The organism is Nonomuraea sp. B1E8, from assembly GCF_039871515.1.
In the GTDB taxonomy this organism is placed as follows: Bacteria; Actinomycetota; Actinomycetes; order Streptosporangiales; family Streptosporangiaceae; genus Nonomuraea.
Genome location: NZ_JBDPLS010000001.1, coordinates 909610 through 1019320 on the forward strand (window position 1 = coordinate 909610; position 109711 = coordinate 1019320).

At 69.5% G+C, this 109711-nt stretch carries 117 protein-coding genes, 1 tRNA gene and 1 pseudogene (2 of these 119 running past the window's edge); 51 read left to right on the forward strand and 68 right to left on the reverse strand.

The genetic code is table 11. From position 1 onward, the window contains the following. The 3 genes from ABGA98_RS04225 to ABGA98_RS04235 all read right to left on the reverse strand — a co-directional run. A protein-coding gene (locus ABGA98_RS04225) for a sugar ABC transporter permease (RefSeq protein WP_347616811.1) crosses the window boundary here: on the reverse strand, positions 1-821 show its 5' portion. The gene continues 64 nt to the left of window position 1, outside the view; only the first 821 of its 885 coding nucleotides appear in the window; it begins with the start codon at positions 819-821; the stop codon falls past the left edge of the window. A 93-nt stretch (positions 822-914) separates the two neighbouring features. Further along, on the reverse strand, positions 915-2147 hold the full coding sequence (locus tag ABGA98_RS04230) for an extracellular solute-binding protein (protein WP_347617703.1): 1233 nt from the start codon (positions 2145-2147) through the stop codon (positions 915-917). A 208-nt stretch (positions 2148-2355) separates the two neighbouring features. Beyond that, entirely contained in the window at positions 2356-4227 is a 1872-nt protein-coding gene (locus ABGA98_RS04235) for an acyl-CoA dehydrogenase family protein (protein WP_347616812.1), read from the reverse strand. 169 nt (positions 4228-4396) lie between these two features. Here ABGA98_RS04235 and ABGA98_RS04240 point away from each other — a divergent pair, with 169 nt between their 5' ends. Further along, positions 4397-5485 (forward strand): sensor histidine kinase, encoded by a 1089-nt coding sequence (locus tag ABGA98_RS04240; RefSeq protein WP_347616813.1) that lies wholly within the window; start codon positions 4397-4399, stop codon positions 5483-5485. Beyond that, positions 5482-6168, forward strand: a complete 687-nt coding sequence (locus tag ABGA98_RS04245; RefSeq protein WP_347616814.1) for a response regulator transcription factor — start codon at positions 5482-5484, stop codon at positions 6166-6168. The genes ABGA98_RS04240 and ABGA98_RS04245 overlap by 4 nt, the downstream gene beginning before the upstream one ends. On the opposite strand, the gene ABGA98_RS04250 is transcribed toward ABGA98_RS04245, so the two are convergent. Continuing rightward, on the reverse strand, positions 6125-7342 hold the full coding sequence (locus ABGA98_RS04250; protein WP_347616815.1) for an amino acid permease: 1218 nt from the start codon (positions 7340-7342) through the stop codon (positions 6125-6127). The genes ABGA98_RS04245 and ABGA98_RS04250 overlap by 44 nt on opposite strands. Before the next feature lie 105 nt (positions 7343-7447). On the opposite strand from ABGA98_RS04250, the gene ABGA98_RS04255 reads away from it, so the two are divergent. From ABGA98_RS04255 to ABGA98_RS04305, 11 genes are all read left to right on the forward strand, one after another. Next, on the forward strand, positions 7448-7909 hold the full coding sequence (locus ABGA98_RS04255) for an Lrp/AsnC family transcriptional regulator (RefSeq protein ID WP_347616816.1): 462 nt from the start codon (positions 7448-7450) through the stop codon (positions 7907-7909). A 124-nt stretch (positions 7910-8033) separates the two neighbouring features. Continuing rightward, complete coding sequence (locus tag ABGA98_RS04260; protein ID WP_347616817.1) at positions 8034-8579, forward strand: hypothetical protein; 546 nt, start codon at positions 8034-8036, stop codon at positions 8577-8579. A 5-nt stretch (positions 8580-8584) separates the two neighbouring features. Next, positions 8585-9781, forward strand: coding sequence for an SRPBCC family protein (locus tag ABGA98_RS04265; RefSeq protein WP_347616818.1), 1197 nt, complete (start codon positions 8585-8587; stop codon positions 9779-9781). A gap of 36 nt (positions 9782-9817) precedes the next feature. Further along, positions 9818-10225, forward strand: coding sequence for a gas vesicle protein GvpJ (gene gvpJ, locus ABGA98_RS04270; protein ID WP_347616819.1), 408 nt, complete (start codon positions 9818-9820; stop codon positions 10223-10225). A gap of 1 nt (position 10226) precedes the next feature. Beyond that, positions 10227-11039: a GvpL/GvpF family gas vesicle protein gene (locus tag ABGA98_RS04275; RefSeq protein ID WP_347616820.1), complete on the forward strand. Its 813-nt coding sequence runs from the start codon at positions 10227-10229 to the stop codon at positions 11037-11039. Beyond that, the gene (locus ABGA98_RS04280) at positions 11039-11281 is read left to right on the forward strand and encodes a gas vesicle protein GvpG (protein ID WP_347616821.1); all 243 of its coding nucleotides are present in this window, start codon (positions 11039-11041) and stop codon (positions 11279-11281) included. The genes ABGA98_RS04275 and ABGA98_RS04280 overlap by 1 nt, the downstream gene beginning before the upstream one ends. Before the next feature lie 4 nt (positions 11282-11285). Next, positions 11286-11699, forward strand: a complete 414-nt coding sequence (gene gvpO, locus ABGA98_RS04285; RefSeq protein WP_347616822.1) for a gas vesicle protein GvpO — start codon at positions 11286-11288, stop codon at positions 11697-11699. Further along, positions 11699-12106 carry a gas vesicle protein GvpJ gene (gene gvpJ, locus ABGA98_RS04290; RefSeq protein ID WP_347617704.1) on the forward strand — a complete coding sequence of 136 codons (408 nt, stop codon included), beginning with the start codon at positions 11699-11701 and terminating at the stop codon, positions 12104-12106. The genes gvpO and gvpJ (ABGA98_RS04290) overlap by 1 nt, the downstream gene beginning before the upstream one ends. Next, a complete protein-coding gene (locus ABGA98_RS04295) occupies positions 12096-12878 on the forward strand; it encodes a GvpL/GvpF family gas vesicle protein (protein WP_347616823.1) in 783 nt (260 codons plus the stop codon). The genes gvpJ (ABGA98_RS04290) and ABGA98_RS04295 overlap by 11 nt, the downstream gene beginning before the upstream one ends. Further along, a complete protein-coding gene (locus ABGA98_RS04300; RefSeq protein WP_347616824.1) occupies positions 12875-13078 on the forward strand; it encodes a gas vesicle protein in 204 nt (67 codons plus the stop codon). The genes ABGA98_RS04295 and ABGA98_RS04300 overlap by 4 nt, the downstream gene beginning before the upstream one ends. Next, positions 13068-13385 carry a gas vesicle protein K gene (locus tag ABGA98_RS04305; protein WP_347616825.1) on the forward strand — a complete coding sequence of 106 codons (318 nt, stop codon included), beginning with the start codon at positions 13068-13070 and terminating at the stop codon, positions 13383-13385. Before ABGA98_RS04300 ends, ABGA98_RS04305 begins: the two co-directional genes overlap by 11 nt. 16 nt (positions 13386-13401) lie before the next feature. Here the strand turns inward: ABGA98_RS04305 and ABGA98_RS04310 are convergent, their stop codons facing one another. Both ABGA98_RS04310 and ABGA98_RS04315 read right to left on the reverse strand, forming a co-directional pair. Then, positions 13402-13689: a hypothetical protein gene (locus ABGA98_RS04310; RefSeq protein WP_347616826.1), complete on the reverse strand. Its 288-nt coding sequence runs from the start codon at positions 13687-13689 to the stop codon at positions 13402-13404. A gap of 134 nt (positions 13690-13823) precedes the next feature. After that, entirely contained in the window at positions 13824-14240 is a 417-nt protein-coding gene (locus ABGA98_RS04315; RefSeq protein WP_347616827.1) for a prevent-host-death protein, read from the reverse strand. A 278-nt stretch (positions 14241-14518) separates the two neighbouring features. On the opposite strand from ABGA98_RS04315, the gene ABGA98_RS04320 reads away from it, so the two are divergent. Further along, positions 14519-14641 carry a hypothetical protein gene (locus ABGA98_RS04320; protein WP_281283696.1) on the forward strand — a complete coding sequence of 41 codons (123 nt, stop codon included), beginning with the start codon at positions 14519-14521 and terminating at the stop codon, positions 14639-14641. Positions 14642-14768: 127 nt separating this feature from the next. Here ABGA98_RS04320 and ABGA98_RS04325 read toward each other — a convergent pair whose 3' ends face one another. From ABGA98_RS04325 to ABGA98_RS04355, 7 genes are all read right to left on the reverse strand, one after another. After that, positions 14769-15245, reverse strand: coding sequence for an NUDIX hydrolase (locus tag ABGA98_RS04325; protein WP_347616828.1), 477 nt, complete (start codon positions 15243-15245; stop codon positions 14769-14771). Positions 15246-15531: 286 nt separating this feature from the next. Beyond that, on the reverse strand, positions 15532-16677 hold the full coding sequence (locus tag ABGA98_RS04330) for an acetyl-CoA C-acetyltransferase (RefSeq protein WP_347616829.1): 1146 nt from the start codon (positions 16675-16677) through the stop codon (positions 15532-15534). Positions 16678-16745: 68 nt separating this feature from the next. After that, positions 16746-17399 (reverse strand): hypothetical protein, encoded by a 654-nt coding sequence (locus ABGA98_RS04335; protein ID WP_347616830.1) that lies wholly within the window; start codon positions 17397-17399, stop codon positions 16746-16748. Between the two features lie 24 nt (positions 17400-17423). Next, positions 17424-18182: a class F sortase gene (locus ABGA98_RS04340; RefSeq protein ID WP_347616831.1), complete on the reverse strand. Its 759-nt coding sequence runs from the start codon at positions 18180-18182 to the stop codon at positions 17424-17426. A 5-nt stretch (positions 18183-18187) separates the two neighbouring features. Continuing rightward, positions 18188-19477, reverse strand: a complete 1290-nt coding sequence (locus tag ABGA98_RS04345; RefSeq protein ID WP_347616832.1) for a hypothetical protein — start codon at positions 19475-19477, stop codon at positions 18188-18190. Positions 19478-19601: 124 nt separating this feature from the next. Continuing rightward, positions 19602-20402 carry a class F sortase gene (locus ABGA98_RS04350; protein WP_347616833.1) on the reverse strand — a complete coding sequence of 267 codons (801 nt, stop codon included), beginning with the start codon at positions 20400-20402 and terminating at the stop codon, positions 19602-19604. After that, positions 20402-21757 (reverse strand): hypothetical protein, encoded by a 1356-nt coding sequence (locus tag ABGA98_RS04355; RefSeq protein WP_347616834.1) that lies wholly within the window; start codon positions 21755-21757, stop codon positions 20402-20404. The genes ABGA98_RS04350 and ABGA98_RS04355 overlap by 1 nt, the downstream gene beginning before the upstream one ends. Before the next feature lie 178 nt (positions 21758-21935). On the opposite strand from ABGA98_RS04355, the gene ABGA98_RS04360 reads away from it, so the two are divergent. Beyond that, a complete protein-coding gene (locus ABGA98_RS04360) occupies positions 21936-23081 on the forward strand; it encodes an acyl-CoA dehydrogenase family protein (RefSeq protein WP_347616835.1) in 1146 nt (381 codons plus the stop codon). 45 nt (positions 23082-23126) lie between these two features. Continuing rightward, positions 23127-23288 carry a hypothetical protein gene (locus tag ABGA98_RS04365; protein ID WP_347616836.1) on the forward strand — a complete coding sequence of 54 codons (162 nt, stop codon included), beginning with the start codon at positions 23127-23129 and terminating at the stop codon, positions 23286-23288. Positions 23289-23292: 4 nt separating this feature from the next. On the opposite strand, the gene ABGA98_RS04370 is transcribed toward ABGA98_RS04365, so the two are convergent. The 3 genes from ABGA98_RS04370 to ABGA98_RS04380 form a co-directional block, all read right to left on the reverse strand. Then, entirely contained in the window at positions 23293-24060 is a 768-nt protein-coding gene (locus tag ABGA98_RS04370; protein ID WP_347616837.1) for an alpha/beta fold hydrolase, read from the reverse strand. A 16-nt stretch (positions 24061-24076) separates the two neighbouring features. Further along, on the reverse strand, positions 24077-26299 hold the full coding sequence (locus ABGA98_RS04375) for a SpoIIE family protein phosphatase (protein WP_347616838.1): 2223 nt from the start codon (positions 26297-26299) through the stop codon (positions 24077-24079). A gap of 123 nt (positions 26300-26422) precedes the next feature. Beyond that, positions 26423-27127 carry a metal-dependent transcriptional regulator gene (locus tag ABGA98_RS04380; protein WP_347616839.1) on the reverse strand — a complete coding sequence of 235 codons (705 nt, stop codon included), beginning with the start codon at positions 27125-27127 and terminating at the stop codon, positions 26423-26425. A 106-nt stretch (positions 27128-27233) separates the two neighbouring features. Between ABGA98_RS04380 and ABGA98_RS04385 the strand changes: the two genes are divergently transcribed. Further along, a complete protein-coding gene (locus ABGA98_RS04385) occupies positions 27234-27845 on the forward strand; it encodes a UdgX family uracil-DNA binding protein (protein ID WP_347616840.1) in 612 nt (203 codons plus the stop codon). Between the two features lie 60 nt (positions 27846-27905). On the opposite strand, the gene ABGA98_RS04390 is transcribed toward ABGA98_RS04385, so the two are convergent. Both ABGA98_RS04390 and pdxH read right to left on the reverse strand, forming a co-directional pair. Beyond that, positions 27906-29201 (reverse strand): MFS transporter, encoded by a 1296-nt coding sequence (locus ABGA98_RS04390; RefSeq protein WP_347616841.1) that lies wholly within the window; start codon positions 29199-29201, stop codon positions 27906-27908. A gap of 10 nt (positions 29202-29211) precedes the next feature. Next, positions 29212-29865, reverse strand: coding sequence for a pyridoxamine 5'-phosphate oxidase (pdxH, locus tag ABGA98_RS04395; RefSeq protein ID WP_347616842.1), 654 nt, complete (start codon positions 29863-29865; stop codon positions 29212-29214). A 252-nt stretch (positions 29866-30117) separates the two neighbouring features. On the opposite strand from pdxH, the gene ABGA98_RS04400 reads away from it, so the two are divergent. Then, positions 30118-31224, forward strand: coding sequence for a citrate synthase 2 (locus ABGA98_RS04400; protein WP_347616843.1), 1107 nt, complete (start codon positions 30118-30120; stop codon positions 31222-31224). A gap of 49 nt (positions 31225-31273) precedes the next feature. Here ABGA98_RS04400 and ABGA98_RS04405 read toward each other — a convergent pair whose 3' ends face one another. Then, positions 31274-33940, reverse strand: a complete 2667-nt coding sequence (locus tag ABGA98_RS04405; RefSeq protein WP_347616844.1) for a hypothetical protein — start codon at positions 33938-33940, stop codon at positions 31274-31276. Positions 33941-34026: 86 nt separating this feature from the next. Between ABGA98_RS04405 and serC the strand changes: the two genes are divergently transcribed. Continuing rightward, on the forward strand, positions 34027-35139 hold the full coding sequence (serC, locus tag ABGA98_RS04410) for a phosphoserine transaminase (RefSeq protein WP_347616845.1): 1113 nt from the start codon (positions 34027-34029) through the stop codon (positions 35137-35139). 54 nt (positions 35140-35193) lie between these two features. Here serC and ABGA98_RS04415 read toward each other — a convergent pair whose 3' ends face one another. The 8 genes from ABGA98_RS04415 to ABGA98_RS04450 form a co-directional block, all read right to left on the reverse strand. Further along, the gene (locus tag ABGA98_RS04415; protein WP_347616846.1) at positions 35194-35817 is read right to left on the reverse strand and encodes a rhomboid family intramembrane serine protease; all 624 of its coding nucleotides are present in this window, start codon (positions 35815-35817) and stop codon (positions 35194-35196) included. Between the two features lie 105 nt (positions 35818-35922). After that, positions 35923-36687, reverse strand: a complete 765-nt coding sequence (locus ABGA98_RS04420) for a crotonase/enoyl-CoA hydratase family protein (RefSeq protein ID WP_347616847.1) — start codon at positions 36685-36687, stop codon at positions 35923-35925. A gap of 19 nt (positions 36688-36706) precedes the next feature. Then, positions 36707-37480 (reverse strand): SDR family NAD(P)-dependent oxidoreductase, encoded by a 774-nt coding sequence (locus ABGA98_RS04425; protein WP_347616848.1) that lies wholly within the window; start codon positions 37478-37480, stop codon positions 36707-36709. A gap of 47 nt (positions 37481-37527) precedes the next feature. Next, entirely contained in the window at positions 37528-37866 is a 339-nt protein-coding gene (locus tag ABGA98_RS04430; protein ID WP_347616849.1) for an STAS domain-containing protein, read from the reverse strand. 105 nt (positions 37867-37971) lie between these two features. Further along, the gene (locus ABGA98_RS04435) at positions 37972-38706 is read right to left on the reverse strand and encodes an ABC transporter ATP-binding protein (RefSeq protein WP_347616850.1); all 735 of its coding nucleotides are present in this window, start codon (positions 38704-38706) and stop codon (positions 37972-37974) included. Next, positions 38703-39458, reverse strand: a complete 756-nt coding sequence (cbiQ, locus tag ABGA98_RS04440; protein ID WP_347616851.1) for a cobalt ECF transporter T component CbiQ — start codon at positions 39456-39458, stop codon at positions 38703-38705. Before cbiQ ends, ABGA98_RS04435 begins: the two co-directional genes overlap by 4 nt. 3 nt (positions 39459-39461) lie before the next feature. After that, on the reverse strand, positions 39462-40466 hold the full coding sequence (locus ABGA98_RS04445) for an energy-coupling factor ABC transporter permease (RefSeq protein WP_347616852.1): 1005 nt from the start codon (positions 40464-40466) through the stop codon (positions 39462-39464). Between the two features lie 77 nt (positions 40467-40543). After that, positions 40544-42352 (reverse strand): glycosyltransferase, encoded by a 1809-nt coding sequence (locus tag ABGA98_RS04450; RefSeq protein WP_347616853.1) that lies wholly within the window; start codon positions 42350-42352, stop codon positions 40544-40546. Between the two features lie 318 nt (positions 42353-42670). Here ABGA98_RS04450 and ABGA98_RS04455 point away from each other — a divergent pair, with 318 nt between their 5' ends. Further along, positions 42671-43030 (forward strand): hypothetical protein, encoded by a 360-nt coding sequence (locus tag ABGA98_RS04455; protein ID WP_347616854.1) that lies wholly within the window; start codon positions 42671-42673, stop codon positions 43028-43030. A 17-nt stretch (positions 43031-43047) separates the two neighbouring features. Continuing rightward, the gene (locus ABGA98_RS04460; protein WP_347616855.1) at positions 43048-43413 is read left to right on the forward strand and encodes a ClpX C4-type zinc finger protein; all 366 of its coding nucleotides are present in this window, start codon (positions 43048-43050) and stop codon (positions 43411-43413) included. Between the two features lie 203 nt (positions 43414-43616). Here the strand turns inward: ABGA98_RS04460 and ABGA98_RS04465 are convergent, their stop codons facing one another. After that, on the reverse strand, positions 43617-43817 hold the full coding sequence (locus ABGA98_RS04465; RefSeq protein WP_347616856.1) for a hypothetical protein: 201 nt from the start codon (positions 43815-43817) through the stop codon (positions 43617-43619). A 275-nt stretch (positions 43818-44092) separates the two neighbouring features. Here ABGA98_RS04465 and ABGA98_RS04470 point away from each other — a divergent pair, with 275 nt between their 5' ends. The 4 genes from ABGA98_RS04470 (at position 44093) to ABGA98_RS04485 (ending at position 47950) form a co-directional block, all read left to right on the forward strand. Beyond that, positions 44093-44566, forward strand: a complete 474-nt coding sequence (locus ABGA98_RS04470) for a hypothetical protein (RefSeq protein WP_347616857.1) — start codon at positions 44093-44095, stop codon at positions 44564-44566. 145 nt (positions 44567-44711) lie between these two features. Next, a complete protein-coding gene (locus tag ABGA98_RS04475) occupies positions 44712-45794 on the forward strand; it encodes a dihydrodipicolinate reductase (RefSeq protein WP_347616858.1) in 1083 nt (360 codons plus the stop codon). After that, on the forward strand, positions 45791-46291 hold the full coding sequence (locus tag ABGA98_RS04480) for a carboxymuconolactone decarboxylase family protein (protein WP_347616859.1): 501 nt from the start codon (positions 45791-45793) through the stop codon (positions 46289-46291). The genes ABGA98_RS04475 and ABGA98_RS04480 overlap by 4 nt, the downstream gene beginning before the upstream one ends. Positions 46292-46330: 39 nt before the next feature. Next, positions 46331-47950 carry a GMC oxidoreductase gene (locus tag ABGA98_RS04485; RefSeq protein ID WP_347616860.1) on the forward strand — a complete coding sequence of 540 codons (1620 nt, stop codon included), beginning with the start codon at positions 46331-46333 and terminating at the stop codon, positions 47948-47950. A 6-nt stretch (positions 47951-47956) separates the two neighbouring features. Here the strand turns inward: ABGA98_RS04485 and ABGA98_RS04490 are convergent, their stop codons facing one another. From ABGA98_RS04490 to ABGA98_RS04530, 9 genes are all read right to left on the reverse strand, one after another. Beyond that, positions 47957-48157 (reverse strand): hypothetical protein, encoded by a 201-nt coding sequence (locus ABGA98_RS04490; RefSeq protein WP_347616861.1) that lies wholly within the window; start codon positions 48155-48157, stop codon positions 47957-47959. A gap of 480 nt (positions 48158-48637) precedes the next feature. Then, the gene (locus tag ABGA98_RS04495; RefSeq protein ID WP_347616862.1) at positions 48638-49291 is read right to left on the reverse strand and encodes an HNH endonuclease family protein; all 654 of its coding nucleotides are present in this window, start codon (positions 49289-49291) and stop codon (positions 48638-48640) included. Positions 49292-49424: 133 nt separating this feature from the next. After that, positions 49425-49853 carry a hypothetical protein gene (locus ABGA98_RS04500; RefSeq protein ID WP_347616863.1) on the reverse strand — a complete coding sequence of 143 codons (429 nt, stop codon included), beginning with the start codon at positions 49851-49853 and terminating at the stop codon, positions 49425-49427. Between the two features lie 282 nt (positions 49854-50135). Then, positions 50136-51383 carry a formamidase gene (gene fmdA / locus ABGA98_RS04505; RefSeq protein ID WP_347616864.1) on the reverse strand — a complete coding sequence of 416 codons (1248 nt, stop codon included), beginning with the start codon at positions 51381-51383 and terminating at the stop codon, positions 50136-50138. Between the two features lie 80 nt (positions 51384-51463). Beyond that, positions 51464-52132 carry an AmiS/UreI family transporter gene (locus ABGA98_RS04510; RefSeq protein WP_347616865.1) on the reverse strand — a complete coding sequence of 223 codons (669 nt, stop codon included), beginning with the start codon at positions 52130-52132 and terminating at the stop codon, positions 51464-51466. A gap of 657 nt (positions 52133-52789) precedes the next feature. Then, positions 52790-53539: an amino acid ABC transporter ATP-binding protein gene (locus ABGA98_RS04515; RefSeq protein ID WP_347617705.1), complete on the reverse strand. Its 750-nt coding sequence runs from the start codon at positions 53537-53539 to the stop codon at positions 52790-52792. 41 nt (positions 53540-53580) lie between these two features. Further along, positions 53581-54495 carry an amino acid ABC transporter permease gene (locus ABGA98_RS04520; protein WP_347616866.1) on the reverse strand — a complete coding sequence of 305 codons (915 nt, stop codon included), beginning with the start codon at positions 54493-54495 and terminating at the stop codon, positions 53581-53583. Then, the gene (locus ABGA98_RS04525; protein WP_347616867.1) at positions 54492-55442 is read right to left on the reverse strand and encodes an ABC transporter substrate-binding protein; all 951 of its coding nucleotides are present in this window, start codon (positions 55440-55442) and stop codon (positions 54492-54494) included. The genes ABGA98_RS04520 and ABGA98_RS04525 overlap by 4 nt, the downstream gene beginning before the upstream one ends. Before the next feature lie 14 nt (positions 55443-55456). Then, positions 55457-57025 (reverse strand): amidohydrolase, encoded by a 1569-nt coding sequence (locus ABGA98_RS04530; RefSeq protein WP_347616868.1) that lies wholly within the window; start codon positions 57023-57025, stop codon positions 55457-55459. 110 nt (positions 57026-57135) lie between these two features. Between ABGA98_RS04530 and ABGA98_RS04535 the strand changes: the two genes are divergently transcribed. Both ABGA98_RS04535 and ABGA98_RS04540 read left to right on the forward strand, forming a co-directional pair. After that, positions 57136-58011 (forward strand): LysR family transcriptional regulator, encoded by an 876-nt coding sequence (locus tag ABGA98_RS04535; RefSeq protein ID WP_347616869.1) that lies wholly within the window; start codon positions 57136-57138, stop codon positions 58009-58011. Between the two features lie 168 nt (positions 58012-58179). After that, complete coding sequence (locus ABGA98_RS04540; protein ID WP_347616870.1) at positions 58180-58743, forward strand: hypothetical protein; 564 nt, start codon at positions 58180-58182, stop codon at positions 58741-58743. A gap of 58 nt (positions 58744-58801) precedes the next feature. On the opposite strand, the gene ABGA98_RS04545 is transcribed toward ABGA98_RS04540, so the two are convergent. Together ABGA98_RS04545 and ABGA98_RS04550 are read right to left on the reverse strand one after the other, a co-directional pair. Then, positions 58802-59122 carry a hypothetical protein gene (locus ABGA98_RS04545; protein WP_347616871.1) on the reverse strand — a complete coding sequence of 107 codons (321 nt, stop codon included), beginning with the start codon at positions 59120-59122 and terminating at the stop codon, positions 58802-58804. Between the two features lie 121 nt (positions 59123-59243). Continuing rightward, the gene (locus tag ABGA98_RS04550; protein WP_347616872.1) at positions 59244-60722 is read right to left on the reverse strand and encodes an MDR family MFS transporter; all 1479 of its coding nucleotides are present in this window, start codon (positions 60720-60722) and stop codon (positions 59244-59246) included. Between the two features lie 317 nt (positions 60723-61039). Here ABGA98_RS04550 and ABGA98_RS04555 point away from each other — a divergent pair, with 317 nt between their 5' ends. Further along, entirely contained in the window at positions 61040-62026 is a 987-nt protein-coding gene (locus ABGA98_RS04555; RefSeq protein ID WP_347616873.1) for an aminoglycoside phosphotransferase family protein, read from the forward strand. Positions 62027-62049: 23 nt separating this feature from the next. Here ABGA98_RS04555 and ABGA98_RS04560 read toward each other — a convergent pair whose 3' ends face one another. Next, positions 62050-62922, reverse strand: a complete 873-nt coding sequence (locus ABGA98_RS04560) for an SDR family oxidoreductase (RefSeq protein ID WP_347616874.1) — start codon at positions 62920-62922, stop codon at positions 62050-62052. Positions 62923-63038: 116 nt separating this feature from the next. Between ABGA98_RS04560 and ABGA98_RS04565 the strand changes: the two genes are divergently transcribed. The 3 genes from ABGA98_RS04565 (at position 63039) to ABGA98_RS04575 (ending at position 65255) form a co-directional block, all read left to right on the forward strand. After that, positions 63039-63542, forward strand: a complete 504-nt coding sequence (locus ABGA98_RS04565) for a MarR family transcriptional regulator (RefSeq protein ID WP_347616875.1) — start codon at positions 63039-63041, stop codon at positions 63540-63542. 35 nt (positions 63543-63577) lie between these two features. Next, positions 63578-64432 carry a PHP domain-containing protein gene (locus ABGA98_RS04570; RefSeq protein ID WP_347616876.1) on the forward strand — a complete coding sequence of 285 codons (855 nt, stop codon included), beginning with the start codon at positions 63578-63580 and terminating at the stop codon, positions 64430-64432. 379 nt (positions 64433-64811) lie between these two features. Further along, positions 64812-65255 carry a hypothetical protein gene (locus ABGA98_RS04575; RefSeq protein WP_347616877.1) on the forward strand — a complete coding sequence of 148 codons (444 nt, stop codon included), beginning with the start codon at positions 64812-64814 and terminating at the stop codon, positions 65253-65255. A gap of 8 nt (positions 65256-65263) precedes the next feature. Here the strand turns inward: ABGA98_RS04575 and ABGA98_RS04580 are convergent, their stop codons facing one another. Continuing rightward, positions 65264-66478 carry an MFS transporter gene (locus ABGA98_RS04580; protein ID WP_347616878.1) on the reverse strand — a complete coding sequence of 405 codons (1215 nt, stop codon included), beginning with the start codon at positions 66476-66478 and terminating at the stop codon, positions 65264-65266. Next, on the reverse strand, positions 66475-67563 hold the full coding sequence (locus tag ABGA98_RS04585; RefSeq protein WP_347616879.1) for an alkene reductase: 1089 nt from the start codon (positions 67561-67563) through the stop codon (positions 66475-66477). Before ABGA98_RS04585 ends, ABGA98_RS04580 begins: the two co-directional genes overlap by 4 nt. A 49-nt stretch (positions 67564-67612) precedes the next feature. On the opposite strand from ABGA98_RS04585, the gene ABGA98_RS04590 reads away from it, so the two are divergent. Continuing rightward, positions 67613-70366: a LuxR C-terminal-related transcriptional regulator gene (locus tag ABGA98_RS04590; RefSeq protein WP_347616880.1), complete on the forward strand. Its 2754-nt coding sequence runs from the start codon at positions 67613-67615 to the stop codon at positions 70364-70366. A gap of 39 nt (positions 70367-70405) precedes the next feature. Here the strand turns inward: ABGA98_RS04590 and ABGA98_RS04595 are convergent, their stop codons facing one another. From ABGA98_RS04595 to ABGA98_RS04615, 5 genes are all read right to left on the reverse strand, one after another. After that, the gene (locus ABGA98_RS04595; protein WP_347616881.1) at positions 70406-71710 is read right to left on the reverse strand and encodes an ADP-ribosylglycohydrolase family protein; all 1305 of its coding nucleotides are present in this window, start codon (positions 71708-71710) and stop codon (positions 70406-70408) included. A 37-nt stretch (positions 71711-71747) separates the two neighbouring features. Continuing rightward, positions 71748-72599, reverse strand: coding sequence for a carbohydrate ABC transporter permease (locus ABGA98_RS04600; RefSeq protein ID WP_347616882.1), 852 nt, complete (start codon positions 72597-72599; stop codon positions 71748-71750). Beyond that, positions 72596-73450: a sugar ABC transporter permease gene (locus tag ABGA98_RS04605; RefSeq protein WP_347616883.1), complete on the reverse strand. Its 855-nt coding sequence runs from the start codon at positions 73448-73450 to the stop codon at positions 72596-72598. Before ABGA98_RS04605 ends, ABGA98_RS04600 begins: the two co-directional genes overlap by 4 nt. A 146-nt stretch (positions 73451-73596) precedes the next feature. Beyond that, on the reverse strand, positions 73597-74862 hold the full coding sequence (locus tag ABGA98_RS04610) for an extracellular solute-binding protein (RefSeq protein ID WP_347616884.1): 1266 nt from the start codon (positions 74860-74862) through the stop codon (positions 73597-73599). A 106-nt stretch (positions 74863-74968) separates the two neighbouring features. Next, on the reverse strand, positions 74969-76081 hold the full coding sequence (locus ABGA98_RS04615; RefSeq protein ID WP_347616885.1) for an ROK family transcriptional regulator: 1113 nt from the start codon (positions 76079-76081) through the stop codon (positions 74969-74971). A gap of 118 nt (positions 76082-76199) precedes the next feature. Between ABGA98_RS04615 and ABGA98_RS04620 the strand changes: the two genes are divergently transcribed. From ABGA98_RS04620 to ABGA98_RS04630, 3 genes are read left to right on the forward strand one after another with little or no spacing between them, the layout of a single operon-like run. After that, complete coding sequence (locus tag ABGA98_RS04620; RefSeq protein WP_347616886.1) at positions 76200-78383, forward strand: alpha-galactosidase; 2184 nt, start codon at positions 76200-76202, stop codon at positions 78381-78383. 6 nt (positions 78384-78389) lie between these two features. Next, positions 78390-79433: a zinc-binding alcohol dehydrogenase gene (locus ABGA98_RS04625; protein ID WP_347616887.1), complete on the forward strand. Its 1044-nt coding sequence runs from the start codon at positions 78390-78392 to the stop codon at positions 79431-79433. Further along, on the forward strand, positions 79430-80440 hold the full coding sequence (locus ABGA98_RS04630) for a Gfo/Idh/MocA family oxidoreductase (RefSeq protein WP_347616888.1): 1011 nt from the start codon (positions 79430-79432) through the stop codon (positions 80438-80440). The genes ABGA98_RS04625 and ABGA98_RS04630 overlap by 4 nt, the downstream gene beginning before the upstream one ends. Before the next feature lie 325 nt (positions 80441-80765). Here ABGA98_RS04630 and ABGA98_RS04635 read toward each other — a convergent pair. After that, a pseudogene (locus tag ABGA98_RS04635) lies at positions 80766-81080 on the reverse strand (helix-turn-helix domain-containing protein); the annotation flags it as partial. A 96-nt stretch (positions 81081-81176) separates the two neighbouring features. On the opposite strand from ABGA98_RS04635, the gene ABGA98_RS04640 reads away from it, so the two are divergent. Then, on the forward strand, positions 81177-81554 hold the full coding sequence (locus tag ABGA98_RS04640) for a DUF4267 domain-containing protein (protein ID WP_347616889.1): 378 nt from the start codon (positions 81177-81179) through the stop codon (positions 81552-81554). Positions 81555-81654: 100 nt separating this feature from the next. Then, positions 81655-83172 carry a pentapeptide repeat-containing protein gene (locus tag ABGA98_RS04645; protein WP_347616890.1) on the forward strand — a complete coding sequence of 506 codons (1518 nt, stop codon included), beginning with the start codon at positions 81655-81657 and terminating at the stop codon, positions 83170-83172. Positions 83173-83211: 39 nt separating this feature from the next. On the opposite strand, the gene ABGA98_RS04650 is transcribed toward ABGA98_RS04645, so the two are convergent. Further along, the gene (locus tag ABGA98_RS04650; protein WP_347616891.1) at positions 83212-84174 is read right to left on the reverse strand and encodes a zinc-dependent alcohol dehydrogenase family protein; all 963 of its coding nucleotides are present in this window, start codon (positions 84172-84174) and stop codon (positions 83212-83214) included. Between the two features lie 73 nt (positions 84175-84247). Here ABGA98_RS04650 and ABGA98_RS04655 point away from each other — a divergent pair, with 73 nt between their 5' ends. After that, the gene (locus ABGA98_RS04655) at positions 84248-84925 is read left to right on the forward strand and encodes a helix-turn-helix domain-containing protein (RefSeq protein ID WP_347616892.1); all 678 of its coding nucleotides are present in this window, start codon (positions 84248-84250) and stop codon (positions 84923-84925) included. Between the two features lie 89 nt (positions 84926-85014). Here the strand turns inward: ABGA98_RS04655 and ABGA98_RS04660 are convergent, their stop codons facing one another. Together ABGA98_RS04660 and ABGA98_RS04665 are read right to left on the reverse strand one after the other, a co-directional pair. Beyond that, a complete protein-coding gene (locus ABGA98_RS04660; protein WP_347616893.1) occupies positions 85015-85779 on the reverse strand; it encodes a hypothetical protein in 765 nt (254 codons plus the stop codon). 104 nt (positions 85780-85883) lie between these two features. Beyond that, positions 85884-86963: an acyl-CoA dehydrogenase family protein gene (locus tag ABGA98_RS04665; RefSeq protein WP_347616894.1), complete on the reverse strand. Its 1080-nt coding sequence runs from the start codon at positions 86961-86963 to the stop codon at positions 85884-85886. A gap of 110 nt (positions 86964-87073) precedes the next feature. Between ABGA98_RS04665 and ABGA98_RS04670 the strand changes: the two genes are divergently transcribed. Then, positions 87074-88015 carry an AraC family transcriptional regulator gene (locus tag ABGA98_RS04670; protein WP_347616895.1) on the forward strand — a complete coding sequence of 314 codons (942 nt, stop codon included), beginning with the start codon at positions 87074-87076 and terminating at the stop codon, positions 88013-88015. A gap of 363 nt (positions 88016-88378) precedes the next feature. On the opposite strand, the gene ABGA98_RS04675 is transcribed toward ABGA98_RS04670, so the two are convergent. Next, positions 88379-88750, reverse strand: a complete 372-nt coding sequence (locus ABGA98_RS04675; protein ID WP_347616896.1) for an ankyrin repeat domain-containing protein — start codon at positions 88748-88750, stop codon at positions 88379-88381. A gap of 866 nt (positions 88751-89616) precedes the next feature. On the opposite strand from ABGA98_RS04675, the gene ABGA98_RS04680 reads away from it, so the two are divergent. Together ABGA98_RS04680 and ABGA98_RS04685 are read left to right on the forward strand one after the other, a co-directional pair. After that, the gene (locus ABGA98_RS04680; RefSeq protein WP_347616897.1) at positions 89617-90342 is read left to right on the forward strand and encodes a hypothetical protein; all 726 of its coding nucleotides are present in this window, start codon (positions 89617-89619) and stop codon (positions 90340-90342) included. A gap of 330 nt (positions 90343-90672) precedes the next feature. Then, entirely contained in the window at positions 90673-90813 is a 141-nt protein-coding gene (locus tag ABGA98_RS04685) for an integrase (RefSeq protein WP_347617706.1), read from the forward strand. An 88-nt stretch (positions 90814-90901) separates the two neighbouring features. Here ABGA98_RS04685 and ABGA98_RS04690 read toward each other — a convergent pair whose 3' ends face one another. Beyond that, positions 90902-91447 (reverse strand): GNAT family N-acetyltransferase, encoded by a 546-nt coding sequence (locus ABGA98_RS04690; protein WP_347616898.1) that lies wholly within the window; start codon positions 91445-91447, stop codon positions 90902-90904. A gap of 350 nt (positions 91448-91797) precedes the next feature. On the opposite strand from ABGA98_RS04690, the gene ABGA98_RS04695 reads away from it, so the two are divergent. Continuing rightward, positions 91798-92283 (forward strand): hemerythrin domain-containing protein, encoded by a 486-nt coding sequence (locus ABGA98_RS04695; RefSeq protein WP_347616899.1) that lies wholly within the window; start codon positions 91798-91800, stop codon positions 92281-92283. A gap of 94 nt (positions 92284-92377) precedes the next feature. Here the strand turns inward: ABGA98_RS04695 and ABGA98_RS04700 are convergent, their stop codons facing one another. The 5 genes from ABGA98_RS04700 to ABGA98_RS04720 all read right to left on the reverse strand — a co-directional run bounded on the left by ABGA98_RS04700 (position 92378) and on the right by ABGA98_RS04720 (position 95854). After that, complete coding sequence (locus tag ABGA98_RS04700) at positions 92378-92875, reverse strand: hypothetical protein (RefSeq protein WP_347616900.1); 498 nt, start codon at positions 92873-92875, stop codon at positions 92378-92380. A 26-nt stretch (positions 92876-92901) separates the two neighbouring features. Next, positions 92902-92974 (reverse strand) — tRNA-Thr (locus ABGA98_RS04705). Between the two features lie 20 nt (positions 92975-92994). Then, positions 92995-93957, reverse strand: coding sequence for a 23S rRNA (guanosine(2251)-2'-O)-methyltransferase RlmB (rlmB, locus tag ABGA98_RS04710; protein WP_347616901.1), 963 nt, complete (start codon positions 93955-93957; stop codon positions 92995-92997). A gap of 75 nt (positions 93958-94032) precedes the next feature. Continuing rightward, entirely contained in the window at positions 94033-95424 is a 1392-nt protein-coding gene (gene cysS / locus ABGA98_RS04715; protein WP_347616902.1) for a cysteine--tRNA ligase, read from the reverse strand. A 43-nt stretch (positions 95425-95467) separates the two neighbouring features. After that, a complete protein-coding gene (locus tag ABGA98_RS04720; RefSeq protein ID WP_347616903.1) occupies positions 95468-95854 on the reverse strand; it encodes a PPOX class F420-dependent oxidoreductase in 387 nt (128 codons plus the stop codon). A gap of 53 nt (positions 95855-95907) precedes the next feature. Between ABGA98_RS04720 and ABGA98_RS04725 the strand changes: the two genes are divergently transcribed. Then, positions 95908-97050, forward strand: coding sequence for a DUF2637 domain-containing protein (locus tag ABGA98_RS04725; protein ID WP_347616904.1), 1143 nt, complete (start codon positions 95908-95910; stop codon positions 97048-97050). Positions 97051-97137: 87 nt separating this feature from the next. On the opposite strand, the gene ABGA98_RS04730 is transcribed toward ABGA98_RS04725, so the two are convergent. The 4 genes from ABGA98_RS04730 to ABGA98_RS04745 all read right to left on the reverse strand — a co-directional run bounded on the left by ABGA98_RS04730 (position 97138) and on the right by ABGA98_RS04745 (position 98940). Continuing rightward, on the reverse strand, positions 97138-97407 hold the full coding sequence (locus ABGA98_RS04730; protein ID WP_347616905.1) for a GlsB/YeaQ/YmgE family stress response membrane protein: 270 nt from the start codon (positions 97405-97407) through the stop codon (positions 97138-97140). 103 nt (positions 97408-97510) lie between these two features. Further along, positions 97511-97792, reverse strand: a complete 282-nt coding sequence (locus tag ABGA98_RS04735; RefSeq protein WP_347616906.1) for a GlsB/YeaQ/YmgE family stress response membrane protein — start codon at positions 97790-97792, stop codon at positions 97511-97513. 186 nt (positions 97793-97978) lie between these two features. Then, positions 97979-98440 (reverse strand): 2-C-methyl-D-erythritol 2,4-cyclodiphosphate synthase, encoded by a 462-nt coding sequence (gene ispF / locus ABGA98_RS04740; protein ID WP_347616907.1) that lies wholly within the window; start codon positions 98438-98440, stop codon positions 97979-97981. Positions 98441-98457: 17 nt separating this feature from the next. Then, the gene (locus ABGA98_RS04745) at positions 98458-98940 is read right to left on the reverse strand and encodes a CarD family transcriptional regulator (RefSeq protein WP_020544658.1); all 483 of its coding nucleotides are present in this window, start codon (positions 98938-98940) and stop codon (positions 98458-98460) included. Between the two features lie 273 nt (positions 98941-99213). Between ABGA98_RS04745 and ABGA98_RS04750 the strand changes: the two genes are divergently transcribed. Beyond that, the gene (locus ABGA98_RS04750) at positions 99214-99792 is read left to right on the forward strand and encodes a copper chaperone PCu(A)C (RefSeq protein WP_347616908.1); all 579 of its coding nucleotides are present in this window, start codon (positions 99214-99216) and stop codon (positions 99790-99792) included. Positions 99793-99843: 51 nt separating this feature from the next. Here the strand turns inward: ABGA98_RS04750 and ABGA98_RS04755 are convergent, their stop codons facing one another. Next, a complete protein-coding gene (locus tag ABGA98_RS04755) occupies positions 99844-100536 on the reverse strand; it encodes a response regulator transcription factor (RefSeq protein ID WP_132516891.1) in 693 nt (230 codons plus the stop codon). Then, positions 100533-101714 (reverse strand): ATP-binding protein, encoded by a 1182-nt coding sequence (locus ABGA98_RS04760; protein WP_347616909.1) that lies wholly within the window; start codon positions 101712-101714, stop codon positions 100533-100535. The genes ABGA98_RS04755 and ABGA98_RS04760 overlap by 4 nt, the downstream gene beginning before the upstream one ends. A 124-nt stretch (positions 101715-101838) precedes the next feature. Between ABGA98_RS04760 and phoU the strand changes: the two genes are divergently transcribed. Next, positions 101839-102483: a phosphate signaling complex protein PhoU gene (gene phoU, locus ABGA98_RS04765; RefSeq protein WP_347616910.1), complete on the forward strand. Its 645-nt coding sequence runs from the start codon at positions 101839-101841 to the stop codon at positions 102481-102483. A 48-nt stretch (positions 102484-102531) separates the two neighbouring features. On the opposite strand, the gene ABGA98_RS04770 is transcribed toward phoU, so the two are convergent. Genes ABGA98_RS04770 through mshA form a run of 3 tightly spaced genes read right to left on the reverse strand, consistent with a single transcriptional unit; the run spans position 102532 to position 105054 of the window. Continuing rightward, a complete protein-coding gene (locus ABGA98_RS04770; RefSeq protein ID WP_132641612.1) occupies positions 102532-103275 on the reverse strand; it encodes a phosphoglyceromutase in 744 nt (247 codons plus the stop codon). A gap of 10 nt (positions 103276-103285) precedes the next feature. Then, the gene (locus tag ABGA98_RS04775) at positions 103286-103777 is read right to left on the reverse strand and encodes a YbjN domain-containing protein (protein ID WP_347616911.1); all 492 of its coding nucleotides are present in this window, start codon (positions 103775-103777) and stop codon (positions 103286-103288) included. 38 nt (positions 103778-103815) lie between these two features. Then, positions 103816-105054 (reverse strand): D-inositol-3-phosphate glycosyltransferase, encoded by a 1239-nt coding sequence (gene mshA / locus ABGA98_RS04780; protein WP_347617707.1) that lies wholly within the window; start codon positions 105052-105054, stop codon positions 103816-103818. A gap of 171 nt (positions 105055-105225) precedes the next feature. Here mshA and ABGA98_RS04785 point away from each other — a divergent pair, with 171 nt between their 5' ends. Together ABGA98_RS04785 and ABGA98_RS04790 are read left to right on the forward strand one after the other, a co-directional pair. Beyond that, positions 105226-105969: an SDR family NAD(P)-dependent oxidoreductase gene (locus ABGA98_RS04785; RefSeq protein ID WP_347616912.1), complete on the forward strand. Its 744-nt coding sequence runs from the start codon at positions 105226-105228 to the stop codon at positions 105967-105969. Between the two features lie 24 nt (positions 105970-105993). Further along, positions 105994-106800: a class I SAM-dependent methyltransferase gene (locus tag ABGA98_RS04790; RefSeq protein ID WP_347616913.1), complete on the forward strand. Its 807-nt coding sequence runs from the start codon at positions 105994-105996 to the stop codon at positions 106798-106800. Here ABGA98_RS04790 and ABGA98_RS04795 read toward each other — a convergent pair. Beyond that, on the reverse strand, positions 106797-107300 hold the full coding sequence (locus tag ABGA98_RS04795) for an O-acetyl-ADP-ribose deacetylase (protein WP_347616914.1): 504 nt from the start codon (positions 107298-107300) through the stop codon (positions 106797-106799). The two genes, ABGA98_RS04790 and ABGA98_RS04795, sit on opposite strands and share 4 nt — an antisense overlap. Positions 107301-107477: 177 nt before the next feature. Between ABGA98_RS04795 and ABGA98_RS04800 the strand changes: the two genes are divergently transcribed. The 4 genes in view from ABGA98_RS04800 to ABGA98_RS04815 are tightly spaced (at most 60 nt apart) and all read left to right on the forward strand, a layout consistent with a single transcriptional unit that may run on beyond the window. Next, complete coding sequence (locus tag ABGA98_RS04800) at positions 107478-107834, forward strand: BlaI/MecI/CopY family transcriptional regulator (protein WP_347616915.1); 357 nt, start codon at positions 107478-107480, stop codon at positions 107832-107834. Beyond that, complete coding sequence (locus tag ABGA98_RS04805) at positions 107831-108736, forward strand: M56 family metallopeptidase (RefSeq protein ID WP_347616916.1); 906 nt, start codon at positions 107831-107833, stop codon at positions 108734-108736. The genes ABGA98_RS04800 and ABGA98_RS04805 overlap by 4 nt, the downstream gene beginning before the upstream one ends. A gap of 60 nt (positions 108737-108796) precedes the next feature. After that, complete coding sequence (locus tag ABGA98_RS04810; protein ID WP_347616917.1) at positions 108797-109288, forward strand: helix-turn-helix transcriptional regulator; 492 nt, start codon at positions 108797-108799, stop codon at positions 109286-109288. A gap of 3 nt (positions 109289-109291) precedes the next feature. After that, positions 109292-109711, forward strand: the 5' portion of a protein-coding gene (locus ABGA98_RS04815; protein WP_347616918.1) for a hypothetical protein. Its footprint extends 30 nt past the window's final position; only the first 420 of its 450 coding nucleotides appear in the window; the start codon lies at positions 109292-109294; the stop codon falls past the right edge of the window.

Sequence of the window (109711 nt, forward strand, 5' to 3'; positions counted from 1 at the left end):
CCGAAGTTGACCACGGACATGGCCGCGGATTCGCCGATGTCAGAGCTTTTGAGGATGAACATGAAGATCGTGGAGGTGGCCGTCGAATAGCCGGGTTGCCCGTGGGTCATGGCCCAGATGATCGGGAAGCTGTTGAAGACGTTCATGACGTTGATCAGGGCCGCCACGGTGAGCGCGGGGCGCAGCAGCGGCAGCGTGATCGACCAGTACGTCCGCAGCCGGCCCGCGCCGTCCATCCTGGCCGCCTCGTAGACGTCGGACGGGATCGTCGCCAGGCCGGCCAGCAGCGCGTACGTGGTGAACGGCACCGACACGAACACCGCGACGAACACCAGCCACGGCATGGCTGAGGAGGCGTCGCCGAGCTGGTCGGCCGCCGCTCCGCCCATCGCGTCGATCAGCCCGAGCTTCACGCGGATCTGGTTGATCACGCCGACCTCGGGGTCGAGCATCCACTTGAAGATGATCGCCGTCATCAGCACCGACGCGGCCCAGGGCGCGATCAGCGCCCAGCGGGCTATCTTCCGCAGCGGGAAGTGCTGGTTGAACAGCTGGGCCAGGGCCAGCGAGATCAGCACGGTGAGCACGACGACCGCGACCACCCAGACCACGCTGCGGACCATGATGTCGGCGAAGTCCTTCTCACCGACCAGTTTCTCGTAGTTCGCGAGGCCGTTGCCGCCCTGGACGATGCCGAACCGGCTGATCTTGAGGAACGACGACCTGATCATCTCGATCACGGGCCAGAGCACGACCAGCGCGATGAGCAGCACGGCGGGCCCGACCCACGCGAGGGGCTCCAGGGCGCGCAACCTTCTCATGATCCAACCTTCCCCGCGGAGGGCTTCGCCCCCCGCGTACCCCCCAGCACAAGCGCGGAAGAGGCTCTTTTCTGCGCGAAGCGTGGCTTCGCGCTAGCCCGCCGCCTCGGCCGTCTTCTGGAGCTCGCCGAGGACCTTGGCCGGGTCGTCCTTGACGGCCCCGCCGATGGTCTGCTTGATCGCCGGGTTCACCACGGCCCACTTGGGGTCCTGGAACGGGTAGAAGCTGGCGTTCGGCAGCGCGTCGAGGAACGGCTTGAGCTTCTCGTCGCCCGACAGCTTCTCGATGCCGCCGTTGGTGACGGGCAGCAGTTTGTACGTCTCGGAGATCTTCTGGGCGGCGTTGCCGGTGTAGAAGAAGTCGAAGAACTTCTTGATCTCGGCGGCGTGGCCGTTCTTGTTGAACGCCATGATCCAGTCCATGACGCCGAGCGTGGTGTCGAGCGGACCGGTCCTGCCGGGGATCGGCACGACGCCGTAGTTCTTCAGCCCGGCGGCGTCGAAGATCGGGATGGACATGGGGCCGCCGTTGACCATGCCGACCTTGCCGGCCCCGAAGTCCTCCCAGACCGTCTTGCGGTCCTTGGTGCCCGGGTTGGGGGTGGTCAGGCCGGCTTCGACCAGGCCCTTCATGTAGGTGAAGGTCTCGACGTTCTGCGGCGAGTCGATGACCCACTTGCCGGAGGCGTCGGTGTAGCCGCCGCCGTTGCCGAGCATCCACAGGAACGACTCGGCCTGGGCCTCCTCCTGGCCGAGCGGCAAGCCGAACGGCTGGGTGACGCCGGCCTCCTTGAGCTTGCCCGCGGCGGCCTTGAGCTCGTCCCACGTCTTCGGCGGCTCCTCGATGCCGGCCTTGTCGAAGAGGTCCTTGTTGTAGAAGAGGGCGCGGGCGGAGGAGACGAACGGGATGCCGTACTGCGTCCCGTCGACCTTGCCGAACTCGGCGAACTTCTGCAGCATGTCGCCGGAGACGTTCGGCGAGAGCACCTCGTCGACCTTGTGGAGCAGGCCCTCCTTGACGAAGCCGGAATAGTCGCCGGTCTGCAGGATGTCGGGCACCTGACCGTTCTGGATCATGGTGGCGACCTGCTTGTCGATCTGGTTCCAGTTGATGACCTGGACGTCGACCTTGATGGTGGGGTTGGCGGCCTCGAACTCGTCGACGACGCCCTTCCAGAACGTCTCGCCCGAGTTGGGCTTGCCGGGGCCGTCGCCGTAGTCGGCGGCGACCATCTTCAGCGTGACCCCCGACTCCTGGGCGCCGCCGCAACTGGTCAGGACCAGTACCGTGGCGAGGCCGAGAGCGGCGCCGCCCGCAAGCTTCATCTTCACTGGAGATACCGCCTTCTCGTCGGACGGGTGACGCTGGTCCGTACCAGCCAACGGATCCCGCCCAGGGTTGGGGGGCGCGCGAGCCACAGCTCTACGCGTTCGCGTCACTGTAAGCCTGAGATCGGCAACCGGTCTATACCGGGTCGTATCAGTTCGGCAACACCCGGACCGGAGAAAGCTCTCATCCGGTCTAGACCGGATGTCAGAGGATTCTTCTCCGCACGTTCTCCCCACCCTCCGGCGCGCCGATCCACGGCCCCTCGATGGACGGGTCGAGCACGCCCTCCTCCAGGAAGTCGTAGCGGCCGTCGAGCACGTATCCGGCCAGCCGCACGTCCTGGTGGTCGCTGTTGTCCCAGAGCCGGTCGAACAGCGCCTCGACGCGGCGCCGCGCCTGGTGGCAGAAGGTGCCGGCGAGCTCGTACGGGCGCTGCCCCAGGTCCTTGGAGTCCTCTTCCGCCTTGACGCAGGCGGCCGTCATGGCGAACAGCTCGGCCCCGATGTCCACGATCCGGCCGAGGAAGGCCTGCTTGTGCTCCAGCCCGCCCTGCCAGCGGGACATGCCGTAGAAGGTGGACCGGGCCAGTTTCCTGCTGGTCCGCTCCACGAAGCGCAGATGCGCGGAGAGCGGGCCGAAGCCGGCGTACGCGGTGGGCAGGTTGCCGCTGCCGGCCACCAGCGTCGGCAACCACGTGGCGTAGAAACGGCCGGCGCGGCGCAGGGCCTGGGCACGTTCCTGGCGGGAGGCGTCAGGGTTGATCAGCTCGCCGGCGGCCGACAGGTGGGCGTCCACCGCCTCCCGCGTGATCATCAGGTGCATGATCTCCGACGAGCCCTCGAAGATGCGGTTGATCCGGGAGTCGCGCAACATCTGCTCGGCGGGCACGCCGCGCTCGCCACGGGCGGCCAGCGACTCGGCGGTCTCGTAGCCGCGCCCGCCCCTCATCTGCACCAGCTCGTCGAGCGCCTGGTACGACAGCTCGGAGGCGAACAGCTTGGCCAGCGCCGCCTCGATCCTGATGTCGTTGCGCTGGTCGTCGGCCATGCGGCTGGTGAGCTCGCAGACGGCTTCGAGCGCGTACGCGGTGGCCGCGATGAAGGCGATCTTCGTGGCCACCGCCTCGTGCCTGCCGACCTTGCGCCCCCACTGCACGCGCTCGTTGCCCCACTCGCGGGCGATCTTGACGGCCCACTTGGTGTTGCCCGCGCACGTCGCGGGCAACGACAGCCGGCCGGTGTTCAACGTGGTGAGGGCGATCTTGAGGCCCTGGCCCTCCTTGCCGATCAGGTTCTTCGCCGGGACCCTGACCTGGGAGAGCTCGGTGACGCCGTTCTCGATGCCGCGCAGGCCCATGAAGCCGTTGCGCCGCCGGACCGTGATGCCGGGCGAGTCGGCCTCGACCACGAACGCGCTGATCTTCTTGCCGGTCCTCGCCATGACCACGAGGAGGTCGGCGACGACGCCGTTCGTCGTCCACAACTTGACGCCGTCGAGCACGTAGTCGTCGCCGTCGCGCACGGCCGTGGTCGACAGGCGGGCCGGGTCGGAGCCGACGTCGGGCTCGGTCAGCAGGAACGCCGAGATCTCGCCTCTCGCGCACCTCGGCAGGAACTCGCGCTTCTGCTCCTCGGTGCCGAACAGCTTGAGCGGCTGCGGCACCCCGATCGACTGGTGCGCCGACAGCAGCGTGGCCAGCGCGGGGCAGTACGAGCCGACGAGCATGAGCGTGCGGCAGTAGTACAGGTATGGCAGCCCGAGCCCGCCGTACTCCTTGCCGATCGTCATCCCGAACGCGCCGAGCTGCGCCAGCCCTTTGACCACCTCGTCGGGCACCTGCGCGGTCCGCTCGATGAGCGCGGGGTCGACCTCCGTGTCCAGGAAGCGGCGCATGGCCCGGACGAACTCCTCCCCCCGCCTGACCGCGTCGCCGGGCAGCGAGGGCACCGGATGCACCAGGTCCAGCCGGAAGTCTCCGAGGAAGAGCTGCTTGGCGAAGCTGGGCCGCGTCCACTCCGTCTCGCGCGCCTGCTCGCCGACCTCTCTGGACTCCGCGTACTTGGCGTGCTCGGTCATGGAACCTCCCGGCGTTCGGCCGTCCTGTGGTAGGAGTACTGCCCGGCTCGCCGGCGTCTATCGCGCCTTTCACGACGAACGCGCCCATGGCCGGCGGAACACCGCCAGGTAGATCAGCAGCACGATCACCAGGATCGCCGCCCCGCCATCGGTGACCGCCGTCGGCAGGATGCCCGCCGGGCTCGTCGCGGGCAGCCTGGCCGTGGCCAGGACCGGCGAGCAGCGTGCGCTCGACGTGCTGGGCTGCGCGCTGCTGCTGGCCGCCGCGCTGCCCCTGGCCTGGCGGCGGGCGCGTCCGGTCACCGCGGCCGTGGCCTCGGCGGCGGCCTGCGTGGCCTACTACGCGCTGCTCTATCCGGGCATCTTCGCCGCCGCGCCCGTGCTGCTGGCCGTCTACACCGTGGTCGCGCTCGGCCGCCTGCCGGAGGGCGTGGTCGTGGCGGTGGCCTTCGACGCGGCTCTCTACCTCGCGGTCGCGGTGCCGCACGGCGCCTACGCGGTGTTCGACGGCGTGTGGTGGACCGCCGGGTTCCTGGCCGCGGTCGTCGTGATCGGGCAGATGGTGGCGACCCACCGGGCCTACCTGCGCGAGGTCGAGCTCCGAGCGGCCGAGGCGGAGCGGACCCGCGAGGAGGCGGCGCTGCGCAGGGCCGGCGAGGAACGGTTGTGGATCGCGCAGGAACTGCACGACACGCTCACGCACACCATCTCCGTCATCAACGTCCAGGCCGGCGCCGCCGCGCACCTGCTCGCCCAGGGCGACCCCGCGCCGGCGGGCGACGCGCTGGCGGCTATCAGGGCGTCGAGCCAGGACGCCATGAGGGAGCTGCGCGCCACGCTGGGGGTGCTGCGCCGGGTCGACGACCAGGGTGATCTCGGGCCGGCCCGTTTGCCGGCGCTGGTCGAACGGGCGCGCCGGGCCGGGCTGCCGGTCACGTACGAGGTGCTGGGCGAGCCCAGGCCGCTGGCCGCCGGGGCCGACCTGGCCGCGTACCGCATCGTGCAGGAGGCACTCACCAACGTGCTCAAGCACGCGGGCACGCCCGCCACCAGCGTGATCGCCGAATATGGCCGCGACACGGTCACGCTCCGGGTGACGGACGACGGGGAGCCGGTGGACGGGAGGCCGGGGCACGGGATGGGGCTGATCGGCATGCGGGAACGCGCGGTGGCGGCAGGAGGCTCCCTGTCGGCGGGCCCCAGGTCGGGCGGCGGGTTCCGGGTCGAGGCCGAGCTGCCGCTGGCGGGTCCGGCATGATCCGCGTGCTGCTCGCCGACGACCAGCCGCTGATCAGGGGCGGGTTCAAGGCGATGCTCGACGCCGAGCCCGACATCACGGTGGTCGCCGAGGCCGGTGACGGGGCGCGGGCGGTCGAGCTGGCCCGTGCGGCGCTGCCCGACGTGGCGCTGATCGACATCAGGATGCCGCTGCTCGACGGCATCGCGGCCACCCGGCGGATCGCCGCCGACCACGCGCTCGCGGCCGTTCACGTGGTGATGCTCACCAACTACGCGCTCGACGAGTACGTCTTCGCGGCGCTGCGCGCGGGAGCCGGCGGCTTCCTGGTCAAGGACATCGAGCCCGCCGAGCTCATCCAGGCCGTCAGGGTGGCCGCCAGGGGCGACGCGCTGCTCGCTCCGGCCGTGACGCGCGGGCTGATCGAGCAGTTCGTCGCCACGCCGCCGCGACCGGTCGCACCGCCCGAACTGGACGCGCTCACCGCCCGGGAGCGCGAGATCATGACGCTGGTCGCCGCCGGTCTGTCCAACGAGGAGATCGCCGAACACCTGACGATCAGCCACCTCACCGCCAAGACCCACGTCAGCAGGGCCATGACGAAACTCGGCGCCCGCGACCGCGCCCAGCTCGTCGTGTACGCGTACGAGTCGGGCCTGGTCACCCCCGGGCGGCGGGCAGGCGGCGGCGGGCGCTCAGCCTGAGCATCCCCAGCGCCACCAGGGCCAGCACGGCGGGCACCACGAGATGCACGCCGCAGAACGCCAGTGCCACGAGCGACATCCCGGTTCCTGCCACCGCCGTGCTCCTGTGCCGGCCCGCCGGCAACACGCGCACCGCCGCCGCCACGCCCGCCGCCGTCACCGCGGCCAGGCACGCCGAGGTCGCCCGCATCAGCAGGTCGAGATCGACCGCCCAGATCAGCACGGGCAGGCTCAGCACGGCCAGCAACCCCATGCTGCGGTACGGCGTCCCGCCCGGCGCCCCGCCCCTGGCGAACCAGCCCGGCAGAGCCCCGTCCCTGGCCAGGGCGGCGCCGAGCCGCGAAGCCCCGGCGATGTAGGTGTTGATCGCGCCGAACGTCAGCAACACCGCCACAACCCCCGTGATCGGCCGCGCGACGGCGCCGATGCCCGTTTCCAGCAGGGCGGTGAGCGGCACGCCCGGCATGTCCGCGCCGAGCACGCCCACCGAGACGGTCGAAACGCCCAAGTACAGCGAAGTAATCGCGACAAGGGCCACGACCGTGGCCCTGACCAGGCCCCTCCTGCTGTCGGCGAACTCGGCCGACAGGTGGCTGGCCGCCTCCCAGCCGACGAAGGCGAACATGAGCACACCCACCGCACCGGCGACGCCCGCCAGGCCGTACGGGGCGAAGGGGGCGAAGTTGGCCGGATCGATGTGCGGGGCGGCCGCGATGACGGCGGTGGCCAGCAACGCCACCAACAGGGCGACGAGACCGATCTGCAGCCCGCCCGACGTACGCAGTCCCGCGGCGTTGGCGCCGAAGGCGGCCACCAGGATCAGGCAGGCGACCAGGACGCCATGCACGCCCACGGTGGCCTCGACGTACCGGCCGCCGACCAATGCGCCCGCGACGATCCCGAGCGGGACGGCGCCGTAGAACCACCATCCGGCGACGGCCGAGGCGTGCCGGCCGAACGCGAGCCCCACGAAGCTCGCCACGCCTCCGGCGTCGGGGTAGCGCACGCCGAGGGCGGCGAAGGTCAGCGCCACGGGCACGCTCAGCGCGAGTAGCCAGGCCCAGGCCAGCACGGAGGCGGGTCCGGCGGCCGAGGCGGCGAGGTGGGGCAGCACCAGCATGCCGGGCCCGAGCACCGCTCCCACCAGCAGCGCCGTACCCTGCCCTAGCCCCATGCGACCAGACGTTCGTTTTGTCATGCCGCTGAACGTAGTACGTTCATTCGGCATCATTGACACCGTGGCAAACGAATGACCGGAATGCTGTGCAAGTATCGGTGCATGGACGAACTTGATTCGGCGATCGTACGGATGCTCCAAACGGATGCGCGGCAGTCCAACAGAGAGCTCGCGCGCAAGCTCGGCGTCGCGCCCTCGACCTGCCTGGAGAGAGTCAGGGCGCTCACCCGTCGGGGCGTCATCCGCGGCTACCACGCCGACATCGATCCGGCGGCCCTCAACCGCGGTGTGCAGGCCATGGTGGCGGTGCAGGTGCGGCCGTTGAGCAGGGCGGTGATCAACGCGTTCAAGTCGTCGGCCGCCGATATGCCGGAGGTGCTCAGCGTGTTCGTGCTGGCCGGGGGCGATGACTTCCTGCTGCACGTGGCCGTGCAGGATCTCGACCATCTGCACGCGTTCCTGCTGGACAGACTGAGCAAGCGCAAGGAGATCGTCGGGTTCCGCACGTCGGTGGTGTACCAGCAGGTGCAGAAGACCATCCCGACGCCGCTGCCTCCACCGTAAACCCACCCTAATTCTGGAGAATGCCCGTTTTATATGGATATGCGTTTCCTTATCCCCCTCTCGGGCACGGGGGGACCGTCCGGCCACGTACCGGTCACCCCGAGAGGACAAAGGAGCGCATGCCATGAGTGATAAGGCCAGAGTGGCGTTGGCTCTCGCCGCGGGCTACTACCTCGGCCGGCGTCACAAGCTGCGCACGGCCGCCATGCTCGCCGCGGCGAGCGTCGCCGGCAAATACCGCAAGGGCGACGGCGGGCTGCTGGCGCAGGGAGGCAAGATCCTTGGGTCCTCGCCGGAGATCGACGAGCTGACCAGCCGGCTGCGCGGCCAGTTCATGGACGTCGGCAAGGCGGCCGTCATGGCCGCCGCCACCCGGCAGATCAACTCTCTCACCGAGAAGCTCCAGGAGCGGACCGAATCCCTCCAGAGCGGTGACCAGGCCGAGGAAGAGCCCGAGGAAGAGCCCCGGGACGAGTACGAGGACGAAGAAGAGGCCTCCGAACCCGAGGACGAGGCTTCCGAACCCGAGGACACGCAGGAGACCTCCGAGCCGGAGGAAGAGCCCGAGCCGCCCCGCGCCCGCAGGGCCCGTCCCCAGCAGGGCACGCGGGCCCATAAGCCGGGCACCGGCCGCAAACGTCCTGCGTCCGTGACGAGATCGGCGGGGTGAGCGCGATGACCGAGACGACGAAGGCACAGCCGCTCCGCAAAGCCGCGGGCAAGGCAGGCAAGGCCGTACGCGAAGGCCCTGGCAGGGCGGTGGAGACGGCCGGTCAGACGGCGAAACAGGCAGGCGAGCAGGTGTCCGGCGGAGGCAACCCGATCAAGTCCGGGCTGCGCAAGCTCGGCAAGGCCGCGACGCACTACGCGCTGTCGTCCGTGACGAACAAGGTCGAGGGCGTGACCGGACGGCTCTCCGACTTCGCGGAGGGCAACGGCGGCAACCTGATCAGCGCGGTCACCGGCTCCGACAAGTCGGTCGGCGGTTCGGCCGTGGCCGGCGCGGCCAAGGGCGCCTTCAAAGGGCTGGTCGGCAAGCTGGGCAAGGGCGGCAAGGGCCAGGGCGGCACGAAGCTCAAGCTGACCAACATCGTCGAGACCATCGACGTCGGCGCCCCGATCCGGATCGTCTACAACCAGTGGACGCAGTTCCAGGACTTCCCGAGCTTCATGAAGAAGGTCGAGGCGGTCAACCAGGAGTCCGACGAGAAGCTCACCTGGAAGGCGCAGATCTTCTGGTCGCACCGCGAGTGGAAGTCCACGATCCGCGAACAGGTGCCGGACGAGCGCATCATCTGGCGTTCGGAGGGCGCGAAGGGGTACGTCGACGGCGCGGTGAGCTTCCACGAGCTCACCCCCGACCTCACCAGGATCATGGTCACCCTCGAATACCACCCCAAGGGTTTCTTCGAGGGCACCGGCAACCTCTGGCGGGCCCAGGGCCGCCGCGTACGGCTGGAGCTGAAGCACTTCGCCCGGCACGTCATGAGCCAGGTCATGCTGCACCCGGACGAGATCGCCGAGGGTGGCTGGCGCGGCGAGATCCGCGACAGCGAGGTGGTCAAGGACCACGACACGGCCGTCCAGGAGGAGCAGGAGTCCGCCGGCGAGCAGGAGGGCGAGGAAGAGCTGGAGGAGGGCGAGCCCGAGGACGAGTACGAGGAGGAAGAAGAGGAAGAAGAGCCCGAGAAAGGCGAACCCGAAGACGAGTACGAGGAGGAAGAAGAGCCCGAGAAAGGCGAACCCGAAGACGAGTACGAGGAGGAAGAAGAAGAGGAAGAAGAGCCCGAAGAGGAGCCCGAGGAAGAGGAGCGCCCCCGCGCCCGGCGGGCTCCGGTACGCCGCAGGACGGCGAGCCGCAGCGGCGGCTGAGCCGTCCCCCCATCCGCGGATCACAAGGAGGGCACTATGACTGTGCAGCCGGCCTCAGGTGGGGTGGCGCAACGCCCCACCGCGACGGGCCTGGCGGACGTGATCGACAGCATCCTGGACAAAGGGCTGGTCATCGACGCCTACGTCAGGGTCTCGCTTGTCGGCATCGAGTTGTTGACCATTGACGCGCGGATCGTCGTCGCCAGCGTCGACACCTACCTGCGCTACGCCGAGGCGGTGAACCGGCTGGACCTGTCGGAGTCCGGCGGCCAGGGACTGCCCGAGCTCATGCAGAACATGAAGAAGGGCATGGTCGCCGACAAGGGCAAGGACGCGGTCCAGGGAGTGCTCGAATCCGCTGCCGACAAGCTCGGAGGCCTGGTCGGCGAGTCGGAGGACGATCAGGAACGGCAGCCCGCCCGGCGGCGGAAGGGTGGTGACTGACATGTCGACCTCCGAGGCGACCGAACGGCGCAGAAGAGACAGTCAACAGGGCGAGACCCGCGTCGGCACGTACGTCTACGGCATCGTCCCGGCGGACGTCGAGGTGTCCGACGACGCCGGCGGCGGCGTCGGCGGCCCGTCGGCGAAGGTGACGGTGGTCCGGCATGGCGACATCGCCGCGCTGGTCAGCGAGCTGCGGCTGGACCGGCCGCTGGGCACGCCCGACGATCTCGTGGCCCACGAGGGACTGCTGGACGCCACCGCCGCCGAGGTGCCCGTGCTGCCCGTACGTTTCGGCGCGGTCGTGACGACCCCGGAGGCGGTCGTGGAGGAACTGCTCGCGCCGCACCACGACGAGTTCCACGCGGCGCTCGACGAGCTGGAGGGCCGGGCCCAGTACGTCGTCAAGGGCCGCTACGTCGAGCGGGCCGTGCTCACCGAGATCATGCGGGAGCACCCTCAGCTGGCCGAGCTGCGTGAGCAGATCAAGGACCAGCCCGAGGAGGCGACCAGGGACGCGCGGATCCGGATCGGCGAGATCGTCGACCAGGCCATCAACGCCAAGCGGGAGGCCGACACGCAGGAGGTGCTCGACGCGGTCACCCCGGTCTCCACGCTCACCTCGCTGCGCGACCCCAGCCACGAGCTGGACGCCGTACACCTCGCGGTCCTCGTCGAGACGGCCAGGGAAAGCGAGCTGGAACAGGCGCTGGGCCAGATCGAGGAGCGCTGGTCGGGCCGGGTGGAGCTGCGCCTGCTCGGGCCGCTGGCCGCGTACGACTTCATCGTGGCGCAGGGCTCCGGTGGCGGCTGATGGGGTTGATCAGCTCGTTGTTCACCTGGCCGCTCGCGCCCGTGCGCGGCGTGATCAGGCTGGGTGAGCTGATCCAGGAGCAGGTCGACCGGGAGCTGCACGATCCGGCCGTGGTGCGGCGGGAGCTCGAAGCGATCGAGGAGGCCAGGAACGAGGGCCGCATGTCGGAGGACGAGGCTGCCCAGGCCATGGAGGAGATCCTCGCCAGGCTGACCGGCCCGCCCGGGGAAGGAAGGAGGTGATCGTGTGCCCGCCCAGCGAAGGGTCCGCGCACGACGCCCTGCCGAGCAGGACGCCGAGCCTGAGGAGGCCGTGGAGGACCAGCAGGCCGAGGAGGAGCCGGATGAGGAGGCCTCTCACGACGAGGCGCCGCCGGCCCGCTCCCGTGTGAAGAGCCTGTCGGCGTCCAGTGCCGGCGCGGCGGGGCTGCGCCACATCGTCGAGCTGACCGGCCGGGAGTCCGAGGGGATCACGCTGGTCAGGCGGGAAGGTGACGGCTGGGTGGTGGGCGTCGAAGTCGTGGAGGACCGCCGCATCCCGTCCTCGGGCGACGTGCTCGCGCTCTACCAGGCCGAGCTGGACGCGGACGGCGAGCTGCAGTCGTACCGGAGGTTGCGCCGCTACCGGCGGGCCAGCGGCGACCAGGGGGAGGGCGGATGATGATGGAGCCGGCCCGCCCGGCGGGCCGCGCCTACCCGTCCTCGACGGGCGGCGGGCGGGAGCCCGCCAACCTGGGCGACATCCTGGAGCGGGTGCTCGACAGAGGTGTGATCATCGCGGGCGACATCCGGGTCAACCTCCTCGACATCGAACTGCTGACGATCAAGCTGCGGCTGGTCGTCGCCTCGGTCGACACCGCCAAGGAGATGGGCATCGACTGGTGGGAGCACGACCCCTGGCTGACCGGGAAGGACCGCGGCCTGGAGGAGGAGAACCGCCGGCTGCGCAGGAGGCTCGCCGCCCTGGAGGAGGGCCGTTCCGCCCCGCCCGCCATCGAGGGCCATGTCGAGGAGGAGGAAGACGTCGAGCCGCGGCGTCGTGCCGGAAGGAGAAGAGATGACGGGTGACGCAGGCACGTACCTGTACGTGGTCGCACGCGACTCCGGCGCCCCCTCCTCCGAAGGCCTGACGGGGGTGGCGGGCACGCCGGTGCGGGCGATCACCCGTTCCGGGCTGGTCGCGTACGTGAGCACCGTGCCGCTGGCCGAGTTCGGGGAGGAGCCGCTCCAGCGGTCCATGGAGGACCTGGACTGGCTCGACGCGACCGCCAGGGCGCACCACCACGTGGTCGAGGCGGTGGCGGTGGCGGTGCCCGCCGTACCCGTGCGGCTGGTCACCGTCTACAGCGGCGACGAGCAGGTCACCGGCCTGCTGGAGGACCGGCACGACGACTTCTGCCACGCGCTCGACCGCATCACCGGCCGCCAGGAGTGGGGGGTGAAGGTGTACGCCGACCCGGCGGAGCAGGCCGAGCCCGCCGCCGCGCAGGAGGGTGGTGGCGCCGCGTCCGGCCCGGGAGCGGCGTACCTGCGCAAACGCCAGGCGGGGCTGCGCAACAGGGAGGAGGCGTGGCGGCGGGCGAGCGCCCGGGCCGAGCGGGTCCACGACCGGCTGGCCTCCGTCGCGGTCGCCGGCCGCCGCCACCGGGCCCAGGACCCGCAGCTCTCCGGGCGCAAGGAGTGGATGATCCTCAACGGCGCCTACCTCGTCGACGAGGAACGGCACGCGGAGTTCGTACGGACGGTGGACGAGTTGCGCGCCGAGGGCGGGGAGCTGGAGCTGACCGGCCCGTGGGCGCCGTACTCGTTCGCCGCGCTGGACGAAGGGGGTGAACCATGACGTACCCGGAGCCTCGTGGCGCCGTCCTCGCCGAGGAGGGCCGGCTGCCCGCCGAGCGGGTGGCGCTGGTCGACCTGCTCGACCGGCTGCTCGCGGGCGGCGTCGTGGTGAGCGGCGACCTCGTGCTGTCGATCGCCGACATCGACCTCGTACGCATCTCCATCCACGCACTGATCACCTCGATCCGCGATGACGAGTGACCCCGCCGAGCCCGCCCGCCAGGCCAGGAAGCCGCGGCTGCGGATCGACACCGACGCGGAGGCGGTGGAGCGTGACCTGTCCCGGCTCGTGCTCACGCTGGTCGAGCTGCTGCGCCAGCTCGTCGAGCGGCAGTCCGTACGGAGGATGGAGCAGGGCAATCTGTCCGACGAGCAGATCGAACAACTCGGCATGACGCTGATGCGGCTGGAGGAGGCCATGGAGGAGCTCTGCGAGCGTTTCGACCTGGAGCCGTCCGACCTCAACCTCGACCTGGGCCCCCTCGGCAGCCTCCTCCCGAAGGACTAGTCAACCGGCACTGACCTCAGACGCCTTCGATCCAGTATTTCTGCAGTCTGGCGACGGCGTCCTCCTTCGTCATCGTCGCAACGTCGGTCTCGTCCAGACCCACCTTGGAAATGAGCAGGTGAACAACCTCGGCAGGCAGGGCGTTCGAGGGCGGCTCCGGTTGTCCACGATCAGGGACCACACCACGTTTGACGCAGGCCCAGAACGTCGGCTCATCCACCTGCAGCTGGTCACGGAGGATGTGACGCCAGATGCTCTGGCCGTAGGAGCTTCGATCCACCGGATGGGAAATCCGCGTGCGCAAGATCCGACCATCAGCAAGATCTAGTTCGTAGGTGACGTGATGGGTCGCCGTTCGTCCGCGAGCGTTTCGTACGAGACGCCAGCCCTCGATCTGACAGAACCGATCGTGGCACTCTCGAGTGGGTTGAGGCCAGGTCACCGGCCCTTCCCCACCAGCCATTCACGCAACTGGTCGTCATCACTGAGGCTGATCAACTGCACAAGCCCCCAGTTCTCACGATGGTTCGGCGCATCCAGCAGGTGGTCCTGCCAGTCATCGGCGTATTCACGCAACGCATCGATCATCTCCGTTACGGCCTCCTCGAAGGTCCGGCCATCCGCCGCTACGGGCAGCCCTGGGATGAAGATCGACCAGCCACCGGCCTCTGGCACTGCTTGGGCACCGGACGGAGTGACCGCAGCGAGATAGTGGCGCAGTCTCTCGACGTCCACGAGCGCGGTTGTGGTCGCTTCACGGCGCACCGTCGCCACGCGCCCGCCTTCAGCCGCGTCCAGGAGCATTTTGAGATGGGCACGAGCCTCTGTGTAGCTGTCGAAATGAACGGCGCTCACGCGCGACACCTCCCATGAGCAGGTCTTCATGATGCCTCACAGCATGAAGTACGTCAAGTACATCACGTACTTGCCCGCCCGTCTGGGGTGGATTATTCGGTTGCGCGGCCCCTCACTGAGCTCGTAGTGTCTTCGCCATGCGCCTTTACCTGTGATTCGCCGGGCCTCCCGCGGCCCGCGCAGCAGCCAGCCATGACCGCCAGTCCGTCCAGACGCGGCAGCTGAGCTTGCCGACCGGCCTCCGAGCCGCGTCGAGAGTTACGTAAAGGAGCTAACTTATGCGAGTTCGCGCAAGCAACAAGAAGAAGGGCCGGCCCCAACTGCCCATGCCCCGGCAGATGCCGAAGATGCCGCAGCGCCCGATCGCGCCGCCGAGGCGTGTGCCGTCGAAGGGCCGCTGACCGAGGACAACTACCAGGGATGGTAGTGAAGAGCGAGCGCCGCCTCCCCCGTACGCCTGGAGGCGGCGCTCGCATTTCCCCTCAAGAGACGTTCGATGCCGGCATCGTGTCGAAATCAGCCTTGCCCTCACCCAGCAGGAACGGCCCGGCCGTGCTCCAGATAGATGGTTTCCCCCATCTCACGGGCGGTCGCAGCCGCTTTGAGACGATGGGCAAGACGCTCGATCAGGAGATCGTCAAGCTCAGCGACGAGACGGAACTCGTACGCGCTCAACTCTCCGTCGGAGAACGTGATCTGCTTGGTCGCCCCGTGGTCGAGGGTGCCTCCGTCGAACACGAACAGGACTTTGTCGCCTTCCTGTGGGAGAGGCGCCCAATCGACCACAAGGAGACGGCCGATGGCCGGCTGGATCCCCAGTTCTTCGCGAACTTCGCGGATGCACGCGTTGTACGGGGTCTCCCCCGGCTCGACGTACCCGCCGGGAATGTCCATGAAGGATTTGTACGTAGGTCGGACGAGCAGCACGCGACCGCCGTCGTCGAAGAACAACGCTCCAGCCGCAGCGCGGGCCTGGGCGAACGGCACGGTCTCCTGATCGTTCACGGCCTCGACCTTACGCGACCGACACTGCTCTCACACGATGTGCACGCCGTTCCCTTGGATGCCGCGATAGGCCTGTGCGGACAGGCGGCGTATCCTCTCCCTGTCTGCGGTTGGTCACTGCCGTTTCGGCAAACGAGCGCTCATGCCTGCCCAGCCTGCGCCGCCTTGGCCCAATAGCTTCACAGCCGCGCTCATCAACGTCCGCTTGCAGGGCTGCCCTGGTGGTAGGACACGACGGCGCCGCCTCCTCATACGTCTGGAGGCGGCGCCGTCGAAGCGTTCTTGATCAGAGGCGTTCGATGATGGTGACGTTGGCCTGGCCGCCGCCCTCGCACATCGTCTGCAGCCCGTAGCGGCCGCCCGTGCGCTCCAGCTCGTGCAGGAGCTTGGTCATGAGGATCGCTCCCGTGCCGCCCAGCGGGTGGCCGAGCGCGATGGCGCCGCCGTTGGGGTTGACCCTGGCCGGGTCGGCGTCGAGTTCCTGCATCCACGCCAGCGGCACCGGCGCGAACGCCTCGTTGATCTCCACGACGTCGATGTCGCCGATCGACATGCCGGCCTTCTTCAGCGCCCGCTGCGTGGCGGGGATCGGCGCGGTCAGCATGTAGACCGGGTCGTCGCCCATGAGCGCGAGCTGGTGGATGCGGGCGCGCGGGGTCAGGCCGTGCTCCCTGACCGCCTGCTCGGAGGCGATCAGCACCGCACCCGAGCCGTCGGAGATCTGCGAGGAGGTGGCGGCGGTGATCTGCCCGCCCTCCTTCAGGGTCTTCAGCCCGGCCATCTTCTCCAAGGTGGTGTCGGGCCGCGGGCCCTCGTCGTCCTCGACGCCGTTGACGGGGGCGATCTGGTCCTTGAAGTGGCCGTTCGCGATGGCCTTGGCGGCGCGCTGGTGTGACTCGAACGCGTACTGCTCCAGGACCTCGCGCGTGTAGCCCCACTTCTCGCACATCAGCTCCGCGCCGCGGAACTGGGAGATCTCCTGCTTGCCGTAGCGCTCGACCCACATCTCGCCGAACGGGAACGGCATGCCCTTCTCGAGTGCGGCCGTGATCGACGCGCCCATGGGCACGATGCTCATCGACTCGACGCCGGCCGCCACGACCAGGTCCTGGGTGCCCGACAGGACGCCCTGGGCGGCGAAGTGGATGGACTGCTGCGAGGAGCCGCACTGCCGGTCGATGGTGACGCCGGCGGTGGTCTCCGGCAGGCCCGCCGACAGCCAGGCGTTGCGCGCGATGTCCATACTCTGGGGGCCGAACTGCATGACGCACCCCATGATGACGTCCTCGACCGCGGCAGGGTCGACGCCGGTGCGCTCGATCAGCGCCTTCAGCGTGTGCGCGGCCAGGTCAGTGGGGTGGACGGTGGACAGGCCGCCCTTCTTCTTGCCGACCGGGGTGCGGACCGCCCCGACGATGTACGCCTCTGCCACAGTGCCTCCTGGAAACCGAGCAATATTCGGTTACTAGGTGCACACTACAACAGAACGACGTTCTGGGGTCATTCCGCAGGCGGTACGAGGTCCTCCGCCGCGTCGATCCTGAACCGCCACCGGTCGACGGCCAGGCCGTTCAGCGCCTCGGACAACTGCAGGGCGAGCGCGCCCAGCTTCTCCGGCTCCCCGCCGCGCAGCTCGATCGCCGTCAGCTCGGTGGCGAACGGCAGCAGCTCCGCCGCCGCGGGCGGGCCGCCCTTCTGCGGCACCAGCACGGCCTTGATGTCGCCCGCCGTGAACGCGAACTCCTCATCCTCCGGCTCCAGGAGCGGGGCCAGCTCCTCGGGCGTCGGGCGTACCGGAAGGATGACGGCGGGACCGCCCTCCGCCTCGTCGGCCGGATCGCTCACCTCGCCCCGGCACACCGCCAGCCCCTTCAACCGGAAGGCCAGCCCCTCGGCGAGGTAGCGGTCGAAGAAGTCGATCGGCAGCGGACCCTCGGCCGCCACCCGCACCGCCCACGCCTTCTCCAGCACGCCGCCCGTCAGCTCGGCCGCCGCCTCGACCGGCGCGCACACCCGCACATCGGTCGCCACGATGTCCTCGCCGTCCTTCCGCGCGCCGGGATCGGCCAGCTGCACGATGCGCAGCAGCTTCGCCGGATCCAGCTTCGCGGGCAGCACCGCCGTGGGGCCTGTACGCAGTCGTCGCTTCGCCATCCAGCCCATGCCCAGCCTCCGCGCTCAGCTTCGATAGGAGCTCGTCATCGTCGCGTAGACGATGACGTTGTCGGTGTAGTGCCCGGTGCGACGATCATAGGTGCCGCCGCACGTGATCAGGTGCAGTTGGGCGTTCTCCTGGCTGCCGTAGACGCGCTGGGTCGGGAACGTCTTCTTGCTGGCCTGCTCCACGCCGCCGACCGTGAACACCGCCGTGGTCTTGTCCTGGCGCTTGACCTCGATGGTGTCGCCGTGTTTGAGCTCCGGCAGCCGGTTGAACACCGCGGGGCTCGTCTTGGTGTCCTTGTGCCCCAGCAGGACGGCCGGTCCCGCCTCACCCGGCGTCGACATGTTCCGGTACCACCCGACCAGGTTGGCGTTGTTCGGCGGCGGAACCTGGATCGTGCCGTTCTTGGCCAGGCCCACCGACCTGATCGGCGCGTTGACCCCCAGCCGCTTGATCACGAGCCGCAGCGGGGTGGACGGCAACATGGGCGGGGCCGCCTTGATCTGCGGCAGCGGCGGCGGCACGTCGGGCCCGCCCTGGAACATCGCCTGCTCGGGCTGCCCCGACGGCTTGGGCTGCGCCTCCAGGGCCAGGCTGTCGCGGTTGCTGGCCAGGCCGTACTCGTCGGGGGACCTGAACACGATCAGCAACCCGGCCACCACGGTCACCACACCGGCGATGGCCGCCACGATCAGCACGGTCCTGAGTGCCGCGCCCCCCTTGTCCTCAGGCGGCGGTACGGGAGCGCCGCCACCGTACGGGTAGTAGCCGGACATCCCCGTCAACCTCTGATGGAACGACGACGCATGAGCAGGCCACCGACGGCGGCCGCTCCTATCATCGCGGTGCCGGTCAGGATGAACAACCGGCCGTCAGGCCCCATCGTCCCACCCGCGCCCGTGTCGGCCCCGGCCTTGGGAGTCTGGGACTTCCTCGTGGGCGTGGTCTTCGGCGTGGGGGTGATCGTCAGCGTGCGCGTATGGGTCGTCGTCGGCCGGGGACTGGTGTTCGAGGGTGTGGGGCTGGGGCTCGGGCTGGGCGACGCTGTCCCGTTGGCCACCGTGAAGGTGTAGGTCTTGAGACCGGACGTGGGAGCCGTGCACTTGATCGCGGGCGAGGTCGCGGAGGTACCGAAAGCCAGATCGCCCGGGGTCACCGTCACGGTGCCTGTGCTGGTGGGCTTGATCTTGACGGTCACGTTCGGCAGCGTGGTGAGATTCTGGCCGGCCTGCACGTTCGTGAGGGCAGCCTCTCCCCTGGCGGTGGCCGGGGCTCCGGCGCCGCTCGCCTTGATGTTCGCGTAGATCTTAGGGCTGGTGGTGGGGAAGCCGGTGGGAATCTCGAGTTGGTCACTGGTGGACTGGAAGGCGCTGGCCCAGGTGATCGAGGCGTCCGCGTTGGCCTTCGCGTTGGTCGGCATCGTCAGCGTGACCCTGATCTTGGCATCGGCGGGGTAGCCGTTTGCGGTGGCGTTGTTGGCCAGCTGACAGTCATAGTCGATGATGTCGGTGCCATTGCCGTTCCCTGTGCCAATCGGCACGTCCAGGACATCGGTAGTAGAGCTCGGGTTACACGTCGTAGCGCTGGTTGCGGTGCCGATGGCAAGCCTTAGTGCGCCGGGCTTCACGCTCACCTTGCCTGTCGTGCCGGAGCTCACCGCGATCTTGTACGCGACGTTGCTCGCCGGCACGGACCCGTTTGTCGGGACCTGCGATCCCTGCTTAGCGCCGGAGTCAGAAACGGTGCCACCTGTCGGCGCCAGATCCAGAGTGACCTGCAGTGGAGCTGCTGCGTCCGGCGGATTCTGCACGTTAAGCGTTGGGACGTTCACCTTGACATCGAAGGTCTGGCCTGCCGTCACCGAGTCGGGCCCGCTAAGCGTGACCGTAAGGGAGGTGTTGCTGAACGGCCCGCCACTACACGTGTAGGCGAACGTCTTAGTTACATCCGCCGACGCGACGCCCGGTGTCGCCATGATGAAGGCTGAGCCGGCGAAGACAACAAGCGACCCCATGGATCCCACAGCGAAGGTCTTCTGGGCGCGGCGGCGCCACGCCTGGGACTTAAGCACGGGTCCATCTCCGTTTCACAGCAGTCACTACAGTCGTGCCAGAATTCCAGCCGTTGGTCACGGTTAGGTTGAGATCTTATGATCTGTCCCTGTCAACTTTCCCGTAAACCCAGAAATCGGCCAGTCAGCCCTTCTTCTTCGACAACGTCGCGTACACGATGATGTTGTCCGTGTAGTGGTGGGTCGTCTTGTTGTAGACCCCGCCACACGTGATGAGCCGGATCTGGGAGTTGGTGGTGTTCCCGTACACCCGCTTGGTCGGGAACGAGTTCTTGCTGGCCTGCTCGATCCCGCTGACCGTGAAGCGGGTGACCTTGCCGTCCGAGCGGTACACGTAGATCTGGTCGCCTTTGGCCAGTTCGCGTAGGCGGTCGAAGACGGCGGGGCCCTTGCGGGTGCTCACGTGGCCGTTGATGATCGAGGGGCCGAGCTCGCCGGGCAGGGGCGAGTGGCGGTACCAGCCGGTCAGGTCCGCCTTGCTCAGCGGCGGGGTGCCGAGTTTGCCCTGCTTGTCCAGGGTGACGGACCGGATCGAGGCGTTGACCTTGATCTTGGGGATCTTGATGCGGGTCGGCCGTACCTTGGTGGTGGTCTTCTTCTTGGCCTTCGGGATGGCGGGCACCACCGGTGCGGCGGCCAGCGGGGGCGGCGCGTCCAGGCGGGCCGGCGTCAGGGGCACGTCCTTGCCCCCGGGCCCGACGGTGGTCGGCAACACGAACGCGCCCGCGTTCCCCGCCAGCGCCTTCGTCGGGGCCTCCGTCGGCGTCTCCTGCGCGGCCACCGGCGCCGCGAGCGGCCCCGAGCCGTCGTCCACGGGCGGAGCCAGCGAGAGCAGCGTCACCATGACGATGCCCACCCCGCCGAGCGAGCCGGCGATCAGCAGGCCGGGCAGCGCGCGCTGCATCGGCGTCGTCCCCTCGGTCATCAGCGCGTTCCTCCCGCGTGCGCGGCCCTGCGCCTGCGCAGCAACACGCCGCCACCGACGCTTCCCGCCATCAGCACGGCTCCGCTGGTCATGAGCCCGAGCGGCGGCCCTTCGGCGGTCGCGGGCGCCTCACCGCTGTCCACACCGCCCTTGGGCGTCTTGGGCACCTGCGCCCGGTAGTACCGGGTCGCGGTCGGGCTGGAACTGCTCTTCGGCGTGGACGAGCTCGAACTGGAACCCGTGGGAACCACGGCCACGTGATCGCCGCCGATGGAGTCACCCTCCGGAGGCGTGCTGTCCTCGTCGGTCGGCTCGTCACTGGGGTCGTCGTCCGGGTCGTCCGTCGGGTCCTCGTCAGGATCCTCCGTGGGATCGTCCGTCGGGTCCCCCGTCGGCCCCGGCACGGTGACGTCGATGGCACCGGGGTCACCCTGGAGCTCGCATTCGGCCTGGTCGTGGGCCGGCGGCTCGGTGATGTCGCTGACCGTCACCCTGAACGCGTCAACGTAGGCGACCTTCTCCTCGGTGTTGACGATCTCCAGGAAGTGCGGCCCGTAGGCGAGCTGGGGCGACTCCCAGAGGACCTCCTTGGACGCGGTGCCCGTCATCGGAGTCCCGCTGCGGTCCTTGCCCGGCTCGACCAGGGGGTCGGTGACGGTCTCGCCATCGAGCTTCACTTGGATCTTGCCGAGGTCGCGTTCGCGCCTGCCGATGTAAGCGACTTTCGTGCCAGTGAAATCCAGCCTGGCGACGGCATTCTGCGTGTTGGTCGTGTGCAGGTCGAAGAGGTGGTCGCCGAACTCCTCCGCAGTGCCCTCCTCTGTCCAGCTAGGCGAGTACGTGATGTTCGACGTGTCGTCGTTGTTGACCATCACCTCGCCCTCGGCGGGTGTGAACCTGACGGTCAGTGCGCCGGGCTTGAAACGGACCGTTCCGGAACGCCCGATGGATCCCTGGTCGGACAGCCCTTCGGGCAGTTCGAGGAACTCGCCCGGCACCAGCTCGGCCTGCTCCTGGCCGCCCCTCGGCCGTAACTGGCCGACCCAGGCGCCGCTGATGTCCACGACGCCTTCGAGGTCGAGAGAGGAGCCCGCGGGGAAGAACCCGGGCGAGCCGAACCTCTGATCGCCCTTGTACGAGATGCCCCAGCGCACGTTCATCAGCCCGCCGGCCTCGATTTGCGGCGTGATCGTGGCCTCGATGTCGACTCCGGCACCGGCGATCCCGCCCTCGCACCGGTAGATGGCCACCAGCGAGGTCTCTGCCTGGCCGGGGATGGAGGAGGTCACGACGAACGCGGTGGAAGCGGCCGCGCCGACCGATGCGGCGATCAACGCCTTGCGCCATCGACTCACGGGAGACTCCGATCAGCCACAAATACGCCGACGGTAGATCTTAGAGTCGAAAACACCCGCTCTACCTACCGAACCCACCATCTCCGACCACTTGTGATGAACCCGTGTCCGCAGCTCCCGCCGTACGAGGAAAAGGGGTATACCTCGCAGTAACAGAACCCTATTCCGGAGGCGACTGATGCAGCGAGACCTCTTCGACGAGGAGCACCTCCTCTTCCGCGAGACCGTGCGCGCGTTCATGGCCCGCGAGGTCGTGCCGCACCACGCTCGGTGGGAGAAGGACGGCGTGGTCCCCCGCGAGGTCTGGAAGGAGGCCGGCGAGCTCGGCATGTTCGGCTTCTCGGTGCCGGAGGAGCACGGCGGCTCCGGGATCCGGGACTTCCGCTACAACGCGGTGATCGTCGAGGAGCTCATGAGGAACAACGCCACCGGGCTCGGCTTCTCGCTGCACAACGACGTCGTGGCGCCGTACCTGGTGGATCTGACCGACGACGAGCAGCGGCGGCGGTGGCTGCCCGGCTTCGTGAGCGGCGAGCTGATCACCGCCATCGCGATGAGCGAGCCCGGCGCGGGCAGCGACCTGCAGGGCATCAGGACCACTGCCATCCGCGAGGGCGACCACTACGTCGTCAACGGTCAGAAGACGTTCATCACCAACGGCATCAACGCCGACCTCGTGGTCGTGGTGGCCAAGACCGACCCGGAGGCCGGGGCCAGGGGCACCACTCTGGTCGTCGTGGAGCGGGGGATGGAGGGGTTCGAGCGCGGACGCAACCTCGACAAGATCGGCATGAAGGCACAGGACACCGCCGAGCTCTTCTTCGACAACGTACGCGTGCCCGTCGCCAACCGCCTCGGGCCGAACGACGGCGAGGGCTTCGTCCAGCTCATGAACAACCTGCCGCAGGAACGCCTGTCGATCGCCGTGGCGGCGGTGGCCGCGGCGGAGGGCGTACTGGAGCAGACCATCGAATACTGCAGGACCCGCCAGGCGTTCGGGCGGAGCATCGGGTCGTTCCAGAACACCAGGTTCGTCCTCGCGGAGCTGGCCACCGAGACGGAGATCGCCCGCCACTACGTCGACCGGTGCATCCGCGCGCTCAACGCCGGGCAGCTCACCGCGGTCGACGCGGCCAAGGCCAAGTGGTGGACCACCGAGGTGCAGACCAAGGTCATCGACCGGTGCCTCCAGCTTCACGGCGGGTACGGCTACATGACCGAATATCCCGTCGCCAAGGCCTGGATGGACAGCCGGGTCCAGACCATCTACGGCGGCACCACCGAGATCATGAAGGAGATCATCGGCCGCTCCTTCGGATTCTGACCTGTCACCGCGCGGGAAGCCCGCCCACGCCGCATACTGGACGACATGGACGGCGGCCTGATCCTCCTGGTCTTCCTGGCGCTGCTGGTCGCGTGGGGCCTCAACCGCGTGCGCCGGGCGTTCCGCATGGGGCCGGTCGGCTACGCCGGCATCATGATCGTCTTCATCATCGCCATGCTGCTCGTCTGGGGCCAGACCAAGGTGTAGTTCGCTACGTCTCCAGGATGACGCGGGCCACGAGGCCGGGGTCGTCGCTCATCGGCACGTGGCCACACCCCTTCAGCAGCTTGACCCGCTGCCCCGACCAGCGGGCCGCGCGCACCGCCTGGCGGCGCGGCAGGAGCCGGTCGTGCTCGCCCCACGCGATCGAGATGGGCGACTTCGGCGGCGCGGGCGGCATCAGACCGGAGAACGACTCCAGCGTCTCGTCGAAGCCGCTCGCCTGGCCCAGCGCCTTCGTGGCCGCGATCAGCGCCGTCGGCGACAGCCGGGACGGGTGGGCGACCAGCACCCCGGCCGACACGGCCCGCAGCACCGGGTTCTCCGCCGTCCTGACGACCTGCCCCTGCGGCATCGCCCTGGCCGAGGCCCGCAGGGCACGCAGCACCGACTGGCAGTAGACCAGCTCGGAACGCGACCAGAAACCCGCCGGCGACAACGCGGTGGCCGTGCGTACGACGCCGCGCGAGGCCAGCTCGAGCGCGATGTAGCCGCCGAGCGAGTTGCCCGCCACGTGCGGCTCGCGCACGCCGAGCAGCGCGCAGAACGACTCGACCGCGTCGGCCAGCGACTCGGCGGTGTAGGGGATGCCCTCGGGCAGCCCCGGCGAGGCGCCGAAGCCGGGCAGGTCGAGCGCGATCACCGTGCGGGCGGCGGCCAGCCTGTCGATCACCGGTGTCCACGCCTGCCAGTGGTGACCGATGCCGTGGATGAGGATCAGCGGCGCGCCGGCGCCCCGTCGTTCGAAGGCCAGCTCCATTCGCCCAGTGAATCACTCACCTGCTGCGCGTGGGAATCTCGAACCAGACGGCTTTGCCTTCCCTGGTAGGTCGCGACCCCCAGCGTCTGGCCAGCTGATCGACCAGGTAAAGGCCGCGCCCGCCCTCGTCGTTCTCGCCCGCGCTGCGGATGCGGGGCAGGCGGAGGTCCTGGTCGAACACCTCGACCCAGACCGACTCCTCGCCTCTGCGCAGCCGCAGCGTGAACTCCTTGTCGCCGACCACCTCGTCATCGAGGCCCGGCACGTCCCACGACTCCTCGAACGGCAGCGGCGGGCCCTCCACGACCAGCTCCCTGCGCGGCACGCTGGAGGTGGCGGCGTGCAGCACGACGTTGGTCACGACCTCGGAGACGAGCAAGCAGGCCAGCTCAGCGCGCTCTTCAGGGACGTTCCAGCCCGCGAACGCCTCCGACGCCATGCGCCGCGCATCGCCCACCATGATGGGCTGGGCGGGGAACGTGCGCTCCTCGACGTCGAGATCGACGTCGCTGGAGCGGACCACGAGGATCGCCATGTCGTCGTCGATCTCGCCGGGCACCGCGACCGTGGCGACGTCGGCGATGCGCTCGGCCTCGGCTCCGGACACCTTGGTCAGCGCCTCGCAGAGCACCCCGAGCGTCTCCTCCTCGCTCGGCGGATGCCCGTCGCGGCCAGGGCGGCGGTCGACGAGGCCATCGGTGTAGAGGAGCAGCGCCGCGCCCGGCGGGAGCGTGCGGGTCTCCTCCTTGTAGACCAGGTCGGCGTGCAGGCCCTTGGCGCGCACCCCGAGCGGCTGGCCGACCTCCTCGATGTCGAGCTCCACGCACTGGCCGTCGACGAGCAGCAGCGGCGGCGCGTGGCCGGCGTTGGCGAAGGACAGCTGGCGCGACCAGGCGTCGTAGACGAGGTACTGGCAGGTCACGATGGGCGGGATGCTGATGTCGGCGCCGCTGTCGTCCTGCTCGGGCGTGGCGATGATGCGGGTCCACTCGTCGAGCCTGGCCAGGATGTCGGCGGGCGACTTGTCGTCCTGCGCGAACGCCCGCAGGGCGGCCCTGAGCTGCCCCATGACGGCCGCCGCCTTGGCGCCCCTGCCCTCGACGTCGCCGATCACGATGCCGACGCGGCCGGCCGACAGCGGGATCACGTCGTACCAGTCGCCGCCCACCTGGGTCTGGATGCCCTGCCCGTGGGAGGCCAGCGGGGCGGCAGGGTAGTAGCGCACGGCGATCTGCAGGCCGTCGAGCTGCGGCAGCGCCCTGGGCAGCAGGTGTTTCTGGAACGACTCCGCGGTGTGGCGCTCCTCCTCGAACAGCAGCGCGTTGTCGATCGCGAGCGCGACCCTGGTGGCGATGGCGCCCACGAAGTCACGGTCGAAGGCGTCGTAGTGGGGGCTGCGCCGGTCGGTCAGGTTGGACAGGCCGAGGTACATCAGCCCCAGCGTCTCGCCGCGCACCGTCAGGGGGGCGACGATGGCCGAGGTCATGCCGATCTCGCCGCACAACCGCGCGCTGCTCTCGGTGGGGGCGGGGAAACTGCTGTTGGAGAAGTCTTCGACCAGGATGGTCTCCTGGCGGCGCAGCGCGGTGTCGGCGTAGTGGCCGGCGGGGTAGCGGATCTCCGCGCCCACCGGCTTCCATGTGCCCAACGGAGGCGCCCACCCCTGCACGTGCTGCGAGACCCGGCGGACGAGCCGATCGCCCTCCGTCAACTCGATGAAGCAGTGGTCGGCGAACTGCGGGACCAGCATCTCGGCCACGCGCTTGAGCGTCTCTTCGACGTAGAGGGAGCCGGCCAGCCGCTCGCCGATGCGCTCGAGCAGCCCGAACCGGTCCTTCTCGCGCTCGTTGCTGCGCAGCGCCTCGCGGGCGAGGATGACGATGCCCGTCACCGAGCCCGACTCGTGGCGCAGCGGCACGGCCTGGGCGCGGACGTAGACGATGGTGCCGTCGCCGCGCCTGACGTCGAACGTGCCCTCCCACACGCCGCCCTTGAGCACGTGCTTGGCCAGCTCGATGGCGAGCGGGTGGTCCTTCTCCATGATCCCGAGGGACAGGACGGAGGTGTCACGCGCCGATGTCGCGACCGTGTGGCCGAAGAGCTTCTCGGCGAACGGGTTCCAGTAGAGCAGGTTGCTGAAACGGTCGGTGACGACCACCGCCATCTCGGCGTGGTCGAGCACGGACCCGGCGCCAAGGTGATCAGCCGGTTCCTGTGACAGATCCCCCCATCGCTTCATCCGGCGACCACCTCTCGGGGTGGCGTGTCTGCAAAGCGGACCACGGGCGCTCCTGCAACAGTCTTGGCCAGGGGAGAGTGGAGGGCCTCCCAGGTGGGATTCAACCAAGCAGCCGCGCGCGCGTCAGCGCTTGGAGACAAAAACGTGCGCGGCGACATCACGCGGAAGCTCCGCGGGAGTGTCGTCGCTGTCACCGTCACCTGTCACCCGCACACCATCGTCGCTCGCCGCGAGCGTCACCTCGCGTCCGGGTTGTATCCCAACTTGCTTGAGTTTAAGCATCACAGCGGGATCGCTTTGCACTTGTTCGCTAATTCGACGGATGACGACGGGTGTCTCCCTGACCCCCGCGACATCGCACATCGTGGTAAGCCCGCTGTCGCCGGACTCGGCCGCCTCTCTGGCGCCCAGCTCGCCGAGCCCCGGGATGGGGTTGCCGTGCGGGCAGACCGTGGGGTTGTCGAGCAGCGTCACCAGGCGCGACTCCACCGACTCCGACATGACGTGCTCCCAGCGGCACGCCTCGATGTGCACCTCTTCCCACGGGAGCCCGATCACCTGGGTGAGCAGGCACTCGGCGAGGCGGTGCTTGCGCATCACGCGGGTGGCCAGCGTGCGCCCCAGCTCGGTCATGGACAGGTGCCGGTCACCCTCGACGCGAACGAGGCCGTCACGCTCCATGCGCGCGACGGTCTGGCTCACGGTGGGGCCGCTCTGCTGGAGGCGCTCCGCGATGCGGGCACGGAGCGGGACGATGCCCTCCTCCTCGAGCTCGTAAATCGTGCGGAGATACATCTCCGTGGTGTCGATCAGGCCGTGTGCGGTCAAGGCAGTCCTCCCAACTGAATGCTACGCCGGTCGTGGCGGGGACTGGGCCCGTCCGCAGCGGGCACAGGAGTCGAGAAGCCTAGTGGGAGAACGACCGACGATGGTTATGGACGGCAACATCGGAGCGGCCCGGTTCCTTCCCGAGCGGCTCGACCTCGACGCGCTGCGCGAGGCCGCGGCCCGCTGCGAGGGCTGCGGCCTCTATCGCGCCGCCACCCGGACCGTGTTCGGCGAGGGGCCGAGGCGGGCGGTGTTCATGCTGGTCGGCGAGGAGCCGGGCGACCAGGAGGACCGGCAGGGGCACCCCTTCGTGGGCCCGGCGGGCCGCGTCCTGGACAGAGGGTTGCAGGAAGCCGGGATCGAGCGGGACTCCGTCTACCTCACCAACGCCGTCAAACACTTCTCCTTCACCCCGCGGGGCAAGCGGCGGATCCACCGGAAGCCGACGGCCGCCGAGATCGACGCGTGCCGGCCGTGGCTCGACGCGGAGCTGGCCGTGGTACGCCCCAAAGTGGTCGTGGTGCTCGGCGCGACGGCGGCCAGGGCGTTGCTGGGGCGGGAGTTCCGGGTGACCAGGCAGCGGGGCGAGCCGGTGCCGCTCGGCGACGCGCTCGCGGTGGCCACCGTCCATCCGTCGGCCGTGCTGCGCGCGCCCGACAGGGACGACGCGTACGAGGGTTTCCTGGCGGACCTGCGGGCCGCGGCCGGCGCCGCCTGACCGGCCTCCGGGTGCTGCCTGACCGGTGTCCTGGCCGCCTGACCACTCTCCGGGTTCCGCCTAGCCGGTTTCCTGCGCCGTCTGGTCGGTGCCCGGCGCCTTACCGGTGTCCTGGGCGGTCTGCTGGGCGCGGAAGTTCCTGAAGCCCGCCACCGACAGCCCGACGACCAGCACGGTCACCATGCAGGCGATGCCGCCGCCCACCCAGGCGCCGCTCAGCCCGAACGCCGTCGCGGTGGCCCCGGCCCGCAGGTCGCCCAGGCGCGGCCCGCCGGCCACCACCACCATGAACGCGCCCTGCAGCCGCCCCCGCATCTCGTCGGGCGCGTACAGCTGCAGGATGGACTGCCGCCACACCGACGAGATCACGTCGGCCACCCCTCCTACGGCCATGAACGTGACCACGAGCCAGAGCTCGTGCACGAGCCCCGCGGCCGCGACGGCGAGCCCCCACACGGCGATGACGACGACGAGGGCCACCCCCTGCCGCGAGACCCGGCCCACCCAGCCGGAGAACAGCGCGCCGGCGACGGACCCGATGGCCATGGCCGAGGTCATCCAGCCGAGCGCGATCATGGAGCCGCCGAACCGGTCGGCGGTCAGCTCGGGGAAGAGGGCCCGCGGCATGGCGAACACCATCGCGATGATGTCGACGACGAACGACATCAGCAGCACCGGGCTCCTGGCGATGAAGCTGAGGCCCTCCAGGACGGCCCTGGCACCCGGACGGGTCACTTCGCCCAGCGGAGGCAGTGAGGGCAGCCTGAGCGCCGCGTAGAGGCTCCCCGCGAACAGCAGGGCGTCGACCGCGTACGCCGCGGCGAACCCTCCCGACGCCAGCACCACCGCGCCGACCATCGGGCCCGCCACGGCGCCGATGCTGAACACCAGCGAGTTGAGCGCGTTGGCCGCCGGCACCAGCTCGCGGTCGATGATCCGGGGGATGATCGCTCCCCTGGTCGGCCCGGTGATCGCGAACCCGGTGGCGTTGAGCGCGACCGCGGCGAAGATGAGCCAGATGTCGCGCAGGTCGAGCAGCGCCTGCACGAGGATGAGCAGGGTCGCCGCCCAGGCGATGACCGAGCCGACGATGAGCAGCTTGCGCCGGTCGACGGCGTCGGCCACCGCCCCGCCCCACAGGCCGAAGACGATCAGCGGCACGAGGTTGGCCATGCCGAGCAGCCCCACGTAGAACGAGGAGTGGGTCAGCTCCCACACCTGCTGGCCGACGGCCACGACGGTGGCGCCGACGCCGACGTGCGAGATGGCCTGGCCGAGCCAGATCCGCCGGTAGGCCGGCACGCCCAGCGGCCGGGTGTCCACCACATGACGTTTGACCAGCTCCCCGAATGCCACTTAGGGAACTTTAAGGGGCCAGTCTCTCCAGAACCCACCGGGGTGGCGTGCGCCGGTAGCGGAGCCGGTCGTGCATCCGGTCGAGCTGCCCCTGCCAGAACTCCACCTCCACCGGGACCACCCGGAAACCTCCCCAGAAGTCGGGCACCGGCGGATCCTCCGGCCAGCGTGCCGCCAGCTCCTCGTAGCGGGCGTCCAGCTCCTCCCTGGAGCGCACGACCGCCGACTGCCGCGAGGCCCACGCGCCGATGCGCGAGCCGTACGGGCGGGACCGGAAGTACGCGGCCGACTCCTCGTGCGGGATCCGGGTCACGGTGCCCTCGACCCGCACCTGGCGGCGTAGGGGATGCCAGGGGAACAGCAGGGACGCGCGGGCGTTCTCGGCCAGGTCGCGGCCCTTGCGGGACTCGTAGTTGGTGTAGAAGACGAATCCGCGTTCGTCGTAGCCCTTCAGCAGGACCGTCCTGGCGCTCGGCCGGCCGCCCGCGGAGGCGGTGGCCAGGATCATCGCGTTGGGCTCGGGCAGCCCGGCGTCGAGCGCGTCCTGGAACCAGACGGTGAACTGCGCGATCGGGTCGGGCGCGACATCGGACTCGAGCAGCGGCTCGCCTTCGTACGTGCGGCGTAGCCCAGCCAGCACGGGCGGGCGCGGGGTGGCATCCACAGGACGATATTCTTGCGCGCTCCTCCTGAGGATCCCACACGACCCTCCCACCAGCGGCTTTGGCCTTACGGCGGGTCCCGAGACCGACCGTGAGCTGGGAGGGGGTTAAATTGACCCGCCGGTATCTCGACATCAACAGAGCGGTGGAGCTCGGGGCGAGAGAGCGAGGCCACGAAGCCAACGAACCCCGAAGCGGCCACGACCGTAAGCAGAGCATTGCCGTGACATGGCAAGAAAGGGAGGCGGCCAAGCATGTCCGACTTCAAACCCGGCCTCGAAGGCGTCGTGGCTTTCGAGACCGAGATCGCGGAACCGGACAAAGAAGGGGGCGCCCTTCGTTACCGGGGCGTCGACATCGAGGACCTGGTAGGCCGTGTCCCGTTCGGGCACGTTTGGGGCCTGCTGGTCGACAACAAGTTCCAGCCGGGCCTGCCGCCGGCGGAGCCCTATCCCATTCCCGTCCACTCGGGAGACATCCGCGTCGACGTGCAGAGCGCGCTGGCCATGCTGGCTCCCGCCTATGGCTTCAAGCCTCTGCTCGACGTCAGCGACCAGGAGGCACGCGACCAGCTCGCCCGCGCCTCCGTGATGGCACTCTCCTTCGTCGCGCAGTCCGCGCGCGGCCTGGGCCTGCCGATGGTGCCGCAGAGCCGGGTCGACGAGGCCAAGACCATCGTCGAGCGTTTCATGATCCGCTGGCGCGGTGAGCCTGACCCCAAGCACGTCAAGGCCATCGACGCTTACTGGACCTCGGCGGCCGAGCACGGCATGAACGCTTCCACGTTCACCGCCCGCGTCATCGCCTCCACCGGCGCCGACGTGGCCGCCGCGCTCTCCGGCGCGGTCGGCGCCATGTCGGGCCCGCTGCACGGCGGCGCCCCGGCCCGCGTGCTGCACATGATCGAGGGCGTCGAGCAGCTCGGCGACGCCAAGAAGTACGTCCAGAGTGAGCTCGACAAGGGCAACCGGCTCATGGGCTTCGGCCACCGCGTCTACCGCGCCGAGGACCCGCGCGCCCGCGTGCTCCGCCGCACCGCCCAGGAGCTGGACGCCCCCCGCTACGAGGTCGCCGTGGCGCTGGAGCAGGCCGCGCTCGACGAGCTGCACGCACGCAAGCCCGACCGGGTGCTCGCCACCAACGTGGAATATTGGGCGGCCGTGGTGCTGGACTTCGCCGAGGTGCCCTCCCACATGTTCACCTCGATGTTCACCTGCGCCCGCACGGCCGGCTGGGCCGCGCACATCCTGGAGCAGAAGAAGACGGGCAGGCTCGTCCGCCCGAGCGCCACCTACACGGGGCCCTCGTCGCGCCCACTCAGCGACGTGCCGGGCGCCGACGAGGTGATCGGCAACTACTGACCACCAGTCCGTACGGCTGCCGCGCGGACTGCGGCAGCCGTACGCCAGGTCACTTGTCCGGCAGGTCCACGCACAGGGGATCCTTCGTGGGCGGTTCGTTCGTGTCCAGCCGGCCGCAGCGCTTCACGGGCCGGCTGTAGCCCCATTCCGACTTCTCCACCTTCATGATCGCGATGGCCTTGTCGATGGGCGTGTGCCGCTCCGTGAGGTCGAATCCCACCACCCCGCCCGATCCGGCCCAAGAGGCGTTCCCCGACGTCCTGGCCAGCCGGTAGAGGATGTCGCCCCGGCTCGGCAGCTGCACGTCCCCCTCCCCTCCCGCCATGCCGGCCGCCTGGTAGGCGGCGTTGGCGGCGCGGTAGACCACGTCGGCGGCGTCGTAGGTGAGGATGAGGTTGTCGTCGGAGGCCGTCGAGTGCCCCTTGTCCTGCAGCTTGCTGACGAACGCGGTGGCCGACGAGCGCGGCCACAACGCCCTGTGCGCCAGCGCCAGGTAGTAGACCTCGGCCTGCTTCGTGTTCGCGATCTCGTCGCCGTGGTCGGACACCACCTTGACGACGTCGTCGCCCGCGATCACCTTCACCTCGCCGCAGGCGTTGCCCTCGACCGCCGTCAGGAAGGCGCGGAACTCGGACGCCCGCCCGGCGTAGACGAGGACGTCGGGGTCGAGCGCGCACGCCTTCCCCGCCGCGGAGGAGATGCCGCCCTGCTGGACCGTGTACGAGATCCGCTCCACGTCGGCGCCCTCGTCCGTCAGGGCCTTCTCGAAGTCGTCCGCCAGGTTCAGGGTGTACACGTCGCCCTGCGAGCGGTCCTCGACGATGACCGCGGCCGGTTCGTCCACGCCCTTCAGGAGGGTCCGCCGGGCGAACCGGGCGCCGAACGTCGCCTGGCGGACGTTGGTCGGCCCCACCTGGAAGTAGTAGGGGGAGGGCTCGTCCGGCTGGTCGGGCAGCGCGGGGTTGCCGATGTAGCCGAACCGGTCCGCCGTCGCCGTGCTCGACACCATCGGGATCTTCGCGAGGTGCAGTTCCCTGATCGCATCGCTGATGCCGGCCACGCTGCGCGGCAGGCCCACCACCCCCATCACGTGCCGGTCCTGCGCGGCCATGTCGATGATGAGCTGGGCCGTCCTGCGCCCGTGGTCGAAGTTGTCGCCCGCGTTCGCGATCAGCACGTGTAACCGGGGGGTGCTGGTGACCGTACGCTGATATTCCTCGACCGCGGCGAGCTCGGAGACCGCGCCGGCGAGCCGGGTGTCGTCCTGCGCCGTCTTCTTGATCGAGAACTCCCCGAACAGGACCACGCTGATGTACCGGCCGGAGTCGATCGCGTAGCGGTTGTTCTCGTCGATCTTCTTGATCAGCGTTTTCACGTCGCCGTCGAACAGGGTCTCGGGCGTTTCCCTGGTCGCGTTGACGATGCCGACGCATTCCTCCTCGATCCGCTCGACCCACGGCAGGCCGCCGCAGTGCCCTTCCCTGTCACGCTGGATCACATAGACGAGCGAGAGCGGAACGACCACCAGCAGCGCCATCACCGTCCAGTAGGCCATGGCCCGCCTGCGGCGCGGCGTCGACGGATCGTCCTGCGGCTCCGCAGGCACGGCCGTCGCCTCGACGGTCAGCCGCAGCTCGGGAACACCCAGCCTGGCCGCGTTACGCCACTGCGCGACCGCCTTCTCCAGGTCGTGCAGCGGCTTCGGCGCCGCCTGCGCCGGGGGCACGCCGCCGGGCACGGCCGCCAGCACGAGCATCGGCACGAACAGGCCGGTCTTCTTGGTGATCTCCTCCATCAGCCGCAGGAACCGCGCGTTGGTGCCCCCGGGATCGGTGATCTGGAGGACCAGGAGGCAGTACTGGCCTCTCCCCCAGCTCGGCCACGGAATGATCCACTTCTTGTACGCCTCGTGCAGGTCCTGCATCAGGGCGTGGACCAGCAACTCCTCGATGTCGTCGTCCGGCGCGGCCGCCAGGCGCAGCGCGTACTGGGGCAGCCGCTCGAACCGCCGCCTCTTCAGGCTCGGCTCGCTGCTGAACCAGCCGGTGAAGAGCGAGCCCCTGATCGACAACACGCCCTGCGCCGCGGTGCCGCCCAGGGCCACCATGAGGCCGAGCAGCCAGGGGATGACCCCGACCAGGTCGGCGGCGCCACCGGCCCACCAGACGGCCAGGGTGCCCACCGGCACCCAGGTCGTGGCGGCGCGCGCCAGGAAGTCGGCCGACGTCTTGACGTCGTCGCCGCCGCCACCGGCCATGCCGCGCCGCCAGTCCTTCAGCCGCTTCTTGTAGGCCTGGTAGTCGGTGTGCGACTGCGGGTCGGGGACGCGGCCGTCGGGCCTGTCCCGTGCCCACAACACGAACTGCGCGAGCGGGAAACGCGGCGGCGGCAGCAGCGACCCGCCCACCGGCTTGCCTAGGCGGCCACGGTCGGTCCGGGCCTTGCCGGTGTGGTCCTCGTCGCCTGCCAGCGAGCTCACCAGGTCGAGCACCGACTCGTGCGCGCCGTCCGTGACGCGGGCATAGGGGACGGCGGTCTCGAACGGCTTGGCGAGCCGGTCGACCGCCGCGAGCGCCTGCTCGCCGACCACCAGCACGGTCGGCAGGGGCGGATCGGCGCGCAGGAGCGCACGCCGGCGGATCAACCTCTCGATGACACTGCGCAGATCGGCCATCTGGGCGCTCCTCCAGCCGGTGCCGTCCTCGTGCTCAGCCAACGAACGATCAATGAAAGGGGTTCATCATGTCTCACTATGCGGGCCCCGGTCCAGGGCATTCTCCGGCGCTCGGTAGGCTCCACTACGTGGCTGACATCGTGATTCCCGCTGACATCAAGCCCGCCGACGGCCGCTTCGGCTGCGGGCCTTCGAAGGTTCGCACCGAGCAGCTGGCCGCGCTGGCAGCCTCCGGCGCGAGCCTCATGGGCACCTCCCACCGCCAGAAGCCGGTGAAGGGCCTCGTCGGCCGCGTGCGCTCCGGGCTCGCCGACCTGTTCTCGCTGCCCGAGGGCTACCAGGTCGTGCTCGGCAACGGCGGCACCACCGCGTTCTGGGACATCGCCGCCTTCGGGCTGATCCGCGACCGGTCACAACACCTGTCGTTCGGCGAGTTCTCCTCGAAGTTCGCCGCCGTCACGAAGAAGGCGCCCTGGCTGGGCGAGCCGAGCGTCATCACCTCCGAGGTCGGCGCCCACCCCGCCGCGGTCGACGAGGACGGCGTCGACGCCTACGCGCTCACCCACAACGAGACCTCGACCGGCGTCGCGATGCCGATCGAGCGCGTGGGCGGCCCCGGCGACGCGCTGGTGCTGGTCGACGCCACCTCGGGCGCCGGCGGCCTGCCCGTCGACCTCGCCGAGACCGACGTCTACTACTTCGCGCCGCAGAAGAGCTTCGCCTCCGACGGCGGCCTGTGGATCGCGATCATGTCGCCGCGCGCCCTGGCCAGGGTCGAGGAGATCGCCGCCTCCGGCCGCTACGTGCCGGAGTTCTTCAGCCTGCCGGTCGCGATCGACAACTCCGCGAAGGACCAGACCTACAACACCCCGGCCGTGGCCACGCTGTTCCTGCTGGCCGAGCAGCTCGACTGGATGAACGGCAACGGCGGCCTGGCCTGGACCACCGCCCGGACCGCCGAGTCCAGCTCGCGTCTCTACACGTGGGCGGAGAAGTCGTCCTACGCCACGCCGTTCGCCGCCCCCGAGTTCCGCTCGCAGGTGGTCGGCACGATCGACTTCTCCGACGACGTCGACGCCGCCGCCGTGGCCAAGGTGCTGCGCGCCAACGGCATCGTCGACACCGAGCCCTACCGCAAGCTCGGCCGCAACCAGCTGCGCATCGCGATGTTCCCGGCCATCGACCCGGCCGACATCGAGGCGCTGACGGTCTGCGTCGACCACGTCGTCGAGCGCCTCTAGCCCGCGCCGCGCCCGCCCTCCTGCCCTGCTCGCCCGGGCAGGAGGGCGGTCGCGTCAGTAAGGGCTCGCGGTGATCTCGCGCCTGCGGCGCAGCACCCAGGCGGCCACCACGCCGCCGATCAGCCCGAACAGGTGGCCCTGCCAGGAGATGCCCGGCTGGTTGGGCAGCAGGCCGGCCAGGATGCCCCAGTAGGCGACGCCCACGCCGATCGCGATGGCGAGGTCGAGCAGCCTGCGGTCGAACACGCCGCGCGCCAGGATGAAGCCGAAATAGCCGAACACCAGGCCGCTGGCCCCGATCGTGATGACGCCGGGGCTGGTCACCCAGGTGCCCAGGCCGCCGATCAGGATGATCAGCAGGCTGGCCCAGAGAAACTTGCGGACGTCGCGCAGCCCGGCCAGGAAGCCGAGGATCAGCAGCGGCAGCGAGTTGGCCATGAGGTGGCCGAAGCCGCCGTGCAGGAACGGCGCGAGCAGGATGCCGACCAGGCCGTCAGGGTCCCAGCCGACGATGCCGTACTGGTCGAGCGAGCCGTTGAGGACGACGTCGACGCCCTCGAGGATCCACATCGTGGCGAGCAGGGCGACCATGACGATCAGCATGCTCAGCGCCCCGGACAGGAGAGCGCCGGCGCCGCGTCTGGCCGAATCGAACCGTGAACCCGAATAGTCGCTCATGCGCCTCTCCCGGAGTCGTTGCCCTCTTTCTTTACCGTAACCAGGAAGAGCTACGCGCGCGTTGAAGAGGCCCCTCCCGTCCTCTGGGGAGCGGGAGGGGCGCGGCTATTCGCCCTTCCACCGGGGCGCGCGCTTCTCCGCGAAGGCCGCGGCGCCCTCCATGGCGTCTTTCGAGCCGAACACCGGGTTGATGATCGCGCCCTGCTTCTTGAACATCTCCTCGCGCGGCCAGTCCTGCGACTCGATGATCACCTGCTTGGTCGCGGCGAGTGCCAGCGGAGCGTTGCCGGCGATCTTGCCGGCGAGTTCGAGCGCGCCCTCCAGCGCAGCGCCTGGCTCGGTGACGCGGTTGACCAGGCCGAGCTCGTACAGGCGGGAGGCCGGGTAGTGGTCGCCGGTCAGGGCGATCTCCATGGCCACGTGGTAGGGGATCCTGCGGGGCAGGCGCATGATGCCGCCCGCGCCGGCGACCAGCCCGCGCTTGGGCTCGGGCAGCCCGAACGTGGCCGCCGACGACGCCACGATGACGTCGCACGCCAGTGCCATCTCGAACCCGCCCGCGAGCGCGTAGCCCTCGACCGCGGCCACCAGCGGCTTCTTCGGCGGTGACTCGGTCAGCCCGCCGAACCCGCGCCCCTCCACCACGGGGAAGTCGCCGGACAGGAACCCCTTCAGGTCCATCCCCGCACAGAAGGTGCCACCGGCACCGGTCAGCACGTACGCCGAAATTTCAGGACGGGCGTCCAGCTCGTCCAGGGCGGCCGCGATCCCCCGAGCCACCGCCCCGTTGACGGCGTTGCGCGCCTTCGGCCGGTTGATCGTGAGGATCGCGACGTTCCCGGACTCCTCGACGAGCACTTCGTCAGACATGACAACCCTTCCGACGGGGTTACTTAGGCTGGAAGCGGATGCCGCCGTCGAAGCGGATGACCTCGGCGTTCATGTAGTCGTTCTCGATCAGCGACCGCACGAGGTGCGCGAACTCGCCGGCCCGGCCCATGCGCTTGGGGAACACCACCGGCGCCACCAGCTTGGCCTTGAACGCCTCGGCGTTGTCGTTGAAGCCGTAGATGGGCGTGTCGATGATGCCGGGGCAGATCGTGTTGACGCGTACGCCGATCGCCGCCAGGTCGCGCGCGGCGGGCACCGTCATGCCCACGATGCCGCCCTTGGAGGCGGAGTACGCCAGCTGCCCGGTCTGCCCCTCAAGCGCCGCCACGGAGGCCGTGTTGATCACCACGCCGCGCTGCCCGTCGGCGTCGGCCGGCTCGGTCCTGGCGACGGCGGCGGCGCCGATGCGCATGAGGTTGAACGTGCCGATCAGGTTGACCTCGATGACCTTGCGGTAGGAGGCCGGGTTGTGCGGGTTGCCTTCGCGGTTGACCGTGCGCTCCGCCCAGCCGATGCCGGCGCTGTTGACGATGACGCGCAGCGGCTTGCCGGTCGCCACGGCGGCGTCCACGGCCGCCTGCACCTGGGCGTCGTCCGACACGTCGGTCCTGGCGAAGACGCCGCCGATCTCGTCGGCGACGGCCTTGCCGCGCTCCTCGTTGAGGTCGGCGACGACCACGGTCGCGCCGGCCCGGGCCAGCTCGCGGGCGGTGGCCTCACCGAGGCCGCTGGCGCCGCCGGAGATGATTGCTGCAGATCCGTTCACGTCCATATCCCGGACCCTAACGCGCCGACCGAATGAAGTTCTACTCGGGGCCGCTAAATTGCTCCCACAGCCGTGTCGACGTCGGCGTACACCTTGATCCGCCGGTCGAGGCCGGTCGTGCGGAGGATGCGCGCCACCGGCGCCTGCGGCGCCGCGAGGGACACGCCACCGCCCTCCCCCGTCGCCAGCCGCCATGCCTCGATCAGCACCGACAGGCCGCTCGAATCCATGAACGACAGTTGCTGCAGGTCGAGCACGAGCCTGGCGCCGTCCTGTTTGATGGCGTCACGCACCTCATCGCGCAGAAACGGCGCGGTGAACAAGTCGAGCTCACCCTCAACGGCCACCACCACGGCATCGCCCAGGGCGTGTCGTGCAAGCCGCAGCTTCATTTGGCCCCTCCTCGATGAGCCACTGTACTTCGACATCCCCGGAGACCGGGCATGCACAAACTACGAAGTAGCCGGATACAGACGGGCTTCGCCCGTCAAACCAGCTCACACAACAGGGACGGCGAAGCCGTACGGGAGCTCCAGGCGGTGCCTGGCCAGCAGTTCGGCGTCGGAGAGCAGCGTACGCGTGGGGCCGTCGGCGGCGATCACCCCGTCGGAGAGGATGAGCGCGCGCTCGCACAACTCCAGCGCGTACGGCAGGTCGTGCGTGACCATGAGCACCGTCACGTCCAGGGAGCGCAGGATCTCCGCCAGCTCCCTGCGGGCGGCCGGGTCGAGGTTGGACGAGGGCTCGTCGAGTACGACGATCTCCGGCTCCATGGCGAGCACCGTCGCGACCGCCACCCGGCGTCGTTGCCCGAACGACAGGTGGTGCGGCGGCCGGTCGGCGGCGTCCAGCATGCCGACCCGCTCCAGCGCGTCCTTGACCACGCGGTCGAGGTCTTCGCCCCGCAGGCCCGCGTTCGCCGGGCCGAAGGCCACGTCGTCCCTGACCGTGGGCATGAAGAGCTGGTCGTCCGGGTCCTGGAAGACCAGGCCGACGCGCTGCCTGACCTCGGCGAGGGTGTCTTTGCGTACGGGGGTGCCCGCCACGGTGACGCTGCCGTGACCGGCGGTGAGAATGCCGTTGAGGTGCATGACGAGCGTGGTCTTGCCGGCGCCGTTCGGGCCGAGCAGGGCCACCCGCTCGCCGCGGGCGATCGACAGGTCGACGCCGAACAACGCCTGCGTGCCGTCGGGGTAGGCATAGGCGAGCTGCCTGACTTCCAGAGAGTTCACAAGGACAGTCCCAACACTGCGAGGGCGGCGGCGGGCAGGGCGAGTGCCGTGCCCCACTGGCCTACAGATGCCGAAATATCACGAATCATCGGCATCCGCCCCGAGTATCCCCGGCTGAGCATCGCGAGATGCACCCGCTCCCCCCGTTCGTACGACCGGATGAACAGCGCCCCGGCAGATCGGGCGACCACCGGGATCTGCCGGATATTTCGCGCCTCGAACCCGCGAGACTCCCGCGCCACCCGCATCCGCCGCATCTCATCCATGATCACGTCCAGGTATCTCAGCATGAACATGGCGATCTGCACCAGCAGGCTCGGCAGCCTGAGCCGCTGCGCCCCGATCAGCACCTCCCGCGGCTCGGTGGTGGCCGCCAGCAGGACCGAGGCGGCCACGCCGAGCGTCGCCTTGGCCAGGATGTTCCAGGCCGCCCAGAGCCCGGGCACGCTCAGCGAGAGCCCCAGCACGGTGATCCGCTCGCCCAGCCCGATGACCGGAATGAGGAGGGCGAACAGCACGAAGGGCACCTCGATCACCATCCGCCGCGCCAGGTGCGCCACCGGCACCCGCGCGGCCAGCGCGACACCGCCGAGCAGCGCCGCGTAGGCAGCGAAGGCCCAGAACCGCTCGCGCGGCGTGGCCACCACGACGAGGGCGAAGGCGAGGACCGCCAGCAGCTTGCACTGCGGCGGCAGCCGGTGCACCGCCGAGCCACCTGGCAGATAGAGCTGGTGATGATGCCCGGCACCCATGTGTCACACCTTGACCTGGTTACGGCTCCGCGCCGCGTAGGCCACCGCCCCGGTGAGCACCAGCACCAGGCCGACGCCGATGACGCCGGCGACGCCGACGGGGACGCCGCCCACCTCCCCGTAGTCGGCCAGCGCCCACGAGCCGAACAGGTGGTCGGCCGCCTGGTCGATGAAGCCCTTGTCCTCGGCGACCGCCTCCAGCCCGTCGGGCGAGGAGGAGGCGAAGAACGACACGAGCCCGGCCAGCACGAGCGTCACGCCGACACCGCCCAGCAGGAACGGCCTGAGCGCGCCAGGGGCCGCCGGGGCCGGCTCGGGCTCGCCCACGGTGGTGCCACTGCCGTCGGCTCCGCGCAGGACCAGCGGCTTGGCCAGGCCGCCGGCGCCGTACACGAGGTCGGGCCGCACGGCGAGGACGGCGCCGACGGTCGCGGCGGTGATCAGGCCCTCGCCGATGCCGATCAGCAGGTGTACGCCGCCCATCGCGGCGGCCACCGTGCCCACGTCGATCGGCGCGGTCCCGCCGATCCAGAACAGCAGCGTGAACGCCAGCGCGGAGACCGGCACGGAGACCAGCGCGGCCAGGAACGCGGCCACCACCACCTGGCCTCTGGCCAGCCCCGTGACCAGCCTGAAGACACCCCAGCCGGCCAGCACGGTGACGAGGCCCATGAGCGTGATGTTGACGCCGAGCGCCGTCAGCCCTCCGTCGGCGAAGAACACGCCCTGCACGAGCAGGACCACGGCCATGCACAACACGCCCGTATAGGGCCCGACGAGGATCGCCGCCAGCGCGCCGCCCAGCAGGTGGCCGCTGGTGCCCGCGGCGACGGGGAAGTTGAGCATCTGTACGGCGAAGACGAACGCGGCGACGAGCCCGGCCATGGGCGCGGTCCTGTCGTCGAGCTCGCGCCGTGCCCCCCGCAGGCAGACCGCGACCCCCGCGGCCGCCACGACTCCGGCCGAGATCGACGTCACTGCGTTGAAGAAGCCATCAGGTACGTGCACGGCACTGCCTCCCGGAGCGGGACGGGACCAACGGTCCCACTTTAGGACATGGCCTTGCACCTGCACATAGCTGGCAATTAGCGGATGATTCTTCTGATGACCGCCCGGGCCGTCATCCGCCGCACCACCGCGCTCAGCCGCCCCCGCGTCGCGTACGGCCGCACGCTCCTGAGCAGGGCCGCCCGCCACCACCTGCGCGGTCCCACGACCGTGCCCGCGCCCGCCTCGATCTTGAACCGCGCGGCCGGCCCGCCCAGGTCGAGCTCCAGGTACGCGTCCCAGGTGCCCGGTGGGAGCCGGCCCACCGCCAGCCCGGCCGCGAACCCGCCCCCGGGCAGCGCCGTCACCGGCTCGGCCCGCTCGCGCCCGCTGCGCCGCTCCCGCCAGACGATCCGCCGGATCGCCGCCGCCCTGGGCGCGGTGTCGACGACGCTGATCTCGCCGTCGATGAGCAGCCGCTGCCCCAGACCCCACCGCGTCCTGATGAGCCTCGCACCGCCCGGCACGGCGACCACGTGGCCGCCGACGTCGATGCTGAGGTTGCCGTTGTCCTTGGTGAAGTAGGGCAGGACCACGACGCCGCCGATCATCCGGGGCATCGGCCGGCTGACGCCGATCTCGCGGTCCGCGCCCAGCCGGCCGAACCGCAGCGCCCCCTCGATCTCGACCGCCACCCGCAGGTCCCAGATCCCGGAGGCGAGCGCGGACACGTCCACCCGCACGGTGAACTCGCCGCCCTTGCGTTCGGCGGGGATGACCACCTCGGCGGCCGGGTCGCGCCGCGAGCGCAGCACCACGGCCAGACCGTGGTCCCTGGCGATGCCGTGCAGCCCGGCGGAGCCCGTCACCACCAGGTGGTCGCCGTCCCAGCACACCCCGGTCAGCCGCCGCCGCACGGTGGCGCTCTCGATGCGGGCCAGGCGCACGAGGCGGTCGATGTCGTCGAGCGCGGTCGCCCGCTGCCGGTCGATGCTGTTGAGCCGCTCGTGCACGCCCGGCGTGTACCACTCGTCGCAGAGCGCGGCCACCTCGCGCGCGATGTCCTTGCGGCGCACGTCGTCGCTCTCCAGGAACACGGCTCCGAGCTGGGTGAACACGTCGAGCCTGAAGTGCCTGCGGAGCAGGTGGTCGCGGAGCGGACCCGGCTCGACGTGCTCGGTCATGATCCGCATCGGCTCCCTGATCATGGCCAGCCAGGCGAGCGGGTCCCTGCTGCCCGCCTGCTGCATGATGCTGGTGCCGTCGGGCCTGGCCATCAGGTGGTAACACTCGTAGTCGGCCACCACGGAGATCACCTCGGCGTGGCAGTAGGCGTGGACGGCGAAAAGGATGTCCTCGCCGACGAGCATGCCCTCCCCGAACCTGATCCGGTGGCGATCGAGCATGTCCCTTCTGAAGAGCTTGAAACAGCACAGGCTGTTGTAGACGCTGCTGTCGCCCAGCTCCACCCGGTCGGCGCTCTGCTGGAACATCGACACGGGCGCCCTCCGGCCGTGCCCCACGATCTTGCCGAGCACGATGTCGGAGTCGTTCCTGTCGGCCATGGCGACCATGCGTTCCAGCGCCTCGGGGCCGAGGTGGTCGTCGGCGTCGCAGAAGAAGACGTACCGGCCGGTGGCGTGCTCGAGCCCGACGTTGCGCGGCCGGCCCGCGCCGCCGCTGCCCTCGATGTGGACCACCTTGACCTTGGACGGGTGGTAGGCGGCGTAGAGGTCGAGGAGCGCGCCGCTGCCGTCGGTGGAGCCGTCGTCGACGACGATCAACTCCTTCTTCACCCGCTGGACGAGCGCTGCGGTGAGGCACCGGTCGAGGTAGGCCCGGCAGTTGTGCACCGGAATGACGACGCTGACGTCGACCGGGTCGCCGCCGTTCTCCGTATCCGACATCACCACTACCTCACGTTGCGCCGCCGTTCGGTTTCAGTATGTGACGAACGGCCCTGCCCGCGGAGGGCGATCGGAGGTCTTGAACCCCGTCTTTTGCTTACACCGGAGGTTCGCGGCATTTCTCCAATTGGTGGCGGTAAAGGGCACCGAATGCCTCATTCGCCCCGCGCCGAATCATGTTCAGGGACGAGGTTTTCCCTCCGGGAGGAAGAAACCTCTCCGCGGGGAGCACTGAAGCACCCCCCGGCGGCGCGAGTGATCCTCTCGGCCGGGTTGCGCGTCTACAGTTAGGCATCCTTGACCGGGAGGTGGCGTGACATGGCATCAGATCTCCGCAGGCGCACGGGCCATGATTCGGCCGTGCACGCCGCAGAGTCCATCGTCTCCTCGGCTCGGCTGGGAGAGCTGCACGAATGCTCGGCCCTGCTCCGCCGCACGAGGATGCGGGCGGCGGAGATCGTGGACGAGGCCCGCACGCTGCTCGCCGAGGCGGAGCGGCACGGCCACGCCGAGCGCGTTCGTGCCCTTCGCGAGCAACTCGGCCAGGCGCGCCGGTCGTACGCCAAGGTGCTGGACGCGTACGTGGCGATCTGCGGCAAGATCACCGAGGAGCGGCAGGCCATCATCCGGGCCCAGGTCGAACTGGACCGCCGGTCAGGCTTGTCAGGTGTTGCCTGACGAGCTACCGTCAGGCAATGCCTGCCTGGAAAGAGAAGATCCGCTGCTCGTTCTGCCACAAGAAGAGCGCGGACGTGCGCAAGGTCATCGCCGGCCCTGGCGTGCACATCTGCGACGAGTGCGTCGGCCTGTGCAACGACATCATCGAGCAGGACCGCCGCGAGCCGTCACCCGAGCCACGGCTGCCCCTGTGGGAGTCCATGACCGACGACCAGATCCTCGACCATCTCCCCAAGATCGCCGCCGTGCAGGCACAGGTCGACGACAACCTGCGCGACTGGGTGGCGCACCTGCGCACCAGGGACGTCAGCTGGGAGCGCATCGGCACGTCGCTCGGCATGACTAGGCAGTCGGCGTGGGAACGTTTCAAAAGCGAGACATAACGCGTGAACCATCGCGGCGGGCCGAGCGTCCCATCATTTGAGGAAGGCCCGCCATGCGCGCCCTCGACGGTCTCGCGGCGTACGATCCGGCGCCGCACGAAGAGGCGGAACGGCCCGGCCTCCGGATGAACGGGCTCCAGCTCCCCGGCCGCCCCGGGGAGCTGGAGCAGGGGGCCGCCCTTGGCTCTGAAGGCCGCCGTCGGCTAGTTCATGATCCGGTGCAGCAGCCCGACGAGGCCGAGGGCCGTGGCGACCCCCGCCCCGGCCCACCCGGACAGGCCGCCGACGGTCAGCCCGCCCAGCAAGGCGGTGATCAGGATCAGCACCCAGCGTTGCGGGATGCGCTCCGGCTCGCGGGCCGGAGCGGGCTCTTCCCGCCGAGGACTCCGTCTGGTTAATCTCATTGCAGCGGTTTCCTTTCATGACATGCGTGGAGTGTCACCGCGATGAGCGGCCTTTCTGGGACAACAGAGGGGCCGCTCGTTTTTCGTTCACGAGAGTGGCACAAGATTCGCGTGAGTAATGGCGCTTTTTCTCCTCAAACTGGCATACGCACGGCCCGCAGGTAGAGAATTCTTCTCCGCGGATGTGGGGACGTAGCACGTCAAGGCACTCAAGCGACACCGCAGGTTCCGCACGCTTTTGCATTTTCCGCACGGCCTGCCGCAGGATGCCACGCATGAAGGAAATCACCGAGGAACTCGCGAAGGTGCTGATCCCCGAGCCGGTCAAGGACGAGGACGAGGAGCCCACCGACTACGCGGCCCGCGCGAGAAGCGCGAGCGAGGCGAGGAACACCCTGGTCGGGGAGCTCATGATGGCGGCAGGAGCATCGCCGGCCGAGGATCCGGTGCTGGCGCGGCTCGGGGAACTCGCCGCACAGAGGCGCGAGATACAACGACAAATACGACTTATCACAGCATATGCACGCGAATTCGTACGGCCGGAGCCGTACCGGCTGCGGGCGCTCGCCGAGGCGGCGGGAATGTCGATCTCCAGCATCCGCACCGCGTACGACGCGGAAGACAAGATCGCCGTCGCCACGCGAATCGGGAGAAAAGACGTGAAGAATACCGTTCACCCCGTCGTCGGCGACCAATGGTGGCGGCTTCCCGCCCGCCACACGAATCCGCCCCTGAGCCCCGACCTGTAGGCGCCGTTGCCATCGGATCGTCCAGCCGCCTACATGAGACATGCCACGATATGACACTCGCCGCCCCCGCCCCGCCTGGTGGTTCCCCGAGTACGTGGCGAAGTGAGCTCTATACACCTAACCAAGCGCTTGCTACGCTCCGCCCATGACGTCCACGATCGTCTGGGGCACCGGCAACATCGGCCGCGCCGCCATCCGGGCCGTCGAGGCCCACCCGACGCTCAAGCTCGCGGCCGTGCTCGTCCACGACCCCGCCAAGATCGGCTGTGACGCGGGCGACCTCGCCGGACTCGGCCACGATCTGGGCGTCACGGCGACCGGCGACGTCGACGCCGTGCTGGCGGCCCGCCCCAGGGCCGTGGTCTACGCGGCCTCCGGCGACCTCCGGCCCGACGACGCCCTGGCCGACATCGTCCGGGCCGTCCGGGCCGGCGCCGTGGTCGTCACCCCGTCCCTGTACGCCCTCTACGACCAGCGCAACGCCCCGCCGGAGTTGCGCGAGCCCGTGCTGGCCGCCATCGCCGGCGGAGGAGGCTCCCTGTTCGTCTCCGGCGTCGACCCCGGCTGGGGCAACGATGTGCTGCCGCTGCTCCTCAGCGGGCTCGCCACCACCGTCGACACGATCCGCTGCCAGGAGATCTTCGACTACTCCACCTACGACCAGCCCGACGCCGTCCGCCACCTGGTCGGCATGGGCCATCCCCTGGACTACGAGCCGCCGATGATCGCGCCCACCGTGCCGTCCATGGTGTGGGGCGGACAGGTACGGCTCATGGCCAGGGCGCTCGGCGTCGAGCTCGACGAGATCCGCGAAACCCTGGACCGCCGCCCTCTCGACACCACGGTGACCACCAGGTCCATGGGCGACTTCGAGGCGGGCACCCAGGGAGCGGTCCGTTTCGAGGTGCAGGGCGTCGTCGACGGCGTGCCCCGCATCGTCGTCGAGCACGTCACCCGCATCCACCCCTCCTGCGCGCCGGACTGGCCGGTCGCGCCCGACGGCGTCGGGGCGCACCGCGTGATCATCGAGGGCCGCCCGCGCATCGAGGTCACGGTCGAGGCCAGCGACGAGGACGGCAACCGCTCCGCCGGGGGCAACGCCACCGCGGCCGGCCGGCTGGTGGGCGCCATCGACTGGCTCGTGGCCGCGGAACCCGGGCTCTACGACGCGCTCGACGTGCCGCTGCGGCCCGCCCCCGCCGGCAAGCTGGGAAGGAGACGGCCGTGAAGATCGACATTCCGGAGGGCAAGGACGCCATCGAGTACGTGTGGGGCGAGATGGTGCCCGGCATCGGGATGGCCGCCACGAAGTTCTCGCTGTCGGTCTACGCCCACACGACCCTGGGGCTGCGCGAGTTCGAGGCCGCGCGGTTGCGGATCGCGCAGCTCAACGGATGTGCCTTCTGCCTCGACTGGCGGACGGAGCGGGACGGGGAGAAGGTCGAGGAGTCGTTCGCCGACGCGGTCAGCGAGTGGCGCACCACCGCCGCCTTCGACGAGCGCACCCGCCTGGCCGCCGAGTACGCCGAACGTTACGCCCTCGACCACCACGGCCTCGACGACGCGTTCTGGACGCGGATGACCGCGCACTACAGCCAGTTGGAGATCGTGGAGCTGACCATGTGCCTGGGCTCCTGGCTGGCGTTCGGCCGCCTCAACCACGTCCTCGGGCTCGACACCGTGTGCACCCTGCCCAGCGGCCGCACCCCCGCCCCCGGCCGATGACCCGCACCGACCGCCCTCGTCGCCACCCAGCGAGGAATCATGGACGAACACCCGCCTGCACGTGCCAGCGTCTCCCGCCGCGGATTCATCGCCGGGACCGGCTCCGCCCTGGGGCTGGCCGCCCTGGGCGTCCACGCGCGGCCGGCCGCCGCGTCCGCCCCGATCGCCGACGGCGCCCGCGTCGCCGTCCTGGTGATCGGCACCGGCTACGGCGGGTCGGTGGCCGCGCTCCGCCTCGCCCAGGCGGGCGTCGACGTGCACATGGTCGAGATGGGCATGGCCTGGGACACCCCGGGAACCGACGGCAAGATCTTCTGCAACACACGGGAGCCCGACTACCGCTCGTACTGGCTGCGTACGAGGACGAAGGCGCCGCTCAGCAACTTCCTCGGCTTCCCCATCGACCGGGACATCCCCCGCTACACAGGCATCCTGGACGCCGAGGAGTTCGGCGGCATCACGGTCTACCAGGGCCGCGGCGTCGGCGGGGGCTCGCTCGTCAACGGCGGCATGGCGGTCGTGCCCAAACGCGCGAACTTCGCCGCCGTGCTGCCCTCGGTGAATCCCGACGAGATGTACGCCACCTACTATCCGCGGGCCAACGCCGGGCTCGGCGTCGCCACCATCGACCCCGGCTGGTTCGAGTCGGCCGACTGTTACCAGTATTCGCGCGTGGGCCGCAAGCACGCCCAGCGCTCGTCGTTCCCGTTCGTGTTCGTGCCCGACGTGTACGACTGGGACTACATGCAGCAGGAGGCGGCCGGCACCGTGCCCAGGTCCGCGCTGGCCGGCGAGATCCTCTACGGCAACAACCACGGCAAGAAGTCGCTGCAGCGGACCTATCTCGCCCAGGCCAAGGCCACCGGCAGGGTGTCGATCTCCCCGCTGCACCGGGTCACCTCCGTCGCCCCGGGGTCCGGCGGCGCGTACACCGCCGTCATCGAGCAGCTCGACACCGCCGGCGGCGTCACCGCGACCAAGACGGTGACCGCCGACAAGGTGTTCTTCGCCGCCGGCAGCGTCGGCACCAGCAAACTCCTGGTACGGCTGAAGGCCACCGGCGCCCTGCCCGGCCTGAACGGCGAGATCGGCAAGGGCTGGGGTGACAACGGCAACGTCATGTGCGGCCGGGCCAACCATCTCTGGGACCCGACCGGCAGCCTCCAGTCGGCCATCCCCTGCTGCGGCATCGACAACTGGTCGGCCGGGGGCGCGTTCGCGGAGGTCGCGCCGCTGCCCACCGGCATCGAGACGTGGGCGTCCTTCTACCTGTCGATCACCAACAACCCGCACCGCGCGCAGTTCACCTGGAACGCGGCGGCGGGCAGGGTGGAGCTCGACTGGCAGACCGCATGGAAGCAGCCCTCCATCGACATGGCCAAGACGATCTTCGACAGGATCAACGCCACGGAGGGGACGATCTACCGTACCGACCTGTTCGGCGTGTACAAGATCTGGGGCGACCATCTCACGTACCACCCGCTCGGCGGCGCGGTCCTCAACAGGGCCACGGACAACTACGGCCGCCTGCACGGACATCCAGGCCTGTACGTCATCGACGGGGCGCTGATCCCGGGCAACACGACCGTCAACCCGTTCGTCACCATCACCGCGCTCGCCGAACGCAACATCGAGCGGATCATCGCCGCCGACCTGTGACCCGGTTCACGCCCATGGTCGTGCCCCCGGGCCGGCACGCTCGGCCAAGCCGTCAGCGACCCTGCCCGCGCGCAGGCCAACCGCCTCGCCCGGGACCAGCTGGTCGCGGATGACGCCGTCCGCGGCGCCCGCCGGCTCGGCATCCGCGTGCTCGAGGTCGACGGCTCCCGTGACGCCGAGGCGATCGCGGATATCGTCGCGGACCATTTCGGCCCGTACCTTCCCTAGCCACTGACGCTGCCGCCCCCGACACGCGGGCGAACGGGCCCGCGTGTCGTCATCAGCGTTCGTGCGGCTCCCGCGGGCCACGCGAGATCGGCGGCCTTTACGTAGTGAATTCACCGTCAAGCATCCCTGAAATTGCCGGATATGTCCCTGAATATGGCGATATGGGTGCTAGCGTCCGAATTGAGGAATGCGATCAACGGGGGAGGAACAATGACGTTCGACTTCCAGCATGGAGGAGGCTGCGGCCGTCGGCGCCGCTGGCGTCGCCGTCGCTGCCGTCGTAGGCGCTGGTGGGGCGGCTGGGGCGGCCCCTGGTGGGGCGACGACTGGGACTGGTGGTAATCCATTCCCACGAGAGCCGCGGATTGTGGCGATGTCGGTGTGCGGCCTACACCCGTTGGCAAACTGCACCCTCGCCACAATCCGCACCTCGTGTCACATCACCCGCACCTTTCCGCGTCAACACTTACGGAGCATGTTGAGCAGAGCGACTTTCTCGTTCCGCGTCACGAAAAGCCGGTAGTGGCGCTTCACCGTGATCCAGGAAACGGCATAACGGCACCAGTGGGCGCGGCGCGGTGGGCGCCAGCTCTGCGGGCCCTTGGCGCCCTTGGCGATGTTGGCGGAGTGGCTGACCGTGACGAGTTCAGGCCGCTTGAGGTCGTTGGCGAAAGCGCGCCTGCGCGCCGGGCTCCACCTGCTCGCCCCCGAACGCCACGCGTACGCCAGCGGCACGACATGGTCGACGTCGACCAGCCTCTCGCTCTTCAGCTTCTTGCCGTCGTACGGGCTGTACCAGACACCCTTGACCGGATGGCAGGCCGCGTTCTTGCGCACGCGCCGGCCGTCACGGGCCAGAACCACCTCGCGGGTGTTGCACCTGCCCTTGTACTTCTCCCATCGCGGCTGGAAGTGGCGGCGGCTGTAGCCGCGAATCGATAACGGCCTGGACACCTTCAACTGGGCCAGCATCTTGCGGGCCAGCGCGCCGGCCTCGGCCTGGGATCGTTTGCGGGCATCCGCCGCCGCGTGCGGGGTCGCGAAGACAGCGGTGATCGGGATGGCCAGCAGAGCCAGCACGACGACTCTGACCGTCCGCGTCAAAAAGATCATGCCTACACCCCTACCAGCACGCCCCCCGGCGGCGGCAGCGATATTCATGAAACCGGTGGGCGAGGCAAGCATCCCTCCCCGTCACGTTCGACCTGTCCGGGCCCGCTCGCGCGTCAACGGACCGCCGCCGCTTCTACGGAGCGCCGCCGATGGCGCAGGCGCGGCACGGGGGCTGGCCACAGGTGCACTGCATGATGGCGTCGAGAACGTCGTGGTCGTGGTAAAGGCACTGGTCTCTGCAGGTGTGCCGCGGCACGAAGCCCGCCTGGATCTCGTCGGGCCACGGCTCGTGCCCTTCGCGGCAGCGTACGAACCGCTCGGGGTCGGACGCGTGCAGCCCCTGCATGCGTGCGCGCGCCGCGCCCTCCAGCGTCCGCGTCTCTTCCACCATGGTGGTGAGCTGGGCGGCGATGGCGGAATACTGGTCGTCCCCGGTGCGCACGTGCGCGGCCCGCAGCGCCATGGCCGCGTTGCTCAGGAATCGTGTGGCGTCCTGAAGGTCGGTGGTGTGGTGCAACTGAATGCCGGTAACGCCTCGGACCCACACGGCGTCGTCTTGCATGGATCAACCTTTCACGGCGCAGAGCGCTCACAACTGTTCTGGGGGATACGCCGAAGGATAACGCGCCTTTTACCGGGCTTTCCGTGGCGGAGCGACCGGGTTGACCCTCTTCGCAACGGTCCAGGTGAAAGAGAAAAGCCGTCCACGTCGGCCGATCCGGCCGCGTGACGCATGCGGAGGCGGGCCGCCACCATGCGGAGAAAACTTTAAGCATTGTTTGCCATATTATTAAGGAGTGGCCCCCGGGCGATATCCCGGAGGCCACTCCGTGCGGTATGGCGGTCAGCTCGTCACGGCGCACTGCCCGCGATCCTGGCTGGCGGGTCCTTTCGTGTTGGGACGTACGTCGAAGTCGAAGATCGCGGTGGGCAGGTAGAGCGAGCAGCACGCGTTCGGGATGTCGACGATCCCGCTGACCCGCCCCTCGATCGGTGCCGCGCCGAGAAGCAGATAGGCCTGTTCGCCGCTGTAACCCCACCTCTTGAGATACTCGACGGCGTTGAGGCAGGCCCTGCGGTAGGCCACCGTCGCGTCGAGGTAGTAGTTGGTGTCGGTGTCGTGGTCCACCGAGATGCCGATGAACGACAGGAACTCCGAATATCTCGGCTCCACGTTTCCCGGCATGAAGAGCGGGTTGGTGGTGACCCCGTACTTCTCCATGCCGCCCTTGATGAGGTCGACGTGGAAGTCGATGTAGCCTCCCATCTCGATCGCGCCGCAGAAGGTGATCTCCCCGTCACCCTGGCTGAAGTGCAGGTCACCTCCCGACAGTTTGGCGTCGGGCACGTGGACCGGGTAGAAGACCCGGGCTCCGCGGGTGAAGTTCTTGATGTCGTGGTTGCCGCCGTTCTCCCTGGCGGGCACGGTACGCGCTCCTTCGGCGGCGATCCGCTGGGCCACGTCGCCGGTCGCCGTGCCGGCGACGACGTTGTCGCTCAGCGGTGGCAGGCCGAGCGGCGGAACGCGCTGCGGGTCGGTGTCGATGAGCGTCTGCTCCCGGCGGTTCCATCTGCTCAGCAGCTCGGCCGATGGCGCCGTGCCGAAGAGTCCCGGGTGGGTGATGCCGGTGAAGCGAACCCCCGGCAGGTGGCGGGAGGTCGCGACCTGACCGTGGAAATCCCAGATCGCCTTGTAGGCGTCGGGGAAGTAGTCGGTCAGGAATCCGCCGCCGTTCGCCTTGGCGAAGACGCCGGTGTACCCCCATCCCTGTCCTGGCGCCTCCCCTACCTGCTGGGGAACCGGGCCGAGGTCGAGGATGTCCACGACGAGAAGGTCTCCGGGTTCGGCGCCCTCCACCCCGATGGGCCCGCTCAGCATGTGCGCGAGGGTCAGGTCGACATCGCGTACGTCGTTCGCCGAGTCGTTGTTGCCGATCTGGGCGTCGGTCCATTCCCGGCATTCCATCCGGAACTCGTCTCCGGGGCGTACCATCTCCACCACCGGAATGTCCGGGTGCCAGCGGTTGTGCCCCGGGACCTCCTGGTCGCGCATCGACTTCGACTGGTCGATCTTGAAGATTACCTTCGGCATGATGCATGCCCTTCTTCTCGCGGATGGCTCCTTCCTGGCTGGGCGTGGGCCTCACCTCTCTTCCGCCTCGGCGGGCTCCGTCAGGTCCATCGCGGGCGATGCCGGCGCTCGCCCTCCGGCCTCGACCGCTCCTCCGCCTCGTCGGGCGCCGCGCCGGCCGGCTCGCCGTGCCGCGTCAGCGGCCACAGGACGGCGAACACCACCACGCCGAACACGGCGAGGATGATCGCGAAGAGCCTGGTGTCGCGCCAGTAGCCGGCCAGGGTCAGGTAGGCGGGGATCGCCGCCGTGACCCAGCCCTGGATCGCCGTGACCCAGCCGGTGTACCTGGTGATCCGCGTACGTTTCAGCCCGAGCAGCACGAAGAACAGCGCCCACAGGAACGACCAGTAGAGCCAGATGACGCCGAAGGCGGGATCGCCGAGGATCCGGAAGTTGGCGAAGGAATAGCCGAGCGCCATGATGGCCACGAAGAGCGAGAAATAGCCGACCCCTGTGGTGTCGAAGCCGCCGAGCAGGTTGATGCCCACATAGAGATAGGTGAATCCGAACAGGTAGATGCCCGACGCGCCGAGCACCACGGCCGCGTCGGTGGGATTGAGGATGACCAGCACGGTGGGCGTGATCACCTGCAGCGCTCCGACGAACAGGTTGAACACGCCGGCCGCTTTCGGTTCGACCCTTCCCAGGAGCATCAGACCGTTGAGGAAGAGTACCGCCCCTACGTAAAGCAGTCCGACGGCTCCCATATCCGGCACCTCCTCGTGTCAGTACGGGTGGTCGCGTCCGCCGGATGCCACGCCGCCGGCGAACGCGACGCCTGCTGGCTGTTTCAAGGCCGAGGAAGACGCGACAGTGCCGGGTGCTGCGGCGGTTGCCACCGCCGCCCCGGAGGCACGCGCGTGACCACCTCGGGCGCTTCCCTGCTCTGCTCCTCTCGGGTCAGGGCGGCGGACGCCGCCGGGGAAAGCCGGGTGAGGTTCGGGACGGTGAAGAATCGGCGGGCCGGAGAGCGGCACACCGGACACTCGCGGACCGCCTCGGCGGTCCCTATCGGCAGGCGCACCTCGAATTGCCCGCAATCCAGACAGCGGTACGCGTACGTTGCCATGGACATCCCCGTAAAAGATCGGGTTTCTTTTCACGGCACGACACCGCATGCGGCGTAATGCCGATATCTCCAGAAAACCTCTAGAAGATTCGCCGTGTCAAGGTCCACACCCTGGCCCCGCGCGAATAAAAAAGGCCTTGTTCGCGCACTGCCCGCCATTTATCTCGATGCAGAAAAATGGCTTTTAATTAAGACGGTCATGACGCTATCCAGACGGACGCCGCCCTGCCGCTGGAACTCGCCGGCGCGCGGGCCAGGACGGCGGCGGGCTGGCCCCGGCGCGAAGGCGGGCCCTCTACCGCAGGCCCTCCTTAGGGCCGAGCACGCTGGACAGGAACGCTTTGGTGCGCTCCTGGCCCGGAGCGGCCAGGAGCTCGCCGGGCCGGCCCCGCTCGACGGCCACGCCGTCGTCGAAGAAGGTCAGCCAGTCGCCGACCTCCCTGGCGAAGGCGATCTCGTGGGTCACCACGACCATCGTCATCCCGTCGGCGGCCAGCCCTTTCATGACCTCCAGAACCTCGTCCACCAGTTCCGGGTCCAGGGCGGACGTCGGCTCGTCGAACAACATCAGCGCCGGGTTCATCGCCAGCGCCCTGGCGATGGCCACCCGCTGCTGCTGTCCGCCCGAGAGCTGGTGGGGTCGCTTGTGCGCGTGGTCGGCCAGTCCCACCCGCTCCAGGTGCTCCATCGCCAGCCCCCGCGCCTTGTCCGCCGGGCTGCCCAGCACGTGGACGGGCCCGCAGGCCACGTTCTCCAGCGCGCTCTGGTGGGCGAACAGGTTGAAGCGCTGGAACACCATGCCGATGTTCCGGCGGAAGGCGGCGAACTCCCTGGGCGTCCAGGGGTGGTACCTGCCGTCGCGCAGGGTGTGACCGACCTCCTCCCCGAGCACCCGCAGGCTGCCGCCGAGCACCGGCTCGAGACCGTTGACGCAGCGCAGGAACGTGGACTTGCCCGAGCCCGACGGGCCGATGACACAGCTCACCTCGCCCGCGGACACGGTGAAGTCCACGCCGTTGAGCACCTGCACGTCGCCGTAGCTCATCCGGACGCCGGCGGCCTGCACGACCTGCGTCCCCGGCGCGGTCACGCCGTCGCCTTCGGCAGAACCCTGGCCGCCAGGCCGCCGCCGCGCACGAGACGTACGGCGTCGGAACCGAACCGGCGCTCCAGCCTCCCCTGCAGGAAGGTCGCCACGGCGGTCATGAGCATGTACCACAGGCTCGCCACGATCAGCAGCTCCATGATCAGGTTGTTGGCCTTGTAGATCTGGCTGGCGTTGGTCATCAGGTCGTGCCCGGCGACCACGTACACCAGCGACGTGGTCTTCAGCATGGAGATGAACTCGTTGCCCGTCGGCGGGATGATGATGCGCAGCGCCTGCGGGAGCACGATGACCCGCATCCGCTTGCCGGGGGTCATGCCCAGCGCGTACGCCGCCTCGGTCTGCCCCTTGTCGACGGCCTGGATGCCGGCGCGCACGGTCTCGGCGAAATAGGCGGCCAGGTTCAGCCCCAGGCCCAGCATGGCGGAGGTGAAGCCGGTCATCACCTCGTTGGTGTCCCACTTGACGCCGACCATGGTGAACGGGATCTTGAGCACCAGCTCGGGGAACAGGTAGGCCAGGTTGTACCAGAAGATGAGCTGCACCAGGACGGGCGTGCCGCGGAAGAACCAGATGTAGCCGCCGGCCAGCCCGCTCAGCACCGGGTTGTACGACAGCCGCATGATCGCGATCAGCACGCCCAGCACCAGCCCGAGAACCGTGGCCACCACCGAGATCTCGATGGTGACCCAGACCCCGGCCAAAATGCGGTCGTCGAGCAGATATTCGGCGACCTTGCTCCAGTCGAGGCGAGGGTTGACGACGACCAGGTAGGCCAGCCAACCCGCGACCGCCAGGGCGGCGGCGGCGCCCACCCACCGGCCCCAGTGCAGGGTGCGTGCGACGGGGACGGAGGTGCCCGTCGCGTCGGGGATCGGCTCGGTCCGCACGGTCACTTACCGCCGTTGACCGTGGCGGACTCGACGGCCAGCTTCTCCAGGTTCCACGCCTTGAGCACCTTGCCGTACTCGCCGCTCTGGATAAGGGAGTTCAGTGCGCCCTTGACGGACTCGATCAGCTCCTTGTCGTCCGGCTTCATGCCGATCCCCCACAGGCTTTCCGTGCCTTCGAGCGCGATCCCCTCCACCCCGAGCTTGGGATCGGCGGCCTTGTAGGTCGTCACCACGTAGTCGGTGATGCTGGCCTGCGCGCGACCGCCGCCGACCTGGAGCAGGGCCTCCTGGTCGCCGGGGAACTTCAGGATGGTCAGGCCGCCCTTGCCGGCCTTCTCGCAGTCGGCGTCGTACTGTTCGGCCAGCGCGAGCGAGGAGCCGTTGTCGACGACGGAGACCGTCTTGCCGCACAGGTCGTCAGGCCCCGAGATGCCCGCCGGGTTGCCCTTCTTGACCAGGAGTCCCGCGCCCGCCCGTACGTAGTCGACGAACGAGAGCTTGCCCTGGCGTTCGGCGTTGTCGGTCATCGAGGAGATGACGAAGTCGTAGCGGCCGGTGAGCACGCCGGGGATCTGCGAGTTGAACTCCTCGTCGGTGATGGTCACCTTGACGCCGAGCTTCCTCGCGATGGCCCGGGTCAGGGAGGGGTCGAGCCCGATCGCGGTCTTGCCGTCGGAGGCGTACAACTCCATCGGCGGGTAGCCGAGGGAGGAGACGACCTTCAGCCCGTCGGTCTTCAGCCGGGCGGGCACCTTGGCGGCGAGCGCCTGGTCCGGGGTGATCGCGTTGATGACGTCGGCCGCCTTGTCCTCGGCGGGGGCCTGGTCGAGCACGACGGGCGCGGCCGACTGCCCGGCCTCCGCGCCGGAGTCGAGGGGCTCGGCGCCGCAGGCCGTGGCGGCGGCGAGCAGCGCACCGGCAGCGAGCAACGTACGGATCCGGGTGTTCACTGGGGGGTTCTCCTTCAGCTTCGCTGCCAGCGGACCTCGCCGCCGACGACGGTGGTCATGACCTTGGTGCGCAGCACCGCGTCCGGTGACTCCCGGTAGGGGTCGGTGTCCACCGCGATGAAGTCGGCGAGCTTGCCGGGCGCGAGGGTGCCCTTGCGCTCTTCTTCGCCCGCCGCGTAGGCCGCGCCCAGGGTGTGAGCGGTGATGGCCTCGGCCATGCTCAGCCGCTGCTCGGGCTGCCAGCCGCCGGGTGGCGTGCCGTCGGGGCGGGTACGGGTGGCGGCGGCGTGGAGTGCGGCGAACGGATTGGGATGCTCCACGGGGGCGTCGGAGCCGAAGGCCAGGGCGACGCCGACGTTCAGCATCCCGCGCCAGGCGTAGGACGCCACCCCGTGACCGGCCAGCAGAGAGTCGACCAGGTCGATGTCGCTGGTGCAGTGCACGGGCTGCATGGAGGCGGCGATGCCCAGCCGGGCCATCCTCGCCAGGTCGGCGGGCCGCAGGTGCTGGGCGTGCTCGATGCGGTGCCGCAGGCCGGGGGTGCGGCCGATGGCCTCGTAGGCGTCGATGACCAGGCGGTTGGCCCGGTCGCCGATCGCGTGCGTGGCCACCGCGATGCCGGCGCCCGCGGCCCTGCCGAACAGCTTGACGAGGTCGTCGTACGGCGTGACCGCGATGCCGGCGTTGCCCTGATCGCCGGCGAAGGGTTCGCTCATGTGGCAGGTGTGCGAGCCGAGCGCGCCGTCGCTGAAGATCTTCACCGGCCCCGTGCGGATCCAGTCGTCCCCCTGCCCGGTCCGGCGGCCCTCCTCGATGGCGGCCGACAGGTGGGTCGCCGGGATCGCCTTGTGCACGCGCAGCTTCAGCCGGCCTGTCTCGCGCAGTTCCAGGTAGGCCGCCCGGCAGTCCTCGCCGTCGATGTCGTGCACGCTGGTCAGGCCGAGCCCGAGCAGTTCCTCCTGGGCGGCGCGGAGCCGGTCGGTCAGGTCGGCGGAGACCATGAGGTGGCGCAGCGGGTACGACGCCGACTCGCGCAGGATGCCGGTCGGCTCCCCGTCGGCGTCCCTGGCGATCTCGCCGCCCACCGGGTCGGGGGTGCCGGCGTCGATGCCGACCAGGCGCAGGGCCGCGGAGTTGGCCCAGACCGTGTGGCCGTCGACGCTGGGCAGCGCGACCGGCAGGCTGGGGCAGACCGAGTCCAGGGCGTACCTGTCCGGCTGGGCGGGCGGGTCCCAGGTGTTGCTGTTCCAGCGGCCGCCGAACAACCAGGCGCCCGGTCGCAGCCGGGCGGCGTGCGCGGCCACCCTGGCCAGGGCCTCGTCCAGGGAGCGCACGTCGCGCAGGTCGACCGCGTCCAGGCTCAGGGCGTACTGGGCGGTGTGGATGTGGGCGTCGTAGAGGCCGGGCAGGACGGCGGCGCCCTCCAGGTCGATCAGCTCCGCACCCGGCCCCGCCGCCTCGCGCACGTCCGCCTCGCTGCCGACGGCCAGCAAGGTCTGGCCCTCCACGGCCATGGCCTGGGCCAACGGGTTCTCGCCGACTCCGGTGTGGATGGCGGCGTTGCGGTACACGCGGATGCTCATGGGACTCTCAGCGGGTCGGAAATGTGATGGGCCTCACTGTAGGAGTAGCTAAATGCAGGTGGAAGTGCTACAAACACGACATTTAGCGCTTCTGAGGGTAAGGGTTGCTGATGCTGAAGCCGGAACACCTGCGCACTCTCCGTGAGGTCGTGCAGCGGGGATCGTTCGCGGCCGCCGCCAACCGGCTCGGTTACACCCCCTCCGCCGTCTCCCAGCAGATGGCCGCCCTGGAGCGGGAGATGGGCGTGACGCTGTTCGAGCGCTTCGCCCACAGCGTGCTGCCGACCAGCGCCGCCGAGGTGCTGGCCAGGCACGCGGAGGTCGTGCTCATCGACATCGAGCGCATGACCTCCACCGTCCAGGAGGTGCACAGGAACAGCGAGCGGCAGATCCGCCTGGGCATCTTCCCGAGCTTCGCCGACGTGCTGACCGGCGTCCTGCGCGACATGGAGCCCGCCGACCGCGCCGCCATCCGGCTCTCCGTGGCCGAACCCTCACAACTCATCCCGCGCCTGGGCGCAGGCGGCGAACTGGACGCGGCCATCGTCTACCAGGTGGGCAACTCCGGCCTGTCGTGGCCGTCATCGCTGGGCCGGCGGTGGGTCGCCGAGGACCGCTACAAGGTCGTCCTGCCGCGCGGCTGGCCCGACCTGGCGCCGTACCGAGTGGAGCAGTTCGTCGACCTGCCGTGGATCGTGCACCATCCGGCGAGCAGCGACGCGTCCTTCTTCGACGGCGTGTTCGCGCGCTGGCGGCTGCATCCGAGGGTGACCTGCCACTCCGACGACTTCAAGATCACACTGGCCATGGCCGAGGCGGGGCTGGGCGCGGCGCTCGTCCCCGACCTCGCGCTGCGCGATCACGGCCGGGACATCGTGGTCGCCGACGTGCCATGGCTGAACACCAGTCGCAGCATCTTCACCCTCGTCCGCCCCGACCGCGAGACCGCCCGCCTGCAGTCACTCCTGGACGCACTGGTCGTCTGACCGCCCCCGCCTGGGCGGCCGCTCGCTCGCAAGCCGCCCAGGACGCATCCCGAGCCGTCCGGGACGCGGGCTCGCAAGCCGCCCGGAGTCCTCGATCGCAAGCCGTCAGGCGGACGGCGCTCCTGACAGACCGTAGCCGCGCGATCATGTGGATGTTATCTTGCGCGGATGAGATGGGTTCGCCTGGCGCCGGCCGTGGTCGTCGGGATGCTGGTCACCGCCTGCGCGGACGGCCCGCCACCGGCCACCCCGGCGACGACGGCTCCGGCGACCGCCTCCCCCGCCCCGGCGACCACCGCCGCCGGCCCGTCCCCTTCCGGATCACCGGCGACGCCGAAGGTGACGCAGGACGTACAGAACGCTTTCCGGGCCGCGATGGACGCACACCCGGGCGCGGACAAACTGGACAAGTGCACCCGGCGCACCCCCCTGAGCAGCAGGACCTGCGGCAAAGCGCTCGCGGCGGCGGTCAAGGTCGCCGCCGGCACCGCGCGCCGGCTGCGCAAGCAATACCCGGAACATGCCGACCTGCTCTACGGCGGGGTGCTCCTCGCCGCCAGTGACATGCAGGAGATGCTCACGCGGATGCGCGACCCGATCCCCTGCTACGGGCTCAGCGACGCGCCGCAACCCCCGCCGCCGCTGCGCGCCGAGGCACAGGAGATCTGCGCCGAGGCCGCCGACATCACCAAGTCGACGTGGCGGATCTTTCTCGCGCAGGTCGAACGCTGACGTGCCCCGTCCCGCGCGTCACCCCGCCGGATTCCTGGACGGCACAGTTCTCCTGGAGTCAGGCCCGCCCTCCCGCTCCCCAGAACAGCGGCCCAGAGGTCGGGTGGACCGTGATGCGCCATCCGATCCGCTCGAGCTGTCGTTCGAGGTCCGCCGGGCGGTGCGGGACCTTGACGATCCGGTAGGCGGTCCCGTCCATGAGCCGGCGTTGGATGGTCACGGATTGCTCGCCCTCGATCAGCTCGTCGGCGGTCCGGTAACTGTCGTCGACGAAGAACACCCGCCCGTCCGGCTTCAGGCAGTCGGCCACCAGCGACCAGAAGGACACGAAGCGTTCCGGCGGAACGTGCGACAGCCAGAACCCGAAGAAGACGAGCATCGGTCGATCCCATGGATCGACCATCACAAAGCATCCCGCTGGCGGCAACAGGGCCACGTCGAAACCCTTGCCCATCTCCGTCCATGTCGTCCGGCCAACCGCCCCGGACCGATGACCCGGCTCAGGCCTGCGATCGGCTGGGCTCCTCGATCTCGCCGGCGTTGTCGGCTCGGGCCTCGGCTCGGGCCGGGAGAAGCAGGGCGGTGACCACCACGAGCACGGACAACACCGCGCCGATGATGAAGGCCAGCCGCATGCCGCCGAGGTTGGCGAGCACCTCCGTGACCCCCTCGGACCGCAGGGCCTCGGCACGCGCGCTCATCACGGTGATCACAAGCGCGGTCCCCATGGCGGCGGCGACCTGCTGCAGCGTGCTCAGGATCGAACTTGCGTGGGAGTAGAGCGACGGCGGAACCGCTCCGAGGCCGAGGGTGAACACCGGGGTGAAGGTCGCGGCCAGGCTCACCATCAGCAGCGCGTGCAGGCCGAGCAGCTGCCAGATCGGCATGGTCATCGTGACCTGGGTGAAGCCGATGAGCGCGAACATGATCCCGATCGCGCCGGGGATGACCAGGACCCGGCCGCCGAACCGGTCGAACAGGCGGCCGACGGTCGGACCGAGCAGCCCCATCGCCAGACCGCCCGGCATGACGAGCAGCCCGGTCTCCAGGGCGCTGAGCTGGCGGACGTTCTGGAGGTAGAGCGGCAGCAGGATCATCGAGCCGAGCATCGCCATGAACGACACCGACATCATGATCAGCGCGACGGTGTAGGTGCGGTGGCGCAGGGTGCGCAGGTCCAGCAGCGGCACGCCCCGCTTCTGCAACGACAGCTGCCGGACGACGAACACGGCGATGGACGCCAGGCCCGCGACCACGATCGCGGCCGCGACGCGCACGTCACCGCCCTCGAACCGGCTGAGCCCGTAGACCAGCCCGCCGAAGCCCGCGGCCGCGGTCACCACGCTCAGCCAGTCGACGGTGCCGAACCGGGGCTCCCCGACGTTCTTGAGCTGCCTCAACCCGCTCCACGTGACCACGGCGGCGATGGGGAGCACCACGGCGAACAGCAGCCGCCACGACCCGAACTGGAGGATCACCCCGGAGACCGTCGGGCCCATCGCGGGCGCCACCGAGATGGCCAGGCTGACGTTGCCCATCACCCGGCCCCTATCCTCCTCGGGCACCACCTGCATCAACGTGGTCATCAGCAGCGGCATCATCACGGCCGTCCCGGACGCCTGGATGATGCGGGCGGCAAGCAGCACCTCGAACGACGGCGCGACGGCGGCCAGCGCCGTGCCGGCCAGGAACAGACCCATCGCGACGGTATAGGCGCTGCGGGTGGACACCCGCTGCAGGAACCATCCGGTGATCGGGATCACCGCGGCCATGGTCAGCATGAAGGCGGTCGAGAGCCACTGCGCGGTCTGCTCGGTGATGTGCAACGCGCTCATCAACTGCGGGATCGCGTTGATCATGATCGTCTCGTTGAGGATGACCACGAACGTGGCCAGCACCAGCAGCCGGATCACGGGCGGGGTGCGGCCCTTGACGGCGGTCGCGGAGGTGGCGGGTGAGTCGAGCAGTGGGCCGGGCACGATACCTCGATCGGGGTTGTCGGGAGTGACATCGTCGCGGCTGGCATCCCAGCCTCGGGTCTCACAAGAAGTTGTGGTCATACACAGATTGACCTGCGCCACCGACAAAACTCATCGACCGCGCCCAACATTCCGACAAGTGCCACAAAATGTCACCCGATTTTCCGTGGCGCCCGATGACGACCTCCAAGCCGCGCCACGTCTCACCCATGACCTGTGCCGACTCCCTGAGCAGGACTGCGCCACCACCGCGGCGAACACCCAGCACGGGCATCGACGCCGCACACGCACGGCGGGCCCTCGTACAAGATGGCGGGGTGGACTTCCAACCGATCGAACGGCCCGCAGGGGCGTTCCAGGAGCCGGTGACCGCCGACCAGATCCGGGCGGTCTGCCGCCGGGTCTTCGGCCCGGGCGCCGCCGTGTCGTCCGTGGTCGAGCTGGGCCTGGGGATGTACAACACCACCTACCGCGTCACCGTCGAAGGCCGGAGCCGTCCAGTGATCGTGCGCTTCGCGCCCGGGCCGGACCGCCAGTTCGTCTCAGAGCGGGAGCTCATGCGCAACGAGTACGCCACCGTGCCCCACCTCACGAAGATCGCCCCGTTGATGCCACGCGTCATCGCGGCCGACTGGACGCACGAGCTCGTCGGCAGGGACTACATGGTGCAGACCCTGCTCGACGGCGTTCCTGCCGCCGAGGGGCTGCGTACGTATCCGCGCCAGGCACGGACGGGCTTCTTCCGGCAGATCGGGGAGATCGCCAGAGCGGTGCACGAGGTGCGAGGCGCGAGATTCGGCCCCGTGGCGGGCCCGGCGTACGACACGTGGAGCCAGGCGGTGACCGGGTCGTTGCAGGACATCGCGGCCGACCTGGACGGGCTGGGGCTGGACGCCGCCGACCTGCGCACGGCCGCGGCGCTGGCCGCCGAGCACCACGCCGTGCTGGACGAGATCACCGAGCCTCGCCTGCTCAGCGGTGATCTGTGGACCGTCAACATCATGATCGCTGAAGGTGCCCCCGAGCCGGTCATCTCCGGAGTGTTCGACCTGGACCGCACGCTGTGGGGTGACCCGGCCGCCGACTGGCCGATCCGGATGGCCGCGTCCAGGCAGGATGAGCGTGTCGCGTTCTGGGAGGCGTACGGGGAGCGGGACCGAAGCCCCGCGGCGGTGTGGCGGTCGCTGATCTATGAGATTCGCCACCTCGGGGCCGTCCGGCTGGAGCGCCACCGTCTCGGCAACCCCGGCGGGATCGGGGACTCGTACGACGCCGTGGCAGCCGTGCTGGCGGAGCTCACGTGAAGCGGCCCTCGCGCGGCCGGCTGCTACGCGGCGAACGCCGCCACGTGGTCGCGGGCGAAGTCGGCGAAACTGCGGGGCGGGTGGCCGGTGACGTCCTCGACATCGGTCGTCGTGAAGTCGCCGAAGCCGGAGCCCAGCGCCTGCCCGTACTCCACGAGCATCCCGGCGAGCCAGTCGGAGATGCCGCCGGCGACCATGCCCGCGTGGGCGTCTCCTGCGGCGGCGGCAACGTAGTGGATCTTCCTGCCGAGCACCTGCCCGAGTTGTTCGGCCGCCTCGGCGTAGGACAGCGTCTCAGGCCCGGACGGCGTGTAGATCTTGCCATGGTGGCGGTCCGGCTCCGCGCGCAGGATGTGGGCCGCGACGTCGGCGACGTCACGCAGGTCGATCATGCCGAGCCGGCCCTGCGCCATGTTGAGGGAGAAGGTCCCCTCATGGGCGATGCGGTCGGCCTGCCAGAGCAGGTTCTGCATGAAGGCGTGCGGGCGCAGGATCGTCCAGTGCAGGCCTGACGCCTGCAGTTCGTGGTCGGAGAGGGCGTGCAGGCGCCCGTTGGGGGTGGGAGCGTCGTGGGCGGCGCCGATCGCCGACAGGCGCACGACTCGTTCCACGCCGGCCTGGCGGGCCGCCCACACCGCGTTCATGCTGTTCTCGGGCGCTCGGGGATCCATCGCGGTCAGCAGCCACAGGTCGTTCACCCCCTTGAAGGCGGGCGGGAGCGTGCCCGGGTCGCCCAGATCCCCGACGACGACCTCGACGCCGCGTCGTTCCAGCGCGCCGGCCTTGGACCGGTCCCGGACCAGCGCCCGGAGGGCCAGGGCGGAGCCTTCGAGGGCATCGAGAAGTGCGCTCGACACGCTTCCGGTCGCCCCGGTGATGAGGACTGTGCGGCTCATCGTCCGTCCTTTCGTGAAAGGTTCCCTGCCCGTGCGGGTCAGGGCCTAGAAGGCATAATAGTACAAAAGTGTGACTATCACAATATGTGACTGGAACGGAGTGATACTATGCTTGCGTGACGCACGTTCCAGCCGGCGAACGCATCCGGATGATCACTCGGGATCCCGACCTCGGCATCCTCGCCGCGCGGTTGTTGTTCTCGTTGCAGCGGGAGGTCTTCGCGCGGCTCGCGGAGAGAGGGCACAGCGAGGTGAGCCCGCGCCACGGGGCGATCCTGGCCTACCTCGACGCGGACGGCGTGCGCGCGACGGAGCTGGCGCGGCTCTCGGGCCGGCACAAGCAGATCGTCGGCAGGCTGGTCGACGAGCTCGAGGCGCTCGGCTATGTGGAACGCAGGCCGGATCCGGCCGACCGCCGCGCGAAGCTCGTCGTGCCGACCGAACGCGGCCTCGACCAGCAACGTCACGCGGATGAGATCATCGCCGACATCGAGCGCCGGCACGCCGGCACGATCGGCGAGCCCGCCTACGCGCAGTTGCGGCGAGCGCTGATGGCGATCACCGACGAGACCGCGGCCGAGCCAGACCGACAGGACGACTCCAGATCAACGCCCTGCTGAATCCGTGTGCACTGGACGTGACAGGTCAAGGAGCGGTGAAATTCACGATGTCGCCTGCGGACAGCCACGTGCACAGCGAATGGTCCTGGGACGCCCCGTCAGGGTCGATGGAGCGCTCCTGCGCGCGGGCGGTGGAGCTCGGGCTGCCTGCGATCGCCTTCACCGAGCACGTCGACCACACGGTCTGGACGGTCGCGCTTGATGCCCTCGCCCCGGACGACCACCTCGCGACCTTGGCCACGCCGGAGGGGCTGCTGACTCCCCCGGCCTTCGACGCCGACGGATACCTGGAGGCGATCGAGCGGTGCCGGGAACGCTTCCCGGCTCTTCGCATCCTGAGCGGTCTCGAACTGGGCGAACCCCACTGGCACGCCGCCGCCGTCGCGAAGGTGCTCGAAGCCGGGCCGTTCGACCGGGTGCTCGGCTCCCTGCACTGCCTCCCGGACGTCGACGGCTTCGCCGAACCACCAGGCCTGTACGAGCGCCGGACCGCGGCCGACGTCATACGGCAGTACCTGGCCGAGATCGTCAGCCTCGTCACCGGCAGCGACGCGTTCTCCGTGCTGGCCCACATCGACTACCCGATGCGTTACTGGCCGGCGCGGGAGGCCGGTCCTTTCGATCCGGTGATGTTCGAAGAGGAGTTCCGGCACGCGCTGCGGATGACCGCCCGGTCGGGCAGGGCACTCGAGATCAACACCCGCATACCGTTGCACTCGGCCATCGTCAGGTGGTGGCACGAAGAAGGCGGGGAAGCGGTCACCTTCGGCAGCGACGCCCACGACCCCACAGCCGTCGCCCGCGGGTTCCGGGACGCGGCGGACATGGCGCGGGCGCACGGATTCCGCCCCGGGCGAGACCCGTACGACTTCTGGGCGCGCGTGGACTGACCGCCCCCGGGGGGCCTGGTCTACCGTCTGGATGACGGCGCGGCTCGGCCTGCGGGGACCCGGCGGCTTCTGGGCGGACCTCCGGTTCCCTGACGCGCTTCTCGTCGGCCTTGACTCGGGCACCGTCGAACGAGCCTTCGCCCTCTGAACGACACCCGCAGGTGGCCGGGACGGTGACCAGCCCATGCGGGCGCGGCCGAATCGGTGGGATACCCGGCCTTGAGCGCCCCAGCAGCCTTGCGACAGTGTTGTTCTCGCCCTTCGGTGCCATCGGCGTGCCGGCTGTCGACGGCGGTCGCAGCACGGCCGGCCGGAGGCATCGGCACTTCGCCGCAAGTGGCACGGGCGACACATCGTTGACCATGTAAGGAGTACACGCATGCCCAGAACTGCGACGACGCTGCTGCTCGCAGGGCTCTGCACCATCGCCGGCATGGCCGTCGCCACCCCGTCGCAAGCCGCGGCCGGCATCACCCCGGAGCGGGCGTGCGGGCCGGGCTACGTCCGGGTGAGCGACGGCACGCGCGAGATCAGATCCGGCAGCGCCGTGTACGGCCGCCTCTACCTGCTCTACAGCAACAGGACCGGCAGGAACTGCCTGGCCCTCATCAAGAGCATCAACACCCACACCAGCACGCGCGTCAAGGCCACCCTTCACGTCAAGGGAGCGGGCGGCAAGTCCACGTCCGGCAGGACCAGGTCCTACGCCACGGTCACCCGATCGGCTGCGGGCAGGTGCGTGATGTACTCGGGCGAGATCGCCAACGCCAGTGGCACCAAGGTGGCACGCGGCGGGCGCGGCTACTGGGGCAACTGCGGCTGACGGGGGAGTCAGCCGACCAGCAGCGTGGCGATGGCCGGGCCGAAGGCGGCGCCGAGCAGGTAGAGCAGGTTGAACAGGCCCATGGCCGTGGACCGCTCCCTGTCGGACACGGCCGCGGCGGCCCGGGTCGCGAAGGACCCCTGCCCGGAGGCCGCCGCGAGTGACGCCAGCGCCTGGGCGGCGAGGAGCAAAGCCCAGGCGCCGCTCACGGCGGCCAGCACCACGCCCGTCGAGCTCAGCGCGGCGAACAGCGCGACGGGAACCATCAGTCCGCTGCGGGCGGTGAGCATGATCATCAGGTAGGACGCGAGGCCGCCGAACAGCAGCGGCCAGGTGATGGCCAGCCCCACCTGCCCGCTGCTCCAGCCCGCGTTCTGGACGAGCAGCGGCGGCAGCGCGTACATCATCCCGAAGTTGACGACCGCCAGCAGGAACGCCAGCCCGGCCGCGACCAGGAACGTCGGAGCGCACACGACCTCCACCGGCACGAACCCGTCCGGCCGGGCGCGCAGGCGCAGCGCGAGCAGCACCCCGGCGGCCACCGCCGCGCCGCCCGCGGGCAACCACGCGTGCGGCACGAACACCAGCGCCGTGACCAGTGCGGTCAGCAGCACGGCCCCGGCCAGGTCGAACGTCGTGCCGGACAGCGGCGTGACCGGCCGCCGGCGCAACACGAACGGCACGGCGATCACACTGAGCGCGGGGAGCGCCAGCGTAGCCCTCCAGCCGAGCGTGCCCGCGACCACGTCACCGGCGAGCGGCGAGGCCGCCCCCACTGTCGCCAGCGACGCCGCGACCAGCCCCATCGTGCGTGGTGAGCCGGCGATGCTCATCGCGATGGTGGTGAGGCCGGCGGTGCCCAGTCCCTGCAGCGCGCTACCGGCCACGAGGAACGGCAACGCCGGGGCGACCACCACCAGCGCCGCGCCCAGCAGCACGAGCGCGGCGCCCGCGAGCAGCGCCGTACGAGCGCCCCGGCGGCGCTGCAGGCCGGCCATCAGCGGGGTCCCCACCGCGATCGCCCACCCGAAGGCGGTGACGATCCAGGTCACCGCGCCGATCGTGACACCCAGGTCGTACGCCGTGTCGGCCAGGATCAGGCTGGGCCCGGCGATCCCGAAGGACAACGGGCCGGCCATCATCGCCAGCCACGCTCCAGGAATCCCGCGGGCCGGGTGCGAGGCGGCGGGACGGAGGTCGCCGGTCGCCGGGTGCGCGCTCATGGGGCGACCGACGCGGTGAGCGCCGGGTAGTCCGTGTACCCGCGGTGGTCGCCGCCGTAGAAGGTGGCGGGGTCGGCCTCGTTGTACGGTCCGCCGGCGGCGACACGTACGTGCAGGTCGGGGTTGGCCAGCCAGAGCCTGCCGAACGAGATCGCGTCGGCGAGCCCGGAGCGCAGCGCCTCCGTGCCCTCCTCGACGGTCGCGGCTCCGTCCCCGTCTCTGGGATGGGGGTTGAGCACGAGCGTCCCCGGCCACTCGGCGCGCAGCAGCTTGGTGATGTCGCGCGTGTCGTTCTCCGAGACGTGCAGGTAGGCCAGGCCGTAGGGAGCCAGCGCGCGGGCCAGCTCGGTGTAGAGCACCTCGGAGTCGCTCTCGTCCATGCCGTTGTAGGTGATGCCGGGCGAGACGCGGATCCCGGTGCGGGCCGGGCCGATGGCGTCGCTCACCGCGCGTACGACCTCCTCGGCGAACCTGATGCGCCGCTCCACCGTTCCGCCGTAGGCGTCGGTACGCCGGTTGGTGTTGTCCGACAGGAACTGGTGGATGAGGTATCCGCTCGCCCCGTGCAGCTCGACCCCGTCGAATCCGGCGGCCATCGCGTACCTGGCCGAGGCCACGAACTCCTCGATGCTCCGGGCGATGTCCTCCATGGTCATCTCTCGCGGGGTGGGCAGGTCGAGCAGCCCGTCGGGGGTGTAGAGCCGCTCACCTGAGGGGATCGGCGACGGCGCCAGCGGCAGCTCGCCTCCCGGGTACAGGTAGGGGTGCCCGATCCGCCCCGCGTTCATGAGCTGCACGAAGATCCGCCCACCACGCCGGTGCACCTCGTCGGTGACCCGCCGCCAGGCCTCGGCCTGCTCCGGCGTGTGCAGGCCCGGCGTGTCGATGTACCCCTGTCCGAGCACGCAGGGCTGCGTGCCCTCGGTGATGATCAGCCCGGCGCCGGCGCGCTGACCGTAGTACTCCGCGGTCAGCTCGTCCACCAGGCCGTCGCGGAAGGCGCGGCTGCGGGTCATCGGGGCCATGAGAAGGCGGTTGGACAGGTCCAGCCGGCCTACGGTCACAGGTTGCAGCAGTTCGTTCATGCCTCGACGGTAGGAACGAGCGCTTACGGGCCGAATCGGTAAGGTTACCGTGATTACGTACGGGTGGTCGGCGTACGTACGTACGGATCGGGGGCTCTGGGTGCTGTACGGCAGGTCAGTCGAGCAGGCCTCCATCCAGGCCCTCGTCGATGCCGCGCGCGCCGGACGCAGCGGTGGCCACGTGCTGCGCGGAGAGCCCGGGATCGGCAAATCCGCGCTCCTGGACTGGGCCGCCGGCTACGCGCAACAGGCGGGCCTGCGGACGTTGCGGGTCACCGGCATCGAGGCCGAGGCCGACCTGGCCTTCGCCGGCCTGGTGCAGTTCCTCTGGCCCGTGCAGGACCGGATCGGCGCGTTGCCCGGCCCTCAGGCCGACGCGCTGCGCGCGGTTCTCGCGCTGGACGACGGACGGCAGGGCGCACCGGACCGGTTCCTGTCCGGGCTGGCCGTGCTGACCCTCCTCGCGGAGGTGGCCGAGGAGAGCCCGCTGCTCTGCCTGGTGGACGACGCGCAGTGGCTCGACCAGGCGAGCGCCGACGCGCTGCGCTTCGCCGCCCGCCGCCTCAGCGCCGATGGGGTGGCGATCCTGTTCGCCGCGCGGGAGGAGGGCTTCACCGCGACAGGGCTGCCCGAGACGCGACTCTCGCGCCTGTCCCCGGCGGACGCGGCATCGTTGCTGGCGGACCGGGGGCTCACACCGGCCGTACGGGAGCAGGTGATCGACGAGTCGGCGGGCAACCCGCTGGCGTTGATGGAGTTCTCCGTGGCGCAGCGGCCCTACCATTCGGCGGCCGGGCCGATGCCCGTCCCGGACCGGGTGCTGGCCGCGTACCGGTCACGGATCTCCGTCCTCCCGGACAGGACCCGCCTGATGATGCTGACGGCCGCCGCCGAGGCGCGCGGGCATCTGCCCACCCTGCTGAGCGCGGCCGAGACGTTGGGCGTCGGCCTGGACGACCTGGCGGAGGCCGAGCAGGCCGGGCTGGTCGACGTCACCGCCGCGGTCGTGACGTTCCGGCATCCGCTGATCAGCACCGCCGCATATCAGGGAGCGCCGCTGGCGCAGCGGATCCTCGTACACGAGGCACTGGCGCGCGCGGCCACCGACGACGACTGCCGGGCCCGGCATCTCGCCGCCGCCACGACGTCCCCGGACGAGAAGGTCGCCGAAGAGATCACTCGCGCGGCTGAGCGCGCCCGCGGCCGCACCGCGTACGCCGCCGCGGCCGGCCTGTACGAGCAGGCCGCGCAGCTCACCCCGGAACCGCGAGTACGGGCGGCGCGGCTGGGCGAGGCGGCCTGGCTGGCGCTGTCCGCGGGACACGCCCACCAGGCCGCGAACCTGGTCGGGCAGGCCGAGTGGCTGGTCGCCGGCCCGAAGTCGCCGGCGGTGCTGGCACCGGTACGGGCGGCGGTGGAGTTCGAGCTGGGCGAACGGCGGCTGGCGGCCCGGGTGCTGGTCGAACGTTCGTCGGACGCCGGCCCGGAGCAGGCCGCGCTGATGTTGCGCGCCGGCGCCGGTTACGGGTGGTTCTGCGGCGACCGGCAGGCCATTCTCGACGCGGCCGAGCGGCTGTGCGCGCTGGGGCGGCACGACCCGATGGTGTCCGGGATGGCGGCTCTCGTACGAGAGGACTACGCGCAGGGGTTGCCGTTGCTCGCGGAGTTCGTGGCCGGCGCCCGGCGGGCGGCGCCGGACGCGTGGCGCGCGGCGCGGGATCTCCCTTCGGGCGCGCACCGGTGGCGGCCCGATGACGAGGTCCTGACGATGGCATGGGGCGCGTTCTGCGCGATGATCATCGGTGCGGACGCCGCCGCCACGGAGCTGGCACAGGCCGAGGTGGCCCGCTGCCGCCGGCACGGCCTCGTCGGCGCGCTGCCGCAGGTGCTCCAGGACCTCGCCGGCGTGCAGGTGCAGGAGGGCCGGCACCGCGAGGCCGAGGCGTCCGTCGCCGAAGCCGTCCAGCTGGTCCGCGACATCGGGCTGGAGCACCGCGTGCCGAGGCTCAACTCCGTGCTGGCGCGGGTCGCCGCCATCGAAGGCGACGAGGAGCGCTGCCTCCAGCTGGCCGGGGACGAGCCCAACACCGGCGGCATGGCGGGCACCACCGCGCTGAGCCTGCTCGACCTCGGACTGGGCCGCCATGCCGCAGCGCTCGACCGTCTGGAGGCGGCCGCCCGCGGCCCGCTGCGGCACGCCTCCGGCCTGATCAGCGCCGGCGCCGACCAGGTGGAGGCGGCCGTCCGGCTCGGCGAGCCCGAACGGGCGGCCGAGCCCCTGCGCCGCCTGGAAGCATGGGCGCTCGCCGGAGAACAGCGATGGGCACAGGCGGTGAGCGCCCGCTGCCGGGCCCTGGTCACCGACGACGAGGCCCACTACCTGCGCGCGCTCGAGGCACACGAGGACGCGGGCCGGCCGTTCGAACAGGCACGCACCCAACTGCTCTACGGCGAGTGGCTGCGAAGGGCCAAGCGGCGCAGCGACGCCCGGGTGCCGCTGCGCTCGGCTCTCACCGTCTTCGAGCGGCTGCACGCCACGCCGTGGGCCGAACGGGCGCGGGCGGAACTGCACGCGACCGGGGAGACCCTGACGCGGGCCGAGCCCACGGCCGCCAACCCCGTGGAGCGGCTCACCTCACAAGAGCTCCAGGTCGTCCGTCTGGCAGCCGACGGCGACACCAGCCGGGAGATCGCCGCCCAGCTCTTCCTCAGCCCGCGCACGGTCGAGCACCATCTCTACCGCGCCTTCCGCAAGCTCGGCATCCGCTCCCGGCGCGAGCTGAGCCGCATCGACCTCTCCTGACGGTCTGAGCACATCCGGACGACATAGGCGATCCGGCTTTCACCGCGGCGCGAATGTGCTCGCGAGTCGCGCAGTCCGGGCGGCCAACTCGGCGATAGTGATGCGGTCGAAGTCGCGTACGGCGCTTCGGACGTGAACATGCGTGGTCCCGACCAGCTCCGGCGGGATGCCGTCCCGCCCGTGCAGGGCACCGTAGACGCTACCGACCGTCGCGGCATTGGAGTCGGTGTCACGACCGCCCGAGATGGTGATGCCGATCGCGTCCATGAAGTGCCCACCCCACAGCAGGCCGATCGAGATGAGCGCCGCGTTGTTGACCGTGTGCACCCAGGGGTAGTCGCCCAGTGCCTCGTCCACCCAGTCAAGCGCCTCCTCTCGCCCGGCACCCTGCTCGCGCAGCGAGAGCACATGAGCGAGGGCGGAATGGAGCCTGGACCGGGGCGGCACCACAGACAGCGCGTGGCGAAAAGCCTGCTGAACGCTGTCGACGGCGAGCGCCGCGGCAACGAGCGCGGCCGCCCACATCTCGCCGTACTTGCCGTTGGCCGTGTGGCTCAGCCGGGCGTCCACGAGCGCCAGGCGAGCCGCGCCCGCGGGATCGCCTGGCGAGACGTAGCCGAAGGCGTCGCCCCGGATGAGCGCCCCGATCCACTCCCGGTACGGATTGTCGGTGGTCGCGGTGGCGGGCGGGCGCAGACCACCGATCAGGTTGCGGTACGCCGCCCGCTCGGCGGTGTAGGTCTGGGTGAACGGCACCCTGTCCAGCCACGTGGCCGCGACCTGCTCCGTGGTGAAGCCGGCTCCGTGTGTCTCCAGGACGTGCAGGGCCAGAATCGTCCAGTCGATGTCGTCGTCGCGGGGCACGTCGACGAAGCGACCGGCCGTCGCGACCGGCGCGGACAGATGCAACGCGCCGACTCCTTCGGGCAACGGGTCCAGCAGGGGGAGGTACCCGGTCTGCGGCCACTGCCCCGCGGCGCGAAGGTAGGTCGCGATCTCGGCGCGGGTCAGGCCTTCCACCGGCTTGCCGAGCGTGTTGCCCACCGCGCGGCCCAGCCAGGCACCGTGGATCCGGCCCGGCAGTAGCTCTCGGTCGGCTTCGACCGGCGATACTGTGGCGGCGTGCTCCAGCAGCACGCGGTCGTCTTCCGGCTCCTCGAAGTCCCAGCCGGGGTCCCGTTCGAGCTCCGCCAACCGCGTCCGCACCTCGGCCAGCCCGGCGAGGTCGCCCTCGGTCGCCGCTTCGCGGGCAGCGGCCCCCAGGCCACCGACCTGATACCCGCTGAGGGCAAGCTGCTCGGCCTCGTCGGGGACGAGGTCGCGCGGGTCAAGTACGTCGTGCACGTTGCGTCCTAGCTCGAAGGAATGGGGAGGGGTCGGGTCAGCCCTTGATGGCCCCGGACAGGAAGCCCTGGGTGACCTGCTTCTGCATCGCGACGAACAGCACTACGACGGGCAAAATGGTGATCAACGTGCCCGCCGCCAGCGGCCCGATGTCGATGGAGCGCCCCCCGAGGAAGAGGTACAGGCCCGTCGTCAGCGGCCGGTACTCACCGCTGGGGATGTACAGCAGCGGCACCAAAAAGTTGTTCCAGTTCTGCAGGAAAGTGAACACGGCGAGTGCGCCGATTCCCGAACTGACCAGAGGGAGAATCACCTTCAGGAAGATCTGCCACTCGGAGGCACCGTCCATGCGCGCGGCCTGGTCCAGCTCGACAGGGAGGTCGGAGAAGAACGCGCGCATGAAGAACGTGCCGAATGACAGGCCCGTGCTGGCCAGCACCAGGTTGACCCCGAGCAGGCTGTCCAGCAGTCCCATGCTGCGGAGCTGGAAGTACAGCGGGATCATGTAGGTGAAGAACGGCACGAGCAGGCCCAGGACCACCAGGTAGAACAGGAGGCTTCGCCCTGGGAACGGCAGTCGCGCGAACGCGTATCCGGCCATCGTCGAGAGCACCACGACGAGGAGCGTGCTCGGCACCGACAGCAGGAAGCTGTTGACCACGTAGCTGCCGAAGTCCCCGACCGTCCAGGCCTTCTCGATGTTCTCGGTGGAGAACGACGAGAACAGACCGAAGGGGTTCACCTTCACGTCGTGGCCGGTCTTCAGCGCCGTGGAGACCGTCAACACCAGGGGGAAGAGCATCAGCGCGGACAGGCCGAGCAGGAGAAGGTGCTTGCCGGTCAGCAGGAGGCGACCGCGCGTGCTGGATCCAGCGGAGTGGTAGCTCATGCGCCCATTCCTTGGAGTGAGAGCTTGCGTTGCAACCGGTTCATCCAGACGGCGAACGGGATGGATATCACCGTGATGACCAGCGCGAGCGTGGTGCCGTAGGAGATCCGGTTGAGCTGGAATGCGCTGCTGTAGGCGTAGGTCCCGAGCACCTCCGTGGCACCGGCCGGACCGCCGCCGGTCATGACGAAGATGATGTCGAAGACGCTGAAACCACCCAGCAGAGTGATGGTGGTGACCATGAGGAACACCGGCATGATCTGCGGAAGAATGATGTGGCGCAGCCGCTGGAAGCCGTTCGCCCCGTCAAGGCGGGCGGCGTCGACGAGGTCGATGTCGACGTTCCGCAACGCCGACAGGAAGATGATGAAGACGAAGCCGACGGTGGCCCAGATCGCGGTGCCGAGTACGGCGTACAGCGCGGTGTCCGGGTCACCGAGCCACCCCTTGGCGAGCGACCCCAGCCCCACCGTTTCGAGGACACGGTTGAGCCAGCCTCGCGAGGGTTCGTAGATCCAGCCCCAGACGACACCGACGGCCACCTGTGGCAGCACGAACGGCAGGAAGAACGCGATCCGGTAGAGCACGCTCGCTCGTCGGACGTTCCATACCAGCACGGCGAGTCCCAGCCCGAACACGATGGGAGAGGACGTTCCGATGACGATCCAGATGACGTTGTTCTTGAACGCGGCCCATACGTCCGGGTCCTGCGCCAGCTCGGTGAAGTTGGACAATCCGATCCATGGCGGGGTGGGGTCGAAGCCATTGAAGTCGACGAAGACGTAGTAGATCGCGCTCGCCATGGGCAGCAGCAGAAAGACTGCCACCATGGCGATCAGCGGAGCCACCATGAAGACACCCAGCCGCGCCTGCGCCCTGCGGGTGACGCGCGGAGTGTCCGCCTTGATGGTTCGCCAGGGCCGGCGACGGGTCGGCGTCCCCCGTTCCGGCGCCGTCGTCGGTGCTGGAGCTGTCGCCTTGGTCGAAGCGCCTGTGTTCACTGCTCTGCCGCTGCCTTGAGACTCGCGGCGACTTCCTCAGCGGTCTGCTGACCGGTGAGGACAGCCTGCACACCGTCGTACATCGCCTCGCTGAGAGTGTCGGAGACCATCACGTCGATGTTGTGGCCGAAGTCGCCGCCTGCGCCCACCTTGGCGGTGTCGTCCAGCACCTGGGTCAACAAGGGCGAGACGTTGAGGTCGGCGGTGTCCATGGGCCTCGGGGGGATCGTGTGCAGGTTCTCGACCGTCCAGCGGCCGTGCTCCTCGGACTGGAGGAAGGTGAGGAACTTCTCCGCGGCTTCCTTGTTCGACGCGGTCGCGGAGATCCAGGGCCCGGAGCCCAGGCCACCGGTGAAGATTCCGGGACCATCGGGCGCGGGGAAGGGGATGTACCCGACCTCGAAGTCCGCCTGGTCGTCGATTTCGCCGACCAGCCAGCTGCCGGTAGGGATCATGGCGGCTTCACCGGAGAAGAACATCGCGGTCGAGGTGTCGTAGTCCACCGAGGTGGGTGACTTGGGAAGATACCCCGCCTTGTTGAAGTCCGCCCACAGTTGCAGCGCCGCCGTGACCTCCGGGGAGTCCCAGGACTTCTTGCCGCTGAACAGGGCCTCCATCCCGTCCCCGCCGATCGCGCTCGAAAGGGCCATGCTGAGGAGGTGTCCGCCCTCCCAGGCTTCCTTGTCGCCGACAGCCATCGGCACCTTGCCGGCCACGCGGATCTTCTCCGCGGCCTTCTTGAGGTCATCCAGGTTCTGCGGCTGGGCGAGCCTGAGATCGGCGAAGATCTTCTTGTTGTAGAAGAGACCGATGGTCTCGAGCTCCCCCGGGATCCCGTAGACCTTCCCGTCGTAGGTGACTCGCTCCTTGGCGAAGTCGAAGGTTTTCCAGTCGTACTTCTTGTATGCGGCGGTCAGATCCTGCACCAGACCGGCCTTGACGAGCGCCCCGCCGAAGCTCGGCCCTGAGCCCCAGCTGAACACGTCGGGCCCTTCACCGGAACGGAGCTGGGTCTGCAGGACCGTGCGCATGTTGTCGAAGGGCAGCGTGGTGACCTTCACGTCGATGCCCGACTTCTTCTCGAAGCCAGCGATGGTCTCCTTGAGGGCCTTCAGAGCTTCCGCGTCCTCCGGCTCCTCGATGAGGTACTTGAGCGACTTGGAGTCGTTGTCGTCGGAGGAGGGGGAAACCCCTCCGGTGCACGCGGCCGCCAGAAGGCACGCCGCGGCGGCGGCCAGAATCCTAAGGGGTGGGATGTGCATGCGTGAGCCTCTCGGTAAGCGTGCCCTGTTATGTCACATGGGACGCGATCCGGGCCGACATAATTTCATCGCGAAATTATGCAGTCAAGAGGGCGCTCATCAAACCTCAGGGAAAGCCGGCTTTGATCGCAACTACTGCCGCTCCCCGAGCCCATTCCAGGAAGTCCATCGACCGGATCACCGGATCCAACACGCTGACCTGCTCGTCGGCGTATTCGGCGCGGCCGGCGCGCAGGCTGTCAGGCGCGATCTCGACAAGCCGCACGCCTTCTCCGGACAGGATGATGCGGTCGACTCCGGTCAGCGCGGTGATGGCTGCCGTCGCGCGGCCGACAGCGTGTGCCGCCTCGGCGACGACGCGCGCAGCCGCCGGGTCACCGGCTTCGGCGAGCTCGAGCACCTCGTCGTAGGTGGTGAGCCGCCCGCGCGCGAGGGAGACGGTGTGGGCCATCGCACCAGAGGTCACGAGGGCCGTCATGCAGCCGCGATGGCCGGCGGGGCACAGCGGCCCATGCGGATCGACAGGCAGGTGGCCGATCGGGCTGACTAAGGTCGGGACGAGTTCGTGGTTGATCACGAGCCCGTACCCCACACCGGCACCGACCGTCAGCAAGGCGAAGTCCGGATACGTGCGCCCATAGCCGAACCACTGCTGCGCCATCGTGAGACCCACCACGTCGTTGGCCAGGAACAATGGGGCCTCGACCCGCTCGGCGAGCAACGTACGGAACGGCACCTCGTGCCAGTCCAGGAACGGCGAGTCAGCCACGGTCTCGCCCTTGGCCACCCGTCCACCCACGGTCACGCCGACGCCCCTCACGGGCCGGCCGGCTTTCTCCTCCATCCGGGAGACGACGCCGGCGACGGAGGACACGACGTCCGGCACGTTCAGCGACGGCTCGGGCAACGTCTCGCTGGCCAGCACCTCGGCCCGGAGGTTCGTGAGCACCGCGTAGATCGACTCCCTGGTGAGCTTCACGCCGACGTACCGGTGGTCGTCAGCGACGACATCGAGGAGGACCGACGACCGCCCGCGACCGGTCGTGCGCACGGACTCGGACTCCACCAGGACACCCGCCTCGAGCAGCGGCCGCACAAGGCGGGTCAGCGTCGGCGCCGACAGACCGGTCTTCTTCGCGAGCTGGGCCCGGGATTGGGCACCGTGCACGAGAACGTCGATGGCGACCGCCTTCGACGCGGCAGGCAGGTCCGGGCGCATTGATCCTCCTGATCCGAGGCCTGGTCCGACCGCCCCGGAACAGGGGGTCGTCCACCGGCGATCCGTGTGGCATGCTGTCCAGTTATAGTTTCGCAGTGAAATTATAACTGGAGCGCACATGAGTTTGTCGACGGCCGGGTCCGTCCGGGTTCACACGCTGACCGCCGCGGCCACGTCCCTCGTGGTCGACGTCAGCTCGGGCGTGCCGCGGGTTCTGCACTGGGGGGCGCGGCTGGACGACAACCCCGCCCACGAACGGTTCCTCGCCACCCTGAGCGAGGCGCAGTTCGGAGCGGACGGACTGCCCGGGCAGCACCGGCACCCCGCCGTGCTGCCCGAGCAGTCGGCCGGCTGGATGGGCACCCCTGGCCTGGAGGGACATCGGAACGGGACCGCCTTCAGCACGCAGTTCGTCGCCACTGGACACGAGCTGTCCGGCCGGCCGGACCAAGGTCAGGTGCTCGTGAGCCGGGCGGTCGACGAGGCCGTACAACTCGCCCTGACGACGACCATCGAGTTGTCCGCCGAAGGAGTCGCGCGCCTGCGGGCGGCCTTGACCAACACCGCGGAGAGCGGGACCTTCACGGTTGATGCCATGCGCCTGGTGCTCCCGGTCCCTGCTGAGGCGCAGGAGATTCTCGACTTCACCGGGCGCCACCTGCGAGAGCGCTCCCCTCAGCGGCATCCCTTCCACGCCGGCACACACGTACGCGAGGGCCGCCGCGGCCGCACGGGCTCCGACGCGAGCTTCCTGCTCGTGGCGGGAACGACCGACTTCGGCTTCCGGCGTGGAGAAGTGTGGGCCGTTCACACCGCCTGGAGCGGCAACCACGTCACGTTCGCGGAGCTCGGCCTCAACGGGCTACGCCTTCTCGGCGGCGGCGAGGTCCTCCTTCCCGGTGAGGTGACCCTCGAGCCTGGCAACACCTACACGACACCCTGGCTGTACGCCGTCCACGGCAACGGGCTCGATGCGGTCGCCGCCGCCTTCCACCAGCATCTCCGGGCGCGGGCCACCCATCCGGCCTCGCCGAGGCCCGTCGTCCTCAACACCTGGGAAGCGGTCTACTTCGACCACGATGTGGACACTCTGATCGAGCTGGCGACGCTTGGCAGCAAGGTGGGAGCCGAACGCTTCGTCCTCGACGACGGCTGGTTCCTCGGCCGCCGTGATGACCGGAAGGGGCTCGGTGACTGGCAGGTCGATCCCGCCATCTGGCCGAAGGGCCTCCACTCCCTGGTCGAGGCTGTCCGGAGCCTGGGCATGCAGTTCGGGCTCTGGTTCGAGCCGGAGATGGTCAACGATGACTCGGAGCTCGCCCGCGCGCATCCCGAGTGGATCCTGGCACCGGGCGACGGACGCCTCCCCCTCACGGGCCGCCACCAGCACGTGCTCAACCTCGCCATTCCGGACGCCTTCGACCACGTGCTCGAGTCGATCAGCGCGCTCATCGCTGAGTACCGGATCGACTACATCAAGTGGGACCACAACCGCGACCTGGTCGAAGCCGGCGACCGCCGTACCGGCGAGGCGAAGGTGCACGCACAGACTCTGGCGGCGTACGCCCTGATGGACGAGCTGCGCCGTCGGCATCCCGGGCTCGAGATCGAGTCCTGCTCCTCCGGCGGAGGCCGGGTCGACCTCGAGGTGCTCCAGCGCACCGACCGGGTGTGGGCGAGCGACTGCATCGACCCGCTGGAACGGCAGCGAATCCAGCGATGGACCGGTCTCCTGCTGCCGGCCGAGATGGTCGGCAGCCACGTCGGCGCCCCGACCGCCCACACGACCGACCGCACGCACTCCCTGGCCTTCCGGGCGGCCACGGCCCTGTTCGGCCACTTCGGCATCGAGTGGGACCTGCGCAACGCCTCTCCCGAGGAGTTGGAGGAGCTCGGCGAGTGGGTGGCGCTGTACAAGCAGGAGCGCGAGCTGCTGCACAGCGGCACCGCGGTGCACTGCGACTACCCCGACGACGCCTACTGGGCCCATGGTGTGGTGAGCCGGGACCGGACGCGAGCACTCTTCACCTTCGTGGCGCTCGACACGTCCGCGGCCGCGCAGCCGGGCCGGATCAGGCTGCCAGCCCTGGACCCGGACCTGTCCTACCGCGTCGAGTCCGTGCCGCTCTCGGCCGGCGCCCTCGTGCGCACCCGCAGCGGGCAGCCCTCCTGGTGGCTCGACCGTCCCGTCATCTCCGGCAGGGCGCTGGAGGCCGTCGGGCTGCAGGGACCCATGCTGTACCCCGAACAGGCGCTCGTCTTCCGCCTGGCCGCCGATCAACCCACACTGAAGAGGAGCTGAAAGCCCGTGGGACACCTTGTACGTTTCTCCTCGCCAGGCACGGTCGACGTGATCGAGGTCGAGGACCCGTCACCGGGTCCCGGGGAGGTCCTGCTGGAGACGGCGTACTCCGGGATCTCCGCCGGCACCGAGCTGACGGCCTACCGGGGCACGAACCCCTACCTGGCGAGTGAGTGGGACCCGGCCCGCAAGCTGTTCGTCCCGGGCAGCTCGACCATGTCCTACCCGATCGACGCCTGGGGTTACGAAGAAGTCGGCCGGGTGGCCGCGGTCGGATCCGCAACCGACGAGGACCTGGTCGGCAGGCTGGTCTGGGGATCGTGGGGGCACCGGTCGACGGTCGTGCGCCCGGTCGAGTACGCCAGGGAGAGGCTCCTGCCCGGCGTAGAGCCGATGATGGGCGTCTTCGGGCGGATCGGCGCGATCGCCTTCAACGCGATCCTCGACGCCGACATCCACCTCGGCGAGTCGGTGGTCGTTTTCGGAGCCGGCGTACCCGGCCAGATCGTCGCCCAGCTGGCCCGCCTCAACGGCGCGCGGGTCACGGTCGTCGACCCGGTTCCGACGCGGCGCGCCCTCGCCGAGCGGCTCGGCGCCGACAAGACGCTGGACCCGACCAGTGACGACGTCGCCGCCGCGGTTCGCGCCGCCACCGACAACCGGGGAGCGGACGTCGTGATCGAGATGAGCGGCGCGTACCAGGCGCTCCAGGAAGCGGTCCGCACCGTCGGCTACAACTCCCGCGTGGTCGCCAGCGGGTTCTTCCAGGGGCCGGCGACGCCCCTGAAGCTGGGTGAGGAGTTCCACCACAACCGGGTCGCCATCATCTGCTCGCAGATCTCGGGGGTGGCGGCGCACCTTCAGCACCGCTGGAGCGACCTGCGCATGTCGCGCACGATCCTGTCACTGGCGCATGACGGCAAGCTCGCCCTGGACGACCTCGTCACCCACGTCTTCCCCGCCAAGAGGGCATCGGACGCCTTCGACATGCTGGACAAGACGCCTCAGGACGCCCTTCAGGTCGTCCTCGACTACAGAGAGACCGCATGACTGACGTACGACCTTCTCCCATGTCCAAGGGCGAGGTGGGCTGGGGCATCCTCGCGACCGGGGGCATCGCCAACGCCTTCACCCGCGACCTTGTCGCGCACGGCCACCGCGTCGACGCGGTCGGGTCGCGGTCGGCGGACAACGCGCGTGCCTTCGCCGAGAAGTGGGGCATCGAGCACGCTCACGGTTCGTACGACGAGCTCGTGGCCGACCCTGACGTCGACATCGTCTACGTGGCGACCCCGCACAACTTCCACGCCGCCAACGCGACGGCCGCCCTCGAGAACGGCAAGCATGTGCTGGTCGAGAAGGCGTTCACCGTCAACGCCGCCGAAGCTCGCGCCGTGTTCGAGCTCGGTCGCAGCAAAGGGCTCCTCGTCATGGAGGCCATGTGGACGCGCTTCCTCCCGCATATGGCGTACGTGAGATCGGTCATCGAACGCGGCCTCGTGGGCGAGGTCCGTTCGCTGCACGCGGACCACACGCAGCGGCTCCCGTCAGACCCCGCCCACCGGCTCAACAACCTCGACCTCGCCGGCGGCTGCCTGCTGGACGTCGGCGTCTACCCGGTGTCCTTCGCCCACGACATCCTCGGCGATCCTCTGGAGGTCACCGGGCGCGGCATCCTGAGGGACACCGGCGTCGATGTCTGTGTGGCGACGGTCATGCGTCACCAGAACGATGCCGTCTCGACGACGTACTCCTCCATGGAGACCAGAGGCCCCAACACCGCCGTGGTGCTCGGGACCGAGGGCCGGATCGAGATCGGCTCGGTCTGGTACTTCCCTGCGGCGGTCACCGTGAAGAACGCGGCGGGGCAGGAGCTGGAACGGTTCGACGAGCCGGTGACCGGCAGAGGCATGCAGTACCAAGCCGCGGAAGCCGAGCGACTGATCGCTGAGGGCGAGGTGGAGAGTCCGCTGATGACCCACGAGCAGTCGGTCGCGGTGATGGCCACGATGGACGCCATACGCGAGCAAATCGGGGTGCGCTATCCCGGCGAATAACGCCAGGTAGCCGTGGAGTGCTTCCCCCCCGGACGTGGGGGGCTGCCGGCCCGGGGCCGGCCGCCCCCGCGACCGGGCGAAGACCTCCGCGTAGCGCACGGCGATGTCCGGCGCGTCTCCGCGCAACACCTCTCCCCAGGGCGGAACTCCTCCGCGTGCACGGCCAGGGCACCGACACCGACGACCGGCGTGAGCGGGCGGCGCACGGAAACCCGTTCCCGGCCAGCCGGGCCTGCGCTGTCACACATGACCCCGCCCGGCCGTCGTCGCCGTGCGCGAACTTCACGTCGGTCGGCATGACGAACATGGCCTGGTAGAGGGCGGGCCGCTCAGTGGCGAACTCCAGGTAGGCGCGGCAGACGGCGTGCAGGGCCTGCCGCGGCTCGGGGCCGGCCGACCGGGCGCGGCGCAGGTGGGCGGCGAGCTCGCCGAAGCCGTCGATCGCAACGGCGCGCACGATGGCGTCCTTGCCGCTGAAGTGGCTGTAGAGCACCGGCTGGCTGTACTCGACACGCTCAGCGAGCCTTCGCGTGGTCACCGCCTCCCAGCCTTCGGCCTCGGCGAGTTCGCGGGCGGCTGTGATGATCAGCTGATGGCGTTGGGCGCGCTCACGTACACGGCGCTCTCTGATGACCGACACGACCCGACCCTAGCAACGCTAGACATTCTGCCAGAGGTATAGCTATCGTCGACACATCATCTAGCTCCGCTAGATAGCGTACCGAGAGGAACAAGCATGCTCACCAATGTCGCCACCGTGCTCGCCGGACTGGTCGGGGTGGGCGTCATCGTCATGGGCGTACGTGCGTTGTGGGCGCCACAGGGCGCGGCCGGCTTCGGCATCCCCGACACGCCGACCGAGGACCGCACCTTCCGGGCATGGCTGGCCGTCAAGGCCGTGCGCGACATGGCCAGCGGGCTCTTCATCCTCATCCTGCTGGCCGGCGGATCATCCCACCTGCTGGGCTGGGTGATGCTGGCCGCGACCGTCATACCCGTGGGCGACGCGTTGATCGTGCTGCACAACAACGGCCCCAAGGCAGCCGCCTACGGCGTCCACGGCGCCACCGCAGCGGTGATGCTGGTGATCAGCGTGCTCCTCCTCATCGCGTAACCGGCTCGGCCCGCTTTCTGCGGCACCCATCTCCGGACCGGTGAGGAATCGTGATCTATAGCGGGCTTCATCGGCCTCGACGAAGCGCTGCAATTGAGGGATGAAGCGCAGCCACCCCCGAGTGCCGGCCCGGGAGATCATCGCTGCGGCGGCAGCGGCCAAAGCCCGCCGCGCCATCCGCGCCGCAGCACGTGCCGCCGAACCTGAGCAGACGCCGCCACCGGCAGATGCCGAGGCGCCACAAGTGCATCCACGGGGGCGCCTCTGGCTTCTTCCGGTTGCGGCCCTGATCGTGGTCGGCGCAGTAGCGGCCGCAACCCGATCCCTCCCGGACTGGGCCCGATGGACGTTCGCCGGAGTCGCCCTGGCCGGAGCGTCCTGCCTGGTGATCGCCTTCCTGCTCGGCCCGGCAGCCCGCCGCCTGGCCGGTGAGCGCGCCGTCCTCACCGCTGCCGAGCGGCGGGAGATGACCGCCAGCGAGCGAGTCGAAGCGGTCAATGCCGCCAGGCACACCCTCATCCAGGCCGCGACCGGGCTGGTCGTGATCGGCGGCGTCGTGTTCACCGCACAAGGCCTGTCGTATACCGCGCAGACCCTCGACGCCACGCGCCAGGCACAGTTCACCGACCGTTACACGAAAGCCGTCGACCAACTCGGCTCCAACAAGCTCGATGTACGGCTCGGAGGCGTCTACGCCCTCGAACGCGTCGCCAGGGATTCACCCCGCGACCATCAGAATGTCTACGACGTCCTGACGGCGTTCGTCCGCGAACACGACCCCGAACGTACGGCGAAGCTCCCTGCGAGACCGGCCACTGACATCCAGGCCGCGCTGACCGCAGTGGGCCGCCGAGAGGCCCGACTGGATGCCGGCGCCATCAATCTGATGGAGATCCGCATGCCCGGTGCAAAGCTGGCCCGCGCGAACCTGAGCGACGGCGACCTGAGCAACGCGACCCTGGCCAACGCGGACCTTCTGAAGGCGAACCTGACCCAGACCAACCTGGCCGAAACGAACCTGGCCGGCGCGACCCTGGCCGGCGCGAACCTCACCAGAGCGAACCTGACCAACGCGAACCTCGCCGACGCGGACCTCGCCGCGACGAACATGACCTACGCGAACCTCACCGAGGCGACCCTCACCGACGCGGACCTCACCGAGGCGACGCTGACCAACGCGGGCCTGTTCGAGGCGCAGCTCGCCGAGGCGACCCTGAGCGACGCGGACCTGACCAGCGCCAGCCTGCTCGGCGCCGACCTGCGCGGCGCGACCCTGGACGGCGCGGACCTGACCAGCGCCGGTCTGAACGACGCTGACCTGCCCGGCGCGGATCTGAGCGGCGCGAACCTGAGCCTCGCGGGCCTGAGCGGCACGGATCTGCGCGGCGCGAACTTGCGGAGCGCGAACCTGTTCAGCACCGACCTGCGCGGCGCGGACCTGACCAACGCCGACCTGCTCGGCGCGAACCTACGCGGCACGGACCTGAGCGGCGCGAATCTGACCAACGCCAACCTGACCGGCGCACGCCTCACCGGCGCGAACCTGAGCGCGGTCTCCGGCCTGACGGAACAAGACGTACGACGCCAAGCCTTCGTCGATGCGACGACTCGCTTCTGAAGCGGCCGCGAAACATCGTGCACGGCCTCATCGGCACGGTCACGGGGTGAGGACGATACGACCGAACACGGTTCCGTTGTCCATCTGACGATGCGCCTGGGCAGCCTGATCGAGCTTCAACACCTCGTGTACGACAGGGTGCAGGCGCCCCTTCGCGGCCGCGTCGAACTGCTCGGAACGAACGGTGTTGCGCGCGACGACGGGGACCGTATTGAGGCTGAACGTCGCGAACGAGCGTGACTGTTGGAAGGACCGCATGAGGTGCATCCCGAAGTCTGCCGGCGGCATGCCTGCCACGACGCCGACGGCGACCATGCGGCCGTTGGGCGCGAGCCGGTCGATGAACGCAGGCAGGTCGTTCCCGCCGACGATGTCGATGATCACGTCGAATGTGCCCGGTCCGTCGTCGTCACCGTGCCCCGCACGGTCGAGCACAAGCGTCGCACCCAGGTCCCGGAGCCGTTCCCCGCGCTCTGGAGAGGACGTGGTGACCGCGACGACGCTCGCACCACCTCGGGCAGCGAGTTCCACCGTAGCGATGCCGATGCTGCCCCCCGCGCCGCGTACGAGCACCGACTCACCAGCGTTGAAGTGTGCGTGCGCAAGCGCGAAGTGTGCAACAGGGCCCGCACTGCCGAGCGTTACGGCGTCGACCGACGAGAGCCCGTCGGGGAGGGCGGTGACATCATCGATGTGAGCCGTGGCCTGTTCGGCGTAGCCTCCGCTCGTCCCGGTGAACGCCCACACGCGCCGCCCGAGCCATGACGGATCGATGCCGTCCCCGACCGCGGTGACCACGCCGGCAACCTCGCTGCCCGGAATCAGTCCCTCGGCGAACCCGTAGTCACCGAGAGTCCCGCGACGGATCACGGCATCCACCCCGCCGACCCCGATCGCCTCAGCCCTGACCAGGACCTGGCCAACGGCTGGAACCGGATCGGCGACCTCACGTACCGCCATCCCGGACGGGCCACCGAACCGCTCAATCACTACCGCACGCATCAGCGTCTCCCCGTGCTCAGCTACGATCCGGACCGTAGTGGACGCATACGTCCACTTAGCGGAAGTGAGAACGATGACGGAAGAAGTGACTCACAACCTTCGCGCAGACGCGCAGGAGAATCGCGACAGGATCCTGGACGCCGCCCGCACCCTGTTTTCCGAGCGCGGCCTTGAGGTCTCGATGCGAGAGATAGCGCGCCGCGCCGAAGTGGGTCCGGCGACCCTCTACCGACGCTTTCCAACGAAGCAGGCACTCGTCAACGACGTGTTCGCGCACGAACTGCGTGCATGCCGCCAGATCGTCGAGGACGGATGCGCCGACCCAGACCCCTGGCGCGGCTTCTCGTCCGTCATCGAAAGCCTGAGCGTGCTCAACGTGCAGAACAGGGGGTTCGTGGACGCCTTCATGTCAGCAAACCCCCAGGCACCCGTGTTCGCGGAACACCGCACAACGCTTCTCCGCCGGCTCCGAGCCCTCGCCACCCGGGCGAAGCAAGCCGGGCGGCTGCGGCACGACTTCGCCACCGACGACCTCGTGCTCATCCTCCTGGCCGGCCGCGGACTGTCATCCACCCGCCCCGCCACCCGAACCGTCGCGGCCCGCCGCTTCGCCGCCCTCGCGCTGGATGCCTTCCGAGAGAACGCGACAAACGGCACCTTGCCCCGAAAGCCCGCCCTCATCGACGAGGTACTCCACGCCCCCCGACGAACTCAGGCGGTGGTCGTGGAGAGGCGGCATGCGACCAGGTAAGACTGCGTTGCTGACCACGCCACAACTCGAGCTACGGCTGCCATCGTCAGAAGAACTGTCCGATCTGGCTGCATGTGGTCGCCGGGCCGTCAGTGCCTGTTCAGTCCCCGCAGCACCGGCAGCCCCGTCCCCGAGTCAAGTACGAGGCGGTCGCCGAGCGGCCGGGCGAGCGTGACGGTGGTCGTCGCCGTATGGAGAATCGCCGGGCAAGCCTTGCCAGAGCTGGAGTCCTCCTCGTCCATGTCGACCACCACCAGTTGGTCGGTCTCGTATGCGCGCGGCCCGTGAACGGTGTCGCAGGCGCCGAACCCGTAGCGGAGAAGCAACTCGTCAGGCTTGCCGGCGACGAGGTCGAACGCCATCACCTCTTCGACGCCTCCCTGTGTCCGTTCGGGACGGGCGGTGACGGCCGAGGGGTCTACCGCCACATGGATCTTCTTCTGCTCGACCCCCTCTACGGTGAACTTCCAGGCGGGCACCTGGATCGTGCCGCGACTGGTCTCCAGCGGGACCTTGCCCAGTTTCACGCCGGTCACCCGAAGCGGGCGGCATCCCCTGGCCGGGCACTCCTCTTCGATGAGGTCGGCCGGCTTGCTGAACTCCGCGTACGCGCTCGCCGCCAAGATGAGCGGCACCTGCGAGACCTCGCCGTCCGGCCATCGCACGTCGGCATCGCCCGGGGGATCGGCAGGCAGCTTGGCGGCCAGCCGCCAGGCGCCGTTGTGCGAGCTTCTGTTCACCCAGGCCGCGATGCGGCCAACGTGGTTCCATCCGTGTGGGTTCAGGACTTCCAGCGCGACGAACCCCCTGCGCCAGGCGTTGTCGTCGGCGGAGCCCTGCCAGCGCTCCGCCACCCCCCGAGCACGCGTCTCGAACCTGTCCGACGAGGCGCCCTGGGACCCGCCGGGCGAGGCCTCATGGTCCCCGCCGCACCCTAAGAACAGTGTCGCGTCCGTCGTCACCCCTGTCCGATGTGCTGGCCGGCCAGCGCTGAGCCGAGCCTCTCCACCGCCAGATAGTTCCGCAGGTGCGGATGGCGGCTGCCGACCGCGACGTCGCGCCAGTACCGTTGCAGCGGGTTCGCGGTGTCGAACCCGCTCGCACCGTACAGGTCGAGCATGAGCTCGACGGCCGCCCTGCAGTCTCCACCCGCCCCCGCCAGATCCATGTCCAGGCCGGCGTAGTCGGCGTCGGACAGGTCGGCCGAGTCCAGCGCCCGGGAGATCGCGAGCATCGTGCGTTCGGCGCGGTCCACCAGGTGGGTCGACTCCGCCAGCCAGTGCCTGGCCCCCGGTGACTCCCCCATGCGCGAGTAGGTGGTCATGTACGGCTTGCGGTCGGAGGCGAACAGTTCGTTGATCACATCGAGGGCGCCGCGGGCGGCTCCCACCACGGGGCCGAGCACCGTGAGGCCGTACTTCAGCCGTTTGCCGATTGGAGGCATGGACATCTCCGCGACCCGCTCGGCCGGTACCAGGACGCCGTCGGCGGTGAGGCTGTGGCTGCCGGTCCCGCGCATGCCGGCCATGTGCCAGGTCCGCTCGACGGTCAGGTCGGCCACCGGGATGGCGGCGAAGCAGAGCCGGCCGTCGACCATCAGGGCAAGACCTGCCCAGGTCGCGTCCTCGCACCCGGAGACGTTCGGCCAGCTTCCCGTCACCCGTATCCCTCCGGCGACGGGTTCGCCCCGGCCGAGGGGAAGACCGGACCCGCAGGCCAGGGCATCGGGGTCGGCGAAGTACTCCTGCTGGACCGGCCCAGGGAGGTACGCGGCCACGAGGTCCTTGCCGGTCGCGCACGTTCCGGTGATCCAGGCCGTGGACGGGCAGGCCCGCCCCAGCGAGGCCAGGCGCCGGGCCATGGTCTCCGCACCGGCCCCGGCGCCCCCGTACGCCCGCGGCGTACCCAGCGCGAAGCCCCCGCTCGCGCTGACCGCCTGCAGGCTCTCGGGGGCCACGCGACCGTTCCGGTCCGCCTTCTCGGCGTGTGCGCGCAGCACCCGGCCCGTCTCTTCGTCGCTCGTCGAATGGTCGATCATGTACGCACACTCAACCACCGGCCGCGTGCCCGGGCCATACGCGAACGGCCCCGCTTCATACGCCTGTGTGCCGCCAGGCCGGGCCGGCGATGTTGGCTACCATCTGCCGCATGGATGTGATCAGCGAGGTGATCCGTACCATCCGAGCCGGAAGCGCCAACGCCCGCCTGATCAAGCAGTCCGGATCCTGGGGAATGCGGTTCCCCGCCTTCTCCGGCAGCGGATTTCACATCGCGTTGCGCGGCTGCTGCTGGCTGGTCAGGGCGGCCGGAGAACCGGTGATGGTACGAGCGGGCGACATCGTTCTCGTCCCGTCCGGGGCCGAGCACGGATTCAGCCATGTTCCGGGCGCGCTGGAGGATCTTCCGGTGGCGGAGCCCGGCTCGCAGCCTCTGGGTCCCGGCCCTCTCGACTTCGACTTCCTGTGCGGCGCCTACCTGCTCGAACACGGCCGGGCTCCGCAGTACCTTCAGGCGCTCCCCGACGTCATCACGGTGACGCCGGACTATGACCTCCATCCCGAACTGCGCTCGCTGACCGAGCTGTTCGGCGCGGATCTTTCCCAGACGCGGTTGGGCACCGGGGCGAGCCGTTCCGCGCTGGTGGACCTGACCCTTGTCCACGCTCTACGCCAGTGGCACGAGCGGCAGGGCGCGGCCGGGACGCCGGTGATCGGCGATCCGGCGATCGCCACCGCGATCCAGGAGATCCACCGCGATCCGGCGAGGCCGTGGACGGTGGCGGGGCTCAGCGAGGTCGCGGGCATGTCCCGTACGGTGTTCACCCGGCGATTCACCGCACAGATGGGCAGGCCGCCCATGAAGTATGTGACCGACTGGCGCCTTGACTGCGCGGCCCGGCTCCTGCGGGAGACGGATGCTCCGCTGGCGACGATCGCCCGCCAGGTCGGATACTCGACCGAATTCGCGTTCGCGGGCGCGTTCCGCCGCGAGTACGGCGTCTCGCCGGGCCGCTACCGCCACCCCACCTCGATGGCCCGCGACACATCGCCCGCCCGCCATGTACGACAACGCATGGAGCATACGCATTGAGCAGTGGCAGCGCTGCGCAGCCTCTACCCGCCCGAGGTGCGCATTGCGATCATCCAGGGCGATTTCAAAGTTGCCTGTTCGGGATGATCGTTCCCTGGTGTCCGGATCGGCTGTCGTTACCTAGTGTGACGCTGAAACGAGGATGACCTTCTGTCTGTGATCATGGGCGTTCTCACGCTTCCACATCACCTACAAGAAGGCCATCGGTGCAAGTTTCTCATGCTCGGGCTGGTGTCGGATCACTGCTGGGGATGCTGGCGGGCCCCCTGGCCTTGGTCTGCTCGGCTTGTCCCGGGTCGATGGTGGGCGGGATGATCAGGCTTCCACCCCAGCCAGCTACGGCCTCCATGAGCAGGACAACGATCATCCCGGAGCCGGAGAGCCCCCGCCGGAGGCTTCGTTTTCATTCCCCGGTGTCTCGCCTCTGGCGATCCATGCTCGGATGATCTCGGCTGCGAGCCAGTGGCGTCGCGACTCTGCTTGTTGGAGAGGGGTCCCGTGCTTCGGGGATGAGGCGAGGGGGTCGGCGCCTCGGGCAAGGAGGTAGGCCGTCACATCGACGTGCAGGGGTTCGCCGGTCTGATCGTGTGAGTCGATCTCCACGTCTATGGCGTGGTGCAACAGGGTCCACCCATCTTCGCCGGGATCTTCGACGCTGTGGCCGTTGTCAAGCAGTTCGCGGAGCGTGGGCAGGTCTTCGAGTTCAACTGCCTGATGTGCCGGACCGAAGGTCATTAGGGAAGCTTGGCATACGTGCTGCGCCGCGGCCGGAGTCGCCGGCGGCCCCGGCCCTCAGGAAGGTTCTGGCGTCCGCGGCAGCCTCTGCCATCTGAACAAGCGAACGGTCCAGCAACGCACCTAACGCGCCGGCTGTCGTCGCGTTCCTGTCTGTCTCCACACAGATCATCATGCATCAGGCCCTGGGACCCCATTACTGGGCGAGCTGATGCCCACGATCACCATGACGATCCACGCCCACGCCTCCCTGAGACAGGGCCGAAGCGCCGATCTTCCGCTTTTCAGGTGTAGCAGTCGCCCTGCCTCCCATCGAGAACCTGAGGATGCAGGGTGCTCGATGGTGCCGAGAGTGTGCGTCTGACAGGGGGCGTTGCCGTCAGGGCTGCCGTCGGCATCAGCGGGGAAGACCTGTACGCGCACGCCAAGTAGATCGTCGAATGCCGACGAAGTGTTCATCGTTCTCGCGGTGGCCCCGGCCGTTGCCGCGATCAGCAGATCGTACGCTCCTCGAGTCTCACCCTCCCACCGACATGCGCCACGAGATGTGCATAGACCCTGGCGACGTCCATGGCGTACTTCTCAACAGGGATCAACGCGAGGACGTCGTCCCCAAAAGCCTGCTCGTTTCGTTGGGCCGTCGGTCACATCGACCATCTCCACGCCGACCAGTAACTCAGCCACAGCGATCGCCACGATCGCGGGTGCGGCGTTGTACGGCGGGCCGTCTCCTCATCATTCGAGACAAGCCCGGTCACCCCTTGTTAGCACCGCTTCCCGACCTGTCAGCTCGGCGAAACCCGTTCGTCAAACAACTTGTTCGTTGGCATGGTTGCAAACATGTTGGCGAGCAAGCTCAGGGGTTCATGGTGCTGACCGCCGATCTTGGGGAGATCGTCCAGAACCTGCGGGCGGTGGGTGCGGACATCAGCGACGTCGAGGTCAAGAAGGCGGAGGGCCGGGGAGGATGCGGAACCCGTGCCGGGTGTGGGCCTCGAATGCCTCGACGCAGCATGCTCGACGCCCTGCGCAGCGCTGGGATGAGCCCGCCCCGTTTCGAGGACAAGATATCTCGGTTCTCGGTGACCTTCCCCCATCACACACTGCTCCGCGCAGAGACGATCGCGTGGATAGCCGCGCTCGGGCAGAGCGGCCTCACCGACAGCCAAGGGCTCTTCCTCGCCCTCCTACGGCAAGGCGAAGACGAGCCCATGGACAATAGGTCCTATCGCGAGCACACCGGCGTCGACTCACGCGTCGCGACACTCGAGCTCCGGGATCTGGTCTCCCGCGAATTGATCCTTCCGGAAGGAACCGGCCGGTGGACGCGCTATCACCTGGCGGAGCATCGATCCGCACCGCACCCGCAGCGCGCCGACCGCCGGCAGACGATCCTCGACGCTCTGGGCCACGAAACGCTTTCCCGCGCCGAACTGTCCTCGCGCACCGGTCTCGGAGATCAGATCGTCCGCAGATGGCTTCGCGTCCTACGTGAAGAGAACGTCATCGAGACCGTCGGCGGTAGCCATCGCAGTCCGAACGTCCGATACCGCCGCGCCCAGCAGGAACCGCTCTTCCCCCCACGCAGCTGAAGCGTCGACACCCCTGGCAGGTCGGCCAGGAGCGGAACTGTACGGGTTCGGTGGGACCGCCAAGCGCGTCCAAGGCTCCGCCCGGACTCAAGAGGACGCCAGAAAGAAGCTGACCGAACTCCTCCGCCAGGCCGACGAGGGTATCCCCGTGTCCTCGGAGAACTGGACAGGGCTCCTCCCGCCCTCCCCGGCACCACGCGGATCAGGCTGCCCTCAGCTCCGCCTCCCTGCTGCGACAGGGTCAGCGGCGAAGGTCTTTCACTCCACTCGACTCACAGCGCCGCACGGCGCACTCACGACCTCCGCCACGTCCACGCCACAACGCTGCTCCTGGCGGGCGTCCCCGTCCACGTCGTCGCGGCCCACCTCGGCCACGCCGACCCGGCGATCATCCTCCGCGTCTACGCCCACGTCATCCACGAGCAGGCAGCCACGGCGGCCGATGTCTTCTCCAAGGCCGTCGGCGAATAGGGGGTTCCAGTAGCAATCGGGAAAACCCAGCGAACCCATTTCTGACCTGCGGTTACATGTGTTCCGGCGACCATTGCTGCTCACGTCTCTACCTCGGGCCGAGTACGCGTGTCATCCAAATCGTGTTGCCACGTTCGGCGTCCTCGGTGATGCGGTCGCTCCGGTGGAAATCGAGCTTCTCGAGGACGCGGAACGAGGGTACGTTCCACTCCCACACGGTCGCCCAGAGTCGCCGACGTCCTGTTCGAGTGGCGGCTTCCATGACCGCACGGGCGGCTTCTGTCGCGTAACCATGACCGTGAGCTCGTTGTGCCAGCTCGTACGCGATCTCAGGTTCGTCGAAAGATCCCTGACCGACGGTCAATCCGCAGTACCCAATGAACTCACCGGTGTCTCGCAGCTCGATCGGCAGCAACCCGAGCCCCGGATCCGCCGCCAGCGGATTGCCGAGGAGCCAGCCGCGGATGTCCTCGACCGTCGGGCGTCCCTCGGCGTCGATCCGCCGTGCCGGCGGCACTCGTGGATCCCGCTCAAGCCATAACCCGCGGTACTCCTCGGCATCCGACGGCACCCACCGCCGCAACCGCAGCCGCTCGGTCACCAGCTCCGCCGGTAGATCCTCATAGGTCCCCACCTGACCAACCTAGCCCGGCGCTGGCCACAGTCCCTCGCCAGGCGGTCGATCAGCACATCTCCATCGGCACGCGAGCAGGTCGTCTTGCGCTGCATAGGCAAGGACGACACGATCAGCGAACCGTCCTACCTTGACAGGATCCTGCGGCGCAAACGCGCGGGAACCACGCCGCAAGGCATCCGTTCTCGGGCCGTGCCTGGTAAGGAAGAATTCGCCCCGACGGGGTGCGCCGGTCGATACGTGCCACCCGCGTCGCTGAGAGACGCGGCAGCTTGTAGCCTGATGAAGGGGATGAGTGTGTGCTTTTCGCATGCCCACTTCGCCGGTTCCACAGAGAGGAGCTCGCGACCATGCTGACCCAACCGCTGCGTGACGAGCACGCGCATTTGCTACCACACATCGAAACGCTGTGCGCAGTGGCCGACACGCTAGATCACACGACACCCGAGGCGCTCGACACTGCGCTCGCCGAGCTCGAGCTGTTCTTGCGCAACCATCTCATCCCGCACGCCGAAGCCGAAGACCGGGTGCTGTATCCCGTGATCTCCCGGATGATGGGCGCTGCGGAGGCGACCGCGACGATGTCCAGGGACCACGTTGAGGTCGGTCGGCTCGCGCACGAGCTCAGCACGCTGCACGATGCGGTGGATAGAGAGGGGCTCAACAACGAACGGCGGGCCGCTCTACGACGTGTGCTCTACGGCCTGTACACATTGGTCAAGGTCCATTTCGCGAAGGAAGAGGAGATCTACCTGCCGCTACTCGAACAGCGGCTTCCCGCGCCCGAGGCAGCGCGACTCTTCGCCGAATTGGAGCACGCCGAACACCGCCACTGACCGGGCGGCGCCAGGCGCGCCTTATCTGAGGTCCGTCTGACAGCCGTTGTCGACGACACGTGAAAACTCGAGCGTCGTTGACATCCGCGGCCGATCAGCCAGTGGCTGGGTAGGCGAAGAGGCTGTTTCGTTCCCTTTCACGTACGGCGAAGCCGAAGCCGGTAATGACCCGGATGGGAGCGACAGACAACGTGGTCACCTTGTCTTTGCCCGCGCGCGCGTCGAGGATCACCGGCCCATTGCTGGTGGAGCCGTAGACGAGTCCGCGGTAGGCCGTGGTCATCCTGGGAGCCACCCGTTCCGCGACCGGCAGCTGCCACAGCTTCTTGCCGGTCGAGGTGTCGTAGGCCGTGAGCGGATTGTCAAAGTAGAACGAGTTCTGGCACAGGAGGGTGGCCTCCTGATCGTGGATGCATCTGGTCGCGGACGTTCGGAACTCGATCAGCCGCCTGCCCGTCCGAACATCGAAGACGTAGCCGCGGATCCGGCTTCCGTAGCCGGCTGCCCGACGTTCATGGTGTCCATGAAGGCGTAATCGAGCTAGCGGTTGCTGTACATCGCTGCTGTACGAGATCGAAAAGGCCCCTTCCAAGTCCCGGAAGGGGCCTTCTACCTGCGAGCCGACGAGGGGAATCGAACCCCTGACCTTCTGTTTACAAGACAGATGCTCTGCCGATTGAGCTACGTCGGCGCGGCCTATCAGTGTAGACGCTAGCGACGCCTGTGACGAGCGACTTCGTACAGTGCCACCCCTGCGGCCACCCCCGCGTTGAGGGATTCGGCGGATGCGTGCATCGGGATGCGGGTCACCACGTCGCACTGCTCGCGCACCAGCCGTGAGAGCCCCTTGCCCTCGGATCCCACGACCACGACGAGCGGCTCGGCCAGCAGTTGGGTTTCGCCGATGTCGGTTTCGCCGGCCCCGTCGAGGCCGACCACGAACAGGCCCGCGTCGCGGTAGTCGCGCAGGGCGGCCGTCAGGTTGGCGGCGCGGGCGACGCGCAGGGTGGCGAGTGTTCCCGCGGACGTCTTCCAGGCGCCTCCCGTGACGCCGGCCGAGCGGCGTGAGGGGATGAGCAGGCCGTGGGCGCCGAAGGCGGTGGCGGAGCGGGCGATGGCGCCGAGGTTGCGCGGGTCGGTGACCGAGTCGAGGGCGACAATCAGCGGGGGTTCGCCGGCGTCGTGGGCGAGGTCCACCAGCTCTGACGGGTGCGCGTAGTCGTAGGCGGGGATCTGGAGCGCGATGCCCTGGTGGACGGCGCCTTCCGTCAGGCGGTCGAGCTTGTCGCGGGTGACTTCGAGCAGGGCGATGCCGCGCTCTGCCGCGATCTTGATGGAGTCGCGTACGCGGTCGTCGTTGTCGACGCGCTGGGCCACGTAGAGGGCGTTGGCGGGCACGTCGGCCTGCAGGGCCTCGAGCACCGGGTTGCGCCCGCCGATGTATTCGGGTGTGTCTTCGGAACGCCTGGACCTGGTGGGAGCGGCGCGGCGGCTGCCGCCGCGCTCTTCGCGGGCGACGCGCTCGGCACGGGCCTTGTCTTTGTACCAGTGCCGCATCTCCGCGGGTGGGGTCGCGCCCCTGCCCTCGAGGGACCGGCGGCCCTGCCCTCCGGTGCCTTTGGACGGGCCCTTCTTCTTCGCGGGCCTGCCCGAGCCCCTGCCGCCTGCTGCCATGGCATCAAGGGTACTCGGGGCTCGGGGCAACTCGTTCAACACGAGGAGGCCGGGCGACCAGGGCGCCCGGCCCTTCTAGCGGCTCAGCTCCCAGCGCGGCCCGTGCGGGGTGTCCTCCACCGTGATGCCGGCGGCGCTCAGCTGGTCTCTGATCGCGTCGGCGGCCGCGTAGTCCTTACGTTCCCGCGCCGCACGGCGCTGCTCCAGCGCCACCGCCACCAGCGCGTCGACCACCGGCGACAGGTCGGACCCCGTGTCCCGCCACTGTGGCGAGCGCGGGTCGAGGCCGAGCACGTCGAGCATGTTCTGGGTCTCGGCGAGCAGCCGGGCCACGGCCTCCTTGTCGCCCCGCGACAGCGCCACGTTGCCCTCGCGGACCACCTCGTGCACGACCGCGAGCGCCTGCGGGGTGCTCAGGTCGTCGTCGAGCGCGTCGGCGAAGGCCTGCGGCAGCGGCGCGTGGGCGTCGACGTCGTGGATGACCTCTGCGGCGCGCGTGACGAAGCCCTCGATGCGCTGGTAGGCCGCGGCGGCCTCCTGCAGCGCCTCCTCGGAGTAGTCGATCGAGGAACGGTAGTGCGGGGCCGCCAGGTAGTAGCGCAGCTCCACGGGCCGCACCTTCTGCACCATCTCGGGGATCAGCAGGGAGTTGCCGAGCGACTTGCTCATCTTCTCCGCACCGATCTTGAGCATGCCGTTGTGCATCCAGTAGCGGGCGAACCCGTCACCCGCCGCCTGCGACTGGGCGATCTCGTTCTCGTGGTGCGGGAAGATCAGGTCGATCCCGCCCCCGTGGATGTCGAACGCCGGCCCCAGGTATTTCGTCGCCATGGCCGAGCACTCCAGGTGCCAGCCGGGGCGGCCCGGCCCCCAGGGGGTCGGCCAGGTCGGCTCACCGGGCTTCTCGCCCTTCCACAGGGCGAAGTCGCGGGGGTCGCGTTTGCAGGACTCGTCGTCGGTGTCGGCCGCGGGCCGCATGTTCTCCACCTTCTGGTTGGAGAGTGAGCCGTAGCGGTCGGCGTAGGACTGCACGTCGAAGTAGACGTCGCCCTCGGAGGCGTAGGCGTGGCCGCGCTCGATCAGCCGCTGCATAAGCGTGATCATCTCGGGGACGTGCCCGGTGGCGCGGGGCTCGACGGTCGGCGGGAGGCAGCCCAGGGTGTCGTACGCCCAGGTGAAGGCCCGCTGGTTGCGCTCGGCCACGACGAACCAGGGCACGCCCTCCTCGGCCGACACCCTGATGATCTTGTCGTCGATGTCGGTGACGTTGCGGCAGAACGTCACGTCATATCCGGAACGCGCAAGCCAGCGGCGGAGCACGTCGAAGTTCACGCCCGAGCGGATATGCCCGATATGCGGAGGAGCCTGCACGGTAGCCCCACACAGGTAAATCGACGCCCGACCAACTTCGACCGGAACGAATTCGCGGATGGCGCGTGTGCTGGTGTCGTAGATGTGCAGGCTCACAAAAGAAAGGCTAACGCCTCAGAGCCGCCTCCTGACCGTTGAATCAGCCCCGCAACGTGACCTTGTCCGGAGAGATCCTCACGATGAGTCGCTCTGTGCCCGGTTTGTCCTCCCAGGGCAGGCCCCGGTACTTCTGCGACAACTCCTCGATGAGCGCGCCCTCCGGGTCGGACGTCATGGTCACCCGCCCGCGCACCTCGACGTAGCGGTAGGGGTCGTCCGGGTCGATGACCAGGAGGCTCGCCCTCGGGTCACGCTCGAAGTTGCGCGGCTTCACGCGCCCCTGCACGGTCGAGAAGATCACGTCGTCGCCGTCCGTACGGATCCAGACCACGCTCGAATGAGGGCCGCCGTCCGGATTGATAGAGGTGATCGTGGCGAAATTCGGCGCGTCCAGGAGCTTGCGGGCATCTTCTGACAGCACGGCCATGTGTCCTCCTAGATCGGTCTGACCCTTCATTCTTCTGTAGGCTCACAACCGCCATGGACGTGACTCCCCCTTCTGCGCTCCGCCGCCTGGGCATCGCCCTTGCCGGACTCGCCGTCGCCGCCCTCACGGGGGCCGCGTGCGCGCTCTCCTTCGACGACCTGCGCGCGCTGGCCGTCACCGGCGAGGCCGCCGCCGACCTCGCCTACCTCTATCCCGCGGCCTTCGACGCGCTCCTGGCGGTCGCGCTGATCAGCGTGCTGCTGCTGCGCTCCGCCAAGCTGCTCGTACGCGTGCAGGCGGCGTTCGTGCTGGTCCTGCTCATCGTGGCGGCCGCGGCGGTGAACGTGGCGACGGCGGTGCGGTTCGGGTTCGACGTGCGCCAGACGGCCATCGGCGTGGCCCTTGCGCCCTGGGTCATGCTGGCGCTGGCCCTGTGGCTGTGGCTGCTGCTGATCAAGCACGTGCACGCCCGTCGCGAATCAGTGGGCGGCGCCGACACCGCGCCCGCCGCGGAGCAGGACATCGTGCCGTTCGGCCGGCCGTCGCCGGACACGGAGACGGCCGCGCCGTCGCCGCTCGCGGGTCCCGCGCTCGCCCCGGAGAGGCCGTCTCTCACCGAGCACGCGCCGGTCCCCGAGACGCGCGCCGAGCCCGCCCCGAGGACGGCTTCGCATGATGAGCCCGCCCCTTCGCCCGTCTCTGCGCAGGTGTCCGAGTGGCCCGTGCAGGAGGAGGAAGAGAGGAGAGCGCCCGAGCTCCGCCCCGTGGACTTAGATCCGCAGCCGCAGTCCGAGCCGGACGGGCAGCCGGAGCCACAGGCCAGCCGGCAGCCGGAGCTCAGGCAGTCGGAGCCGGAGCCAGAGCCCCAGCGGGAGCAAGAGCAGGAGCCCAGGCATGAGCAGGAGCAGGAGCCCGGCAGGCAGCCGGAGCCGCCGACTCGGCCCGTCCGGTGGGGCGATCGGGTCAAGCCGGAGGACGTCCTCGTCCACCCGCGCTCCGACGACAAGGACGCCGACACGCAGCCGCATCCCGTCGTCGCCGACGACGGGCCCGACCCCGCCCACGGTCCCGAGGCCGCCGACCGCCACGAGGCCGAGCGGGAGGACGAGGACACCGCTCCGCACCCCGTGGTCCACGACGAGACCCCGGCGCCCTCGGAGCGGCTGCGCAGCACCCCGCGCCCGCCGGAGGACTGACAGCAGGAAAGGCCCGCCCGGGAGCCTTCCCGGGCGGGCCCGCCCGGATCCGCCTGGATCTTCGAGGCGCGGCGCAGCGCCGCGAGCCTAGACCTTCGAGCCCCGGCGTAGCCCCGCGACGAGGCCGACGCCGACGATCGCGAGCACGACCTGCATCACCAGTTCGATCCAGTCGATGCCAGGCGTCGTCTCCACGCCGAGCACCTGCGCGAGCAGCGTGCCCAGGAGGGCCGCCACGATGCCGACGACGATGGTGAGGATCCAGCCGATGGCCTGCCTGCCGGGAAGCAGCAGGCGGCCGATTGCGCCAATCACGGCACCGATCAGGATGGCGCCGAGGATGGACTGGATTGTCATGACACAAACCTCCCCGTGAGGGTGATCGGTTCACTCCCACGGGGTGCTCGCTACCCGATCTACCGCGATTATGCGCAGAATATGACGAACGAGCAGGTCAGACCTAGGTTCTGCCGGTACGGCCGGAGCGCCCGATCCCCATGCGCGTCACGGCGAGCACGCCCGCGACCGCCAGCACGAGCTGGAGGATGTGCTCGATCCAGTCGATGCCCTTCGTGTCGGCCCAGCCGAACGCCTGCGCGATCAGCGTGCCGATCAGGGCGGCCACGATGCCGACGATGAGAGTCAGGCCGATGGACATCTTCTGCTTGCCGGGCACCAGCAGCCGACCGAGCGCCCCGACTATGGCGCCGATGACTACTGCCGAAACTATCGCGCCGATCATGTGTAGCTCCCCCCGAGACGTTCACATGTCTTCGGACAGACCTACCCGTTGAACAGGCAAACTACCCAAAAAGGAAGGCGGCGGTCCGTACCGCGCCAGTGACGAACCGCCGCCTTCGGACTTCGGCGGGCTAGGCGACGCCCCGCCGGGACACCCTCACGCGTCCCTGCGTAAGACGCCCGGCGTTCACGAAAGGTTGACCACCAGCGCGGTGGCGAACGCGGCGATGCCCTCGCCGCGGCCGGTCAGCCCAAGCCCGTCAGTGGTGGTGGCGCTCACACTCACCGGCGCGCCGACCGCGGCGCCGAGCACCTTCTCGGCCTCGGCGCGTCGCGGTGCGAGCTTCGGCCGGTTGCCGATCACCTGGATGGCGACGTTGCCGATCTCGTAGCCGGCGGCGCGCACCTGCCGCGCGGTCTCCTCCAGCAGCGCGGCGCCCGACGCTCCGGCCCAGCGCGGGTCGGACGTGCCGAACAGCCGGCCCAGATCGCCGAGACCGGCGGCGGACAGCAGGGCGTCGCAGGCCGCATGGGCGGCGGCGTCACCGTCGGAGTGGCCGTCGAGCCCGGTCTCGCCCGGCCAGTGCAGGCCGGCGAGGTTGAGCTCGCGCCCGGAAGCGAACGGGTGGACGTCGACCCCGACGCCCACCCGTGGAAGATTCGTAATCAGGAGTTGAGAACCTCGTCGAGAAGGGCCTCAGCCTTGTCCTCATTGGTCTTCTCGGCCAGGGCCAACTCGCTGACCAGGATCTGGCGCGCCTTGGCGAGCATGCGCTTCTCGCCCGCGGACAGGCCGCGCTCGCGGTCTCTCCGCCACAGGTCCCGAACCACCTCGGCGACCTTGTTCACATCGCCGGAGGCGAGCTTCTCCAGATTGGCCTTGTAGCGACGAGACCAGTTGGTCGGCTCTTCGGTGTGCGGCATCCGAAGGACGTCGAAAACTCGCTCAAGGCCTTCCTGGCCGACAACATCGCGCACGCCGACGAGTTCTGCGTTTTCTGCTGGCACCTGGACGGTAAGGTCGCCCTTGTCGACCTTGAGCACCAGGTAGGTCTTTTCCTCACCCTTGATGGATCGCGTCGTGATTGCTTCGATCCGAGCAGCCCCATGGTGGGGGTAGACGACAGTGTCGCCGACCTGGAAAGTCATGTGACAAGTACCCCTTCCGCTGTACTCCAGGGTACCACGCATCCACAGCCTCCCGGAACAGTGAAATCCTCATAACTGCAGGTCAAAGCCGCATATTGGGGCTTGACAAGTGCTCAACTGTATGAATCTCATTTGCGGACATAGCGAATGACCTGCGGGGGTGCGGATATGACCATGCATTCAGGTCGATAAGGTGGGCGCGGCTCATGCGCATGCGCGAGACATGCGGGTGAGCCTCACCCACGCATGCGCAAGACCAAGGAGAACCCGCCCGTGACCAGCAGTCGCTGGATTGTCGTAGCCGCCGCGTTCTTGGCAGCCCCCGTGCTCGCGGGCTGCGGGGCAGGATTCGACGCCACCACCAACCAGCCGTACGCCCCCAACGAGGCACAAGTGTTGATCGAAAAGGGTGCCTACGGCACGCGCGGCATTCACATCCCGCAGGCGTTCATCCTCGGCCCCGACTCCGGGGCGCAGCTCGCCTGGCGCGGCTCCGCCCCCGTCTACCTCAACATCCTCAACAAGTCGGACGCCCCTGACACCCTGGAGAAGGTCTCCGCAGGGGGCATGGGCGAGGTCAAGGTCACGGCCCCGATCCAGCTTCCCGTAGGCCAGCTCGTCAACACCGGCAAGCCCACCCCGCAGATCATGCTCGAGTCGATCCCCAAGAGCCTCAGAGGCGGCGAGAGCATCAAGCTGGACCTCCAGTTCGCCAAGGCCGGCGTCGTGTCCATGAACGTGCCTGTGGTCACGCGCAGCCGCGAGTTCCAGCACTACCCGCCGGCTCCCAACGCCACCCCCGCGCCCACGCCCACCCCGACGCCCTCCGCCACCGCGGAAGAGGGGCATTAGACACGCGAAAACCCCTGTTCCGGTACGCGAGACGTACCGGAACAGGGGTTTTCAGCTTTCGACGGCGTCGAACTTGTAGCCCAGGCCGCGCACGGTCAGGATGCAGCGCGGGTTGGACGGATCGGACTCGATCTTGGCGCGCAGGCGCTTGACGTGGACGTCGAGGGTCTTGGTGTCGCCCACGTAGTCGGCGCCCCAGACCCGGTCGATGAGCTGGCCCCTGGTCAGGACGCGCCCCGCGTTGCGCAGCAGCACCTCCAGCAGCTCGAACTCCTTCAGCGGCAGCTGCACCTGCTCACCGCGCACGGCGACGACGTGGCGGTCGACGTCCATGCGTACGGGGCCGACGGCCAGCACGGCCGTCTCCAGCTCCTCGATGACGTCTCCCTGGCGGCGCAGGACCGCGCGGATGCGGGCCACGAGCTCGCGGGAGGAGAACGGCTTGGTGACGTAGTCGTCGGCGCCCAGTTCGAGGCCGACGACCTTGTCGATCTCGCTGTCCTTGGCGGTCAGCATGATCACCGGCACCTTGGAGCGCTGGCGGAGCGACCGGCACACCTCCGTACCGGGCAGTCCGGGCAACATCAGGTCGAGCAGCACCAGGTCGGCGCCGTTGCGGTCGAAGGTGTCGAGCGCCTCGGGCCCGGTCGCCGCGACCGACACCTCGAAGCCCTCCTTGCGGAGCATGTAGGACAGGGCGTCGGAGAAGGACTCCTCGTCCTCCACGACGAGCACTCGAGTCATTTGGCGGCCTCCAGGGGAATCGAGGGTGGTACTGCCACCGCCGTGCCGCCGAACGCGGGCAGGCGGAGCGTGAAGGTGGAGCCGGACCCTTCCTTGCTCCAGACGGTCACCTCGCCCGCGTGCGCGGCGGCGACGTGTTTGACGATGGCGAGGCCGAGGCCGGTGCCGCCGGTCGCACGCGACCTGGCCGCGTCGACGCGGAAGAACCGCTCGAAGATGCGCTCCAGGGCCTCCTCCGGGATGCCGATGCCCTGGTCGCTCACGCTGATCTCGACGGAGTCGCCCGCGGGCCGCACGCTGACGACGACCCTCGTGTGCTCGGGACTGTAGCCGACGGCGTTGTCGATCAGGTTGCGCAGCGCGGTGACGAGCAGATCGTCGTCGCCCCAGACGCGCAGACCCGAGGTGCCGCCGGTGACGAGCGCGATGTCCTTGGCCGCGGCCCTGGTGTTGCAGTGGTCGACGGCGTCGTTGACGGCCTCGTCGATCGAGACCTGGCCAGGGGTGGGGATGGGTTCGGCGCCCTGGATCCGGCTGAGCGTGATCAGGTCCTGGACGAGGTAGTTGAGCCGGGCGGCCTCCAGCTGCATGCGCCCGGCGAAGCGGGTGACCGCCTCGGGGTCGTCGGCCGCGTCCTGGATGGTCTCGGCGAGCAGGCTCAGCGCTCCCACCGGGGTCTTCAGCTCGTGGCTGACGTTGGCGACGAAGTCGCGGCGCACGGCCTCGACCCTGCGCCGCTCGGTCTGGTCCTCGGCCAGCACCAGCACCTGGCCGTGGGAGCCCAGCGGCGCCACGCGGACGGCGAAGCTCGTGGTCTCCTGGCCGAACTTGTGCCCCGCGACGTCGATCTCGCTCTCGCGGATCTCGCCGTCGCGGCGCACCTGCCTGGCCAGCGCGAGCAGCTCGGCGGCCATCAGCCGCTCGCCCTTGACCAGCCCGAACGCCCGCGCCGCCGAACTGGCGCGCAGCACGCGGTCGTGCGCGTCGAGCACCACGGCGGAGGACGGCAGGACGGCGAGCACGGAGGCCACCCCCTGCGGCAGCGCCGCACCCGTCTCCACGCCGTCGTTCGCGACCGTGCGGCTCGGGGCCTCGATCTGGTTGCGGTAGAACAGGACCGCCAGGGCGCCCACGACGAACCCGGCCAGGGCCGCGAAGCTCATGGCCATCTCACTCATGTCTCCGATGGTAGGTCGCCTTTTCTGCAGGACAGACCCCCTCATCAGGGGATGAACATGCCTTTCCTGGAAAGTTCATCTGAGCGTTGGAGTTCGTTCATCGTCGGCCCCGTACGGTGACGGCATGCGCGACGCGTACCATGAAGAACTTGATTCGCTGACCGACAAGCTGGTCGAGATGACCAGGCTCGTCCGCTCGGCCATCTCCCGTGCCACCACGGCACTGCTCGACGCCGACCTCGCGCTCGCCGAGAGCGTGATCTCCCGCGACGAGGAAGTGAACGCGGTTTTCGCCGACATCGAGTCGTCGATCTTCGAGCTGATGGCCAGGCAGCAGCCGGTCGCGGTGGACCTGCGGATGGTCATCACGGCGCTGCGCATGGGCACCGACCTGGAGCGGATGGGCGACCTCGCCGTCCACGTCGCCAAGGTCGCCCGCCTGCGCCACCCCGACTCGGCGATCCCCGCGGAGACCCGCTCGACGATCGTGGAGATGGGGCAGATCGCGGAGAACCTCGTCACCAAGGCCGGCAGCTGCGTGGCGTCCAGGGACGTGGAGTCGGCGCTGGAGCTGGAGCAGGACGACGACGCGATGGACCGGCTGCACCGGCGGTTGTTCAGGAACATCCTGGCCAAGGACTGGCCGCACGGGGTCGAGCCGGCGATCGACATCACGCTGATCGGGCGCTACTACGAGCGCTATGCGGACCACGCCGTCCGCGTGGCCGGGGATGTCGTCTATCTCGTTACGGGGTCGCGCCCGGGTTAGCCGCCCCGGGCGGCGTCGCGGGAGCGCCGCCGCCCTCGGCCGGACAGGTCAGCGGCCCTGGTTGGCGACGGCTTCGATGGCCGCCTTGGCCGCCTCGGGGTCGAGGTAGCGGCCGCCCCGCACCGCCGGGTTGTAGTCGGCGTCGAGGTCGTAGACCAGCGGGATGCCCGTCGGGATGTTGAGGCCGGCGATCTCCTCGTCGCCGATGCCGTCGAGGTGCTTGACCAGGGCCCGCAGGGAGTTGCCGTGGGCCGCCACCAGGACCGTGCGGCCGGCGGCGAGGTCGGGGACGATCTCGTCGTACCAGTAGGGGAGCATGCGCTCGACGACGTCCTTCAGGCACTCGGTGCGGGGCATGAGCTCCGAGGGGAGCAGGGCGTAGCGCGGGTCGCCGGCCTGGGAGAACTCGTCGTCGTCGGCGATCGGCGGCGGGGGCGTGTCGTAGGAGCGGCGCCAGAGCATGAACTGCTCCTCACCGAACTCCTCCCTGGTCTGCGCCTTGTTCTTGCCCTGCAGGGCGCCGTAGTGGCGTTCGTTCAGCCGCCAGCTGCGCTTGACCGGGAGCCAGAGCAGGTCGGCCGCCCCCAGCGCCAGCTGGGCCGTCTGGATGGCCCTGGTCAGCAGGCTGGTGTGGACGACGTCCGGGCGGAGCCCGGCTTCCTGGAGGAGCTTGCCGCCCCGGCGTGCCTCGTCCTCGCCCTTGGCCGACAGGCTCACGTCCACCCAGCCGGTGAACAGGCCCTTCGCGTTCCAGTCGCTCTCGCCGTGCCGTAGCAGCACCAAAGTCGCCATAGGCCCAATCCTAGGGGCGCTCCGACCTGGCCGGGTCGGCGAAGCGGGCGAACGCCTGCAGGTTGGCCAGCGACTCGCCACGCTTGGCCCGCCACTCCCACTCGCGCCGGATCGACGAGGCGAAGCCCAGCTCGAGCGCCCGGTCGAACCAGTCGTCCGCGTAGGTCAGCACGCAGCCCAGCAGCCGGTCGATCTCGTCCTCGTCGACGGCCGCCAGAGGGACGCGGCCGACGAGGTGGACGTCGCCGACGGGGTCGACGGAGAAGTGCACGCCGTACATCGTGCCGTTCTTGCCGAGCAGCCAGCGGTAGAACTCGGCGTGGTTCTCGTCGGGCCTGCGGCAGAAGAACGCCTCGACGTGCAGGACCGTCTCCCCGACGATCAGCCAGGTCATGGTGGCGAGCTTGTGCTGCCCGGGCAGTCTGACCAGGAACGCCCCGGGCCGCGGCTCGTCGTAGGTGACGTCCGCGGCCTTGAGCGCGGCTTCGACGACATCGCGCATGCAGCCCAGCATAGGCGGACCAGAACAATGTACGGGTACTAGAGGTTCACGGCCACGGGCGTCTTGTGCAGGTTCGCCACGGCGGCCGCGTACACCTCCATGAGCCGTGAGGCGGTGGCCTGCCAGCCGAAGGCGGCGGCGTGGGCGCGGGCGTTCCGCGAGAGCTCGTCGCGGCGGCGCGGCGCGGTGACGAAGCGGCGCAGCACCCCCGCCCAGACGGCCGGGTCGTGGCCGTTCACGAGCACACCGGAGACGTCGTGGCGCACGGCGGTACGCAGCCCTCCCACGGCGGCGGCGGCCACAGGGGTGCCGCAGGCCTGGGACTCCAGGGCGACGAGGCCGAACGACTCGCTGTAGGAGGGCACCACCGTCACGGACGCGGCCCGGTACCAGTCGGCCAGCTCCTCCTGCGCGACCGGCGGCACGAGGCGTACGACGTCGGAGATACCCAGCTCGGCCGCCAGCTCGGTGAGGACGGACGGGCGGGCCAGGCCGTTGCCGGAAGGGCCGCCCACGCAGGCGACCACCAGGCGGTCACGCAGCGACGGGTCGTCGATGAGCATCCTGGAGGCCGCGCGCAGCAGGACGTCGGGCGCCTTGAGCGGCTGGATCCTGCCGACGAACAGCAGCACGTGCGCGTCCTGCGGCAGTCCCAGCCGGCGGCGGGCGGCGCCCTGCGAGGCGGGGCGGAAGACGGTGAGGTTGACGCCGGGGTTCACGACGGCGACGCGCTGCTCGGCGGCGCCGTACAGGTCCATGAGCTCGCGCGCCTCGTCGGCGGTGTTGGCCACCAGGCGGTCGGCGATCTCCACGACCTGTTCCTCGCCCACCACCCTGGCCTGGGGTTCCGGCTTGTCGCCCTGGGCGAGCAGCAGGTTCTTGACCTTGGCCATGGTGTGCATGGTGTGCACGAGGGGCACGCCCCAGCGTTCCTTGGCCAGCCAGCCGACCTGGCCCGAAAGCCAGTAGTGGGAGTGGATGACGTCGTAGCGGCCGGGGTCGTACATGGCCTCGGTGCGCAGGACCTCCGACAGGAACGCGCAGAGCTGGCCGGGCAGGTCGCTCCTGTCCATCTCCTCGTACGGGCCCGCGGTGAGGTGACGGACGAGGACGCCCGGGGCGAGCTCGGCCACGGGCGGCAGGTCCCGGGCGGTGGCGCGGGTGAAGATCTCCACCTCCACGCCGGCCTGGGCCAGCCGTCTGGCGGATTCGACGATGTACACGTTCATCCCGCCGGCGTCGCCCGTGCCGGGCTGGTCCAGCGGCGACGTGTGCATGCTGATGGTCGCGACCCGGTGGACCCGTCGTCGCCTCACTCGACACCACCTCCGAACCAATGACAACCCATCAAGTTTTTGCGACATTCCCGACACTTAGTCACAGTCGGGGTACAACTCCGGCAGACCTGCCCGCCGACGCGGCTCAGCGGGGCTGGCAGGATGAGGGGCATGCGCAGAACAGCCGTGGTGACGGGCGCCAGCAGCGGGATCGGGGAGGCGACCGCGCGCAGGCTCGCCGGCGAGGGCTACGACGTGGTTGCGGGCGCGAGGCGCCGCGACCGGCTGGACAAGCTGGCCGCCGAGGTCCCCTCGGTCACGCCGGTGACGCTCGACGTGACCTCCCAGGAGTCGGTCGACGCGCTGGCGGGCGCGCTTGACCGCTGCGACGTGCTGGTCAACAACGCGGGCGGCGCGCTCGGCCTCGAACCGGTGTCCGGGGCCCGGCTGGACGACTGGCAGCGGATGTACGACACGAACGTGCTCGGCTCCCTGCGCATGACCCAGGCGCTGCTGCCCCGGCTGATCGAGTCGGGGGACGGCGTGCTGGTCATGCTGACCTCGACGGCGGGCCTGGTGTCGTACGAGGGCGGGGGCGGCTACTGCGCGGCCAAGCACGCGCAGACGTCGATGGTCGAGACGCTCCGCCTCGAACTGGTCGGGCAGCCGGTGCGGATCGTCGAGATCGCGCCGGGCATGGTGCGGAGCGAGGGCTTCGCGGTCACCAGGTTCCGCGGCGACGAGGCGGCCGCGGCCCGCGTGTACGAAGGCGTGCCCGACCCGCTGACCTCCGACGACGTGGCCGACGCGATCGCATGGACCGTGACGCGCCCCGCCCACGTGAACGTCGACCGCATGGTCATCCGCCCCCGCGCCCAGGCGGCGCAGCACAGGATCCACCGCGTCAGTGGCTGAGGCCGCCCGCGCGGCGGCCGGCTGATGGGCACGTCCCCCGCCCGCAGGCCGGTCGGGGCGATCACGAGGGGGACGACCGGGCACAACCGGCTGCGGCGCTCCGACCGCTGGGTCGCGGCCGTGCACGGCGGGCTGCTTCGGGCCGCGAGCCGGCCGCTGGTGGTCGACCTCGGGTACGGCGCCTCCCACACCACGACGCTGGAGTTGTTCAGGCGGTTACGCCAGGTGGCGCCGCGGGTCGAGGTGGTGGGCATCGAGATCGACCCGGCGCGGGTGGCGGCGGCGAAGCCGTACGAGCGGGAGGGGCTGACGTTCCGGCTGGGCGGCTTCGAGCTGCCCGTGTCGCGCCCGCCGACGCTGGTGCGGGCGTTCAACGTGCTCAGGCAGTACGGAGAGGCCGAGGCCTGGCGCTACTGGGACGTGCTCCGCGACGGGCTGGCTCCCGGCGGCGTCCTGGTGGAGGGCACGTCGTCGGAGAACGGGCGGCGCGCGGTCTGGGCCGGGGTGTCCAGGGAGGGGCCGGGGACGATCACCTTCTCCGCCCGGTTCGACGCCTTCGAGCAGCCGTCCGACCTGGCCGACCGGCTGCCCAAGACCCTCATCCACCGGAACGTGCCGGGTGAGCGGATCCACGCGTTCCTGCGGGACTTCGACCACGCGTGGGCGGTGAGCGCGGCGTACGGGGCGCACGGGCGGCGGCAGCGGTGGCTGGCCGCCGTGCGCGTCCTGGCCGGGTCATGGCCGGTGCCCCTGCGGCCGCCGCTCGGCGGGCCCGCGCGGTGGCGGCTCGGCGAGCTGACCTTGCCGTGGTCGGCGGTCGATCCCCGCTAGAGCAGCGACGCGAACGCGGCGTAGGCCCTGTGATCGAACAGCACGAACCGGACGTCGGCCACGGACGTCTCCGCCTGCCGCACGGTCTCCAGGGCGATCCGCGCCGCGTCGTCGACGGGCCAGCCGTAGATGCCGGTCGAGATGGCGGGGAAGGCCACCGAGCGCGCCCCGAGCGCGTCGGCCACCCGCAGCGACTCGCGGTGGCAGGAGGCCAGCAGCCCGGACCGGTCCTGCGACCGGGAGTGGACCGGGCCGACGGTGTGGATCACCCACCGGGCGGGCAGCCGGCCCGCGGTCGTGGCGACCGCCTGCCCGGTCGGCAGGCCCTTGCCGTAGCGGGAGGCGCGCAGCCGCCTGCACTCGTCCAGGATCTCCGGCCCGCCGCGGCGGTGGATGGCGCCGTCGACGCCCCCGCCGCCCATGAGGGAGGAGTTGGCGGCGTTCACCACGGCGTCGGACTCCTGCTCGGTGATGTCGCCGAGGACCAGCGTGATCTCCATACGACCGAGGGTGTCACGCGATGGGCGGCCGCCGCCAACCGCACCCGCCGGACTGGCTGACCTCGGCGGGTATGGCCCTCGTCAAGTCCCGCCCCCCGCGGCCGACGTACCGCCGCCAGGAGAATCGCGCGGCCCCCGAATGCCAGCTCGACAGGTTGTAGAGCTAGTCTGAAGGACGTGAAGGGTCTTGGCGAGCTTGAGCGCAGCATCATGGACATCCTCTGGGCGCAGAGCGGTGCGCTGACCGCCCGTGAGGTCGGCAGGCTCATCGCCGACCGCGATCTCGCCCCCACGACGGTGATGACGGTGCTCGACCGGCTCACCCGCAAGGGCTTCCTCGAGCGCACCCGTGACGGCCGCGCGTGGAGATATCAGCCGGCGGAAAGCCGCGACGCGTACATCGCTGAGCTTATGCTGGAAGCCTTGGACATGACGGGTGACCGATCGGCCGCCCTGACCCGTTTCGCCCAGGCTGTTTCGGGAACGGAAGCGGAGCTCCTGCGCAGAGTCCTCACGGAGCTGGAGGAAGAGTGATCACGGCAGTGGTGCTGGCGGCGCTCGCCACGGCGTGCGCGGTCGGCTCCTGGCGTTTCACCACGGCCCGCTGGACCTCCCGGGCTCCCCGGCTGGCCGTCATCGTCTGGCAGTCGCTCGGCGTGGCGTGGGGGCTGGCGACGACCGGCGCCATGCTCGCCTACGCCGTCCAGCCCTACGGCACGGGGGTGCTGCAGGGGCTGATCGCGTTCGGGCGGGGCGAGACGCCGCCGCAGGCGTGGGACGCGCTGCACGTGCTCGCGCTGATCGCGGGCCTCACCGCGCTGGCCGTGCTGGTGGTCGTGCTCATCACGGCGGGCGTGCAGGCGCTGCGGGCCCGCCGGCGCCACCGCATGCTGCTGGCGCTGATCTCCCGCGACGACCCCGGCGTGCCCGGCGTGCGGGTGCTCGACCATCCGGGCGCCGCCGCCTACTGCGTGCCGGGGCTGCGTTCGCAGGTCGTGGTCAGCGAGGGCGCGCTCAAGCTGCTGTCGGAGGACGAGCTGGCGGCCGTGCTGGCCCACGAGTCGGCGCACGTACGCGAGCGGCACGACCTGGTGCTGCTGCCGTTCGCCGCGCTGCGCAGGGCGATGCCCTGGTCGAAGGTGGTGGCCGACGCGCAGTCGCAGGTGGAGTTGCTCATCGAGATGGCCGCCGACGACCGGGCCCGCCGCTACTGCTCGCCGCGCAGGCTGGCGACGGCGCTGCTGCGGTTCGGCACGGCGGGCGCCATGCCGACGCCCCAGGGCATGCTCGGCGTGCACGCCCAGCACGTCATGGCGCGGGTCGACCGCCTGATCAAGCCGGGTCCCGAGCTGGCCACGCCAGCCCGCTACGGGTTCATCGCGCTCTCTGTGAGCTTGCTCACCGCCACGCCGTTCCTGTGGGTCATCCAGCTCTAGTGCTTGCTGTAGTTAATCACCGCGTTTGCAATTGCAAGCAGTGCGAGGCAGAATACAGGCATGGCACTACCCAAGGTCGGCTCGATCGGCGAGTACATCCGCGAGCAGCGGCAGCAGGCGAAGATCTCGCTTCGCCAGCTGGCTGAGGCGGCGGGTGTCTCCAACCCCTATCTCAGCCAGATCGAGCGCGGGTTGCGCAAGCCGAGCGCGGAGATCCTCAACCAGATCGCCAAGGGTCTGCGCATCTCCTCGCAGGCGCTCTACGTGCAGGCGGGCCTCATCGAGGACCGCGAGCCGCCGAGCGATGTGATCACCGCGATCAGGGCCGACCCGCTTCTCACCGAACGGCAACGCCAAGTGCTGATCGATATCTACGAGTCGTTCCGTAAGGAGGCGCCCGCCGGGGACGAGCAGACCTCCCAGAATGCTCATCCCCGGCGCGACGCCGAAACGGACGACGATCCGCTGCCCGAGGAGTTTCTCGCCGCTCTTGAGCCCTACGCGGCGCCCTCCGGCAACGGCAACGTCACCCAGGAAACCAAGGAAGGTTAACCCATGACGCTCGCCACCGAGGTCAAGAAGCTGACCGAGTCCAAGCCGTTCTACGCCGTCGCGGGTGTCGGCGACTACGCCGTCGAGAAGCTGCGCGAGCTGCCCGAGCAGCTGCAGAAGCTGCAGTCGCGCCGCTCCGAGTTCACCCAGGAGCTCCCGGTCAAGGCCCGCGCGTTCACCCAGGAGCTTCCCGTCAGGGCCCGCGAGGTCGCCGACAAGGCCGAAGGCCTGGCCAGAGAGCTGCCCGAGAAGGCCCGCGGCTACGCCGACCACCTGACGCACAAGGCCACCGAGGTCTACGACGACTTCGCCACGCGTGGCCGCAAGGTCGTCAGCAAGACGTCCGGCGAGGCCGCACTCGAGCTCGAAGAGGTGTCGGAGGCCGCCGAGCCGGCCGTCGCCGAGCCCGTCAAGCCGGCCAGG

Excerpts from the sequence above, each read along its gene's own strand:
- ABGA98_RS04230 (WP_347617703.1), bottom strand. The coding sequence starts at position 2,147 with ATGAAGCTTGCGGGCGGCGCCGCTCTCGGCCTCGCCACGGTACTGGTC.
- ABGA98_RS04235 (WP_347616812.1), bottom strand. The coding sequence starts at position 4,227 with ATGACCGAGCACGCCAAGTACGCGGAGTCCAGAGAGGTCGGCGAGCAG.
- ABGA98_RS04240 (WP_347616813.1), top strand. The coding sequence starts at position 4,397 with ATGCCCGCCGGGCTCGTCGCGGGCAGCCTGGCCGTGGCCAGGACCGGC.
- ABGA98_RS04245 (WP_347616814.1), top strand. The coding sequence starts at position 5,482 with ATGATCCGCGTGCTGCTCGCCGACGACCAGCCGCTGATCAGGGGCGGG.
- ABGA98_RS04250 (WP_347616815.1), bottom strand. The coding sequence starts at position 7,342 with ATGGGGCTAGGGCAGGGTACGGCGCTGCTGGTGGGAGCGGTGCTCGGG.
- ABGA98_RS04255 (WP_347616816.1), top strand. The coding sequence starts at position 7,448 with ATGGACGAACTTGATTCGGCGATCGTACGGATGCTCCAAACGGATGCG.
- ABGA98_RS04260 (WP_347616817.1), top strand. The coding sequence starts at position 8,034 with ATGAGTGATAAGGCCAGAGTGGCGTTGGCTCTCGCCGCGGGCTACTAC.
- ABGA98_RS04265 (WP_347616818.1), top strand. The coding sequence starts at position 8,585 with ATGACCGAGACGACGAAGGCACAGCCGCTCCGCAAAGCCGCGGGCAAG.
- gvpJ (WP_347616819.1), top strand. The coding sequence starts at position 9,818 with ATGACTGTGCAGCCGGCCTCAGGTGGGGTGGCGCAACGCCCCACCGCG.
- ABGA98_RS04275 (WP_347616820.1), top strand. The coding sequence starts at position 10,227 with ATGTCGACCTCCGAGGCGACCGAACGGCGCAGAAGAGACAGTCAACAG.
- ABGA98_RS04280 (WP_347616821.1), top strand. The coding sequence starts at position 11,039 with ATGGGGTTGATCAGCTCGTTGTTCACCTGGCCGCTCGCGCCCGTGCGC.
- gvpJ (WP_347617704.1), top strand. The coding sequence starts at position 11,699 with ATGATGGAGCCGGCCCGCCCGGCGGGCCGCGCCTACCCGTCCTCGACG.
- ABGA98_RS04295 (WP_347616823.1), top strand. The coding sequence starts at position 12,096 with ATGACGGGTGACGCAGGCACGTACCTGTACGTGGTCGCACGCGACTCC.
- ABGA98_RS04300 (WP_347616824.1), top strand. The coding sequence starts at position 12,875 with ATGACGTACCCGGAGCCTCGTGGCGCCGTCCTCGCCGAGGAGGGCCGG.
- ABGA98_RS04305 (WP_347616825.1), top strand. The coding sequence starts at position 13,068 with ATGACGAGTGACCCCGCCGAGCCCGCCCGCCAGGCCAGGAAGCCGCGG.
- ABGA98_RS04320 (WP_281283696.1), top strand. The coding sequence starts at position 14,519 with ATGCGAGTTCGCGCAAGCAACAAGAAGAAGGGCCGGCCCCAACTGCCC.
- ABGA98_RS04335 (WP_347616830.1), bottom strand. The coding sequence starts at position 17,399 with ATGGCGAAGCGACGACTGCGTACAGGCCCCACGGCGGTGCTGCCCGCG.
- ABGA98_RS04340 (WP_347616831.1), bottom strand. The coding sequence starts at position 18,182 with ATGTCCGGCTACTACCCGTACGGTGGCGGCGCTCCCGTACCGCCGCCT.
- ABGA98_RS04350 (WP_347616833.1), bottom strand. The coding sequence starts at position 20,402 with ATGACCGAGGGGACGACGCCGATGCAGCGCGCGCTGCCCGGCCTGCTG.
- ABGA98_RS04360 (WP_347616835.1), top strand. The coding sequence starts at position 21,936 with ATGCAGCGAGACCTCTTCGACGAGGAGCACCTCCTCTTCCGCGAGACC.
- ABGA98_RS04365 (WP_347616836.1), top strand. The coding sequence starts at position 23,127 with ATGGACGGCGGCCTGATCCTCCTGGTCTTCCTGGCGCTGCTGGTCGCG.
- ABGA98_RS04370 (WP_347616837.1), bottom strand. The coding sequence starts at position 24,060 with ATGGAGCTGGCCTTCGAACGACGGGGCGCCGGCGCGCCGCTGATCCTC.
- ABGA98_RS04375 (WP_347616838.1), bottom strand. The coding sequence starts at position 26,299 with ATGAAGCGATGGGGGGATCTGTCACAGGAACCGGCTGATCACCTTGGC.
- ABGA98_RS04385 (WP_347616840.1), top strand. The coding sequence starts at position 27,234 with ATGGACGGCAACATCGGAGCGGCCCGGTTCCTTCCCGAGCGGCTCGAC.
- ABGA98_RS04400 (WP_347616843.1), top strand. The coding sequence starts at position 30,118 with ATGTCCGACTTCAAACCCGGCCTCGAAGGCGTCGTGGCTTTCGAGACC.
- ABGA98_RS04415 (WP_347616846.1), bottom strand. The coding sequence starts at position 35,817 with ATGAGCGACTATTCGGGTTCACGGTTCGATTCGGCCAGACGCGGCGCC.
- ABGA98_RS04420 (WP_347616847.1), bottom strand. The coding sequence starts at position 36,687 with ATGTCTGACGAAGTGCTCGTCGAGGAGTCCGGGAACGTCGCGATCCTC.
- ABGA98_RS04425 (WP_347616848.1), bottom strand. The coding sequence starts at position 37,480 with ATGGACGTGAACGGATCTGCAGCAATCATCTCCGGCGGCGCCAGCGGC.
- ABGA98_RS04430 (WP_347616849.1), bottom strand. The coding sequence starts at position 37,866 with ATGAAGCTGCGGCTTGCACGACACGCCCTGGGCGATGCCGTGGTGGTG.
- cbiQ (WP_347616851.1), bottom strand. The coding sequence starts at position 39,458 with ATGGGTGCCGGGCATCATCACCAGCTCTATCTGCCAGGTGGCTCGGCG.
- ABGA98_RS04450 (WP_347616853.1), bottom strand. The coding sequence starts at position 42,352 with ATGTCGGATACGGAGAACGGCGGCGACCCGGTCGACGTCAGCGTCGTC.
- ABGA98_RS04455 (WP_347616854.1), top strand. The coding sequence starts at position 42,671 with ATGGCATCAGATCTCCGCAGGCGCACGGGCCATGATTCGGCCGTGCAC.
- ABGA98_RS04460 (WP_347616855.1), top strand. The coding sequence starts at position 43,048 with ATGCCTGCCTGGAAAGAGAAGATCCGCTGCTCGTTCTGCCACAAGAAG.
- ABGA98_RS04465 (WP_347616856.1), bottom strand. The coding sequence starts at position 43,817 with ATGAGATTAACCAGACGGAGTCCTCGGCGGGAAGAGCCCGCTCCGGCC.
- ABGA98_RS04470 (WP_347616857.1), top strand. The coding sequence starts at position 44,093 with ATGAAGGAAATCACCGAGGAACTCGCGAAGGTGCTGATCCCCGAGCCG.
- ABGA98_RS04475 (WP_347616858.1), top strand. The coding sequence starts at position 44,712 with ATGACGTCCACGATCGTCTGGGGCACCGGCAACATCGGCCGCGCCGCC.
- ABGA98_RS04485 (WP_347616860.1), top strand. The coding sequence starts at position 46,331 with ATGGACGAACACCCGCCTGCACGTGCCAGCGTCTCCCGCCGCGGATTC.
- ABGA98_RS04490 (WP_347616861.1), bottom strand. The coding sequence starts at position 48,157 with ATGGTCCGCGACGATATCCGCGATCGCCTCGGCGTCACGGGAGCCGTC.
- ABGA98_RS04495 (WP_347616862.1), bottom strand. The coding sequence starts at position 49,291 with ATGATCTTTTTGACGCGGACGGTCAGAGTCGTCGTGCTGGCTCTGCTG.
- ABGA98_RS04500 (WP_347616863.1), bottom strand. The coding sequence starts at position 49,853 with ATGCAAGACGACGCCGTGTGGGTCCGAGGCGTTACCGGCATTCAGTTG.
- fmdA (WP_347616864.1), bottom strand. The coding sequence starts at position 51,383 with ATGCCGAAGGTAATCTTCAAGATCGACCAGTCGAAGTCGATGCGCGAC.
- ABGA98_RS04510 (WP_347616865.1), bottom strand. The coding sequence starts at position 52,132 with ATGGGAGCCGTCGGACTGCTTTACGTAGGGGCGGTACTCTTCCTCAAC.
- ABGA98_RS04515 (WP_347617705.1), bottom strand. The coding sequence starts at position 53,539 with ATGAGCTACGGCGACGTGCAGGTGCTCAACGGCGTGGACTTCACCGTG.
- ABGA98_RS04530 (WP_347616868.1), bottom strand. The coding sequence starts at position 57,025 with ATGAGCATCCGCGTGTACCGCAACGCCGCCATCCACACCGGAGTCGGC.
- ABGA98_RS04535 (WP_347616869.1), top strand. The coding sequence starts at position 57,136 with ATGCTGAAGCCGGAACACCTGCGCACTCTCCGTGAGGTCGTGCAGCGG.
- ABGA98_RS04540 (WP_347616870.1), top strand. The coding sequence starts at position 58,180 with ATGAGATGGGTTCGCCTGGCGCCGGCCGTGGTCGTCGGGATGCTGGTC.
- ABGA98_RS04545 (WP_347616871.1), bottom strand. The coding sequence starts at position 59,122 with ATGCTCGTCTTCTTCGGGTTCTGGCTGTCGCACGTTCCGCCGGAACGC.
- ABGA98_RS04560 (WP_347616874.1), bottom strand. The coding sequence starts at position 62,922 with ATGAGCCGCACAGTCCTCATCACCGGGGCGACCGGAAGCGTGTCGAGC.
- ABGA98_RS04575 (WP_347616877.1), top strand. The coding sequence starts at position 64,812 with ATGCCCAGAACTGCGACGACGCTGCTGCTCGCAGGGCTCTGCACCATC.
- ABGA98_RS04580 (WP_347616878.1), bottom strand. The coding sequence starts at position 66,478 with ATGAGCGCGCACCCGGCGACCGGCGACCTCCGTCCCGCCGCCTCGCAC.
- ABGA98_RS04585 (WP_347616879.1), bottom strand. The coding sequence starts at position 67,563 with ATGAACGAACTGCTGCAACCTGTGACCGTAGGCCGGCTGGACCTGTCC.
- ABGA98_RS04600 (WP_347616882.1), bottom strand. The coding sequence starts at position 72,599 with ATGAGCTACCACTCCGCTGGATCCAGCACGCGCGGTCGCCTCCTGCTG.
- ABGA98_RS04605 (WP_347616883.1), bottom strand. The coding sequence starts at position 73,450 with ATGGTGGCTCCGCTGATCGCCATGGTGGCAGTCTTTCTGCTGCTGCCC.
- ABGA98_RS04610 (WP_347616884.1), bottom strand. The coding sequence starts at position 74,862 with ATGCACATCCCACCCCTTAGGATTCTGGCCGCCGCCGCGGCGTGCCTT.
- ABGA98_RS04615 (WP_347616885.1), bottom strand. The coding sequence starts at position 76,081 with ATGCGCCCGGACCTGCCTGCCGCGTCGAAGGCGGTCGCCATCGACGTT.
- ABGA98_RS04620 (WP_347616886.1), top strand. The coding sequence starts at position 76,200 with ATGAGTTTGTCGACGGCCGGGTCCGTCCGGGTTCACACGCTGACCGCC.
- ABGA98_RS04630 (WP_347616888.1), top strand. The coding sequence starts at position 79,430 with ATGACTGACGTACGACCTTCTCCCATGTCCAAGGGCGAGGTGGGCTGG.
- ABGA98_RS04640 (WP_347616889.1), top strand. The coding sequence starts at position 81,177 with ATGCTCACCAATGTCGCCACCGTGCTCGCCGGACTGGTCGGGGTGGGC.
- ABGA98_RS04645 (WP_347616890.1), top strand. The coding sequence starts at position 81,655 with ATGAAGCGCAGCCACCCCCGAGTGCCGGCCCGGGAGATCATCGCTGCG.
- ABGA98_RS04650 (WP_347616891.1), bottom strand. The coding sequence starts at position 84,174 with ATGCGTGCGGTAGTGATTGAGCGGTTCGGTGGCCCGTCCGGGATGGCG.
- ABGA98_RS04655 (WP_347616892.1), top strand. The coding sequence starts at position 84,248 with ATGACGGAAGAAGTGACTCACAACCTTCGCGCAGACGCGCAGGAGAAT.
- ABGA98_RS04665 (WP_347616894.1), bottom strand. The coding sequence starts at position 86,963 with ATGATCGACCATTCGACGAGCGACGAAGAGACGGGCCGGGTGCTGCGC.
- ABGA98_RS04670 (WP_347616895.1), top strand. The coding sequence starts at position 87,074 with ATGGATGTGATCAGCGAGGTGATCCGTACCATCCGAGCCGGAAGCGCC.
- ABGA98_RS04675 (WP_347616896.1), bottom strand. The coding sequence starts at position 88,750 with ATGACCTTCGGTCCGGCACATCAGGCAGTTGAACTCGAAGACCTGCCC.
- ABGA98_RS04680 (WP_347616897.1), top strand. The coding sequence starts at position 89,617 with ATGGTGCTGACCGCCGATCTTGGGGAGATCGTCCAGAACCTGCGGGCG.
- ABGA98_RS04695 (WP_347616899.1), top strand. The coding sequence starts at position 91,798 with ATGCTGACCCAACCGCTGCGTGACGAGCACGCGCATTTGCTACCACAC.
- rlmB (WP_347616901.1), bottom strand. The coding sequence starts at position 93,957 with ATGGCAGCAGGCGGCAGGGGCTCGGGCAGGCCCGCGAAGAAGAAGGGC.
- ABGA98_RS04720 (WP_347616903.1), bottom strand. The coding sequence starts at position 95,854 with ATGGCCGTGCTGTCAGAAGATGCCCGCAAGCTCCTGGACGCGCCGAAT.
- ABGA98_RS04725 (WP_347616904.1), top strand. The coding sequence starts at position 95,908 with ATGGACGTGACTCCCCCTTCTGCGCTCCGCCGCCTGGGCATCGCCCTT.
- ABGA98_RS04730 (WP_347616905.1), bottom strand. The coding sequence starts at position 97,407 with ATGACAATCCAGTCCATCCTCGGCGCCATCCTGATCGGTGCCGTGATT.
- ABGA98_RS04735 (WP_347616906.1), bottom strand. The coding sequence starts at position 97,792 with ATGATCGGCGCGATAGTTTCGGCAGTAGTCATCGGCGCCATAGTCGGG.
- ABGA98_RS04745 (WP_020544658.1), bottom strand. The coding sequence starts at position 98,940 with ATGACTTTCCAGGTCGGCGACACTGTCGTCTACCCCCACCATGGGGCT.
- ABGA98_RS04755 (WP_132516891.1), bottom strand. The coding sequence starts at position 100,536 with ATGACTCGAGTGCTCGTCGTGGAGGACGAGGAGTCCTTCTCCGACGCC.
- ABGA98_RS04760 (WP_347616909.1), bottom strand. The coding sequence starts at position 101,714 with ATGAGTGAGATGGCCATGAGCTTCGCGGCCCTGGCCGGGTTCGTCGTG.
- phoU (WP_347616910.1), top strand. The coding sequence starts at position 101,839 with ATGCGCGACGCGTACCATGAAGAACTTGATTCGCTGACCGACAAGCTG.
- ABGA98_RS04770 (WP_132641612.1), bottom strand. The coding sequence starts at position 103,275 with ATGGCGACTTTGGTGCTGCTACGGCACGGCGAGAGCGACTGGAACGCG.
- ABGA98_RS04775 (WP_347616911.1), bottom strand. The coding sequence starts at position 103,777 with ATGCGCGATGTCGTCGAAGCCGCGCTCAAGGCCGCGGACGTCACCTAC.
- mshA (WP_347617707.1), bottom strand. The coding sequence starts at position 105,054 with ATGCACACGTCGCCGCTGGACCAGCCCGGCACGGGCGACGCCGGCGGG.
- ABGA98_RS04785 (WP_347616912.1), top strand. The coding sequence starts at position 105,226 with ATGCGCAGAACAGCCGTGGTGACGGGCGCCAGCAGCGGGATCGGGGAG.
- ABGA98_RS04790 (WP_347616913.1), top strand. The coding sequence starts at position 105,994 with ATGGGCACGTCCCCCGCCCGCAGGCCGGTCGGGGCGATCACGAGGGGG.
- ABGA98_RS04795 (WP_347616914.1), bottom strand. The coding sequence starts at position 107,300 with ATGGAGATCACGCTGGTCCTCGGCGACATCACCGAGCAGGAGTCCGAC.
- ABGA98_RS04810 (WP_347616917.1), top strand. The coding sequence starts at position 108,797 with ATGGCACTACCCAAGGTCGGCTCGATCGGCGAGTACATCCGCGAGCAG.